This is a genomic window from Blautia sp. AM28-27 (assembly GCF_003480905.1).
GTDB lineage: Bacteria > Bacillota > Clostridia > Lachnospirales > Lachnospiraceae > Fusicatenibacter > Fusicatenibacter saccharivorans.
Genome location: NZ_QUJK01000005.1, coordinates 1 through 115,343 on the forward strand (window position 1 = coordinate 1; position 115,343 = coordinate 115,343).

Here is a 115,343-nt window from a genome sequence, read left to right on the forward strand (position 1 = left end):
GGGAGGAAGCGCAATATGCCGAGAATGAGCAAAAAGAGGAAGCATGAGCTTTCTTTTTACCTCAATGACCGGGGGCGTGTCACTTACAACGAATTATGCCGGAGATGCCAGCATGGGTGCAAGCAGAGCTTCCGGGCGGTTGTGATTGACTGCCCCCGTTATTTATCCAAACGAGCCAAGAAAAAGGAGGAACACACCGAATGAATTTTGAATTTATGACGATAGACACACCATTGCCGCCATGTATGCCATTTCCCATAGCGTTGACAGGATTTCCAGTCAGCAGCACCGCAAAGGTCATGTACTGCCGGATGCTGGACGCTATGCTATCCAAAGGGCAGGAGGACGAGAACGGAATCCTGTTTGTCTGCTTCCCTGTCACAGCCATTGCAGCAGTCCTGTCCCGCAGTCCCATGACGGTCAAACGTTCATTGAATGAACTGGAAACCGCCGGACTTATCATGCGGGTGCGTCAGGGCGTTGGAGAACCAAACCGGATTTATGTACTGATACCGGGAAAGGGGGACGCTGCCCTTGCCTGATACCTCAAAGCTGGAAAAGCTAAACCGGGAGCTGGAGAATAGCGAAAAGAAACTGCGGAAAGCAATCAATGATGAAAAGGCATTGCAGCACCAGTTAAAGCAGCTTACCCGAAAGGAACGGACGCACCGGCTCTGTACTCGTGGCGGTATGCTGGAAAGTTTTCTGCAAGAGCCGGAACGCCTGACAGATGATGATGTCATGCTGTTGTTGAAACTCATTTTTCACAGACAGGACACGCAGGAACTATTGAAAAAACTGCTGGAACGGGAGAAGCCGGAAACCCCTTAGTTTACTAAGGGCGCAATTATACACCACCCAGAGGTTGGTGCATTGCGTTCTCCGAAGGCTCCTCGCCGGAGGGCTGTGATTTTCCGCAGTCATGGTCTGCTCCAAATCAAACAGGGGACGCTACGCTTCCCCTGCGCTGGCTGCCGCCAGCTACCCTTTTGTGGACTTGCCATCTGGGGACACCTTGCAATGCAAGCTGTTCCCAGCCGACAAGTTTCATAAAATATGCTATCTTTTCGATAATCGATGAAGTATAATAAAGTCAGAAATAAATCAGGAATTTGAGGTCAAGGCTTAAACGGGAGGTTTATATGAAAAAATACCAATGTCCTTGCTGCGGATATTTTACCTATAATGTTCCGGCAAATGAAGATTGTGGGTATATCTGTCCCGTTTGTTTTTGGGAGAATGACCCGTTCATTGCTTCTGATAACGAACCAAGCGACTCTAATCATGGAATAACACTAAAAGAAGCGAAATTCAATTTCTCAAAATTTGGTGCTTGTGAAAAAGAAATGTTATGTTATGTCCGATCACCAAGAGATGATGAAAAAGAAATTTCATAGCGACAACTTCCAACTTGTAGAACTGAAAAATTGAAATTTGATGGGATGGTGATATTATGAAAAAGATAATGGCGGTTATGCTATCGTTGCTTGCTTGTACGGTTCTGCTTGCAGGGTGCAACACTTCCTCCGAAAGCAATGAAGAACAGTCCTTAAAGGTATATTCATTTAGCGGAGAAAATGAATATATTTCTGTGTCGAATGGTGTAATTATTTTAGATGGCAAAGATGAAATTTGCTATGGTGGTGATTTGAAAGTGATGTCAGACGATTTTGCTAATATTACCACATACTCAACGACCATTTATATCAATGGAAGCGAAAAAGAAACTCTGCTTTCTAATGGTGTTGATGATCAGACAGGTGAGACAATAGATGTTTCTGGAAATGTTGGACAAATTTCTGGTGACATTCTCAGAGATAGTGACGCTGATAAGTTGACTGATAATTTGTGGTTTGAATTGAAAACAACCAATTTGAACGGAGAAGAAAGCACTTATCGGGTACAGTTAGAGACAACTGAAATCACAAAGGAAGTCAAAAAGTAACCCCAAACTCTTACAACTAAATACCCGCCGCCCACATAGCGGCACACCAAGCAGGAAATCTGAAAAAGGTTGCCTGCTTTTTTTCTGCCCAAAATGAGGTGGCAAAACGCCACCCCATCCGCCAATCACAGAAAGGAGTGACACGAAATGCCCTGTCCGCACAACGAAATTTCTATTGTGCAGCGCAGCCAACAGCAGTCTGCGATTGCCGCCGCTGCTTACCAGAGCGGCGAAAAGCTGTTCTGTGAATACGACCAGCAAGTGAAGCACTACCCGGAAAAGCGTGGTATCGTCCACAATGAAATCCTGCTTCCGGCAAACGCCCCGCCGGAGTATGCAGACCGCAATACCTTATGGAACGCCGCCGAAGCGGTGGAGAAGCAATGGAACTCCCAGCTTGCAAGGCGGTGGGTGCTTACCATCCCAAGAGAGATACCACCCGACCAGTATGCTGTCCTTGTCCGGGAATTTTGTGAGCAGCAGTTTGTTTCCAAAGGCATGATTGCTGACTTTGCCATCCATGACCCCCATCCGCCGGGACACAATCCCCACGCCCATGTCCTGCTCACTATGAGGGCAATGGACGAACATGGGAAATGGCTTCCCAAGAGCCGCAAGGTTTATGACCTTGACGAGAATGGGGAACGGATCAAGCTTCCGTCCGGCAGATGGAAAAGCCACAAGGAGGATACGGTTGACTGGAACGACCAGAAGTATTGTGAAATCTGGCGGCATGAATGGGAGGTCATCCAGAACCGCTATCTGGAAGCCAATGACCGTCCGGAGCGTGTGGACTTGCGTTCCTATGCCAGACAGGGGCTTGATATTGTCCCCACTGTCCATGAGGGGGCTGCTGTCCGGCAGATGGAAAAGCGTGGTATCCAGACGAATATCGGAAACCTGAACCGGGAAATCAGAGCCGCCAACAGTCTGATGAAGTCCATCCGGCAGCTTATCCAAAACCTCAAAGGCTGGATTACCGAGCTGGGAGAAAAACGGAAGGAGCTGCTTGCACAAAAAGCGGCGGAGGAAGCAACATTTCTTCCCAATCTTTTGATGAAATATATGGAAATACGAAAGGAAGAACGGAAGGACTGGACAAGGGCTGGACAGAACCGGGGGACTTCGCAGGACTTAAAGGCAGTCAGCGAAGCCCTGTCCTATCTCCGGCAAAAGGGGCTTTCCACTGTGGAGGACTTAGAAGCATTTCTGGAATCTTCCGGGAAATCAGCCGCCGATTACCGCAATCAGATGAAGCCAAAGGAAGCCCGCAGCAAAGTGATTGACAGGATTCTTGCCAGCCGGACAGACTGCAAGGAATGTAAGCCTGTCTATGAAAAGTACCAGAAGATATTTTTCAAGAAAACAAAGGAAACATTCAAGCAGGAACACTCGGAGGTTGCCCGGTATGAGAAAGCCGCCGCCTACCTTGCCAAGCACCCGGACGATAAGGACAGCACCCAAAAGGAGCTGCAACAGGAGCAGGAAAAACTTCTCAGCGAAATCGCAGAGCTGAAAGTACCGCTGACAGAGGTGCAGGAGGATTTGAAGAAGCTGCGGGATATCCGCTACTGGGTACAGAAAGCCACCCCCGGCACAGAGGAAAGCAAAGAGCCGCCCAAGAAGCAGCCCATCAAGGAAGTCTTGCAGGATAAGGCAGACGAGAAAAAAGCACAAAGAACTGCCCAGGAACAGACGAAACACAGACAACAGGATATGGAACTTTAACAGGCACTTGCCATTTTCAATCAGAGAATGTCAGGTGCTTTTCTTTTTTCAAGGAGGGATAGATTTGAATGTATTTGAAGCTGTGAAGCAGGCCGTCACAACAAGACAGGCTGCGGAGCATTATGGAATCCATGTAGGTCGGAACGGGATGGCTTGCTGCCCGTTCCATAACGATAAAACCCCAAGCATGAAGCTGGATCGGCGTTACCACTGCTTCGGCTGCGGTGCGGATGGGGATGTGATTGATTTTGCCGCCGCCCTGTATGGGCTGAGAAAGAAAGAAGCCGCCGTACAGCTGGCACAGGACTTCGGGCTTTCCTATGAGGACTGGAAACCGCCGGGAAAGGAAAAAAAGCCAAAGCCCCGGCAGAAATCCCCGGAGGAACAGTTTCAGGAAGCAAAGAACCGCTGCTTCCGTATTCTTGCCGATTATCTCCATCTGCTTCGGGCATGGAGAACGGACTACGCCCCACACTCCCCGGAGGAAGCCTTTCATCCCCGGTTTATAGAAGCCTTACAGAAGCAAGACCAAGTGGAGTATCTGCTGGATGTGCTGCTGTTCGGGGAAACAGAGGAAAAAGCGGCTTTGATTACGGACTACGGAAAGGATGTGATACAGCTTGAACAGCGAATGGCAGAGCTTGCCGCCGCAGACGCAGCAAGAACTAAAAAACACCATGAACGCCATGCAGCCACCCCAGAGCATTGAGGAAATCAAGGAGGGGCTGGAAACTACCGAGAAAGGCGGTGTCCGTCAGAGCATACGGAACTGCCTGACTGTATTCCAGCGTGACCCGCTGCTTTCCGGGGCTATCGCATACAACATCCTGACTGACCGCAAGGACATCATAAAGCCCATCGGCTTCCACAGGGAAAGCACCGCCCTGAACGATACAGATATGAAGTATCTGCTTCTCTATCTGGAAGAAACCTACGGGCTTACCAATGAGAAAAAGATTGATAACGCCATCGGGATTGTGGCGAATGAAAACAAGTACCACCCCATCCGGGATTATTTAAGTTCCCTTGTGTGGGACGGGACAGAGCGAATCCGCTTCTGCCTGCGGCACTTTCTGGGGGCTGACGCAGACGATTACACCTATGAAGCATTGAAGCTGTTCCTGCTGGGTGCAATCTCACGAGCCTTTCAGCCGGGGTGCAAGTTTGAAATCATGCTCTGTCTGGTCGGCGGTCAGGGGGCTGGCAAGTCCACTTTCTTCCGTCTGCTGGCAGTCCGGGACGAGTGGTTCTCCGATGATTTGCGGAAGCTGGACGATGACAATGTGTACCGCAAGCTGCAAGGTCACTGGATTATCGAAATGTCGGAAATGATGGCAACCGCCAACGCCAAGAGCATTGAGGAAATCAAGTCATTTTTAAGCCGACAGAAAGAGGTTTACAAGATACCCTATGAAACCCACCCAGCAGACCGCCCCCGTCAGTGCGTGTTTGGCGGCACTTCCAATGCCCTTGACTTCCTGCCCCTTGACCGTTCCGGCAACCGCCGCTTTATCCCCGTCATGGTGTACCCGGAGCAAGCCGAGGTTCACATTTTGGAGGACGAAGCCGCTTCCAGAGCCTATATCGAGCAGATGTGGGCAGAAGCGATGGAAATTTACAGAAGCGGCAGGTTCAAGCTGGCTTTCAGCCCTGCCATGCAGCGGTATCTCAAAGAACACCAGCGGGATTTTATGCCGGAGGACACCAAAGCCGGGATGATACAGGCGTATCTTGATAAGTACACCGGGAGCATGGTCTGCTCCAAGCAGCTCTACAAGGAAGCCTTGAACCATGCCTTTGACGAGCCGAAACAATGGGAAATCCGGGAAATCAACGAGATTATGAACCAGTGCATTGACCGCTGGCGGTACTTCCCGAACCCAAGAATGTTTTCAGAATATGGCAGACAAAAGGGCTGGGAGCGTGAAAACCCGGCAACGGACTCCGGCAACCCGTCTGAAAAAACGATGGACGGTTTTGTGGAGGTCACAGAACAGATGGAGCTTCCATTCTGAGAATGACAGCCCGTTGCACCTCCTGTTGCTATCCCGTTGCCGAGCCGGTTGCCGGGGAAAATCCCTTATTTCCGGGCTTTTCTCCCTTATAACAACCAAAACAACAGAAAAATAAAAGAAAAGTATAAATAGTAAGTAGTGCCAGATTGAGATTGTTTGCAAGGTCTTTTGAAGCCCGTTGCCGGACTTCGTTGCCGACACCCTCTGTCTGGCTATTTTCATGTATGGAGGATAACTGCCTATGGCAAAAAACAAAACAGAGATTCATGTGACCACTGTATTTGACGGGGAGCTGGACGCCACCGATGTGTTCGTCAGCCTGATTTCCCAGAAATATGGAAAGATAAATTCAAAAGAATATCTTGCTAAAAAGAAAGATATGAAGTATAATGAAGATGAGGTTCAAAAGAGCCAGATACCGTCTGGATTGTGTGGGTAAATGGCTATGATGAACGAAATGGAATACAGAACAATCGGTTCGGCACTTGCCGGGGGCTATCGTGCGGCGGTCTATTGCAGGCTGTCAAAGGACGATGACCTGCAAGGCGAAAGTGCCAGTATCGCAAACCAGCGTGATATGCTGGAAAAATACTGCGAAAAGCAGGGATGGGAGGTTGTGGCAGTCTATCAGGACGATGGTTTCACAGGTCTTAATATGGAGCGTCCTGATTTACAGAGAATGTTGAGAGCCATTGAGCGCAGGCAAATCAACCTTGTCATCACGAAAGACCTCAGCCGACTGGGGCGGAACTATCTGCAAACCGGGCATTTGATTGAGGACTTTTTCCCAAGAAACGGTGTCCGCTATATCGCCATGAATGACGGTATCGACACCCTGCGGGATAACAACGATATTGCCCCGTTCAAGAATATCCTGAACGAGATGTACAGTAAGGATATTTCCAAGAAAGTCCATTCCTCTTATCTTCTGAAAGCACAGAAAGGACAGTTTACCGGGTGTCTTGCCCCGTTTGGGTATCGGAAAGACCCGGAGGACAAAAACCATCTGCTCATTGACGAGGAAACCGCCCCGATTGTGCGACTGATTTTCGGATATGCCCTGAACGGTCATGGTCCGAACTATATCCGCAGACGGCTGGAGGAAGAAAAAATCCCCTGCCCCACATGGTGGAACCGGGAACGGGGGCTTCGCAATACCCGCACCAAATGGGAAAAGAAAGACCCAGAAAAAGGACGGTATATGTGGGACTTCTCCGTTATCAAAGACCTTTTGATGAATCCCGTCTACACCGGGGCGATTGCTTCCCAGAAAAAAGACTACCGTTTCAAAATCGGCACGATTGGGGAAAAGAAGCCGGAGGACTGGATTGTGGTGGAGGGGCAGCATGAACCGCTGATTGACCGCATGAGCTTTGACATTGTGCAGAATAAGCTGAAATCCCGCCAGCGTCCGGGGCAGACCAATGAAATCAGCCTGTTTGCCGGACTGATAAAATGCGGCGAGTGTGGGAAGTCGCTGACGGTACGCTACACAAACGCAAAACATCCCCAGCAGATTTATTCCTGCAAGACCTACAATGCCTTTGGAAAGAACCACTGCACCCAGCACCGGATTGACTATGACACCCTTTGCAGCCATGTGCTGCGGAAAATCAGGGAATGTGCCAGAGCTGCCCTGATGGACGGGGAAGCGGTTGCCGACCGCCTGACCAATACCTGTGAAACCGAGCAGCGGGAACAGCGGGAAGCAATGGAACGCTCCCTCACAAGGGACGAGGAACGGATTGAGGTTCTGGACAAAATGGTCATGCGGCTTTATGAGGATATGATTGCAGGGCGTATCAGTGAGCAGAATTTCAACACCATGCTGGAAAAGACACAGACCGAGCAGACGGAGCTTAAAACAAAAGTGTCCGAGGGCAGGAAGCGGCTGTCCGATGAAGTCCAGCTTGCCAATGACGCAAAACAATGGGTGGAAGCCATTCAGGAATACGCCAACATCACAGAGCTGGACGCAGCCACCCTCAACCGCTTAATCAAAGAAATCGTCGTGCATGAGCGCATTGACGAAGATAAAACAAGACACATTTCTATCGAAATTCATTTTAATCTCAAACCCATTCCGGAGGTGGAACAGGTCACTGCCTGACCTGTCCTGCCGGGACGGTTCTCTTAAAAACACCATATAGATTTTTGTACGCCGCCGCCCGCCATCGAGCAGAGTTTTACACCTAATTGGGGATAAAACAGCTCATGGCGGGCGGCGTTGCGCTGATCGGCACGACCCTTGTACCGCTGCTTGCGAACCTGTTCTCCTAATCGGCAACAGGTAAACGCTTATGCAGAGCATACTTGACGCGATCACGGAATGGATAAAGGAAATCCTCATAGGAGCCATTAACGGGAACCTGTCAACTATGTTCGGGGACGTAAACGAGAAAGTCGGCACTATCGCCGCCGAGGTAGGGCAGACCCCGCAGGGGTGGAACGCGGGCATATTCAACATGATACGCACGTTATCGGAGAATGTGATCGTACCCATTGCGGGGCTTGTCATTACCTACGTCCTATGCGTGGAGCTTATCAGCATGGTAACGGAAAAGAACAACATGCACGACGTTGACACATTTATGTTTTTCAAGTGGTTTTTCAAGGCGTGGGTGGCGGTGTACCTTGTCACCCACACCTTTGATATTACTATGGCAGTCTTTGACGTTGCGCAGCACGTCGTTTCCGGCGCGGCAGGGGTGATAAGCGGCAGCACGAACATTGATGTTGCCGCCGCCCTTGCTTCCATGCAGTCCGGGCTTGACGCAATGGAAATCCCCGAATTACTCCTGCTTGTCATGGAAACAAGCCTTGTGAGCCTTTGCATGAAGATCATGTCGGTGCTTATCACGGTTATCCTGTACGGCAGAATGATTGAAATATACCTTTACTGTTCCGTGTCGCCTATCCCATTTGCAACAATGACTAACCGGGAATGGGGACAGATCGGGAACAACTACCTAAAATCCTTGTTCGCTATCGGTTTTCAAGGCTTCCTCATTATGATATGTGTCGGTATTTACGCGGTGCTGGTAAACAGCATGATTGTAGCGGATAACTTACACAGCGCGATATTTTCCCTTGCGGCATATACGGTTATCCTCTGCTTTTCCCTGTTCAAATCCGGCGCACTTGCAAAGTCAATTTTCGCGGCGCACTAAAGGCGTGTCAAGGGTAGGGTGGAGATTTTCAGAGCGGAGCGGCGAAAATACAACCCGACCTTGACGCGGGAGGAACCCCATACAATAGGGACGGGCAAAGGGCATAAACTGACCTTTGCCTTAACTGCCATAATGGGGGACTTGCAGGAAGCACACAGAAAGGAGGGACAAGAAACCATTGAAAAGAAATACGGCATAATCTACGCCGATCCCCCGTGGAAGTACGCACAGAAGCGGCTTTCCGGCGCGGCAGAACACCACTACCCGACCATGAGCATAGAGGAATTATGTGCGCTCCCCGTGGCTGACCTTGCGGCAGAGGACAGCGCACTTTTTTTGTGGGCGACATTCCCACAGCTTCCCGAAGCCCTGCGGCTAATTAAGGCTTGGGGCTTTACCTATAAGACCGCCGCCTTTGTATGGCTGAAACTCAATAAAAAATCCTACACATGGTTTTACGGCTTGGGATTTTGGACGCGGGGAAATGCGGAAATCTGTCTGCTTGCCACACGGGGACACCCAAAGCGCAAGTCGGCGGGTATTCATCAATTCATTATCTCCCCCATAGAGCAGCACAGCAAAAAGCCGGACATTACGCGGGACAAAATCGTTGCCCTCATGGGCGACATTCCCCGGATAGAGCTTTTCGCAAGGCAGGAAACGGCGGGCTGGGACACATGGGGGAATGAAACCAAAAACAGCATAGAACTCTGACAGAAAGGAGGTTTTCGGTATGGCGTATGTACCCGTACCAAAGGATTTATCAAAGATAAAAACGAAAGTCGCTTTCAACCTTACGAAGCGGCAGATCGTTTGTTTCGCGGTAGCCCTCATTGTGGGCTTGCCACTTTTTTTCTTGCTAAAGGACAGCGCGGGAACCAGCGCAGCGTCGTTCGTGATGATCGTCGTCATGCTCCCCTGCTTCCTCATGGCAATGTACGAGAAACACGGACAGCCCCTTGAAGTCGTGGTGAAGAACATCATTCAGACAAAGTTTGTCCGACCAAAGGAGCGACCCTATCAGACGCAGAATTTATACGCTGTCTTGGAGAAGCAGCGAAAACTGGAAAAGGAGGTATCAGCGATTGTCAAAGGAAACAACCAAAGGCGGCGCACCGGGAAAAGACCCCGGAAAGGCTAAACCGAAGCGGAAACTGACCCGCGAGGAAAAGAAGCAGATCGCCGCCATTATCAGACAGGCAAAGGGGGACGGAAAGGCGCACACCGCCCAGCAGACGATCCCCTACATCAACCTGTACCCGGACGGGATATGCCGGGTGACGGAAAGGAAATACAGCAAGAGCATTGTCTTTGAGGATATAAACTACCAGCTTGCACAAGCGGACGACAAGACCGCCATTTTTGAGAACTGGTGCGACTTCCTCAACTACTTTGACGCTTCCGTATCAGTGCAGCTCTCTTTCATCAATCAAGGGACGCAGCGGGAGGAAGCGGAAAAGGCAATCAACATTCCGGCGCAGGACGATGCTTTCAACTCTATCCGCACGGAATACGGGGATATGCTGAAAAGCCAGCTTTCCAAAGGGAACAACGGGCTTGTGAAGCACAAATATATCACGTTCAGTATCGAAGCGGATAACATGAGCGCGGCAAAATCCCGCCTTTCCCGTATCGAAACGGACATACTGAACAATTTTAAGGTTTTAGGCGTGACCGCCCGCCCCATGACAGGCTATGAACGCTTACAGACCATGCACGGGGTATTCCACCCGGAGGGGGAGCCGTTCAACTTTGATTTCTCATGGCTTGCCCCGTCCGGGCTTACCACAAAGGACTTTATCGCCCCGCCCTCATTCCGTTTTGGCGAGGGGCGGTACTTCCGCATGGGGAAAAAGATCGGCGCGGTATCGTTCTTACAGATACTTGCGCCGGAGCTGAACGACCGCATTTTAGCGGATATGTTAGACCTTGAAACGGGCGTGATCGTAAACCTGCATATCCACAGTATCGACCAGACGGAAGCCATTAAGACCGTCAAGAGAAAGATCACCGACCTTGACAAAATGAAGATTGAGGAACAGAAGAAAGCCGTCCGCGCCGGGTACGACATGGATATTATACCGTCTGACCTTGCCACTTTCGGCGGCGAAGCGAAAAATCTCTTGCAGGACTTACAGAGCCGCAATGAAAGAATGTTCCTCTTGACGTTCCTTGTGGTGAACATGGCAGACACGAAGCGGAAACTGGAAAATGACATTTTCGCGGCGGCGGGTATTGCACAGAAATATAACTGCGCCCTCACCCGGCTTGACTACCAGCAGGAAGCGGGGCTTATGTCAAGCGTCCCTATCGGTGAGAACCTTATCCCCATTCAAAGGGGACTGACAACCAGCAGCACGGCGATCTTTATCCCCTTTATCACGCAGGAGCTTTTTCAGAGGGGCGCAAGCCTTTATTATGGGCTGAACGCTCTTTCCAACAACATGATACTCTGCGATCGCAAGCAGCTTAAAAACCCCAACGGCTTGATCTTGGGAACGCCGGGAAGCGGAAAATCCTTTGCGGCAAAGCGGGAAATGACAAACGCTTTCCTCATTACGGACGACGATATAATTATCTGCGACCCGGAAGCCGAGTATTACCCCCTTGTGCAGCGGTTACAGGGACAGGTGATAAGGCTTTCCCCCACCAGCCCGCACTACGTCAACCCTATGGATATTAACCTCAACTATTCCGAGGACGACAACCCGCTTGCACTGAAATCTGACTTTATCCTCTCCCTTTGTGAGCTGATCGTCGGCGGCAAGGAGGGCTTACAGCCCGTGGATAAGACCGTGATTGACCGCGCTGTTAGGAATGTGTACCGCCCTTTCCTTGCAGCCCCCGACCCGGCAAAAATGCCGATCATGGGCGACCTTTACGACGAGCTTTTGAAGCAGCCGGAGCCGGAAGCGGCGCGTATCGCGGCGGCATTGGAGCTTTACGTTTCCGGGAGCCTTAACGTCTTTAACCACCGTACCAACGTGGAACTGAACAACCGCCTTGTCTGCTTTGACATTAAACAGCTTGGGAAGCAGCTTAAAAAGTTAGGTATGCTCATTGTGCAAGATCAAGTATGGAACCGCGTCACCGTGAACCGGGCGGCGAAGAAATCCACAAGGTATTTTATGGACGAATTTCACCTGTTACTGAAAGACGAACAGACCGCCGCTTACAGCGTGGAGATTTGGAAGCGTTTCAGAAAATGGGGCGGCATACCCACGGCGATCACGCAGAACGTGAAAGACCTCTTGGCAAGCCGGGAAGTTGAAAATATCTTTGAGAACAGCGATTTTGTCCTCATGCTCAATCAGGCGGCGGGCGACCGGGCTATCCTTGCAAAGCAGCTCAATATCTCCCCGCAGCAAATGAGCTATGTCACCCATTCCGAAGCGGGCGAGGGGCTTTTGTTCTATGGCAACGTCATTCTGCCCTTTGTAGACCGTTTCCCGAAAGATACCGAGCTGTACCGCGTTATGACGACAAAGCCGGAGGAAGTGGGCGGCGCGTAATTTGCAGATTATTTTATCAACCTTGCGCCCTCTGCTGGGCGCAGATCGGAGGTGACAGACCATGAAGCAGTACAAAGCCCGCGACAAGATCACGCAGAAAATGACCCGTGACGGGGCTATCGAAGTAAACGCGGCTACCGGGAAACAAAAGCGTATCAGCAAACGGGCGCGGGAAGCTGCCCTGCTGAAAACGCCGGAGCAACAGGCGGCGCAGGACGCACAGGCAGCACAGCCCCTACCGGGCAATCCCGCCCCGGATATTTCCCCTAACGCGCCGCCCCTGCCCCATGCGCCGGGGACGGAAGCCGCACAGAACACGGGAACCGCCGAGCGCGTCTTAGAGCATATCGACGGGGCGCACACCCGCGCAGCCAGCAAAAAGGCGGCAAGGAAAGCACAGGCAGAAGCGGAAAGCCGCGCCCGCACTTCCCGGCTGCAATTCACCGAGGAAGAACGGGCAACGCCGGAGCTGGAAAGATACATCAAGAAATCCGACAAAGCCGCTGACAGGCTGGACGAAGCAAGGGCGAAAATCCCAAAGGAAAAGAAACTTGTCAAGGAGCGAACTTTTGACGAAGCTGCCGGGAAAGGCAAGACCCGCCTGCGTTTTGAGGAACGGGAAAAGCCTATGAACGGCGGCAAGGCACATAAAAACCCGTTATCCCGCCCCGCGCAGGAAGCGGGTATTTTCGTCCATAACAAGGTACATTCCGTGGAAAAGGACAATTCCGGCGTGGAGGGTGCGCACAAATCCGAGGAATTAGCGGAGAAAGGCGCAAAGTACGGGGCGAGGAAGATTAAGGAGGGCTACCGCAGTCACAAGCTCAAACCCTACCGGGCGGCGGCAAAAGCTGAAAAGGCAGCGGAAAAAGCAAACGCCAATTACCTCTACCAAAAGGCACTCCACGACAACCCGCAGATCGCCGCGTCCAACCCGCTCTCCCGGTATATGCAGAAGCAGCGTATCAAAAAGCAGTATGCAAAGACCGTCAAGGCACAGGGCGCAAAGTCCGTCAAGAACGCAGCGGAGAACACCCGGAAAGCGGCGAAAAAGACCGCAGAGGAAACCAAAAAGGCAGTCGCTTTTGTAGGGCGGCACCCGGCGGGTGTCTGTATCGCCATAGGTGCGCTGCTGCTTTTCATTATGGTATCTTCCGCGCTGTCCTCTTGCGGGGCTATGTTTTCCGGCATGGTAAACGGCATTGTTGGGACTTCCTACACGTCGGAGGACGCGGATTTAGTCGCCGTGGAAAATAACTATACGGCATTGGAAACGGAGCTACAACGCGAGATTGACAATATTGAGCGCGACAACCCCGGCTATGACGAGTACCGCTATGACCTTGACAGTATCGGGCATAACCCCCATGAATTAGCGTCCTACCTTACCGCGCTTTTACAGACCTATACCCCGGCAACGGCACAGGCAGAAATAGATCGTATCTTTGCGCTGCAATATACCCTCACTCTCACGGAGGAAGTGGAGGTACGCCACCGCACGGAAACCCGGACAGGGACGCGGACAGTCACCGACCCGGTAACGGGGGAAACCTCTACGGAAACCTACGAATACGAGGTAGACGTAGCCTATAACTATTACATTCTCAACGTCAAGCTGGAGAACAAGCCCATATCCGAGCTTGCGCCGGGACTACTCACGCCGGAGCAGCTTGAAATGTTCCGGGTGTACTTGGAAACCAGCGGAAACAAGCCCCTCATTTTCGGCGGCGGTTCCCCGGACACAAACCCGTCCGAGGATTTAAGCGGGGTACAGCTTGTGAACGGCACACGCCCCGGAAATACCGCCATTGTAGACCGGGCGAAGTCACAGGTAGGAAATGTAGGGGGACAGCCCTATTGGAGCTGGTACGGCTTCAACAGCCGCGTGGAATGGTGCGCCTGTTTCGTTTCATGGTGCTACAATCAAGCCGGGAAAAGCGAGCCGCGCTTTGCCGCCTGCCAGTCACAGGGTATCCCGTGGTTCCAGTCACACGGGCAATGGGGCGACCGCAATTATCCAAACATAGCACCCGGCGACGCGATTTTCTTTGATTGGGACGGGGACGGGAGCGCAGACCATGTAGGGCTTGTGATCGGCACGGACGGGCAGCGCGTTTACACCGTCGAGGGCAATTCCGGGGACGCTTGCAAGATTAAGAGCTATTCCCTTGACTATGGCTGCATTAAAGGCTATGGACTGATGAATTGGAACTGAACAACATTTTTTGACTATGAAAGGAGTTTTACATTATGGCAGCAAACAAGATTGACCGTATCAACCGGGAGATTGAAAAGACCCGCGAGAAGATCACCGAGTATCAGAACAAACTGAAAGGGCTGGAAGCACAGAAAACCGAAGCGGAGAATTTGCAGATCGTCCAGCTTGTGCGCTCCATGCGGCTTTCCCCCGCAGAGCTTACTTCCATGCTGTCCGGGGGCGCAATCCCCGGCATGACCCCCGCGCCCGTTTTAAGCGGCGCAGACATCGACGATAAGGAGGAAAACGAAGATGAAGAATAAGAATAAGAATAAGAAGATTTTTAATGCCCTGCTGACCTTATGCGCCGCCCTTGTCCTTATGGGCGGCTTTTCCGTTACCGCTTACGCGCAGACCCCGGAGGGACAGGACGACGCGACCGACGACAGCGGCGTTGTCTACGAGGAACCCGAAAAGGAAGAACCCCTCACCCCGGACGGGAACGCTACCCTTGTGGACGATTTTGGCGGCAACAAGCAGCTTATCACCGTGACGACCAAAAACGGCAATTACTTTTATATCCTCATTGACCGGGACGACAAGGGCGAGAACACCGTGCATTTCCTCAATCAAGTGGACGAAGCCGACCTTATGGCACTCATGGAGGACGGGAACACCGCCACGGAGCCGCCCACAGTCTGCAACTGTACGGAGAAATGCGAAGCCGGGAAAGTAAATGTAAGCTGCCCCGTCTGCAAGGACAACATGACCGCTTGCAGCGGCAAGGAAGCGGAGCCGGAAACGGAGGAACCCGCAGAGCAGCCGGAAAAGAAAAACAACACGGGCGGGCTTTTGGTATTCCTCATTGTGGCACTTCTTGGCGGCGGGGGCGCAGCCTACTACTTTAAGGTTATGAAGCCGAAGCAGGACGTAAAAGGCGGCACAGACCTTGACGATTTCGATTTTGACGATTACGACGAGGACGAGCCGGAACCCGACGAAACCGGGGACGGCGGGGGAACGGAGGACGAGGAAGCATGACCCTGTTCACCGACAACCCCTTAGAAAGAATGATGATACAGAAACCGGGTGACGGGCGGCGTGGAAAATCGCCGCCCGCTTCCATTCCCCCGCGCTGCAAGGGCTGTCCCTACAACCGGGAGCCGCCCTGCGTGGGGTACTGTATCAAGAAGCTGACAGAGAAAAACATGGGAAAATGAAAGGAGGATTTTTAAGTGCAGTTAGTGATTGCAGAAAAGCCCAGCGTCGCGGCAAGTATCGCCGCCGCGCTTGGGGTAAAAGAGAAAAAAGACGGATATATCGAGGGCGGGGGCTACCTCATTTCTTGGTGTGTCGGTCATTTGGTGGAGCTTGCGGAAGCTGCCGCCTACGGGGAGCAGTATAAAAAGTGGAGCTATGAGAGCTTACCCATTCTGCCGGAGGAATGGCAGTACAACGTCGCCGCCGACAAGGGGAAGCAGTTTTCAATCTTAAAGGAGCTTATGCACCGCGCCGACGTTTCCGAGGTAGTCAATGCTTGCGACGCTGGGCGCGAGGGCGAGCTGATCTTCCGCTTTGTCTATGAAGTGACGGGCTGCAACAAGCCCATGCGCCGCTTGTGGATTTCCTCAATGGAGGATAAGGCGATCAAGGCGGGCTTTGCCGACCTCAAAGACGGGCGGGACTATGACGCGCTCTATGCTTCCGCATTATGCCGCGCAAAAGCCGACTGGATCATTGGTATCAATGCGACGCGCCTTTTCTCCTGCCTGTATGACAAGACCTTGAACGTGGGGCGGGTGCAGACCCCCACACTGAAAATGCTGGTTGACCGGGGCGAAGCGATCTCCCATTTCAAGAAAGAAAAATACTACCATGTGCGCCTTGACCTGTCCGGCGCGGAAGCCGCCAGCGAAAGGATTTCGGATAAATCGAGAGCCGACGCACTGAAAGCAGCTTGTGAAGCAGGAACGGCGGTTTGTGTTTCCCTCACAAAAGAGAAAAAGACCGCCGCCCCGCCGAAACTCTTTGACCTCACTTCCTTACAGCGGGAAGCCAATAAAATCTATGGCTACACGGCGAAGCAGACCCTTGACCTTGCGCAGACCTTGTATGAAAAGCGGCTGCTTACCTACCCCCGGACAGACAGCGCATTTCTGACCGACGACATGGGGGACACGGCGGCAAAGACCGTTGCCATGTTATCCGGCAAGCTCCCCTTTATGGAGGGCGCAGAGTTTACCCCGGAGGTTTCCCGGACACTTGACAGCAGCAAAGTATCAGATCACCACGCCATTATCCCTACTATGGAGCTTGCAAAGACCGACCTTGCCGCGCTGCCGGAAAGTGAAAGGAATATCCTCACCCTTGCCGGGGCGCGTCTTATTTTCGCTGCCGCCGAGCCGCATATTTTTGAAGCGGTCACGGCGGTTTTCTCATGCGCAGATACAGAATTTACGGCGCGGGGAAAGACGGTGCTTGCGGGCGGCTGGAAAGACCTTGAACGCCGCTACCGTGCAACGCTGAAAGGCAAGCCCGACCCGGAGGACGCAGACAGTGACGGGGAAAACACCCTGCCGGAGCTTTCCGAGGGACAGAGCTTTGAAAGTCCCACGGCAAAGGTGACGGAGCATTTCACAACGCCGCCAAAGCCCCACAACGAAGCAACCCTTTTGTCGGCAATGGAACGCGCCGGGAACGAGGACACCGACCCGGACGCAGAACGCCGGGGGCTTGGCACTCCCGCCACCCGCGCCGCCGTTATTGAAAAGCTGGTGAAGTCTGGCTTTGCAGAGCGCAAGGGAAAGCAGCTTATCCCCACACAGAACGGAGCCGCCCTTGTGTCGGTGCTGCCGGATATGCTCACTTCCCCGCAGCTTACCGCCGAATGGGAAAACAATCTGACGCAGATCGCAAAGGGAGCCGCCGACGCCGGGGACTTCATGCAGCGCATTGAAGCTATGGCGCGGGAGCTGGTAAAGGAGAACGCCACCGCCGACAAGGACAAGGTAGCTTTCACGGGCGGGGAAGAAAAGCCCTCTATCGGGAAATGCCCCCGGTGCGGTTCTCCCGTCCATGAGGGCAGGAAGAATTTCTACTGTTCTAACCGGGATTGTGCTTTTACCATGTGGAAAAATGACCGTTTCTTTGAAGAAAGGAAAGTCACCTTTACCCCGAAGATTGCCGCCGCCCTCTTAAAATCCGGCAAGATAAATGTCAAGGGCTTGTATTCCCCGAAAACAGGCAAAACCTACGACGGAACCGTTGTTTTAGCCGATACGGGCGGGAAGTACGTCAACTACAAGATAGAGATACCGAAGAAAAAATAAGTTTCGTAGCAAGCATAGGAAAAGAGTACCCTTTTCCGTAAATCCCCTTTCGACGCTGACGCGCCGGACGGGGATTTTGCTTGTTGGGAAGTGTCCCAAACCCTCTTGAAAAAATTAAAATCTTGGCAGAAAGCGCGGGTGCTGCAAGGCAGACCGGGCAACAATAAAAAAAGCAGCTTCCGCAATGCTGCCATAAAAGAAAGGAGCAAATGCAAATGAGCGAAACATTTTCAATCTTAATCGACAGCCGCAGCCGCTTTGAAACCGGGCAACCGGGCGGCGAATGGCTATCCATGCCGACCACCACGGAGCAGCTTCACGCCGCCATGAAAAGCGTCGGCATTACAGCGGAGAACCCGCAGGATTTTTTCATTAACGGATTTTCCAACACCGAGCAATACCCCTTTGACGTGCCGCTTTCCGTGATACAGGAAAGCACCATTGACGAGCTGAATTATCTTGGAAAGCTCTTAGAAATGCAGGGCGACGAGGACAGGAACAAATTCACGGCGGCGGTAACGCTGGGGGAACACGCCGGGAGCGTGAAAGACCTTATCAACCTTGCACAAAATCTTGACTGCTACTGGATTTATCCCACCGTCCGAACCGAAGCCGACTATGGCTATTACCTTATTGACGAGCTGGACGAATTGGAGCTGCCCGAAGAAGCAAAGAAATATTTCAAGTACGAGGAATACGGGCGGGACGCGGTACTGAAAGACCGGGGACAGTTTACCGATCAAGGCTATATCTACAACAACGGCAACACCTTTTCACAGTGGTACAATGGGCGGGAAAATGACATACCGAAAGAATACAAGGTAATGAGCTTCCCGGAGCCGGAACACCCCACCCCGGATAAACTGGAAAAGGACGAAGCCGCGCCGGAGCAGGAGGAACCCCAGCCGGGGACACAGCAGGAACCGCCGCCCCAGCCGCGCCCGGTCAACCCGATTATCCTCACCGCCGACAAGCCCGCTGAAAAGATCAAGGAGATCACAGACCGCTTAGAGCAGGGTATCACGGATTTATTTGACAGTGAACGCTACAAGGAATATCTGCAAGTCATGTCAAAGTTCCATAATTACAGCTTCAACAATACGCTGCTGATTGCCATGCAGAAGCCCGACGCTTCCCTTATCGCTGGATTTAACGCATGGAAAAATAACTTTGGACGGAACGTAATGCGCGGGGAAAAAGGTATCCGTATCCTTGCCCCGTCGCCGTACAAAATCCGGCAGGAGGTAGAGAAAAAAGACCCGCAGACGGGAAAGACGGTGACAGACAGCAACGGGAAGCCCGTCATGGAAACAAAAGAAATCCAAATCCCCGCCTATAAAGTCGTCGCCGTTTTTGACGTATCGCAGACCGAGGGGCGGGAGCTTCCCGCCATTGGCGCAAACGAGCTGACCGGGGACGTGGAACAGTACGAGGATTTTTTCGCCGCGCTGGAAAAGACCTCTCCCGTGCCTATGGGCTTTGAGAAGATCGAGGGGACAGCCCACGGCTACTACCACTTGGAGGAAAAGCGCATTGCCATTGACGAGGGCATGAGCGAGCTTCAGAACCTAAAGACCGCTATCCATGAGATCGCCCACGCGAAGTTGCACGACATTGACCTTAACGCCCCGCAGGAGGAACAGGGGGACAGACCCGACCGCCGCACCCGTGAAGTTCAGGCGGAAAGTATCGCCTATACCGTATGCCAGCACTACGGGCTTGACACTTCCGACTATTCCTTTGGGTACGTCGCCGGGTGGAGCAGCGGGCGGGAGCTTGCGGAGCTGAAAACGTCCCTTGAAACAATCCGTGCCACCGCCGCCGAGATCATCAACAGCATTGACGGGCATTTTGCAGAGCTGCAAAAAGAACGGGAAGCTGCGAAAGCACAGGAAGCAGAAAAAGAGCCGACACCCGACCTTGCGGCAGAGCCGACCGTTACAATCGAATGGAGCGAAAGCCCCCAGCTACGGGAGGGCGAAACAATCCCCCTATCCCGCGCCAATACCCTTATCGCAGGGCTGGACGAAGCGAATCTTGCAAGCCCCGGTTACGATAAAGTGGCGTTCCGCATTGATTATGTGATGAACGGTATAGCCGACCACTACGAGGGGCGGCAGGACTTGGGCGACGGGGACGGTTCCCTTGTGGAGCATATCGAGCAGCACCACACCTATTATCTGAACGATAAAGAATGGGAAAACTACCTTTTGCACAACGAGGGCAAGGAAGCACTGGAAGCCGACAAGGAACACCGGGCAATGCTGCTGAATGAATTTATCCCCTATCTCAAACTGCACTGTAATTTATCCGAAATGGAGCGTATCTCTACGGAAGCCCTGCAAGCCGGGGAGAGCCTTACCTCTACGGAAACCGCCTACCATACCGCCATGCAAGCCTATGTTGCCGAGTGCAGGGGGCTTGTCAATCAAGGCGAATACAACTTGCCGCCTGTTCCCCAGCTTAGAGATTTTGACGTGGAGCTTGCCGCCTACAAGGAACACGTCAAGGAGGAAATCGCACAGGAAGCAGCCGCCGCAGGAATGACCGTGGAGGAATACGCTGCCAACGGGTACGAACCTTACGCCGCCCCGGAGCCGGAAGCAGCACAGACCACAGAGCCGCAGGAGCCGAAAAGCCCTGTTTCTGAAAAAACAGACACGCCGGAACAGGCAGGACAGACCGCCGACAAACCCCTTACAGATTTACAGAAAAAAGCGGTTGAGATCGCCAAACAGTACGAAAATCTCCCCTTGCAGGATAAGATCGGGATTGTCGCACAGGCTTTCGGCAGTACGTCGGGCAAAATAGAAACTTCCCCCTGTACCGGGAAATGGCGCGGTACAAGCGACATATCTATCAAGTTTGACAATGGCGCGTCCCTGTTTATCGGCAACCACAGGACACCGCAAGCGAAAACCGTAAAAGTGCAGACTGAATGTGTCAATGCCGCGCTGGTACGGTACAACCCGGAGATCATAGCCGCAACAAAGGAAGCCGCCATTTCCGCACTTAGGAAGCGGGAAACAAAAGACAATGAGATTGCCGGACAGAAAGGCTTGAAGCCCTACACCCTGCTCAATGTGGAATTTAACGACGGTACGGACGAGAAAAGCGGCGGTCACATGGGCTGGTATTATGTGACGCTTGCCGTTGACGGTAAAATCTGTTCCCACATAGAAACGGGGCTGAATTATGCCATATCAGACGGAAAAGTGAGCGAGAACCCCACAAGGGAAGATTATTTTACAGCGGGGGCATTGAAAGAAACTGATGTTGATTATGTTTTTAACAACGTAGGCTTTTCCTCAACCTCTGACCTGTATTCGCTGTCAATTAGCAAAGAAGTCCGGGAGCGTGCGGAAAAGACGCTTGCACAGCGGAAAGAAGTGCAGACGGAGAAAGCCGCCGACCCGCAGAGCCATACAGCAGAACAGCCGGAGCAGACGGAAACAAAGGTTACATACTACCCGATCAATGAGAACGCAGCCCGCCGCGCAAAGGAAGCAATCAGTTTTTCCGATTACAAGCCCGGAAGCGCAACGGCAGAATACCGCCACTATGTAGACGAAGCCGCCGAGCTTGCTGCAAGGCAGAAAAAGCGCGTTGACCCCTCTTTCCATGAAAGGATTGACGGGCTGCTTGACGCTTACGCCCGGAAGCTGGCGGCGAACATGAATAAGGGCTATGAGATCACCGCCCGCGTCCCGTCCATTATGATTGCCGGGGGAAGCAACTTCCCTGTCCGCAAAAAGGAGAAGCAGAACGCCGCCGCAGATAAGAACATGGAGGAATACCGGGAGATACAGGGTTTGCTTGACAAAATCCGCAGTACCGGCATGGGCGGTATCAGTGCCGACGACCCGAACGCCGTTTCTAAGCTGGAAAGCAAACTTGCAAAGCTGGAAGCCTTGCAGGAAACCATGAAAGCGGTCAACGCTTACTACCGCAAGCATAAGACCCTTGACGGCTGCCCCCATTTATCCCCGGAGCAGATTGAAAAAATGAAAGCGTCCATGTCCGGGAGCTGGCGGGGGAACCCGAAACCCTTTGAAAGCTATGAATTATCCAACAACAACGCGGAAATCCACAGGCTGAAAGACCGCATTACCGCCCTTACCCGCAGGAAAGAGCTTGGATATGTGGGCTGGGAGTTTGACGGGGGACGTGTGGAAGCCAATACAGCGGATAACCGCTTGCAGATTTTCTTTGATGAAAAGCCGGACAAGGAAATCCGGGAGGAATTAAAAGGGAACGGCTTCCGTTATGCGCCCAGCGCGGAAGCATGGCAGCGGCAGCTAAACGACAATGCGATCTACGCCGCCGACCGTATCAAGTGCATACAGCCCCTTAACGGGGAAAGCCCCACCGAGTTACAGAAACGGGCAAGGCGGGAAGCCGCCGCACAGAAAGAAGCCGTCCCGGAGCAGCCGCAGGAGGAAACACAGGGCGCGGAGCCGGGGAACGCCGTCACGCCGGAAACCTTTTACAAGGTGCGGCAGAACCCGTACAGTGACAGCCCGGAAAACAGCTACATTTTGCAGGAGTATGTCGCGCAGGATAACGGCATGGCAAAGCTGGGGGATATTCTCTACACGGGAACCCCGGAAAAGTGCCGGGAGCTTTTGGGGAAGCTGGAAACCGGGGAACTGACACAGGGCGACGTAAAAGAGCTTTATGCAAAGGCACAGGAAGCACAGCCCGCCGCCGAGCCGGGACAGGGAACGCCGGAGCCGACCGCCACCGGGAAAGAGCCGGACAAAGACACCTTTTCCATTTACCAGTTAAAGGACGGGGACGGTATGCGGGACTATCATTTTGAGCCTTACGACCGTCTGCAGGCGGCTGGGCTTTCCGTGGAAGCGGCAAATTATAATCTGATCTACACCGCCGAGCTTACGCCGAGGACTTCCCTTGAAGATATTTATACCCGTTTCAATATCGACCACCCCAAAGATTTTAAGGGACACAGCCTTTCCGTATCGGATATAGTGGTGCTTCATCACAACGGGGAGGACACCGCGCATTACGTTGACAGTTTCGGCTATAAGGAAGTGCCGGAGTTTTTACAGGAGCAGACACCGCAGCTTACCCCCGACACCCGCATGACCGGGGAGCAGATCAGAACGCCACGGGGGAGCTTTTCTGTAACCGATATGACCGCCGAACAAATGAGGGAAGCCGGGTATGGACTTCACCATACGTCGGAGGACGGAAAATATCTCATTATGGGGAACGGGACACAGGCGTTTGCAGTTGCCGCCGAGCAGCCGGAAAAGGCAGACACCCTAAAGCACGTCGAGGACGCTATCGAGCAGAACGACAACCATTTTGACGGTATCATCAACAATACCCCTACCGCTGACGAGCTGGAAGCAAAGGCAAGAAACGGCGAACAGATCTCCCTTGCCGAGTATGCCGCCGCGCTGAAAGCGGAAAAGGAACAGGGAAAGGAAACGAAACCGGGGAAAAAGACCGAAAAGAAGCCCTCTATTCGGGCGCAGCTCAAAGCCGACAAGGAACGGGCAGCGCAGAGGAAACAGGCAAGAAGCAAGTCGCAGGACTTGGAAAGGAGCTGATTATGGGGAAATTGAATAAATTTGAGAATGTGGACGTGTTCGCTTCCCTTGAAGCCATTATGAAGCAGAACACGGGATTTTATCAGAGTGATTTTGACATTGACAAAAAGATCATTGCGGAAAAGGCGGCAAGCCAAAACCCCGCTGACAAAACGCTCTTGTGGCTTTCCCGCCCGTCCGGGACATACTGCTTTCGGGAGCGTGACGTTTTCATCAGCGACACCGCCCCGCATAATACATGGCGTTTCTACAAGGAGCAGACCCGCGACCCTATCCTTGCTTACGCCGTGGAGCTGACCGGGGTACAGGACGGGAAGATCACGGGCAATCTCTATGAGCTGGACTATGAAAAACACTATGAGCGCGTCAAAGACAATACTGTTGACGCTGGGACGGTGACGCTTGTTTATGAGCATGGGACGAGGGAGCAGCCAGCCGAGCAACATTTTAATGGCTATCCCGACCCCCAGCTTGGGAAGTTTGAATATTTTGAAGTACAGCCGAAAGACCCGGAAGCCCTGCAATCCCTGTTACGGGAAGAAAAGCACAGCCGGGATAAGCTGACACCGGGGGACTTAAAGGAACATATCGCCGCATTGCATGAGGGTATGATCGAGCATGAAGCGCGGCGCATTGTGGCAGACATGAAAAAGCTGTCTGCCCCCAACAGCCCGGATAAATCTCATTTCATGGTGGAGCTGTCCCCGTCCTTTGAACGGCTTGCGTCCACAAAGGACACGGAACGCCTTTTCTCCATGCTGCCCTATAAGACCCTTGCTTTCTCACAGATCAAGAACAGCTACGGTACATACGCACTGATCGGTAAGGACGAGAACCGGGACAAGGAGGTAAGGAAGCCCCGCCCCTCTGTCCGGGCGCAGCTTGCACAGGATAAAAAGAGAACCGTCCCGAAAAAGGCGGCGGCAAAAAAGAAAGATCACGGATTGGAGGTATGAGCATGAACAAATATAACAATTTCACGGTTGAGGAAACCAACCTTTTGAGTATCTACATGACAGGCAGCAAGGAGGGGCTTGTAGTGGCTATGAACGCCGCGCTGCCCTTTATGGAGGGGGAAATGCGGGACTTTGCCGCCCGTACCCTTGCCAAAGTGGGGCGCATGACCGAAGCGGAGTTTGCGGGGCTTGCCCTTTACCCCGCCGACGAGGTATGAGCGACATTAAGCGGCTTACGCCGCCCCAAAGCCGGAAAGTCAATACCCTTGTGCGCCGGACGTGCTGTAACTGCGATAATGGGAACTGTATCTTGCTTGACGACGGGGACGAGTGCGTATGCCCGCAGCTCATTTCCTATTCCCTGCTCTGTAAATGGTTCCGCATTGCGGTACTGCCCGCAGATAAGGAGCTGTACGCCGAGCTTTGCCATACGGAGGATATGAGGCGGTGTAGCGTGTGCGGTGCGCCCTTTGTTTCCAGCTCTAACCGGGCTGTCTACTGCCCGGACTGCCGGAAGCGTATCACCCGCAGACAGACCGCCGAGCGAATGAGGAAAATGCGGGCGAATGTGACGCGATAGGGGCGAAATAAGCCTTGATTTATGCGGCTTTCCGGGCGGGAAAATAAGGCAGCAAGGGATTTATACCTTTACCCCCGAAAATGGCGTTCTATTGCGTAACAATCCAATCTCTGCACCCATGAGAAAACCGGGGCGCGGTGGCTATCTGACAGCTACCGCGTCCCGGCTATTTTTTTGTGTCCTTATCCGCGCTCTGTCTGCCTTTCCCGCTCCGGCTGCTTCTCTGTCTGTAAAATACTGTCTATGTTCCGTTTGATAACATCATATTCCTGCACCTGTTTTTTCAGCTTGCCATAATCGGCATAAAGGCTTTCTTTCTGTCCTTGCAGCTTTTCATATTCCGCTTGGAGGACGGGGACGCTGGGGAGCTTGCCGCCGATCTGCGCCGCCTTTAGTGCCTTTGCCGCCGCTTCATGGAGGATAATACCCCGTTCATGCTCTGCCCGGTACTTCTCTTTGTTCCGGGCTTTGCGGTAGGCTTCATAGAGGGGCTTTGTCTTTTGGTAGGTAGTGACATTCTTAATGAGCAATGCCATATCTGATAGACGCTTTTCCACTTCCTTTAGGCTGTCCCCTGCCTGTTCGCTTGCCGTGGTGATTTCCTCTATCCGGGTGAGCAGATCGGCGTACTGCTCAATCTTATTTTCCGTAAGGAAATTCATAGTCTTTGCCGCCTGTTTCAGATTGTGGATTTTCGCCCACTGTTCATAGCCTCGGCTTTGTTGTGCTTTGATACTGTGCTCAATATCAATGAGAAGATTAACGCCCTTGCGCTCTGCCTTTGGAGCTTTGGCGGCACGGGTACGCTTGCCCGCTATCCGTTCTTTTATGGCTTCCTCCGTATAGTCCGTGCCGAGGGTTTTCAGACGGGTAAACCGTTCCTGCCCCGGTGCGCGGCATGAGATATATTTTCCGGGCTTGATCTCATATCCTGCCGCCTGTAACCGCTGCAATAGTTCCTCAAAGCTGGAAACTTGGGGAATGAGCGCGTCCACGGCGATCTTTAGCTTGCCTTTCCAGCTTGTCCCCGTTTTCTCCGCTTGATATTCTGCATAGCTCTTTCCCTTGCTGCCCTTGCCGGGGACGACCACGGAAAGCCCATTGTCCCGGCACAGCTTGTCGCTCATGTTCCGTATACCGTAATAGCTCCTTTTGTTGGAATTGTATTTGTGGTGGTCTACGAAGTTCACCGCGCAGAAAATAATGTGGTTATGGATATGCCCCTTGTCAATGTGCGTCGTCACAACATACTCATGTTGCCCCTTTGTTACCGCGTCGGCAAGCTGCTTTCCGATTTCATGGGCTTTCTGATAATCCACTTCCCCCGGCTCAAAGGACTGTATCAGATGAAAGGCTAAATTGTTCCCCTTTTGGAGTGCTTGGGACAATGTATATTCAAACTCAATATCTGCCGTTTCATAGGAGCAGCCGAAAGAGGACACAAGCATTTTTCCGTCCGTCTTGTCCGGGTTTTCGATATAGTCAAGGGCTTTGCTTAGAGTGCTTTTAATAGGCTTAATCTTTGTAACCGCCATATCTCCGCAAGCACCCCCTTTATTTCCTCTATGTCCTCTTGGTATGCGTTCCCCGTCGCGTTTACGCGGCGTGCTATCTGGTTGACGTTGACACCGATTTTTTGTATCTCTGCGGTCATAGCCTTTATGTCGGCGTGGTCTATCTGAATGATATATCCGTCAATGGCAATCTTCCGCAGATACGCCGCCATGTTCCGGGTGGGTACGAGCTTCATTTTTTCCAGTATTAAATCCCGTTCCGCTTCCGTCACTCTGAATTTGATTTGTACCGTCCTTTTGCGTCCGTCCATGTATTCGCTCCTTTCCTTTCCGTTCCGAGGGTTTGGGACACTTCCCAACAAGCAATTTTCAACCGACGCGCCGCAGCGCGGGAGGGGGAAAATACGGAAGTGGGTACCCGCTTCCTATGCTTGCTACGAATGTTTTTATCCTTTAGGCTCTTATCCCCTACTACGGAGAAAAAGCGATTTTGCCAAACTTCCGCAAAAGAAAAACGCTGCAATCTCAAAAAAGATTACAACGCTCTCTAAATCCTGTTCAGTTTTAAGCCGGACATTCCTATTCGCCCTCTTTTTCGACTTCGGAAATCTCTTTTGCCGTTGCGGTCACAATCCGTATGCCTGTATCGCTCATACCGTCAAGGAGCGCGTCAAGCTGCCGCCGCTTTGTGTCCTTTGCAGCGGGCGTGTCTAACAGGAATTGGTCTACGGATATATGGTAACGCTGTATCAGCTCAAAGAATATCTGTAAACTTGGGTGCTGCCCCTTGTTCTCAATGTTCGCAAGGTAGCGCGGCGAGATAAACATTTCGTCGCCTACTTTCTTGCGGCTTTCCTTGCGTCCTTCACGCGCTGCCTTTATCGCTGCCCCAAAAGCCTTGAAGTCGTATTTTGGTACTGGTCTTTTTGCCATAGTTATTCACCCTCTTACATTTTACTGTTCCCCTTTCTTCTTGGATATGTCTACATAGTTCTATCAGTTAGCCAAAATAATTCATATATATATGTTGACAACAAGCTGCTTTTGTATATAATATTATATAAAAGGGGGGAATGTTTATGTTACATAGCATGCGTATTCGATAAGCATTGAAATCAAAAAAGATTTTTCCCATTTTCAATATGGGCTTTTTTGTCATGCTTATTTTGCGTATGCTATACAACAAAACTAACGACGTATAGACATAGTATAAAAACTATGCCTTAATTTTGTTGTAGTATTATATGTATAAATGCAGGTCAATGCTCATGTTGAGAATTGACCTGCATTTTTTTGCGCAAAAGGAGAAATATTATGCTTGAAAAATATTGGATAAAATGTCCAATTTGTAACGGAAAGACGAGGGTTCAAGTATTTTATAATACGGTATTAAGAAATTTTCCTCTTTTCTGCCCTAAATGTAAATTAACGCATATCGTTGATGTTGAAAAACTAGAAATCATAATCAAAAACTCTGAAAAACAAACTTTTTAATTTTGAAAAGGAAGGATATTTAAATGAAACACTTACCTAAAAGTACACCTACGGAAATATTGAATGACCCATACGGATTTACTTACAAAGAAATGTCGGAAGTAATTGGAGAGGATAAAGCAAGAGCCTTATATACGGAATTGTATAAACAGCCATTTCACAAAGAAAATCTATCAATATCAACAAAAAAAGTCTATAAAAGTAGCGATACTGAAAAGTATGTTTATGAATTGAAAGATAACAGGTATATTGAAACGGTTTTTATTAAACGGCGAGATGGTGGGACTGTTTGCGTAAGTACGCAAGTTGGTTGTTCTGTTGGCTGTATTTTTTGTGAGTCCGGACGCAATGGTTTTGTTCGTAATCTAACACCGTCTGAAATTGTGCAGCAGGTTGTATTGATACGTCAAAAAGTAAATCGTATCGTTTTTATGGGAATGGGAGAACCTTTATTCAATTACGACAACTTGATTGCAGCAATCCATATTCTTCGAGATAGAAATGGACTTAACTTTCCAACCGACGGCATTACCGTATCAACAGTTGGTCCAGTTAATCAATTAAAAAAATTGCGCGAAGAACATCTAAAAATTCAGTTGACAATATCTTTACATGCAGCAACACAGGCTGCGAGAAACTGTATCATTCCTCATATGCACATGTACGCTATTGAAGATGTTGTTAAGCAAGCATTGTCCTATTCTCAAAGGCATAATCGAAAAGTGGTATTTGCGTATTTGCTTTTACCAGGTATAAATGACCGTTCCTCAGATATAAGGCAACTTGCAAAATGGTTTAAGGGCAAAAATGTTATGATTAACGTGCTGCAATACAACCCGACGAGTAATTCAAAAATTAGAGCACCACAAAAACAAGAAATGGTTGCGTTCAAACATCAATTAGAGCAAACAGGACTTGAAGTTACCATGAGAGTTTCTCATGGTAGAGAGATTAAAGCAGCTTGTGGACAGTTAGCTAATACATATAATAAAGCCAAAAAACAACAGAAATAATTTAATTAAAAGAGCCAGACGCACAGACGCAGAGCCGATAATATGCAGTTTGAAATACTGCTGTTATCGGCTCTTTTTTGATTTTAATTTGTGCCCCTAATAACCATATTGGAGCAAAATCAGAACTGTTGCTTGTCGTTCTTTGATTTCCGCAGCAGCTTTGAAAAATCAAAGCCGCCGTTTCTTTTTATCTTCTAATGAAATGACGCGGTATCACTGTTAAAAGCGGCGGCTAAAGGAGGTAGCCGCCATGAAGCACATACCCTATCGACAAAATCCGACGGTCATTGACATATCAAAAAAAGCCCGACCACCGCCGGGAACCTCTCTACCCTTGACTATGAACTGTCTAATCATCTAAATACTGCTTACAATACCTATACGCCTGTCCGGGCTTTTCGGACAGGCGTATTTTGCTGCTCAAAAAATTTTTTGAAAAAATTTCAAAAAATCTTCGGCGTTTTTCAAAAACGCCGTATTGCCCCGCGAAAAGGGGGAAGCACCACCAACTTTCCAACGAGAAAGGAGGTGAGAATGTGGAACCTAATAGCAGGGAGTTTTACAAACAATGTGCTTTTCAGAAGTTTTGTAATACGGTGCTGCACAATGAAGCGTGTGACGCTCACAGGGAGCTGCACAGGCATAAGGCAAGGGAAGTCACCTTTTCCGATTTGCCCTTAGACGAAGCGCGGCAGCTTCATACCTTTGATGAATATTTCAAACGGGAAACCGCCGAAACCGTCTTTGAGAAAGCCGGGAAGAAAATCACGCCGAAGCTGCTTCTTGAAGCAATCCGTACTTTGCCGGAAGAAAAGCGCAAAGCCGTACTCCTGTACTATTTCGAGGGAATGAACGACACCGAGATTGCGAAGTTGTTCAATACATCGAGAAGCACGATACAGTACAGGCGGACAAGCTCTTTTGAGAAATTAAGAAAATATCTGGAGGAAAATGCTGATGAATGGGACGAATGGTAACGAACCCGGCTACCCGGAAAATGCCCTTGTTCCCTATCCTGTCATTGTGGCAGCGACAAAGGGTGACCCGGACGCCATGAAGATTGTCTTGCAGCATTTTAGCGGCTACATAGCCCGCCTCTCCATGCGGAAGCTGTACGACGAGCGCGGGAACGTCTATTTCGGCGTAGACCACGACATTCGGGAACGGCTGCAAGCAAAACTGATGATGGCTGTCCTCACCTTTAGGACAGAGGAATAACCGCAACGGCGGCGGGACGCTTTCTCTCACCCCCTTTTCCGTTCCGCTGTTGACGCGGGTAGCACAGCCATTTTGAACCTTGAAAAAGAAAGCGGCGCAAGATAACGGCGGCGCAGCATAGGGCAAATCGGATACGTTCCTTTTGCGTCGAGCCATACGGCGGGTGCGCCATGACGCTATCCGGGCGAGGTTATCACCGCCCGGACAGCCGAGCGACCAACACCGCGCCGGAAAGCAAGTGTAGCGGTTTGCGGGCAACGACACGCAGAATATACAATGATACTTCCTTACAGCCACAGTCCGAGCGTTAAGAGCGTCGCAGGCAATGGGTAGGGCTGCATGAGAACCATGCCGGGGTGAAATTCCCATGAGGTTATGCTAATAACCGTCCGATCACAGCCCCTTTTCACTATTAACCTTTTACCCATTTTTGAAAGGGGGATTTATAGAATGAACAATGCTGATGTGCCTATTTGGGAAAAGTACACGCTTACGATTGAGGAAGCGTCAAAATATTTCCGCATTGGAGAGAACAAACTGCGGAAACTTGCGGAGGAAAACCCTACGGCGGGCTGGGTGATCTTGAACGGGAATCGTATTCAGATCAAGAGGAAACAGTTTGAAAAAATCATCGACACACTGGACGCAATTTAGCGAAAAAGATAGTGAAAAAGAGCCTTGAATGTGCTATAATAAATATAAGCATATCAAGGCTCTTTCCGACACGGAAAGGAGCAAAAACAATGTCGGAGAAAAGACGTGATAATAAAAACCGCATTTTGCGTTCGGGAGAGAGCCAGAGAAAAGACGGGAGATATGCTTATAAATATACCGATACTTTTGGTAAAGTGCAATTTGTCTATGCGTGGAAGTTAGTACCTACGGACAAGACCCCAGCCGGGAAGCGTGACGACATATCCCTTAGAGAAAAAGAAAAAGAGATACGGAAAGACCTTGACGACGGGATAGACACAATCGGAAAGAAAATGACCGTCTGCGAGCTTTACGCAAAGCAGAACCGCCACCGGGGGAACGTAAGGCATAACACCACAAAGGGGCGCGAACGGCTGATGAAGCTGCTGGAAGCGGATAAACTTGGTTCCTGCCCCATTGACAGTGTGAAACTGTCCGACGCGAAAGAATGGGCGTTGCGCATGAAAGAAAAGGGAATATCCTATAAGACCATAAGCAATGACAAGCGTTCTTTGAAAGCTGCTTTTTACACAGCGATACAGGACGACTGTATAAGGAAGAACCCCTTTGACTTCCAGCTAAACACCGTGATTGAGGACGACACAGAGCCGAAAGTACCTCTCACAGCGGAACAGGAAGAAAGCCTTTTATCCTTTATGCAAGGTGATAGCGTCTATCAGAAATACCGTGACGAGGTTATCATACTGCTGGGGACAGGGCTTAGGGTTTCCGAACTCTGCGGACTAACTGAAACCGACCTTGATTTTGAAAACAGGATAATCAATGTAGACCACCAGCTTTTACGGAGCGCGGAAACAGGCTACTACATAGAGAAGCCCAAAACAGAAAGCGGTATCAGACAAATTCCAATGAGTGAAAAAGTATATGAAGCGTTGGGGCGCGTGTTGGAGAACCGCAAGGGATCGAAGCCGATCACGATTGACGGTTACAGCAATTTCCTTTTCCTCAACCGGGACGGTTGCCCGAAAACGGCGACAAGCTATGATAATATGTTCCGGGGGCTTGCGAAGAAGTACAACAAGTGCCATGAGGAAGCCTTACCCAAAGTAATGACACCTCACACCCTGCGTCATACGTTCTGCACCAACTTAGCCAATGCGGGCATGAACCCGAAAGCGTTACAGTATATTATGGGACACTCCAATATCACCATGACACTGAATTATTACGCACACGCAACTTTCGCTTCCGCAAAGGCTGAAATGGAAAGGCTGATTGCAGCATAGCCGCAGAGCAATTTACTACTTTTTTACTACCATTGAGAGGGAAAACCTAAAAGGTTATGAGGGTATATAAGAACTTCTCCCCATATCTAAAATGCCGGGAAAGCCCGAAAATACGGGCTATACCGACATATAAGAACTTCTAAAGAGATAATCTAAATTCACCAATAATTTTATACGAAAAAACGCTGCTCTGTATCATCAAAACACAGAACAGCGTTTTTGCATCTTATTTGGAAATCGTGCGGGTGGCTTCTTTCAGCCACTCTTTTTCGTCCCCTTCCAGATAAGGAGAAATCTTCTCATACACTTCTTTGTGGTAATTATTCAGCAGCTCGACATCTTTCTCCGTCATATACTGCGTATCGATACCGTCGAGGTCGATCGGAACCATGGTAACGAACTCAAAGCGCATGAACTGGCCATACATGTTCTTTTCTGCTTTGCGGCAGAGCATCAGGTTCTCGGTACGGATACCGTGGCTTCCTTCAATATAGATACCTGGTTCGTCGGAGGTCAGCATACCTTCCTCGAGAACGGCATTTTCCATGCGCTCCGGAACCATTTTCCAGCGGAAACCGTTTGGACGCTCATGGACATTTAAGAGATAGCCGACGCCGTGGCCGGTTCCGTGATTGAAGTCAAGACCTCTCTCCCAGAATGCCTGTCTTGCAAGGTAATCAAGGTTGATACCGATGCAGCCGTGGAGGAATTTTGCATTTCCAAGACGAAGGGTTCCCATCGCAGTGATGGTGAAATGTTCTTTTTCTTCCTCGGTCAGCGGTCCAACTACGATTGTTCTGGTAATATCGGTCGTTCCCTCATAATACTGTCCGCCGGAGTCCACCAGGTACATGCCTTTTGGCTGCAGAACAGAGAAATCGTCTTTCGTTGCCTGATAATGGCACATAGCAGCATTCGGGCCGTAAGCGGAAATCGTTCCGAAGCTTGGCTCAATAAAGCCTTCCTGCTCCTTCCGGAAGGATTCCAGTTTTTCAGCAACGGAAACCTCATTCATTGGGATCTTACCGATATTCTTCTTTAACCAGTATACGAAACGGGTAACGGCAACGCCGTCTTTGATGTGGGCTTTTCGGATGTTTTCCATCTCAACCGGTGTTTTGACTGCTTTTAAAGAAGAAGCCGGGTTCATGACATTGACAATCGTATTGCTGCCCATGACACTCTGGCAGATCGTGTAGTTGACTTTGGCTTTCTCCAGAAGAATGGTTTTTCCTGTGATGCCGGAAACAAAATCATAAACAGCATCGTATGGATGAAGGGAAATGTCAAGATCAGCAAGATACTGTTTTACTTTCTCATTTAAGGTTTCTTCCTGAATGAACAGATGACTCTCGGTTTCTGTCAGTACGAGATAGGAGAGGACAACCGGGTTGCATGGAATATCGTTTCCACGGATATTCAGCATCCAGGCGATATCATCCAGTGCAGTCAGAATATGCACTTCGGCACCGTTCTCTTTCATCTTTTCGCGTACTTTTGCAAGACGCTCCGCAGCGGATTCACCGGTATATTTTGCATCAAGGATCCACACGGGTTCTGCGGAAAGTGCCGGGCGGTCCGACCAGATCTCACCGATCAGGTCGCTTCGATAGGAAAGAAAACGCTCCGGAAGTGTTTTCTCCAGTGCTTCGCCGAGCATTTCATTGACAACGCGGCCGTCAAAACCAATGGTCATGCCCTCTTTTGTATTTGCCGCCAGGTATTCCTCTACCGTCGGAACGCCTTCCTGGCCCATTTTCATTAAGGTAACGCCGGTTCCGGCAAGTTCTTTGGCTGCTTGTACGAAGTAGCGGCCGTCGGTCCAGAGGCACGCTTCATCCTGGGTAATAACGGCGGTTCCGGCAGAACCGGTAAAGCCTGTGATATACGTTCTTGCTTTAAAGTAAGTTCCTACATATTCAGATTCATGGTAATCGGCGGTCGGAACCAGATAAGCGTCCACGCCGTAGGCTCTCATTTTTTCGCGGAGAGCAGCTAATCTTTCTGGTATCATAATTTTTTCCTCATCTTTCTTTTCGAAAAATAATGTCGACATTTTTAAATGGGATGCCAACATTTTTATTCTATCACATTTTCCAAATCTGTCAAAGTGATGATTGAGAATTTGTCTCACTGTTTTCCTGTTTTTGCGAAAATTTTTGTGCATTTGGAGATTTTTCCTATTTTTCAAGAGCTTTTTTGTACCATTTTCTGCACAAAAGAAGTAAGATAGGAAGAAAGAAAAAGCGTGGTGAAACTACGCGAAGAAGCAGAAACTATGTAAGAAAGGGGGACATACTGTAATGCATACAATATGTCTGAAAGACAACTGGACCTTAACGGTCCTTGGAAAAAATGTTTACGATATTCCAGAGACTCCAATTGAGACAAAGGTTCCGTCTACCGTTTACGGCACACTTCTGGAAAAAGGTCTGATCCCGGATCCGTTTTATCGTGACAATGAACTCGACGCACTGAAACTGATGGAGAATGATTTCGCATACGAGACAGAAATCGTGATCGGAGAGGAAGACAGAAAAGCGGACCGCCTGTTTTTACATTTTGACGGAATTGATACGATCGCGGATGTTTATCTGAACGGAGAGAAAATCGGCTCCGCAGACAACATGAACCGTGTCTGGGAGTACGATATTACCGATCTTGTTGCAGGTGATGCAGCCGATACCGTATATCAGGTAAAAGTGATTCTGCATTCCCCGACCAAATTCATTGCGGAAGAAGATACAAAATGCCCGGTTGGCGGATCCTCCGATGCAATGCCGGGATTCCCGCATATCCGTAAAGCAGCGTGCATGTACGGCTGGGACTGGGGCCCGCGTCTTCCAGATGCAGGACTGTTCCGTGAAGCTTCCGTTCTCGCAGTAAAAACAGCCCGTCTGGCGCAGGTATTTGTAGGCCAGGAGCATCACGTAACCGGAAAAACGGTTCACGGAAACGTTGTTGATTCTGTTCGCCTGACGGCAGATGCTGAGATCGAGTGGATGCCGGGAGTTACCGACGGAAATGTAAAAATTGTCATGACGGTTACTTCTCCGGATGGAAAAACCGTTCTGACAGCAGAAAGCGGCAGCATCGATCCGCTGACCCATTCAGCACCATCAAAAAATCTGACCGGTCTTACATGTGAGCTTCGCAGCAACCGTGTACAGGCTTCTCTTACCGTAGAAAATCCGGAGCTGTGGTGGCCGAACGGTTACGGCGCACAGGCACTGTATCAGGTAAAGGTAGCGCTTGTTGCAGAGGATACCCTGGATACCTGGGAGAAGAAAATGGGTCTTCGCACCATCACGGTCAATACCGATCCGATGGAAGATGAAGTTTATGATGAGCACATGACCGGACAGGCACCAGATTACGACGACGGCGACAACATGGTTATGACAAACGGTGAAAAGAAAATCATCATCACCGATAAAGCAGCAAAGACAGTAAAAGGCCGCAACTTTGCATATGAAATCAACGGACTGCAGATTTTCGCGATGGGCGCGGATTACATTCCGGAGGATAATATTTTAACCCGCCAGACGAGAGAACGTACCGATCTGCTGTTAAAATCTGCACAGGAAGCAAACTTCAATTCCCTGCGTATATGGGGCGGCGGATACTTCCTCGATGACTTCTTCTATGATGTCTGCGATGAGAGAGGACTTCTGATCTGGCATGACTTCATGTTTGCCTGCGCTTCCTATGAGCTGTCAGATCATTTTGAGGAGAATATCTCCACAGAAATCCGTCAGAATGTACGCAGACTTCGTTCTCATGCAAGCATTGCTCTGTGGTGCGGAAACAATGAGATGGAGACACAGTATGAAATGCTGGCATGGCCGAAATCCAAGAAACAGTATTACGATTATATCCATCTGTATGAGTACATCATTCCGAAAATCGTCAAAGAAGAGGATCCGGAGAAATTCTACTGGCCGTCATCCCCGTCTTCAGGTGGAAATTACGAAAACAGCAATGCGGAAAATGTCGGCGATACCCATTACTGGGGCGTATGGCACGGAAGCGAGCCGTTTACCGCTTATCGTTCCCACCATTACCGTTTCCTGTCCGAGTTCGGATTCCAGTCCTTCCCGTCCCTGCAGACTGTAAAACGGTTTACGGAAGACGGCGACCGCAACATCTTCTCACGCGTCATGGAAATGCACCAGAGAAATACGGCTGCCAACGGAAAGATCCTGAACTATATCTCACAGACCTATCTGTATCCGAAGAATTTCGATGAGCTTCTTTACTGCTCACAGCTTCTTCAGGCAGATGCCATCCGTTACGGCGTAGAGCATTTCCGCCGCTTCCGTGGTACCTGCATGGGTGCTGTTGTATGGCAGCTGAACGATATCTGGCCGGTAGCATCCTGGGCAAGCGTCGATTACTACGGAAACTGGAAAGCCCTGCAGTACGCAGAGAAGAAGATGTTCGCACCGGTTCTGCTTTCCTGTGAGGAGCATGGAGAGATCGATCAGAAACCGTTTGTCAACACCCTGCCGCATCCAATCGATGTCAGTGCAGACCTTCACGTTGCGAATGAGACGGGTGAGCCGATTGTTGGAACCGTAAAATGGTCTCTGCGCCGTCCGGATTCTTCCGTAGTCAAAGAGGGAACCTTCGAGGTCAACGCACCGGCCTACGGCGGACAGTGGATGCCGCATCTTGATTTCAACGGTCAGGATCCGCTGGAAGTTCATCTGACGTATGAGCTGGTTGTCGATGGAAACGTCGTATCTTCCGGATCGACGCTGTTCTGTGCACCGAAGCATTACCATTTCGCAGATCCGAAACTTTCTGTATCGGTAGACGGCGATACCGTAACTGTAACGGCAGAGAACTTCGCAAAATCTGTCAGCGTAGAGACCGAAAACGGTGTGCTTCGCCTGGACGATAACTTCGTTGATATGGAAGCAGGAACAAAGACCTTCCGTATTCTGCCGACCGCAGACTTCACCGCCAAGGGAACCGGCGTATCGGGCGCATATCGCGTACGAAGCGTATACGAGACAGCAGCACGATAAGGCATGGAAAAGGGCACGCAAAATGAATGCGTGCCCTTTTCTGAAAAATAACGTTATTTATTTTTTTCTGCCTGGATTTTTCTGGCCTGTTTCGGTGTGATTCCTTTTATTTTTTTATAACACCGGATGAAATAGCTGCAGTCCGGATAGCCGACTTCTCTGGCAATAAAAGAAACATCGTGACTGGAAAAAAGCAGCATGTTTTCTGCCGCATTGATTCGGGTTGCCGTAATATATTCTTTGCAGGTCATATTGTAGCGGCGGTAAAAATTCATGGAAAATGTGGAGTGCGACATGTTGCACATGGCGGCAAGTTTCTCTACGGTCAGTTCTTCAAAATAATGGGAATCAATGTATTCGGAAATCAGGTCAAAACTGATTTCGTAGGAAGGATGCACGCCGGGAGACGGAAAAGAAGTCCCGCTTTTTTGCCAGTTCCGTACAAAACGGCTGATGATTTTCCGAAGATCCGCTGTAAGAATCATGGAATAGCCAAGCTCTTTATCCCGGTATTCCTTAAGAATATCCGAAAAAAGAGGAAAAAGGTCCATTTTCTGTACCTGCTCCGGAGAAAAAATACAGGGGCAGCGGAACGTGTGGAGGCCGTGCAGAATCGAACGCAGATCCAGCTCATCCGTCTTGCAGGTGGGCAGAAGATTGGGGTCAAATTTAATCACATCATACTGCACCGGAACAGACCCCTTTGCAAGCGCGATGGAATGAACGCATTTGGGCGGAAAAAGGATCACAGATCCTTCCGTTCCGATGGATGTCACATTATCAAGGGAAACCTCAATTTCTCCTTTCAGAACGTAGAGAAGTTCTACATAATAGTGCCAGTGAGCAGGAATCGGAAGGGAGTCCCGCGTGCTGTCAAAAAGAAAAGCCTCATAAGGAGAGGCGATGGGGTCGATATATTCATATAAGTTATTCATAGATGTCTCACTTTTCGTTCGTAGTGGATGTTCCATACTGACTGTGGATGGAAACAAACTTCTTTTAGTATATAGTGATTTTATATGATTTGCAAGAAGGAATGAAGAAAGGAAAGGTTACAAGATTATCATCATGCAAAAAACAACAAATAATATGACGCAGGGCAACAGCATGAAGCTGATTTTTCAGTTTTTCCTGCCAATATTGATTGGAAATCTTTTTCAGCAGCTTTACAGCTTTGTGGATTCCATGGTCGTCGGAAAGGGAATCGGCGATGTGGCTCTGGCGGCGGTTGGAAATACCAGTTCGGTGCATTTTCTGATTCTCGGCTTTGCCATGGGACTGACCGGAGGACTCGGGATCTGCATTTCCCACTCCTTTGGAGCGAATGATATCGAAAAACTGCGGAAAGAAATTGCGATGTCGGTTTATATCTGCCTTGCCATTGGAATTGTAATTACGGTGGGCAGTCTGTTTTGGATGCGCCGTCTGTTTGTTTTTCTCCAGACACCGGAGGATATGATGACAGACACTCTGGTTTATTTTGGAACCATTCTGGCGGGCAGTACCGTTACCATTTTTAATAACTTTGCCATGACGCTGCTCCGGTCCGTCGGAAACAGTAAAGTGCCGCTGGCTTCTATGATCGTTTCGTCGGTGGTCAATATTGTGCTGGATCTTCTATTTGTATTTCCGTTTGGCATGGGCGTGTTTGGAGCGGCGCTTGCAACGGTCCTGGCGCAGGTAGTTTCTGCCCTTTACTGTCTGGTATATATCCGGCGCGCCGCAGAACTGCTTCCGCGGAAAACAGACTGGAGGGCAGATGGTGTACTTCTTGGCGCACTCGTTGGAAAAGGCCTGCCGGTAGCTGTGATGAATTCTGTAACTGCGGTGGGCGGTATGGTCCTTCAGGTTTTTGTCAATCAGATGGGAACGGCTTATGTCGCAGCTTATGCTGCATGTATGAAGGTGTGCGGTCTGTTCGAGCAGCCGGGTATAACACTTGGACTTGCACTTCTGACTTTTACAGGACAAAATTATGGAGCCGGAAAATACGACCGGATCAAACAGGGAGTCAGGGCAGGTGTCGTGCTTTCTGTCCTTGTCAATCTTCCTTTTGCAGCACTGGAAATTTTCTGCCCGAAGCTTCTAGCATCCCTGATGCTGAATGATGCGACAGTCATTTCCTATACCTGTATCTTTCTGCCGGTTACCGGAGTTGCCCTGTTCGCCCTTGGCTGGCTGTTTGTCTTCCGAAACGCCTGCCAGGGAATGGGAAAAACAGTTCTGCCGATGGTGTCCGGGATTGTGGAGGTTGCCATGCGCGTCATGGTTGTGCTGCTTTTAGCACCGCGCCTTGCGTTCCGCGGAGTGGCATTCGCAGAAATTTCCGCATGGGTCGGAGCTGGAGTTATGCTTATGATTACCTACTTTTTTTATCAGAGGCGGCTCTCCGGGAAAACTCCAGATGTGAGAGGATAAAAGGAGAAGTTATATATAAAAACCCTGCCTGCACAGCTTTGTAACATAGTCTTTTCAAAGACTGAAAAACTGTGCGGGCAGGGTCTTTTGGTTAAACAAGCGTTCCCATATAGTAGAAGCCGCGGCATTCGTCCAGGGAAACGTTCCGCAGCGTTCCGATCATCGAAGCATCTCCCGGGAAATGAACCAGCGTATTGTTGCTCATACGGCCGGTGACAAGAGAAGCGTCCTGCTCATTGATACTTTCCACCAGAACTTCCTGTACGGTATGAAGATGTCTTGCGGTTACCTCGCGGGAAATTTCCTGGACCTCGGCAAGAAGACGGTCAAAACGGTCTTTTACAACATCCGCCGGGATCTGGTCTTCCATGGCAGCTGCCGGTGTTCCGGTTCTTCTGGAATACTGGAAGGTAAACGCGCTGTCGTAACGAACGCGGCGGACCACATCCAGTGTTTCCAGAAAATCTTCTTCGGTCTCACCAGGGAAACCAACGATAATATCTGTTGTCAGAGAAATATCCGGCACTTTTGCGCGGATTCGGTCTACCAGGTCAAGATACTGCTCTTTGGTATAACGGCGGTTCATCAGTTTTAAGATACGGCTGCTTCCGGACTGGAGCGGAAGATGAAGATGGAGGCAGACCTTCTCGCAGTCGCGCATTGCATCGATCAGTTCTTCCGAGAGATCCTTCGGATGTGAGGTCATGAAACGGATGCGTTTCAGCCCTTCAATCTGATTTGCCTTGCGCAGAAGCTGTGCAAACGTCATCGGCTCCTCGAGATTCTTTCCGTAGGAATTGACATTCTGACCAAGCAGCATAATTTCAACAACGCCGTCTGCAACGAGGCGTTTGATCTCTGCGATGATTTCCTCCGGCTTCCGGCTGCGTTCGCGGCCGCGCACATACGGTACGATACAGTAGCTGCAGAAGTTATTGCAACCGAACATAATATTAACACCCGACTTGAACGGATATTTGCGGTCAACCGGGAGATTTTCCACGATTTTATCGGTATCTTTCCAGATATCGATCACCATGCGGTCCTCTGTCATACAGCGGACAAGATACTCGGCAAAGCGGTAGATATTATGCGTTCCGAAAATCAGGTTGACGAAATGGTAGCTTTTTTTGAGTTTTTCGACAACAAGCGGCTCCTGCATCATGCATCCGCAGAGGGAAATAATCATGCCCGGATTTTTCTTTTTGTACTTGCCAAGCTGTCCAAGACGACCGTAGACACGCAGATTTGCGTTTTCACGGACGGTACAGGTGTTGTAAACAACAAAATCGGCATCTTCGGTCTCCACAATGTGGTAGCCGACGGTTTCCAGAATTCCTTCCAGTTTTTCGGAATCGCGGGCGTTCATCTGGCAGCCGAAGGTTGTGATGCAGGCAGTCAGATACTCTTTTCCGTTTTGTTTTGCACGCTCCGGTACGAGCTGCTGTTTTAAAAGTGCCATAAAGTAATACTGCCGCTGCGGTTCTGTCTCCGGCGCCGGAACAGTAATGTCAACATTTGCAAGATCAATGCCGGAAACCTCGGCATCTGGAACGTTTCTGAGATCTATCTTCATAAATGAAACCCTTTCTTTTTCAATATAAAATGCTAAGTACAGTAATCATGAGACGGTATAAAATGCCGTGAAAAAAGACCCGTATAGCCGGATCTTCTTTTTATTTTAGCGTATCTGATACAAAATAGCAAGAAAAACAAGATTGAAAACAGTAAAAATCAGGATATATTTTTTGCGGCAGGAAGCGTCTGCGGCCGTAATCTGGCGATAGGAGATCAGGCTTGCCATAGATGCAATTAAAGTCCCGAGGCCGCCGAGGTTGGTTCCTACAATCAGTTCCGGGATTTCTTTTGTATATCCGGAAAGCAGCATGGCGGCAGGAACATTGCTGATGATCTGGCTTGTGAGGACGGAAAGAAGCCGTTCGTGTCCGGTAATCATCTGTTCCAGATAAATACGAAGCGCTGCCATTTGTTTCATGTTTCCAATAAAAAGAAAGAAAAACACAAAAGTGAACAAAAGAGAGTAGTCTGCTCTGCGGTAAAGGCTGCGGTTCACCAGGCAGATCCCGGCAATCGTGATCAGAAGCAGAATACTATGCGGGAGAAGTTTGGCAACCGTAAGAATACAGCAGAAAAAAAGAGCTGCAAAAACTACGATTTGCCGCGGATGAGTAATCGCTTTTTTCTCCAGGGAAACGGAAATTTTCTTTCCGGAGAAAAACAGAAAAATGCAGATCAGAAAAAGAACTGCAGCACCCAGAGTATAGGGCAGCATCATAAGCAGAAACTGCAAAAGGGAAAGTCCGGAAAGCGAATACAGATAAAGATTCTGCGGATTGCCGATAGGAGTAAACATACTGCCAAGGTTTGCAGCCATGGTCATAAAGGTGACAAGAAGTATTTTTTTCTGCTCCATATGGCACATTCGCAGAAGCAGAATGCCAAACGGAACAAAGGTAATCAGAGCGACATCATTGGTAATCAGCATGCTGCAGAAAAAGCACAGGGAAATCAGAAGCAGAGCAACCATCCGTTCTGAGTTTACATGCCGGAGAAGACTGGTGCCAAGCCAGTCAAATACGCCACATTCCCGCAGGCCCGCGACAATCAGCATCAGACAGAACAGCAGGATCAGAGTATGAAAATCCAGATAGCCAAGATACTGTGGACCGGGAGGACAGAAAAAGAAGGAAAGCACTGCAAGAAAAAAAGAGACGGTAAGCACTGCATCTTTTTGAAAAAAGGAAATCAGTTTTTTTATCATAAAAATCATCCTTTCATGAATAAGCAGGACTGATGTTGGAAGATCGAGATGAAAAATCAGGCTGCATATTTCGGATACCGCAGATTATTATATAAAAGATATGGAAAAGATGCAAGAAAAAGGTCCGAAACCGAAAAAAATGCGGTTTTTCAAAAAATCGACAAATTTTTCCAACCAATTCTTGACAATCAACAAAAATCGCGTTAAAATTGCTTCTGTCGTGTAAAACCAAATTCTGAGAAAAGAAAAAGTAAATGCAGACAAATCGTTTTCAGAGAGCTGCCGGAAAGGTGCGAGACAGCAACGAATCTGGATTGAAAATCATCTTGGAGAAGGAAAGCCCAACGAATCGGCCGTGTATCGTACTATGTGCCGGAATTCCAGTAGGTTTTCACGGGAGTTTCCCGTTACAGAAACCGCGTATGCTTGTGCGTTGTATTCGTGCTTGTTTCAAAGAAGAGACAAGGGTGGTTGCGGGAAAAGAACAGTTCCGTCCCTCGTTGAGGGGCGGATTTTTTTGTTTGTCAGCTGCAAATTCACCCCGGTAATACAGCCTGGCAAAGAATAGATCCTGCTGGAACATTGTACCTGACAGCGGGAAAAGGGAGGAAACATATGAAAGTGTACAAAAAAATCATGAATGGACTGGCATTTGTTGAGAAACTGGTTCTCGTGCTGTCCACGATCCTGATTGTTGTGCTTACGGTGGGAAACGTTCTTTCCCGTAAGGTACTGCATCAGTCCTGGTCATTTACCGAAGAGCTTGTCGTTGCGGTATTTGTCCTGATTACACTTCTCGCAGCAGCGCTTGCTGCCCGTGACGGAGAACTGGTCAATCTTTCTTTGCTGCCGGACCGTCTTTCTGCGAAGGCGAGAAGAATCCTGCTGGTTGTCAACACAGCATTTAGTGTTGCCTTTACCGTAGTTCTGTTTAAATACGGCATGGACAAGGTACTGACCCAGCTTGCCAACGGAAAGAGAACGTTCGTTTTAAACTGGCCGGAATGGATTTTCTGGTCTTTCGTACCGATCGGCGCAGCCTGCATGACGCTGCACATGATCGAATATCTGATTGATACATTCGTAAAAGCAAAAGAGGAGGGACAGAAAAAATGATCAGTGCAATTCTTTTTCTTTCATTCTTTGTTTTTCTGATCCTTGGTATCCCGATTGGCATCTGCCTTGGTCTGTCTTCGATCTGCGCGATCCTGTACTCCGGTACATCCCTGACCATCGTAGCAACCAATATGTATTCCGGTATCAGTAAATTTTTGCTCCTTGCCATTCCGTTCTTTGTATTGTCCGGAAACATTATGGCAAAAGCGGGCATTTCCAAACGACTGATTCGTTTCGTCGACACCTGCGTCGGCCATAAAAAAGGCGGTATCGCCATCGTATGCGTTATCGTAGCCTGCTTCTTTGGTGCGATTTCCGGTTCCGGTCCGGCAACCGTAGCAGCACTTGGTATGGTTCTGATCCCTGCCATGATTGAGCGAGGCGGATTTTCTGCTCCGTTTTCCACGGCCCTGATGGCGACGTCAAGTTCGATTGCGATCGTCATACCGCCGAGTATTGCATTCGTTGTTTATGCATCCATCACAGGCGTATCCATTGCCGATATGTTCACAGCAGGTATTTTTCCTGGTATTCTGATGGGTGTGGCCCTTGTCATCGTTGTTCTTCTGGAGGCAAAGAAACACAACATTCAGCCGACCCAGAAAAAAGCAACAGTCAAAGAAAGATGGGATGCTTTTAAAGATGCTTTCTGGGGATTCTTAATGCCGGTCATCATCCTTGGCGGTATCTATGGAAGTGTTTTCACCCCGACCGAGGCAGCTGCCGTTTCCGTTGTATACGGTCTGTTTGTCGGAATCTTTATTTATAAAGAGATCAAACTGAAAGACCTGTGGGATCTGATGGTAGATTCTGCCAAAACAACCGGTGGAATTATGCTGATCGTCGCAAGTGCTTCTCTGTTCTCCTTTGTCTGCACAAAGTTTGGTATTGCGCAGGCAGCATCGGATCTTCTTGGAAGCGTTGCTCATAACCAGTTTGTATTCCTTCTGATTGTCAATATCATTTTCCTGCTTGCAGGATGCTTTATCGATGCAAACTCTGCCATGTATATTTTCATCCCGATTATGCTTCCGGTCTGTAAAGCCCTTGGCTATGACCTGGTAGCATTCGGTATCGTGGCAACCGTCAACCTGGCCATCGGACAGGTAACTCCACCGGTTGGTGTCAACCTGTTTGTTGCCATTTCCGTAAAACTGAAAAAAGGAATGGAAGTTACCATTCAGCAGATTTCCAAAGCCGTTATGCCAATGATCGCAGCATCGGTAGCAGTTCTGCTTCTGATTACGTATGTTCCGCAGATTTCCACGTTCCTTCCAAAAGCACTGGCAAAAGACGGAGCTTATACCGGAACGGTAGCTGCAGCAACGAATTCCGATACTTCCAGTGGCGATGGTGCGGATGGCAGCACAGCAGGAAATTCCTCCGGCAATGAGGATTACAATGATATCGCTGATTACAGTGACCTTGGATGGGAAGAGCAGACCTGGAACTTTACCTGCTCCACCACCGAGAACAGTACCTGGGCAGAAGGCGGACGCAAGTTCGGCGAGCTCATGGAAAAAGCAACCGGCGGCAAGATCAAAGTCAATGTATACGCCGCAGACCAGCTGACCAACGGAAACCAGTCCGAGGGAATCCAGGCACTGATGAACGGAGACCCGGTACAGATTTCGATGCACAGCAACCTGATTTACTCTGCGTTTGACCCGAGATTTAACGTCGTATCTCTTCCGTTCCTGTTTGATTCCGTAGAAGATGCGGATGCAAAACTGGACGGCGAGGCAGGCGAAAAATTAAAAGCAATCCTCGATGAGTACGGCCTGCACTGCATGGGAATCGCCGAGAACGGTTTCCGCCAGCTGACCAACAGCAAGCAGGAAGTAAAAACCGTCGATGATATGAAAAACCTGAAAATCCGTGTCGCAGGAAGTAACCTGCTGATGGAGTGTTACAAACGCTGGGGCGCCGATGCGACCAACATGAACTGGTCCGAGACCTACACCGCCCTGCAGCAGAAAACCGTGGAAGGCCAGGAGAATCCGCTGCCGGCTATCGACGCAGCCAGCGTACAGGAAGTACAGCCGTACTGCTCGATGTGGAATGCAATTTATGACTGCCTGTTCTTCTGTATTAACGGAGATATCTATAACAACCTGACCCCGGAGCAGCAGAAAGTTGTCGATGAGGCCGGACAGAAAGCCGTCGATTACGAACGTGCCATCAACCGTGCCGGTGACGATGAGATTATGGACCGCTGGCAGAACGAGAACGGTGTCAAGATCACAAAATACGAAGATATGGACATCGATTCCTTTAAACAGGCGGTAGACGGTGTGGATGCGTGGTATCAGAACGAGCTGGAAAGCCAGGGATATGATGATGCAAAAGACCTGATCGAAGTCTTTACAAAGAAAGATACTTCTTCTGCAGGCACATATGATGTAGAAGACAGAAGCGATCTCGACTGGCCGGAGCAGACCTGGAACTTCACCTGCTCCACGACAGAAACCAGTACTTGGGCAGAAGGCGGCCGGAAGTTTGGAGAACTGATCGAAAAAGCAACCGGCGGCAAGATCAAAGTCAACGTATACGCTGCAGACCAGCTGACCAATGGAAACCAGTCCGAGGGTATCCAGGCACTGATCGATGGAGATCCGGTACAGATTTCCATGCACAGCAACCTGATTTACTCTGCATTTGATCCGAGATTTAACGTCGTATCCCTTCCCTTCCTGTTTGATTCCGTAGAAGATGCGGATGCCAAACTGGACGGCGAGGCAGGCGAAAAATTAAAAGAGATCCTCGATGAGTACGGCCTGCACTGCATGGGAATCGCTGAGAACGGTTTCCGTCAGCTGACCAACAGCAAGCAGGAAGTAAAAACCGTCGATGATATGAAAAACCTGAAAATCCGTGTGGCAGGAAGCAACCTGCTGATGGAATGCTACAAACGCTGGGGCGCCGATGCCACCAACATGAACTGGTCCGAGACCTACACGGCCCTGCAGCAGAAAACCGTAGAAGGCCAGGAAAATCCGCTCCCGGCTATCGATGCAGCCAGCGTACAGGAAGTACAGCCGTACTGCTCGATGTGGAATGCAATTTATGACTGTCTGTTCTTCTGCATCAACGGAGATATTTACGACAGCATGACTCCGGAGCAGCAGGAAGTAATCGATGAGTGCGGACGTCTTGCAACACAGTACGAGCGTGAAATCAACCGCGCCGGTGATGATGAAATCATGAACCGCTGGCAGAATGAAAATGGTGTTACCATTACCAATTATGAGGATATGGACATTGATTCGTTCAAACAGGCAGTAGACGGCGTAGACGAGTGGTATCAGAAAGAACTGGAAGGCCAGGGATATGATGATGCCAAAGAGCTGATTGATACGTTTACAAAATAGGCAGCTTCGTGAACATCTTTATAAGATTTGCTGAGTTTGCCTGAAAAAATAATGTAACAAACTACATATTTGGTAGAAAATAAAAATCCATCCATGACTTGGAGGTCTCTGGTGAGACTGCTTCCGGGCGTGGGTGGATTTTTTTATTTGAGTTTTCCAGGAAAACAGGTATACTGGATGGTATCAGAAAACGGGAGAGTTGGAGCAATGAAACAGAAAAAAGAACGGGAAAAAGAAATCAGCCAATGGCCATGGATTTCCATGCTGCCGTTCGGAATCCTGGCGGGATACTGGGGAGATAAGGAAGTGCGGATCACGGCAATTTCGGAATATGGCTTTCAGACCCGCCTTGCGGCACCGGCCACAGTTGAGCAGAAAAACGCACCGTGGGAACTGGCATTTTATGATCAGAAAACGGCATCCTACCAGCGGATTCTTCTTCGTGATGCGACTTTTCTGCAGGAAAAAGAGGAAGATTTTGATGTTGTTTATACCTTCACTACGGAACAGGAAGATTATCGAAATGCGGTACAGCACCTTGCCCTGCAATACAGCCAGTATATCCGGTGGAAAATGGAGGACGATGATGCCGCCCTGGCAGAGCATATGACAGGATATCCTGCGGAGCAGGACGCGTTTCATCTGGAAAGCCTGGAAGAGCAGAAGAAGGTATGGTTCTCCGGAATCGGAAAGGAAACATTTGTGACATTGCAAAATGGCTTTGTGGGATCCGGGCAGCCCGGGCAGCCGGTCGAGCTGGCACTCGAACTGGACCGGCCGGAATGGTATACGGCGTATCTTTCGATGGAAAGTGCGGTGTTTTTTGATGCTTATTTTCGGAAAAACCAGATTCCAGATCCGCCGATTTTTCACCCAGACCGGCTCTATATAGGAAATGCTTTCTGCCCGCATCTGGCACCAAAAGAAGAGGAACTGTTCGCACTGATGGATAAAGCCTGCCGGGAGTCGTTTGCAGTTACACTGGTCTTTCCTTTCCTGCTGGAAGAAAATCTGTCGGAAACGCAAGCACGTCTGCAGCATCTTGCCAGATGGTGTGAACAAGAGAACAAAACCATCGAGATTGTCGTAAATGACTGGGGAACGGCCCATCTGGCAGCTCAGTTTCCGGTGTTTTCCCTCTGCCTCGGCGTGCTGCTCAACAAGCGGAAAAAAGATCCGAGGATGGCCTATAAGCTGGGAGAACGTATACTGTTTGAACAAAACAGCGTTCATGCGGCGTTTTACCAGGAATATTTAAAAGAAGAATTTCGGATGGAACGGTATGAATGGGAGAGCTGCGGCGATACCAGTACCGGGAAGTTCCCGGAAGGGAAAAACAGTCTTCATCTTCCCTTTTATCAGACCAATACCTCGCAGTATTGTCCAATGTATGCAACGTGTGTCGAAGGAAGCCGAGGAGCCCAAGTGCCGGTGCGGAAGTGTCCCAGATTCTGTGAAGAACAGGCGTTTTTGTATCCGGAGCATTTGCGGATTGTGGGGAGGTATAATTCGTTGTTTGGGGTGGATTTGGATGTGTGGAAAAGAATGGAGGAAATGTTGAAGCTGCGTGGAGTGGATCGGGTGGTGGTGAATTTGTTATAGAAGAAAATAAAAACAAACGAGACGACTTATTTATATGGATTTACATAGACATGCGCTCGGATAATATGATTTATCGGTTTTGAAATAATCTTCCTTGAGTGTCTGATGAAATCATGATAGTATGAAATCATAAATAAATGATTTCGCTGAGAAAGGAAATTTTTGATGATAAATAAGAATAATATGGTGGAGCAGGCTACACCACAACAGAAGAAAGTACCAATACAGTTTTACTTAACAGAGGATATGAAAAAACGTTTGAAAATGTATTGTGTTGCAAACGATACAAATATGAAAGATGTGTTGGTCGATATATTAGATAAATTTTTAAAGTCTGAGGGATTTTAGAGGAAAGTGGAAAAGGAGAAAACACAATGGCGAATAGTGATGAGTTAATTACAAGCGTTGGTAAAAATTCTAATGATACAGCAGCTCTTGTATGGTCTGTTGCAGATGACCTTGTAGGTGCATACAAACCACATGAATATGGTCTTGTTATCCTGCCTATGACAGTAATCAAGCGTTTTCATGATTGCTTACTGCCAACACATCAGGCGGTTCTTGATACATACAAAAAAGTAGAAAAGCTGGCTGTAAAAGATGGTTTTCTGCGTAAAGCATCAGGCTATCAGTTTTACAATACAAGTCCATTTACGTTCAAGACATTGATTGCTGACCCTGAAAACATTGTAGATAATTTCAAGGCGTATCTGAATGGATTTTCCGACAATGTACAGGATATTCTTGCACGTATGGATTTTGATTCTCAGATTAAGCACATGGAAGAAGCAGGTCTTCTGTATCAGGTAATCTCTGATTTTTGTACAGATAAGGGTGATTTTTCTCCTGAGAAAATTAGTGCGGTTGATATGGGATATGTGTTTGAAAATCTTGTTCGTAGATTTTCTGAATCTTATAACGAAGAAGCCGGAGCACATTTCACAAGCCGTGACATCATCTATCTTATGAGTGACCTTCTTGTAGCTGGCGATGAATCAGCATTTACAGGTGATGGCATTTCAAAGACAGTCTATGATATGACGATGGGAACATCTCAGATGCTTACCTGTATGGAAGAAAGATTGAAACAGATGGATGCGGATGCGGACGTTACTGTATTCGGTCAGGAGTTCAATCCGTTTACATTCGGTATTGCAAAGGCTGATATGCTTATTCGTGGTGGAGACCCTAACAATATGCAGTTCGGTGATACCTTATCTGATGACAAGTTCAGCGGATATAAGTTTGACTATATTATCAGCAATCCGCCGTTTGGTATTCCTTGGAAACGTGAGGAAAAGGAAGTAACGGCTGAATATAAGAAAGGTACAGCCGGAAGATTCGCACCGGGACTGCCAGCAAAAGGTGACGGACAGCTTTTATTTATGCTGAATGGTCTTGCAAAGTTAAAAGATGATGGTCAGATGGCAATAATCCAGAATGGTTCATCTTTGTTTAATGGTGATGCTGGTTCTGGTCCTTCTGAGATTCGTAGATATCTTATTGAAAATGATTGGTTGGATGCCATCGTGCAGTTGCCTAATAATGCATTTTATAATACAGGCATTGCGACATACATTTGGATTGTGATGAAGAATAAGCCAGCGATACATCAGGGTAAAGTACAGCTGATTGATGCATCAGGGTGTGCATCTAGCAGACGTAAAAATATCGGTTCAAAGAATGTCGATATCTCAAAAGCTTGTAGAGATTTGATTATTGAAGCGTATGGTGCGTATGTAGATGGTACATATAATGGTGTAGATGAAAATGACAATACAATCATTGTAAAGAGTAAGGTCATGGATGCTATAGACCTTGGCTATAACAAGATTGTAGTGGAAACACCGCAGTTCGATGATGATGGAAATATTATCATGAAGAAAAAGAAACCTGTAGCAGATACATCGAAACGTGATACAGAAAATGTACCATTAGCAGAGGATATTGATGCATACTTTGAGCGAGAAGTAATTCCGTATAATCCACATGCTTGGATTGATAAAGCCAAAACAAAGGTCGGATATGAGATTCCGTTTACCAGAACATTTTACGAATACAAGCAGATTGAACCATCAGACGTGATTGCAGCGCGTATTGAGAAACATGAAAAGAGCCTGATGGCAAAACTGCATGATTTGTTCGGGGGTGAATGATTATGGGAACTGTAATTAGACTTGAAAATGAAATGAAAGATAGTGGGATTGATTGGTATGGTTTAATGCCAGCAAATTGGGAAATTAAACCAATTTATGCAAGCTTAGATGAAATCAATCAAAAAAATAATCCGATTATTACTACAAATATTCTTTCGTTGACCAATACAGATGGTGTTATTCCTTATTCAGAAAGAGGAAATCAAGGTAATAAGTCGAAAGAAAATTATGAAGAATATAAAGTTGTATATCAAAATACAATTGTTGCTAACAGTATGAATATTTTGATTGGTTCAGTCGGTTTATCAATGTATGAAGGGTGTGTGAGTCCAGTATATTATGTATATTGTGCTAAATCTAATGTAGATATTCGTTATATGAATTATCTTTTTCAGATGGAGCAATTTCAAAAAAAATTGAGACAGTTTGCAAATGGTATTTTGGAGATTCGTTTGCGTGTGTCTTCTCATGATATTCTTCATCAGAAAGTAGCTATGCCACGTTTATCTGAACAGCAAACTATTGCTGATTATTTGGATGAAAAATGTTCTAAAATTGATAATATTATTGCAGAAGCGAACGCAAGTATTGAAGAATATAAGGAACTGAAACAGACTGTAATTTTTGAAGCTGTTACAAAAGGTCTTGATAAAAATGTTGAGATGAAGGATAGTGAAAACTTAATTATTGGAAAAATTCCAAAACATTGGAATATGGCGAAGGTTAAAAATGTTGCGACTAGAATAACGGTTGGTGTTGTAGTTACACCTGCTAGTTATTTTGATGATAAAGGAACTGTTGCTTTTTTACGAGGGATTAATGTTAAGGAGTATGTTATTAATTCTGAACCAATGGTGTATATTACCGAAGAAACAAATGAAGAACTTTCTAAGACAATTGTTCACACAAATGATTTAGTGATTGTCCGAGATGGTGCAATAGGCGTTACGGCTGTTGTACCTAAAGAATATGATGGTTCAAATGTGGTTTCAATGATTATCGTTTCCACAATAGATGAATATAATTCTGATTTTTTGTGTTATGTTTTAAACTCGTATGTAGGGAAGATACAGTTTGATTTAACAAGAATTGGGTCAGCATTATCACATACGAGTGTTTTTTCAGTTTCTAATATCGAAATTCCAAAACCTTGTATTGACGAGCAAAATGAAATTGTAAAACAATTAAAAAAGCAACATGAAAAATTAGATTCCCTCATTGCTGAAAAAGAATCTCTTATCAAAGACCTTGAATCATATAAAAAATCATTGATTTATGAAGTAGTTACAGGAAAAAGAAGGGTGGTATAACCTATGGCTGAAAACGAAAAACAGTTTGAATCCAATATCGAAGCCTTTTTAATCTCGCCTGATGGTGGATATGAAAAGGCAACAGATGCTGGATATACTGCATCTTCCGATATGGCGTTGGATATTCATACATTGGTTGGGTTTGTAAAAGCAACCCAGCCAATCATGTGGCAGCGTTTTGAGAAACAGTGTAATTCTGACCCATACAGGAAGTTTTATAAATGTTTTGAAGATGCCGTACAGATGGATGGTCTGCTGTCCGTCATGCGACATGGTTTTAAACATCGTGGAATGGATTTTAAGGTTTGTTATTTCAAGCCGGAATCCACTCTTAATGATGTTGCTGTAAAAAGATATGAGCAGAATGTGTGTCAGTGTATCAGACAATGGCACTATTCGCAGCAGAACAACAATTCAGTTGATATGATGCTTGCAATCAATGGTATTCCAGTGGTTGCGATTGAATTAAAAAATCAGCTGACAGGTCAGACTGTGGACAATGCAAAATTACAGTGGCAGTATGACAGAGACCAGAGGGAACCTGCTTTCTGGTTGAATCATCGTATTCTTGCTTATTTTGCAGTAGACCTTTACGAAGCATGGATGACCACGGAATTAAAAGGTACTGATACATATTTCTTGCCATTCAATCAGGGTTCTAACGGTGCAGGAAACGACGGTGGTGCAGGAAATCCGCAGGCAGAAGATGATAATTATGTGACATCTTATATCTGGGAAAATGTATTACAGAAAGACAGCTTGCTTGATATTATTCAGAAGTTCATCAGTTTCGAGGTGAAGACCGAAAAGAAAGATGGAAAGAATGTTACAAAGAAACGTCTGATTTTCCCTAGATTTCATCAGTTGGATGTAGTGCGTAAACTGATTGCGGATGTGCGTGAGAACGGTTCAGGGAACAATTATCTGATTCAGCACTCAGCAGGTTCGGGAAAGTCAAATTCTATTGCATGGACAGCGTATCGTCTTGCATCTTTGCATAATGATGATAATGAGCCTGTATTTACATCGGTTGTTATCGTCACCGATAGACGTAATCTGGATGCACAGTTACAGGAAACAATTACGGGATTTGACCATACGCTCGGCAGTGTATGCGCGATTGATGAAAAGAAATCTTCTAAGGATTTAAGGGATGCTTTGAATGCCGGAAAGAGAATCATTGTAACAACATTGCAGAAATTCCCGGTCATTTATGAAGAAGTGGATGATACAACAGATAAGCGATTTGCGATTATCGTGGATGAAGCACATTCTTCACAGACTGGTTCCTCTGCAATGAAATTGAAAGCTGCACTTGCAGATGTGTCGGATGCTCTGAAAGAGTATGCGGAACTGGAAGGTAAAGCCGAAGATGAATTGTTGGATGATAATGAACGTTTGGTGCGTGAAATGATTGCTCATGGAAGACATAAGAATCTTTCATTTTTTGCATTTACAGCAACACCAAAAGGTGCAACATTAGAGATGTTCGGTACAGAATGGAATGACGGTTCATATCATCCATTCCATGTATATTCGATGCGTCAGGCGATTGAAGAAGGATTTATTTTGGATGTTCTTCAGAACTATACAACGTACAGAACGTGCTATCAGATTGCGAAGAACACAAAGGATAATCCTGATGTTCCGCAGTCAAAGGCATTGAAGACAATCAAGAAATACGAAGAACTGCATCCGTATAACATTCAGCAGAAATCAGCAATCATTGTTGAAACATTCCGTAATGTGACGAAGCAGAAAATCAAAGGTAAAGGAAAGATGATGGTTGTAACATCGTCAAGACTTGCCGCTGTTCGATATTATCATGAGATTAAGAACTATTTGGAATCAAATGGTTATAACGATGTGGAAATTTTGGCTGCATTTTCTGGTTCTATCAAAGACCCGGATGATAAAAGAGATATTGAATGGACAGAAAGTAAGCTGAATGGTGTGAATGAGTCACAGACGAAACAGGTATTTCATGACGAAGGAAATATTCTGATTGTAGCTGAGAAATATCAGACTGGATTTGATGAACCATTGCTTCATACAATGATTGTTGATAAGAAACTGCGTGGTGTAAAAGCAGTTCAGACATTGAGCAGATTGAACCGTACACATCCAGATAAACAGGATACGTTCATCATTGATTTTGTAAATTCAAAAGAAGATATTTTGAAAGCATTTCAGCCGTTTTATCAGGAGACATCACTTGCTCAGGAAATCAACACTGACTTGATTTACAAAACACAGAAGATGTTGCGTGAATTTAAAATTTACGATGATTCTGATATTGAAAATGTAAACAAAATTTATTTTGATGAAGATAAGCGTAAAGCCAATAAAATTCAGGCAGCAATTACGAATGCTCTTTTACCGATACAGCGGAAATATAATGATTTGAATCAGGAACAGAGATACCAGTTCCGTAAACTTTGCAGAACATTTGTAAAATGGTATGAATATATTACGCAAATTATCCGTATGTTTGATAAGCAAATGCATGATGAATACATTTTCTGTTCTTATTTGGCAAAGGTTGTACCCGCTGATCCCCAAATTCCGTTTGACCTTGGTGATAGAGTAAAACTTAAGTATTATAATCTTGAGAAAACATACGAAGGTTCTATCGGGCTTGTAAAGGAAGAAAAGGGTGTTTATAAAACTGCTAAATTAAAGAAGCCTGTAAAAATGACAGAGACACTTAGTCCATTGGAGCAGGTCATTGAAAAGATTAATCAGCAGTATATGGGTAATTTTACAGATGGTGATAAGGTTGTAATAACTGCATTGCATCAGAAATTGAAAAACAATAAGAAGCTGATAAAAGCTGCAAAGACAGATGGTCGTCAGATTTTTGAAAAGAATATTTTCCCACAGTTGTTCGATGATGCAGCACAGGAAGCATATGTTGAGAGTACGGAAACATATACGAAGTTATTTGAGGATGCCGGAAAATATCATGCTATCATGGGTGCATTAGCTCAGGCAATGTTTGACGAAATGAAGAATGAATAATAATTTGAGAAGATGGCGGCAAATAGAATGATGCGTGAATCTTATATTGATTTGCAGGTGTTATTTTATTTGTCGTTCTTAATGATTTGAAAGAAGGTGTTGGATATGCTGGGTACAGAATTAATAGATAAATACCGCGACAAATTATCATCACCTGATTGTACAGATGATGATAAACATTCTGCCTTATTATTTGCTTTACAGATACCTAGCATCTGTAGCCGAATTGAATATCCGGCAGATAAATATACTGAGTTTTACCAGGAAAATGGTAGACCTATTGATAATAAGCTTTATAAATATTGGATTAGAAATCATAAAGGCAAATTTGAAACATTATGGCGTTTAATTATGAGTGTTGATGAACTTGCAGAAAGAATTTATGGTTTACGAAATCAGTTGACACATGAAGGGTATATCGTTGGAAAAACAACGAAATTCTATTTTACTGATGATTCGGATAAATCCATATTTGTTGATGAGATATTAATCATTTCCATTAAGTCATTTTGTGAAATATTTTTTGATATTGCATATGATGTTTTCAAACAGAATAGAATTGAAATTTCTCCGATGTCTAGTTTGACATTAGAATCTAAAGATGTTGACAACATTTTGAATGATATTTGTAAAACATATCGTGAATTTTGGAAGACACATACGACTTTAGATAATGAATTATTTATGCTTTATGATATGGTTTTTAAGTATGATTCAGATTTATGTGACAATGCAGATGATTTTTTTGCAAAAAATCCTGATAGTGTTTATGTAATTAAGAATTTTGATATGAAATATTCGCAGGTTAATGTTGATAATGAACTGTTTTGGGAAAGAGAAATAGATGTTCCATTTGGAGAAAACAATAAGCTGCACCGTATTGATTGCCATATTACAAAAAGTCAGTATGAGCGTATGAAACAGATACGCGATGATATGGCTGATTTTGAATCGCAACACAGATTTGATATTCGTAAATATCTCTGATAAATTATTCTGTATCAGGACTGTAAAAGAATACTTTTACGCATGACATTTATTAGGTCTGTGACCGCATTGGAGTCTGACCTCTTACGAACTGTAGCAGAATTAAGAAAATGATAAAAAGCGATTAGTTCATTTGAAAAATGGGGGAGAATATGAATATAAAGGATTGGTGAGACAACAGAATATGATAAAAAATTTCATTAGAAGTAAAGAAACCAAAAAGCTGGTGTAAAAGTGTCAGTGTATTTGCGAATACATTGGGTGGAGCGTTAATCTTTGGAATATCTGATGACGAACAAATTGTAGGGCTTGGAAATCCTCAGGGGGATGCTGAAAAAGATAAGGAAATCATTAAAACGAGGTTGACTCCCATTCCGGAGTTTCGGCTTAGATTTGAGCAGGTGAATGGCAAGATATTAATTATTCTGGATATTTTTAAAGGCGAGGAGACAGGTTGGCCATAAGAAGCGTGCAATGGCTGCCAGCGAATCTGGAGCTGACATAAGATTAAACGCGCAATAGCGAAAGGGTAGGTTTCGACTGCATACGTTTATACAGCTGGATTTTTTTGAAGAGGGATGTAATATGCCAGAAAAGGAAAGGAGAGCACGAAAATGGGAAAAGAATTATTCGACAATATTCCCAGCAAGGTATCTGATTTGCTGTCTGATGTAAAGAATGGACGGATCGGTCTGCCGGACCTTCAACGTCCTTTTGTCTGGAAAGATAATAAGGTTCGTGAACTGCTGGATTCTATGATGAAAGGCTATCCAATCGGATATATCATGCTGTGGTCATCTCCGGATGATTATGAAAATACGGGACATATTGGCAAGAATGAAAAAGTTTATAAACGCCCGGATGACCTTGTTATCGATGGACAGCAGCGTTTGACTGCATTACTTGCAGCAATGTATGGCGTGACCATCAAAGATCAGAATTATGAGGAAAGAAAAATCAAAATCTCCTTCAATCCTCTAACGTGCGAATTTGCCGTCTGGACACAGGCGTATGAACGCAATCCAGAATGGATCAGCGAGATTTGCAGCGTGTTTGCGGCGGACCAGGAGCACACTATTTCAAGATTCCGAAAGTCTTTTATCCGATCGGTAAATGAAAGCCGGGAGAAAAACGGGAAAGAGTTGCTTACGGAAGAGGAAGAAGATGTCATTGAAGAAAACATCAATAACCTTTTGAATCTTGGAATTTATTCTCTGCCAACCCTGAAAATCAGTTCAAAAGCGGATGAAGAAGATGTGGCCGAGATTTTTGTCCGTGTAAACTCCGGCGGTCAGAATCTTACGGAAAAAAATTTTATTGAAACTCTGATTGCTGTCTATGATAATGATGTCCATGCAAAGATTAACCAATTTTGTGCGGAATCAAGAGTACCGTCAAATGGAACCGCATTTAATCAGATTCTTCAGGTTGACCCTTCTCATCTGATTCGAATGTCTGTTGGCGTAGGATTTCGGAGAGCGCGTTTGCGATACGCGTATCTGCTGCTCCGCGGAAAGAATTTAAAAACCGGTGAAATTACGCAGGATGTGCGTGAAGAGAATCTGAGAATTTTCAAAGAATCTTTAGACATGGTAACCAATCTCAATAACTGGCATGCCTTCATGAATCTTTTTGCTTCTGCAGGCTATTTGAAAGGCAGCCTGGTGGCATCATCCAATGCGGTAGTTTTCAGCTATGTTTTATATCTGATCGGAAAATATGAGTATAAAGTATCGTCTGTTGAACTTCAGAAAATTATTCGCAAATGGATTTTTATGTCTACGATTACTGGATTTTATACGGGATCTACAGAATCAGAGGTTGAAAAACAGTTTGCTGATTTGCGAGATGTCCATCATGCAGATGAATTCGTATCATATCTGAATTCTGTTATCGGCAACCGATTTACGGATGACTACTTTGTTTATTCGCTGCCAGCCGAATTGAACAGTTCTTCGGCCAATTCACCGGCCTGGTACGGATATATTGCGGCAGTCAATGTACTGGGAACACCTATGCTGTTCAGCACAGCACCTCTGTCACAATACTTTGTATTAGGAGCAAATGGAGACAAAAATTCCGTGGACAAGCATCATATCTTTCCGAAACATTATCTTGAAAAGATCGGGTACGATAATGACCGTGACAGAAACCAGATTGCAAACTTTACATACTTGGACTATACAACAAACATTGATATTTCCGATGAAGCTCCGGCGGAGTATGTCAGCCGGTACCGAGAGAAATTAGGAGAAGAAGGATACCGGCTTGCCTGTGCTCAGAATGCATTACCTGAGAATTTTGAGCAGTTACCGTATCCTGAATTCCTGAAGCAGAGAAGATTATTGATGGCGCAGATCGTCAAAAAGGCATATAACGAACTTGACAAGTAAGTATCTATAAAATGTCTGAAGAAGTGTTTTCGGTTTAAAAAAGAGAAAACAGTTTTGCACAGCACATGCTTTACATTTTCTATCAAGGAGATCATCACAATATGGAAAACCAAACAATCGCTTATTACAACCAAAATGCAGCTTCTTTCATACAAGGCACTGTTTCTGTAGATTTCCAGACGACGCAGGATAAATTTTTAAACGCTTTGCCGGGAAAGAGAGTGCTGGATTTCGGGTGTGGTTCCGGAAGAGACACGAAGTATTTTCTGGGAAACGGTCTTGCTGTTACGGCGATGGACGGTTCAGAAGAACTGTGCAAATACGCCAGTGCCTATACCGGTATTCCGGTAAAAAACATGATATTTCAGGATTTGGAGGAGATGAATCAATATGACGGCATCTGGGCGTGTTCATCGATTCTGCATTTACCGAAAAAAGAATTAAAAATGGTATTCCATAAGATGGTAACAGCGTTGGACACTAATGGGATTATTTATACCTCCTTTAAATATGGAACGTTTGAAGGCGAAAGAAGCGGCCGTTTTTTTACGGATTTCACGCAGGATACTTTTTCTGATTTTATCAAGGATGTGGAGCAGATCCGAATAGAAGAAGAGTGGCTTACGGATGATGTAAGACCGGGAAGGGAGAGGGAAAAGTGGCTGAATCTGATATTGAAAAAGACAGATTTCTAGCAGAACACGCAGATTTTAGATTTCGGGAACAGGTGTGTTATCCAAATGGCGGAATTTCCCGGTTTTATGATAATGGGATAGATATGGTTGTTATTGATGATGGTATCTGCTCTCATGAGCCAAAAGAGCCGGTTTTTCCCTATATGCTGATTACGGAGAAGCAGAATGATTATATGCATCGCTTTCAAAGGGTGTTTCGTTTTCTGGGATATGCGCGGGAAAATCTGGATTCATATCTTGTCAAAGATGGAATTGTCCTGGAAGGCGGTTATATACGAAACACAGGAGATCGGAGCGAGCAGGCCGATGCTTCTCCGCTGGAAATTCATTTCGAAGAGAATTTTTCAAGTGTTTATGGAATGAATGCGCTGAGATATCTGACGCGGGAATATGGAATCTGTGATGAAAATGGAAGGAATTATTTTCTCGATTATTTTGTCAGAACAAAGGATCAGAAATATGCGATCGAAGAAAACGGCCTTGATTACCATCATCCGCAAATTATTGGAGAGGAAAAATATCGCAATCAGCTCAAGAAACAAAATACGTGCGCCCTGTGGGGGATCAAGTTATTTCGCTTTTCCAAAGAGGATTGCGAATTTGCCAGTCGGATTGAGGATGATATCAAACAGTATTTTGGAAAAGATTCTTCGAATTTTGTGGATGACGGAATCAAAGTTGAAAGAAAAGTTGAGCTGTATGAACATCAGACTGTCAGCCTGCAGGAGATACAAAAGCGCAGAGATGCGGGTATCAAGGCATTTTTGATTGTGCTGCCTACAGCAGCGGGAAAATCGAAAATTGTGGAAGAAGATTTACGGACATTCGCGGAAGGAAAACAAAAGTTTCGTGGACTGATTCTGGTTCCGGGAGTCAATCTTTTGCTGGACTGGGAAGAAAGAATAAAGGCTTCGCTGCCAGAGTTAAAAGATAAGATTGATATTCGAACGTATGCCTTCGCGGCCAGACATTATACGGACACTACACCAGACTATTACAATTATCTTGTCGTGGATGAAGCACATCATGCGGTTGCGCCAGTGCTGAAAAGAGTTGTGCAATACTATCGGACAGAATTTACGATAGGCCTGACGGCGACGGATCAGCGGCCGGATAAAAGAAAGCTGGAAACGGTGTTTGGATCGTATACGACTTCGTTATCCTTAAAAGAAGCGATGGAAAAGGGAGTGGTCGCGAAAGCGAATGTTTACCGGATTGAAACGAATCTTGATCTTTCCAGTGTAAGGTTTAATGGGCGGGATTATGTCAATGCGGATCTGGAGAAAAGAATCCGGGTCACTTCAAGAAATGAGCTGATTGTCCAGGTACTTTCAGAGTATTTTACGTCTGGCGAAGCGGGCACGAGACAGGGTGTTGTTTTTTGTGTCAATGTTGCGCATGCGAACGAAATGGCAAAGCTCCTTAATAAGGCAAATATTTCAGCGGCCAGCTACACAAGGCAGACAAAAAATCAAAGTTCTGTTATGAAAGCGTTCAAAGAAAAGGAAATTCGTTTCCTGTGTGCCTGCAATATGATTTCAGAAGGATGGGATTATCCGGAACTCGGCATTCTGGTGATGGCAAGGCCTACGCTTTCCAAGGTTCTTTATCTGCAGCAGGTCGGAAGGGGACTGCGGAAAACGGACACCAAGAAAAATGTGATTGTGATTGACGTAGTCGATGAGTACGGCGCCATGATCAAGCCCTGCAGTATGCATTCTGTTTTTGCCAATCCTTATTATGTTCCATTTGGCGATATCACAAAAATGGATTATAAACCGGGAGATCTGGTGGTGATTGATGGAATGGAAGAGCGGATTGAGCGGATTACAGAGGTGGATATCCATTCTTTTGAAGAAAAATACGGCGATTATCTGAGCCAGGAGCAGGTTGCCAGGGAATATTTTGTGAATACGGGAACCATCACAAGCTGGATCAGAGCCGGAAAATTAACGCCAGAAGTGCAGTACAAATTCGGCAGTAAAACGTTATACTTATTCAGTCCGGACGAAGTGGAAAAATATCGGAAGCAGCTTGGAATTAAGGAACACAACGATGCGACCATCAAAGAAGATTTTTTTGCGTTCCTGGAAGAAAGAGATTATTCCCTTTCTTATAAAATGCCGTTTTTACTGGCTTTTATCCGTCATGTGGATTCTATTGGAGATGCAAAAATAGAGGAGATTCTGGAGGACTATATTGCTTTTTACCAGGACAGAATAACCCGGGGACTTCCCGTAGACCGGAGTACATGCCCGTATAATGAAACGATGCTGCAGGATAAGAAAGCAATGCAGAGAAGTATGCTGACCAATCCGTTTGAGAAATTTGAGAGAAAACGGTTCTTGTATTATTCGAAGGATCTGAGTGTAATCTCGATGAATCATGCGCTGTACAGCCAGATGGAAGCAGGGGACTGGGAGCGGGTGAGAAGGCAGATGGAGGAAGATCTGGCGGAGTATTATGCGAAAGTGGAAGGAGCTGTGCTGGTGAAGAGATAGCAGAAAGAATTTCTTCCCCAGAGATTTGATTTGGAAAGGTGCGTGTAAATATAGCAGGATACAAGAGATTACCGGTGGAACTTGAAGACTTTCGGGAAGTTTAAAAATCCGGATTTTACTATGTAGATAAAACAAAGCTGATGGAACAGCTTTTTGAAAGTAAACGGTAAATTCCGAGTACCTTTTTATCCCACTACATTTATGCCATAATCATACTGACCAAATTAACATAGTCCAAAAAGTTCAGTACTCAACTTTTTAGACTGACTATAATTAAGGGAGGGATGGTATGGCTACGCAAACCAGTCTTATAGCGCAGCAGGTCAGGATCCGGCAGTGGGCAGAACAAATTCGTGCCTGTCAGAACCGTCCGGCGGTCATGGATGTTGACACCTGGTGCGTACAGAACAATCTCACAAAATCTAATTCTCTGAGATTTCAAGAGACGATGTGTTAGATGCGTATGAGGATATGGAAGAGGATGCCGGATTATTAATCCCACATCCACAGAACGAACCGGTCATAGGTGTGATAGATACACAGTTCAATGAAAAAGTGTATTTTCACGAGTGGGTTGAATATAAAAATCTATTGGACCCTAATATTCCTCTGTCCAGGAAAGATTATGAACACGGAACAGCTGTCAGCTATATTATCGTAGATGGTCCACAGGGAAACCCGGAGCTTGCGGATGGCTGTGGCAGATTTCGTGTAAGACATTTTGGCGTGGCAACAAATAACGGATTTAGTTCTTTTACTGTTCTGAAAATGATCCGAAATATTGTTGCGTCTAATCGAGATATTAAAATCTGGAATTTATCGCTGGGGTCAAAGCTTGAAATCAAACCAAATTTTATTTCGCCGGAGGCTGCAGAGCTGGATCGTATTCAGAGTGAATATGATGTTATTTTTGTGGTAGCAGGTACAAATATTCCGGCAGGAGTTACCAAAAAGAATATGAGAATTGGATCTCCGGCAGATTCCCTGAATTCTATGGTGGTTAATGCTGTGGATTTTGCAGGAAACTCTGCTTCTTATACCAGGATTGGACCTGTTCTGTCGTTTTTTCATAAACCGGATGTCAGTTATTATGGTGGTGATGGAACGGTCTATACAGATAAAATGGTGGTATGCAAAGACGATATGGGAGCAGCATACGTAGCGGGAACTTCATTTGCAGCGCCATGGATTTCACGTAAACTGGCATATTTGATTCATATTATGGGATTAAGCCGGGAAGTGGCGAAAGCATTGCTGATTGATGCAGCTGCCGGATGGAATCGAAGAGATGATATTTCACATAGAATCGGATATGGTGTTGTGCCAAAGCATATTAATGAAGTTTTAAAAACACCGGATGATGAAATACGTTTCATTATGACAGGGGCATCGGAGGAATATGAAACTTATACTTATAATCTGCCAGTGCCTGTTGTAGATCATGCGCACCCGTTTTATGCAAGAGCTACCCTGGCATATTTTCCACAGTGCGATCGCAAACAGGGTGTTGACTATACGAGTACAGAAATGGATATTCATTTTGGCAGAGTTGTTGCCAAAAGAGGGTCAACCATGATTAAAGCAATTGATGACAATCGACAGTCTGAAGAGAAACAGATTACTTTGTACGAAGAAGATGCAAGAAAAATGTATCGCAAATGGGATAATGTGAAACATATCAGTGAAAAAATAAAAGAAAAAAGGGTTCCCCGAAAGGCTTATGATTCTGGGTTATGGGGACTTAAGATTAATACGAAAGAACGCTTGCAGAAAAGAAAAGATTCTCTTCCGTTTGGTGTGGTTGTAACGTTAAAAGAGATGAATGGAGTAAATCGTATAGACGATTTTGTGAAGATGTGTCTTGCAAGAGGTTGGCTGGTTCAGAGACTTGATATTGAAAATCAGCTGGATTTGTATGCTAAGGCGGAGGAAGAGATTGAATTTGAATGAGTCGCAAGCGAAAGGATTTAACTTATGAAAATCACATCAGGCCTCGGCTCCATTGATGACTATCCCCGTTACGTCCGCGCCGGTGCAGACGAGCTGTTCTGCGGTTACGTTCCATTTTCCTGGTCAGAAAAATACGGAACGGTTCTGCCGCTGAATCGGAGAGAGGTCTTAAACTATAATGTACAAATCGGATCGTTCAGTGAACTGGAAATTCTGGCTAATATGGTGCAGAAATATCAGAAGCCGGTGCATTTGACGTTTAATTCACTGTATTACCGGCCGGAGCAGTATGAAGAAATTGCGCAGATCATCCAACAGTGCCGCAGCATAGGGTTTGACAGTTATATTCTTGCGGATCCCGCGCTGCTTGTGTACCTGCGAAAAGAAAAGATCGACTGTGAGGTGCATCTGAGCGGGGATTTGGGAACGGTGAATTCTGCGATGACAGAGGTTTTTGCGAAAGAATACCCGAAGAGGATCATTTTCCAGCGCAAAAATACGATCTCGGAAATGCGTGCAGTGATTCGGCATATAACTGCGCAGAAAGAAGCCGCTCGAAAAGAATGGACTTATCCAACGGAGTTCGAGGCATTTGCTTTGAATGAACTGTGCCAGTTCAGTGGTGCTTTCTGCAATTCCCTGCACTGCGATGAAATGGGATATCTTTGCCGGGTTCCTTACTGGAAGAAACCGATGTCGTTTTCAGAATCTAAATTAGAAAAACAAGAAAAAAATCGTCCGGGAGAAAATATTTCTATATCCGAATGGGATTCTGCATCAGAACTGACGAATCCTGTATCGGAAGATGGTTACCTCTGTGGCGCAACCGGCTGCGGCCTGTGTACATTAAAACGGCTTTCCGATGCCGGAATCACTCATCTGAAGCTGGTAGGCCGGGGAAATTATACTGATTTTATGGAGCGTGATATCCGAAATCTGCGCCGCACACTGGAGATTCTGGAGGATTCTTCTACGGAAGAAGAATATATCCGAGCGATGAAAGCAGAGCTTTTTCCAAATGGATGCAGTCACATGTGCTATGCCAGATAAAATATGTCAATTCTTTCTGAATCTAAAGAGATAGTGGAGAACGTAATGAGAAATGTTTTCCCAGCACGCTTTAATAATTGACATAATGATGAATCGTCTTCTGCGTGATTATTTATAATAATTACGAAATGCGACGAAAATCAACCAGACGCTGCTGAAACGGATCGTGGCCGTAGCTTCGATTGCGATCGCGTGCAGCAAACTCTTTTTCTGATTGAAAAACTAGAGTGTGTTTGAAAAACCATTTCCGCAGCCTGCACGCCCCGCTTTGCGGTATATTTTGCCCTCATTCAGTCGCCGTAGCCCGCTACGCCTCCTTCATTCAGACAAAATCTCCCACAAATTGGAACATGCAGACTACGAAAAGCCTTTTTCAAACACACTCTAGCGCTTTGCACACAAACTTTAGTTAGAAGCGTATCCCAATTGTTCTTATTGACTAAATATTTCCTCAGGGAATACAATATAGAAAAAGTAAAAAGGAGGGATACCATGCAGGCACTTTCAAAGAAAAAAACCGGTGATATCTGTACCATCAAATGGATGTTTGGAATCCCTGATGTTCTGGATTTCCTCCGAAGCCGTAAAATCAAAGAAGGCAGCACCGTACAGGTCATCCAGAGAATAAACGGTGGATTGATCCTTGGCATGGATGGAAAACGGATTGCAATGTGTGATGCAGCTGCAGACCGGATTCAGGTATGAAAGGAAGAAAAATCAAAATGAGCGGAACCTTGGAAGAGGAGCCGCTCATTTTGATTTTCCAAATACCCACAAAAGAATTTTCGTAGATAAGTGTGCAGACTACGGAAATGATTTTTAATAAAGATGTACCAGGAAGTTTTCAAGTTTTTCTTTACATAGAACCGTTGCGAAACAGCCGCCAGATAGAGTAAAATAGAGCAGATCTTAAGAAAAAGGAAGTTGGAATTTTATGACATTATTAGAACAGATACAAAAAGAACATGCCGCTGCTTTTACGCACGGCGGAAAATTTCATGCGGATGATGTGTTCTCTGCGGCACTGCTTCTGCATTTTAATCCGCAGCTTACCATCCAGCGCGGAAATCGTGTGCCGGAGGATTTTGACGGGATTGTTTTTGATATTGGAAGAGGAGAATACGACCATCACCAGAAAGACAGCCGGATCCGGGAAAACCAGGTTCCGTACGCGGCGTTTGGCCTTTTATGGGAGGCACTTGGCACAGAAATTTTAAGTCCGGAGATGGCCGCGCGGTTTGACGAGAAGTTTGTACAGCCGCTCGATCTCAATGATAATACAGGAGAAAAGAATGAACTCGCCAGTATGATCGGCATGTTCAATCCGGTATGGGATGATAACAGCGGAAGCGATGCAGCTTTCCTGGAAGCGGTGGCAGTGGCCGGACGGATTTTGGAACATAAATGGGAGCGTTTTCGTGCGGATGAGCGGGCGGAGCAGCAGTTTGCAGCTCTTCTTGCCGAACACAGGAAGCGGATCGCAGCGGAGAAAAAGGCAGGAACAATGGATGAAAAGATTCTGATTCTGTCGGAATTTTTTCCATGTCAGAAACAGCTTTCCGCGACTGAAATTGCATTTCTGATATTCCCATCGAACCGCGGCGGTTGCTGCGTGCAGCCGGTTCGAAAAGAAAATTCATTCAATTACAAGTATGATTTTCCGGAAACATGGCTTGGCCTGGAAAAAGAAGCACTGCAGGAAGCGACGGGGCTTTCCGATGTGTCTTTCTGCCACAAAGGAGGATTTCTTCTCACCGCAGAAACGCTTGACGATGCCGTCGCTGCCTGTCGCATCAGCCTTGCGGGAATGCCAAAAGCACCGGTTCTGATCCACATCGGTACCGATGCGATCGATGCGGATGACGCGCTTTTGCGGCAGATGCCGGGCATGGAGCATGCAGTTATTCTTCATAAACCGCTGCCGGAGGCCCCGGAACTGAACATCTGTGGCAGTTATGCCGTGTCATCACTTGAAAAAGCAGAATGGAAGATACGCCTGCGGGAATACCTGTCGGACTTGTTAAAAGAAAAGCCGGAGGCTGTCTGTGTCAGCGGTGATCTCTTTGCGGCCTATCCGGTCATGCACCAGCTCCGCAAGAAACATATTCCGGTTCTGACGGTATCAGAGCAGAATGGAAAACGGCTTCTGATCCGCATTCCGTCCGGTTCCTGAGAATTTACAGAGAATCTCTCTCATTTCACGCGTTAAACAGAAAAATTCCTCAATAGGTGATTTGTTTCTTTGCATCTGCTGTTGTCTGTGATACAATATAGAAAATACGTGAAATTTTTTGCACAATGAAAACGAATGATATCATTTTTGGTTTATCTTCAAAAAAAGAGGCCAGACTTTACAGGAACGATACGTTTTTGTGATTTCATCCGAACGGCCTCAAAAGCAGAAAATGGCAGGCAGAAATCGACAAACAGCAGAGAGGAGAGCAAAACATATATGATTTCAAAGAAAAAATTTGGCACAACGGTAACAGCGTTCGGCGTGGCAGCCGGAATGCTTCTCGGTTCGGCTGCACCGGCGCATGCAGAGGAGACAGCGAAAACGGTGCAGGAAACGCAGAAAGATCAGGCGGATGCACCGACCACGCAAAGTGAAACGGAAAACGGAAACACAGAAGAAGCCGTTGTTCCGGCTGTAGAAACACAGGAAACCGAGACACCAGCAGAAGAACCGTCCGTACCATCTCAGGATGAAAATGCCGCTTCCACAGAGGAGCCAGAAGTACCGGAAACGCCAGAACCGACAGAGGATCCGACTCCAACGGAGCCACCGGAAGACCCGAATCCAGGCGAGATGCCGGAGCCATCTCCAAGTGAAACCCCGGAACCAACTCCAGGCGAAACTCCAGAACCGTCGGTAACGCCATCCCCAAGTGAAACGCCGACTCCAGCCCCGTCCGAAACCCCAGAACCAACAGAAACACCGGTGCCAACCGAGACGCCTGCACCAGCCCCGACAGAAACACCGAAAAATGATGAGACACAGGCGTATGACTGGATTCAGACGATTGATTACGGAAAATATATCAGCTCCATGAAAAAAGATCTCCGCGCAGGTTTCGCACAGGTCGACAAAGCGTACGCCTACGCAAAGGTCGATACCAGATTAAACGTCCGCGAAAGCGGTTCCACCAGCGCACGGATCGTGGGAACACTTCCGGCAAAGGCACTCTGCTTTGTGATCGCCGATGCGGATCAGGAGTGGGTTTATATTGAATCGGGCGACGTCCGCGGCTTTGTCCGTACGGATTATCTGCAGCAGGGAAAAGAGGCGCTGGAATATGTAACCGGCACCGGAGAGGATCAGATGAAACTGGCGGATCAGGTGATCGATCCGTCTGAAAATGAAGCCTTTCCCTATAAAAAAGAAACGGTTTATGAAGTAAAAACCTCAACCGGAAACGGTATTATCACATTTGCAAAACAGTTCGTTGGCAGACCATACGTCTGGGGTGGAAACTCCCTGACGGACGGTATTGACTGCTCTCATTTTGTATGGCAGATTCTGACCCGTTGCGGTGCGTACGACGGTGAATATACGATCTCCGGCGGATGGCGCAGCCTTGGAACGGAGGTTGCAAGCCTGGATGAGGCACGCGCAGGCGATGTTATTTGCTATAATGGCCATGTGGCGCTGTATGACGGAGAAGGAAAAATTGTAGAAGCGCTGAACGAAAACGCCGGTATCACCTGCGACCGCCCGGTGGACTGTGACACGATTCTGACGATCCGTCGTTTTGCAGCCGACGATGAAATCGGTGGAACGAACGCAGAAAAGATCTGGAATTACTTCCTGATGCACGGATTTACAAAAGAAGGAGCCGCCGGTATTATGGGAAATATTGCAAACGAGGCATCCACAGACCTCAATCCGACACTGCTTGAGTATGGCTCTACCAGCCGCACAAGCCTGAGCGGAGAGCAGTACACGAACCTTGTTGATGCCGGAATCATTTCCCGTGACGAAGTGATCCGAAGTTCCCGTTTTGGCCTTTACAGTGGCGGAAGATATGGATATGGTCTCTGTGGTTTTACAGATCCAACGATCAAAGAGTATCTGTGCCGATATACCATTGATCTTGGAAAGAGCCTTGGAAGCCTGTCCGGCCAGCTCGACAGTCTGATGGCCTACCTTTCCGACTACAATCCGAATCTGTTGGACAGACTGAAAAATGCCGAAGATGTTGACACCGCAGCAACTGCCTTCATGCGTGAATACGAAAAATGCGCAAACCAGAGCACACAGCAGAAACTGCGTACAACAGCAGCAGAACAGATCTACAATGTTATGGAATTGTATGATTCGCCGGTAGATGTAGAATAAACGAACAGATGATGAAAACGTGTTAAAGAAAGTCCTCCACAGCAGAAAGATTCTGTGTGGAGGACTTTCTTACAGTAAAATAATTGAATTTATGTATGATTTTTTACTTCCAGCTTTTCAGTTTGTCCGCTTCTGGAGTCTGCAGCAGAATTTCTTTACAGGCCAAAAGAGAAGGACTCACATAATCACAAAATGGAAAAAGCTCTTTTGTATACGGTGTCAGATCCGGGATCATGCAGGAGATGGCACCAGCTGCACGCGCGGCCTTCAGACCATTGATGCTGTCTTCGGCTACTATGCATGCAGCAATCGGAACTTTCAGAAGAGACGCTGCTTTTAAGAAAATTTCCGGATCCGGCTTGCTGTTGATTACCTCATCCCCGCAGACTGAAGCATCGATATACTGGTCAATGCCAGACTGTTTCCAATAGTCTTCCGCAATGCGCCGCGTTGTAGAAGTAGCAACGGCAACTTTGATCGAATGCTCTTTGAGCCAGGAAAGAAACTCATGAAGCCCTGGTTTTTCCGGGACACCGTTGCGTCGAATATAATCGTTTAGATACGCCGTGCGGATTGCGCGTCCTTCATCGTATGTCACCTGTCCGTGAAACCACTCCTCAAACAGCTTTCTGCTCCGCGGAAGCGCACTGCCGCGCATCTGCGAAAGATGTTCCTCCGTGAGCGTAAAATTCAGCTCCCGGGCAGCTTTTTGCCAGCCCTCTTTCATTACAATCTCGGTGTCAAACAGGATACCATCCATATCGAATAATACTGCCTTTATCATAAACATGACCTCCAAAGCACTTCTGTATTTTCAGTTGCTTAAAAACTATGTTCAGTATACGAAAAATCCAGAAAAAAGACAAGCCCAAGAGACAAACAGAAGACCACAAATTATACTTGACTTCAACCTAGCTTGAAGTGATATGCTGTCAAAAAATGACAAATCAGGAGGAATGACAAAATGGAAAAGTCAACGGTTTATTTTACCGACTTTCGATGTCCGGTTGGAACGAGTCAGCTTGACAAGCTGAAAAAGCTCTGTATTGCTGCTGGCATCAAAGACATTGATATGGAAGGCAAATTCGTCGCAATCAAAATGCATTTTGGCGAACTGGGAAACATGGCGTTTCTTCGTCCGAATTATGCGAAAGTGGTTGCAGATCTCTGTAAAGAGCAGGGAGGCCTTCCGTTTCTGACAGACTGCAATACGTTATATCCGGGCAGCAGAAAAAATGCCCTGGAGCATCTTGACTGTGCGAATCTGAATGGATTCAATACCATTACCACAGGATGCCAGATTATCATCGGAGATGGAGTGCGAGGAACCGATGAAATCGAAGTTCCGGTTGTCAACGGAGAATATTGCAAAACAGCATTGATTGGCCATGCAATCATGGACGCAGATATTTTTATCAGTCTGAGCCATTTCAAAGGCCATGAAGCAACGGGCTTTGGCGGTGCACTGAAAAATATCGGTATGGGATGCGGAAGCCGCGCCGGAAAGATGCAGCAGCATGCCAGTGGAAAACCGGCGATCAATACGGATGTCTGTCGTGGCTGCCACCGCTGTGCAAAAGAATGCGGAAGCGATGCAATTTCCTATGTGGATAAAAAAGCAGTCATTGACTATGACAAATGCAAAGGATGCGGCCGCTGCATCGGTGCCTGCAGTTTTGATGCGGTTTACAATCCAAACAGCAGTGCAAACGAGCTTCTCGACCGGAAAATGGCGGAGTATGCACAGGCTGTCTGTCATGGACGTCCGTGCTTCCATATTTCTCTGGTACAGGATATCAGCCCGAACTGTGACTGCCATGGTGAGAACGATGCTCCGATCCTGCCGGATATCGGAATGTTTGCAAGCTTCGACCCGGTTGCTCTTGATCAGGCGTGTGCCGATGCCTGCCTGAAGGCAACTCCGATCGAAAACAGTCAGCTTGGCGAGCATCTTGCAGAGCCGGGATGGCATTGCCACCACGATCATTTCAAGGATTCCAATCCGAATATTGAATGGCAGGCAACCCTTGACCAGGCAGAGAAAATTGGTCTTGGTACGAGACAGTATGAACTGAAACGTATCAAATAATAATTCAAAAATGCTTTATGGCAGGTAAACAACGTGGAAAGCTCCAGCTTCTCGGATGAAAAATCAACGAGAAGCTGGAGCTTTTTGCGATCAGATTTTATTTTCTTCAGAGATAACAACGTTTTTTTCATCCATTATATGGATAATGGTTTCACGGAAAATCTTGTCACACGGGAGAACGTAAGCCGGGAAAAAGACCGGATTCGAATCGGTGACAGGGGAACCCTAAAAATAGATGGTGTTTCTCCGGAAAAGATTCAAATTATTCCATGGGACTGCATTGCGGTATGAAAACAGAGCAAAAGACTGTGCAAATGAATTTATGATTTGCACAGTCTTTTGCTTTATACGTTGCTGATCATCGAAAGAAATGTCTTATGAATCCTCATATCCGGGTCGAGCTCCGGGTGGAAGGAGAAGGCCATCTGGTTTTTATATTTTACACCGACAATCCGCTCTTCCACAACCGCGAGCACTTCCACGCCGTTCCCCACAGATGCGATATACGGCGCACGGATAAACGTCATCGGCACTGTTCCAATGCCCACAACCGGTGCTTCTGTGTGGAAGCTGCCTAACTGTCGGCCGTAGGCGTTCCGCTTGATGCACATGGGAATCGTGCCGAAATACTGCTCTGGCTGTCCCTTCATCTGTCCGTCGATCGTTTCTGCCAGAAGAATTGCACCGGCACAGGTTGCGAGGACCGGCATGCCGTTTTCAATCTGGCTTTTCATGATATCGAACATGCTAAGCTCTTTTAAAAGCTTTCCCTGAACGGTACTCTCGCCGCCCGGCAGTACAAGTGCATCGTAAGGCTCGGCAAGATCGCGGGCCTGCCGCAGTTCGATGCATTCGGCGCCAAGCTGTTCTAATACTTTTTCATGTTCTGCAAATGCGCCCTGCAATGCAAGCACTCCAATTTTCATTATTTTCCTCTTTCTGCCATCAGTAAGGCGATTTCCTGCTCGTTGATGCCGACCATAGCCTCGCCGAGATCAGCGGAGAGTTCTGCGATCCGTTTGGCATCGGTGTAGTTGGTAACAGCTTTTACGATGGAAGCGGCACGTTTTGCCGGGTTGCCGGATTTGAAGATACCGGATCCGACGAAGACGCCTTCTGCTCCGAGCTGCATCATCAGCGCTGCATCGGCAGGCGTTGCCACACCGCCGGCTGCAAAGTTGACAACCGGGAGACGGCCGTTATCATGAACATACTGAACAAGATCGTATGGAACCTGCAGGACCTTGGCTGCCTCAAACAGCTCATCCTCACGCATTGAGGTCAGTTTCTGAATTTCGCTGTTCATTTTTCTCATATGGCGGACCGCCTGTACGATATCGCCGGTTCCCGGCTCACCTTTGGTACGGATCATAGACGCTCCCTCGTTGATCCGGCGGAGTGCCTCGCCGAGATCCTTTGCACCGCAGACAAACGGTACTTTGAAATTTCGTTTGTTAATATGGTAGACATCATCCGCCGGGGAGAGAACCTCACTCTCGTCGATGTAGTCGATTTCGATGGCTTCAAGAACCTGTGCCTCTACAAAGTGGCCGATGCGGCATTTTGCCATAACCGGAATGGAAACGGCTTCCTGAATGCCGCTGATCATCTTCGGATCACTCATACGGGAAACGCCGCCGGCTGCACGGATGTCTGCAGGAATCCGCTCCAGTGCCATAACGGCACAGGCACCAGCTTCCTCGGCAATATGCGCCTGCTCCGGAGTGGTAACGTCCATGATCACGCCACCCTTTAACATCTGTGCCAGTTCTTTGTTCAGTTTGTATCTCTCATTTGCTGCTGTCATAATAAGTTCCTCCGTGTCTGAAAAATTTTAGTTCCTGTTTTAGCTTTACTTTTGCTCTGCCACACAGTATACTGGTAAAGTGACTATAAAAAAATTGCCAAAACAAATATATTCAGTAAGGTCAGATGAGAGGAGAACGGTCGGATGCTGACGTATAATTTTGCGAATATAGGGTCAGATTCCCTGTATGAATATTTATATAAATGTATCAAAAATGACATATTGCTGGGAAATATCCGCCCTGGAGAGAAGCTGCCGTCGAAACGGACGTTCGCGAAAAATCTGGGTATCAGCGTCATTACCGTCGAGAATGCCTATGCGCAGCTTGTTGCGGAAGGCTATCTGTATTCCATGCCAAAGCGCGGATTCTATGCGGCTGATCTGGAAATTGAGGATTCCATGCGGGATGCGGTGCCAAAAGAGATCCTGCAGGTAGCAAACGGGGAGACTTCCTATTTTGCGGATTTTTCCAGTAACCAGACGGACAGCGAGATTTTTCCGTTTACAATCTGGACGCGGACGGTGCGTGCTGTCCTGAATGACAACCGGATCCAGCTCATGATCAATTCCCCGTGCGCCGGGATTTTAAAGCTGCGCAGTGCGATTGCAAAATATCTGCGAGAGTTTCGTGGAATGCAGGTGCTGCCGGAGCAGATTATTGTCGGCGCAGGAACGGAGTATCTGCATAACCTTCTGATTCAGCTTCTCGGAAACGATCTTGTTTATGGAGTAGAGGATCCCGGGTATCACAAAATTGCGCGGATTTATGAGAGTATGAAGGTGCGGTACGAGCCAGTGCCGCTCGACCAGGACGGTGTTTCGGTGCAGGAGCTGGAAAAAAGATCGGTTGATATTATTCATACCTCCCCGTCCCATCACTTTCCAACCGGGACAGTCATGCCGGTCAGCCGCCGTTATGAACTGCTCGGCTGGGCAGCAAAATCAGATCATCACTATATCATTGAGGACGATTATGACAGTGAGCTGCGTCTCGGCGGAAAGCCGTTTCCGACACTGCAGAGTATCGACGTTTCGGACAAGGTCATCTATATGAATACGTTTACGAAAACACTTGCCTCCACGGTACGGATCAGCTATATGGTGCTTCCGCAGACATTAGCGGAGAAATTTTATCGCGAGCTGTCGTTTTATTCCTGCACCGTCTCCAACTTTGAGCAGTACACACTGGCAGAGTTTATTGAGAATGGCAGTTTCGAAAAACATATCAACCGGCTGCGAAACTATTATCAGAACAAACGAGATCTGATTTTACAGGAACTCGAAAAGAAGCCGCTCGGTGATTACGTGACCATCGAGGAGGAAGAAGCAGGCGTTCATTTTCTGATGCATCTTCGCACGGATTTGAAAGAAGAGTCGATTGTCACGCAGGCGAAATCCCGTGGTGTGAAATTAAAGCCGCTCTCCGGCTATTACGCGGATGCGGCGGAGGCAATAAAGCAGGAAAATACGTATGTCATGAACTATTCCTCTATCGATCCGGCTGCAATGGAGCGGGCGGCGGGAGTGCTGCTTCATATTCTGCGGGCGCATATGACGGAAAACACATTTGAGGCAGAGATGAAAAAGAGCCAGGAATAATCATAAATTGATCCACAGAAATAACTGCAGGGAATGAGCTTCTCTGATGCCCAGCAGTTTCTATTACAAACTCATAAAGGAGAAAAGCATATGATGAATCGTGAAATGATGGAGCTTGCCATGAGGCAGTCTGCGGAAGATATGGGGTGCCGCGTGGAAGATTTCAAGGCGGACAAAAATGTTGTTGTTCCCATAAAATTAGGAAAGAAGGCCCGCAAATATTTGAAAGAGCCTATTACCTGCAATCTGGTTTCCTATGGAAATAATATCATGGCGGCTTCCATACCGGAGACGATGGATCTGGTATCTGCGTATGTAGACAAATTCGAATTTTACCACTGTTTTGAGACACCAAACATGCATTGGCTGAATGAACGTTTAGCTGAAAAAGGTCACAAAATATGTTTCATGGCAGAATACTATCTGCCGGACATCAGCCGGATACCGACTCTTTCCTGCGCCTATGAGACACGAGTATTGACACAGGAAGATTTTGCGGATTTGTATCGACCGGAATGGAGCAATGCGCTTTGCGAAGATCGGAAGAATCTGGATGTACTTGGCGTCGGCGCATATGACGGAAGCACGCTGGTGGGACTTGCTGCCTGTTCTGCCGATTGCGACGATATGTGGCAGATCGGTGTGGATGTTTTGCCGGAATACAGACGAGAGGGGATTGCCTCTGCACTGACAAGCAGACTTACAAAAGAGATCATAAACAGGGGTAAAGTACCGTTTTACTGTACCGCCTGGTCTAATGTCAGATCTGTAAGAAACGCTGTTAAAAGCGGTTTTATTCCGGCATGGGTAGAAATGACTGCAAAACCGGCAAATATTGTTGATGAGATGAATTTATGAAGGAACCTTTCCTGTCGATTCCCGCTGAATCAGCTGTGCATGCAACAAATATGTACTGATCGGGATGCGATTGAGAAGACTTGACAATGCAAAAAATCCACTTTTTCCGAGCTCCAGCCGATCTTGTCTGATGGTTGTAAGGGGCGGTGACGTACAAGCAGCAATCGGCAGATCATCAAATCCGATAATGCTGATATCATCAGGAATCTGGAATCCCAGCTGCTGACATTGCGTGAGCGTTGCACTTGCAAGGGTATCCTGGTTGCAAATAATAGCAGTAATTCCGTTTTCCAGGAAACGGGGAAGATGCTTTTCCATACATTCTGACAGATAATAAGAACAGCCGATCGCAGCAGGAGAAGTCTTCAGTCCATGCTGGTGCATGGAACGGAGAAAGGCAGCATGGCGTGCCTGGAGAACCCGGGCACCGAGGGAGCTGCTCAGATAGGCGATCTTCCGGTGTCCAAGTCCGGCTAGATAAGAGACGGCAAGCTCCATTCCCTCCTCATTATCAATACCTACATAAGCGGTGGAAGGATTCCCTACTATATAGTTGTCGAAAAGAACAGCCGGTGTGCGGCTGATTTTAAAGTCCTGAATCCAGGGATCGCTCAGGGAAAAGCCGATCACAAAAGCTCCTATATAATCATGCTCCAGCATGAAAACATCATAATGCTGGCTTCTTTGGGTCTTAATATCAACAGGCACAATTTCAACATCAAATCCGGCCGGTTCTGCCATCTGACGAAAACCCACCAGGATATCATAGGCAAAATGATGCGGTTCCTGATACCGCATATTCTCCTTTTCTATTATAATACAGACTTTTTTCGTCGGTTTCTTATAACGCCGCAGCTTCGTATAACCCAGAGCCACGGCAGTTTCCAAAACCTGTTTCCGTAAAGCTTCGCTGATATCAGGCGCGTCATTGAGCGCTTTGGATACCGTGCTCTTGGAAACTCCCATTTTATCAGCAATATCCTGAATGGTAGTCATAATCGGCAATCCTTTCACAAAACAAAAAATGTAAACTCCCAGCTATCATAGGTGTCAAAAGACCTTTTGATCCCGGTATCATTATATAAAATCATAAGATAAAAAGCAATCAATACCTTGAAAAAGAAATGTTTCGTTAAGTTTCGAAAAAGAAAGCATCCTGCACAAAAATCATCCTGAAAATTATCTGAATTTTACGAAAGCGTAGGGAAAAATGGAAATTGATTGACGAAGAAATAAAAAAGGCTTATAGTAAAGTTACGAAACAATACGAAACAAAAAGTGATCGTGTTTCTTACAAGGATGCAAAAAACAGCTTTAGAGCTATACGGGAGGAAAATGAGATGGAATTTAGCGGTGTATACCATAAAACTTCAGAACAGATGAGTTATGCCCTGGATGAGGACAGACTGATTGTCAATATCAAGACAGGATATGATGTAAAACAGGTTTTTATCCATTACGGAGATCCTTATGAAGCCGGAATTTTGGGCGGAAAAGAAAAGTGGATCGGAAAAAGAGAGGAAATGATATATAAAAAACGTCTGCCTTATCAGATCTGGTGGACAACAACGCTTCTTCCGGAATACAAAAGATGCAAATATTATTTCGAGCTGCGGACGGAAAAGGAAGTCTGGTATTATTTTGAGGATGGTTTCCTGACAGAAGAACAGCTCCGGATGGATGGCCGTATGCAGCAGTGCTTTATTGTACCCTGGATGAACCCGGCAGATATCAATCGCACACCGGCATGGGTAAACGAAACGATCTGGTATCAGATTTTCCCGGATCGGTTCTGCAACGGGACACCGGAAAAAAACGGAGATGATATCACACCCTGGAGAAATCACGGAACCGTAACAAACGAAGAAAAATTCGGAGGAAACCTGGAAGGGATCCGTCAGAGATTATCGTATCTGCAGGAACTTGGGATTACCGGTATTTATCTGAATCCGATCATGAAAGCAGAATCCAACCACAAATATGATACGACCGATTATACAAAAATAGATCCGTCCTTTGGCGATGCAGAGACGATGAAAGCGCTTTGCAGAGAAGCACATGAAAAAGGAATCCGTATTATGGTAGATGCGGTGTTTAATCATAGTGGAAGAAAATTTGAGCCGTGGATAGATATCCTGGAGCATGGAAAAGAGTCTCGTTATGCGGACTGGTTTATGGTAGAAGGCTGGGAACAGGTTCAAAAAAGGGGAGACACCAGAGACCGACGGTTCTATTCCTTTGCATTTACAGACGGGATGCCAAAGCTGAATACAAACAACGAAGAGGTGATACAGTATTTCTGTAAAATCTGTGAGGACTGGGTACGGGAGTTTGATATCGACGGAATTCGTTTCGATGTAGGAAACGAAGTGTCGCACAGGTTCTTAAAGCGGATAAGGGAGCATTTAAAAACGATAAAGCCGGATATTTATCTTCTGGGGGAAATCTGGCATGATGCAAGCCAGTGGCTGCAGGGAGATGAATATGATTCTGTCATGAACTACCCGCTGCTGAGCGGAATCCATGATTTCTTTCTTGATAAAACAATGAAAAAAGAAGAATTTGAATATATGGTAAACCGTTGCTATACCATGTATATGCAGCAAAATAACGATGTACTTTTTAATCTCCTGGATTCCCACGATACCGAGAGGCTGATGAACCGTTTTCACGATCTGGACAAGTTCTACCAGCAGCTTGCAATCCTTTTTACGCTTCCGGGAAGCCCCTGTATTTATTATGGAACGGAGATCGCAATGGAAGGCGCTCATGATCCGGACTGCAGAAGATGTATGCCTTGGAGTGAAATTGAAAGCGAAGAGAATCAGAAAAAAATTGCAACGATGCGGAAACTGATCATGCTTCGAAGAAATGAAAAAGTGTGCAGAAGCCTGCATTTCCATTTTCCGAATGGTTATGAAAATGATCGGTGTGTAGAGTATATTAAACTAGACGAAGAGGGAAATAAAATCGAAGTTCTGCTCAACGCATCGGATGAGGAGATAAAAGTAAAAGGAGACGGGGAAGTACTTTTTGCCCGGGAATTTGATGGAGAGATACTTGGTGTAAATGGAACGTTAATTCGCAGGATGTAAGGGTTTCACCTGTTAGAAATATGTGCAGACAGGCACAAAAAAAGCATGTTTTCTGGAAAAGCCACCGGAAAACATGCTTTTTTGATCTCTTGACTCGCCAAAAACATAAGTAAGGAGCCATTTTTCGAAGGAAAATGAGCGGATTACGAATGTTTTTGAAGATTGCGTGAGTGCAAAGCACATAGCAATCTGGTATCGCAGTGATCAGACGTTTAAAATACCGAACGACTGCAGCAGCAGTGCGGCAAGGAGCACGGGTGCAATAAACTTCACCATGACGATATACAGCCTCTTTCGACCGAACTTATATCCTCCCAGCGTCACCTCATCGATGATGACCTGCGGCTTTACAACCCATCCGATCAGAATACAGGAAAGAAGTGCAACGAGCGGCATCAGAAGGTTATTGCTGATAAAATCCATGACATCCAGGATCTGAGCCGTTGCGCCATTTGGAAGCTTCAGTTCAAAATAAAGCGCATTGTAGCCGAGGCATACGATGATACCGACGAGGCACGCATAAACGGTTACAATCACAGTGCTCTTCTTTCTGCTGATGTGAAATTTGTCGATCATACAGGAAACAATGGACTCCATGACCGATACGGAAGATGTAATGGCTGCAAAGGAGACCATAAGAAAGAAAATGGTTCCGATTACACCGCCTGCTGCTCCCATGGACTGAAAGACCTTCGGCAGGGAGACAAACATCAGACCAGGGCCGGCGGACATACCCTCTGTTCCCATAAAGGTAAATACAGCAGGAACGATCATCAAACCGGCAAGCAGCGCAACGATGGTGTCAAAAATCTCAATCTGATTGATCGATTTCATCAGGTTTGTTTCTTTTTTTACGTAGGAACCGTAGGCAACCATGATACCCATCGCAACGCTGATCGAAAAGAAAAGCTGTCCGAGTGCATCGACAAAGACGGTGAAAAATTTCTGCAGCGTCATTCCTTTAAAATTCGGAACGAGATAAATTTTCATACCCTGCAGTCCCGTACGGACTACACCGTCTGCATCGGTATGGGTCAGTGTCAGCGAAAAAATGGAAATTCCGATGATTAAAATCAGAAGGATCGGCATCAGAATTTTGCTGTAGTTTTCAATTCCCTTATTGACACCACGATATACAACGAATGCGGTAAGAAAAAGATAGATTCCTAACCACACAATCGGCTGCCATGTACCGGTAATATAGCCGGTAAAGTAACCATCTTCGGCAGCGGCAGCGCCCTGTCCGGTGATAAACACAGACAGGTATTTTAATACCCAGCCGCCAATGGAGCAGTAGTAAGGCAGGATGACAACCGGCACGATACTGGCGAGAAGGCCAAGACCGTTCCAGCCCGGGTGAATTTTACCGTAAGCGACAAGCGGACTTTGTCCGGTTTTTCTTCCGATGGCAATATCAGTTGTCAGCAGGGTAAATCCAAAGGTCAGAGCCAGTACGATATAAACTAAAATAAAGGTTCCGCCTCCGTCTTTTGCGGCAAGATAAGGGAAACGCCAGATATTTCCCAGTCCAACCGCGCTTCCTGCGGCAGCAAGCACGAAGCCGATCGATCCGGTAAAGCTGCCGCGCGTATGTTTCTTTTCCATATAAGATACATCTCCTTATTGATAGACTGACTGTTTTTAACAGCCGAATACTTCTATTATAAAGTTCGGACGATACTTCGTCAACCATAAGATCTAGAGATTGACAATTTCAATTAGTTGTACTATCATCTAATTAGTTGTATATGCATCTATTTGAAACAGATCGAGAATGGACAGGAGGAACAGAAAAATGGATCCAACAGAACGGAAAATAACAAAAATAGCGCGGGAAGCCGGGAAATTTACGATGCAGGCAATGAAAGAAGAAGGCATCGGTACGGCAGAATTTGACTTTATCCATCTGGTGCGCCATCATCCGGGCATCACCCAGACGGAAGTGCGCGAACAGTTAAAGATTGATAAAGGAGCCGCTGCAAGGCGCGCTGCAAGCCTTGAGACAAAGGGATATCTGATCCGGAAACCGAATCCGTGGGACGGCAGAAGCCAGCTTCTGTATGCTACGGAAAAAGCAGAATCCTTGAAAAATTCCAAAGCGGAAATTGAAACATTCTTTTACGAATGGCTGCTTACAGAGCTTCCGGAAAAAGAGGCAGAGAGCTTCTGCGAAACACTGGACAAGCTGTACTGGAAATCGAAAAAAGAACGGCAGAATCATTTTGCGGAACTTTCAAAAATTTTAAGGGAAAAAGCAGATAAATCAATAAAAACAACAGCAGAAGGAGGCAGCGGCGATGAAGGATGAATCCTTTCGCCCGAACCGGGTACTCTCTTACTTTCAGGAAGAATGGAAAACTCTCTTCTTTGTTGCGGTTTCCGGTCTCATCTATAACCTGGGACTTCTTGCAGGCCCCTGGTTTGAGGGAAAAATGACAGGAAAGCTGGTTGATCTCCTCGGCGGCACAGGAACCTTCCACCAGATGCTGATGCTGGTCACGGCCTATGTCGTGAGTATTGGCATTGTGCAGGTTTCCCGCTATTTCAAACGGTTCTATGTCAGAAGATTTGCCAACAACGTCAACCGGCATATGAAGCAGATTCTTTACGGAACGCTGGTTCGCAAAAGCCGTTTGGAGCTGGAAGCGGAAGGTACCGGAAATGTACTGACGAAGGCCATTCTCGATGTAGACGATTGCGTAGAAGGAATGCGGAAATTTACAACGGAAATCTTTGATACTGGTGTTGCTCTTCTCGCCTATGCGTGCATGCTGCTTTGGTACGACTGGAAGCTGGCCCTTCTCTGTATGATTTTCCCGCCGGTTTCCTACGTGATTGCGGAAAAGATGAAGGTCATTGTACAGAAAACAGGCGCCGCCTATAAGGTGCAGTCGGGTGCTTTAAGTGCCGCAACCCTGGACCGTGCGGCAAACGCGATCACCTATCGTGTCTTTGGCTGCGAGGAGGACAGAAAGGCCGCTTATGAGGAGAATCTTTCGGCTTACGAATCTGCCGCTGTGCGCGCCAATATCTGGAACACAGCTATGCCGCCGATTTACCATATGATCTCGATGACGAGCATTCTGTTTATCCTGTATTTTGGAGGCAGAAACGTCCTGCATGAGGGTTGGACACCGTGGACCATTGCTGTATTTATCACATTTTTGTCCTGCTACACGAAGCTTGCCACCAAATCATCGAGCGCAGCAAAGCTTTTTAATGCGGTACATAAAGCGCAGGTTTCCTGGAAACGAATCAAACCTCTGTTGCAAAATTCGAAAGCCGAACCGGAGCTTCCGGCCGCAGCACCTGCAGAGCTTAACGTCGATCACCTGCATTTTGCCTATCCAAACGGAAAAGAGATCATCCATGACCTGTCGTTTCAGGCGGCTCCTGGCCAGATCATCGGTGTAACGGGACCTGTCGCATGCGGAAAGTCAACGCTTGGAAAGACTTTTCTCTGCGAGTCGCCGTATGAGGGAAGCATCACCTTCGGCGGAAAAGAACTTGGAAAAATGGAAAAAGCAGACCGGAACCGCATGGTCGGTTATCTTGGCCATGACCCGGAGCTGTTCCATGGAAGCGTGGAAGAGAATATCCGTCTCGGGGGAAAAGAGGGCGCAGAGGAGATGATCCGAGTCGTCTGCCTGGAAGATGAAGTGAAAGCAATGGAAAACGGAATCCATACTCTGGTCGGAACGGGCGGTATCCGCCTCTCCGGTGGTCAGGCGCAGCGCCTTGCCTTTGCGCGAACCCTGTACCACAAACGGCCGGTTCTGGTTCTCGACGATCCGTTTTCGGCACTCGACAAAGAGACGGAGGCACAAATTTTTGTAAATTTAAAGGAGCTGGCAAAAGACTCTATTATAATCCTCATTTCCCATCGCCTCTATCTGTTCGACCAGATGGATCAGGTCATCTGGATGGATGAGTGCCATACGAAAGTCGGCACACATGAGGAACTCCTTGCAACAGTTCCGTCTTACGCAAAGCTCTGCAGCAATCAGAGGAAGGGAGGCAGCTTTTGATGCAAAAGAAAGAATCTGTATTGCGGGTAATCAAAGAAACCGTTCGAAAACACGGCGTTTTATCAGCCGTACTTTTGGGAGTCGTCTGCGGTGCGGTTATTTTCGCACTGCTCCCGCCTCTTGTGCTGGCACAGCTGATTGACCTTTTGACAAATAAGCATACCCTCTGGATGGAAGGAATTCTGCTGTATTTCGGACTTCTTGCCCTGACGGGTCTTCTGGAGTCGGCACGAGAGAGTCTTCTGACGGTATTCGGCCAGAAAATTACACATGCACTCCGAAGCAGTCTGATGGAAAAGTTCGGACGCCTATCCGCCAACGAGCTGAACCGCCAGGAGCCGGGCGCTCTCGTATCAAGATTTGTCGGTGACGTCGACACAGTGGAAAACCTGTTTACCTCCGGGATCATCAGTATGTTTGCCGATGCGTGCAAAATCTTAAGCATTCTTGCCGTCATCTGGGTGACTAATCGTGGACTTACGATTGTTCTGATTATTTTACTCCCTGTTCTGTTCCTCTTTACCCGTTACATCCAGAAAAACATGCTGGCCTCCCAGATTGCCAACCGCCGTGCAGTCAGCCGTGCTTCGGGTCACGTTCCAGAGACGCTGCACAACATCCGTACCATCCACTGTCTGCAGAAAGAGACGTATATGGAGCAGCAGTATGCGCACTATATTGATGACAGCTACAGCGCAATGGAGAAGACCAATTTTTACGATGCCGTCTATTCTCCGGTCATCCTGATTTTAAATGCCATTGTTGTTGCTGGTGTCATGCTGCTTTCGGCCTCCGGCAATCCGATCGTTTTAAAGCTGTTCGGCATGTCCGCCGGAACCGCCGTTGCTGTTATAAACTATATTTCCCAGATCTTTGCTCCGGTCGAAAGCCTTGGTATGGAAATCCAGACAATTCAGTCTGCGTTTGCCGGTATGGAAAGAATCAATGAATTTTACAGCCTGAAAGAGAAGAAAGAGCCGGCTGCGCTGACTGCAAATACAGATTACGGCATGGCGGCTGAGTTAAAAAATGTGACGTTTGGATATGACGAAAGCCAGGTCATCTTAAACGATGTAAGTCTGCAGATCAAAAAAGGCGAGCGGGTAACACTTTCGGGACGAACAGGTGCCGGAAAGAGTACCATTTTCAAACTGCTGCTCGGTTTATATGAGCCACAGAAAGGAAAGATTCTGATTTGGGGCGTTCCATCTGTCGATCTGCCGGATGCAAAGAAACGAAAGGTTTTCGGCTATGTGGAGCAGTCGTTCCACATGGTGCCGGGATCGGTAAAAGACCAGATTACTTTGTATGATGCAAAGATTTCGGATACAGATGTAAAAAAAGCAGCAGAGCTGACCGGACTTGCAAAGACCATCGAGGCGCTTCCGGACCAATATGATACGATCTGTACACAGGATCTCTTCTCACAGGGTCAGTGGCAGCTCCTCTCGATTGCCCGTGCAGCCGCAGCGGAGCCTGAAATTCTGCTCCTCGATGAGATTACCGCAAACCTTGATGCAGAGACGGAAAAAATGGTATTAAATGCATTGCAAAGGGTTTCCAAAAACCGTACCGTAATTTCCATTTCCCACCGAACTATGGCAGAAACGGGACGCGTGATTCTAATTTCATAATTTCTTTTCGTTCATTAAATTTTTGAAACAAAGCGTGCCGGATGCATTCTGACAAAAAAAGATGCGCCGACACGCTTTCTTTGTCCCGCCAGGCAGAACAAAATAGAGCGGAGGAGCGAGTTTCAATTGACACAAAAAAGGGGAGCAAGTACAATAAAAGTAACGAAAAGAGAGGAGGCGGTATTCAGTTGAAAAAGAGAAAATGGAAATTCCGCATCGCAGGCGGCGCTGTCACGCTGCTGGGCATCTATCTGATGGCGGTCGGCTACGGAGAGACGATCACACTCACCATCGCCACGGTTGTCCTGATTTTCGGCATTGCCATCTGGTCCATGGCAACCCCGGAGAGCTACAATTCCATGACGGATATGATTGCCATGATCTCCATGGAGAAGCCGCGGAAAATCGAAGAATTTTATGAGGCTTACAAGAACGTCGATACACCGTTCGGTTCTGCATGGCTTGCAAAATTCTACACGATGCGGCAGAAAGCACACGTTTTCGGACCGGACGCCAAGGGAGAATATCTCTACTTCTGGCTGACCAAAGACGGTCATGTCGGTTATTTGGGATATTCCTTCATCGAAGGCTTTATCAAAAAGAAACTCACCACACCCGTGTATCCGATTCATGAAGATGTTGCAGAGAACCTCGCAGACCATCTAAGCTACCATTCCGATCTGATGATGTTCCAGAGCGAATTAAAAGCGAATCTGGAGCATTTCGTCAAAACCGGAACGGTACAGCCGTTTCAGAAGATTTCGGCGTCCCAGATTTACACCTTCACGGAGGATTACCGCCTGACGGGCCAGCATTTCGATCTGGAGGATACAGACGGAAACCTGGTTTACGAGATCGACAGCACCGTGCCGCTGAAAACATTTTATATCTACGATGCGATGCACACCGAAATCTTCCGTATGACGAAGGAACTGCTCCACGCGCTGCCGACGTACCGTTTTTATCTGTACGGCGAGCCGTATGGTGTGTTGAAAAAGCAGTTTGCACTCGTACGGGATCAGTTCTCGATGGAACTGCCGGAGGGAAAACTGGAACTCCGGGAATACGCCGGCTCCATCGGCCACAATTACTCGGTAAAACTGAACGGAACTATGATCGGCGCCATCGTCGACAATATGGATCTTACCGTCGGAAACATCATGTTCGACAATGCGTTTCTGATTGTCTACGATGCAAAATATCTGCCGCAGCTGACCGCACTCGCTGTGATGGCGGCAAGAGAACTGGCACGCGACAAGGACGGCGGTCTTTCCAATCGGTCCTGACAAAAGAAAGAGAGGGGAATCTATGAGAAAAACGACAAAATTGTTTTTAGGTTTTACAGCAGGACTTCTGCTTCTGTGCGGCTGCTCGGCGGCAGAAGAAAAGTTAGGGTATGAAAACGCGGATGTGGCAAAAGAAGCCCTTGCATCGGCTTCGTCCGTCCGCATGCGCTGTGATCTGGATAACGTTGACGCTTCGGGAAACATTTATGCGGATGAAAAGGCTGCCGCGTATATGAAAAACAGCGGTCTCTTTGATCAGACCTGGACGATCTCTATTTCCGGCGAAGAATGGTTCCATATGAAAATTGTGACGGACGAAGAAATCAATAAGATGACAAAATCCGCTACTACCTATGCATTCTATGATCCGGACAACAACCTGCTTGGCTATGCACAGGAGCGCGTGACGACACCGGATCAGATGCCGGAAGCGTATTACATTATTTTTCTCGATGCAGATCTGAACGAAAAACCATATTACGCATCAGAGGATGGACATACCATTTATACAGAGGGCGGAACGGTGATCGGTTCTGCGAAAAAAGAGATGGACTGGTCCGGTTCACAGTGCAATCTCTATGTGAACCTGGAGGATAACGGTACGCAGGTGATGGATTTCCAGGATAAATACGCCTTGCTCGATATGATGTACGATGAGGCAAATGAGTATTACAAGGATAACAAGTAAGGCGGAGGAAAAAGGCAGTTGAAAAAGAGAATATATACAGCCGCTGGTCTTTTTCTTGCCGCCGCTCTGGTGCTTGGCGGCTGCGGAAAAGAAAAAGTGCCGGAATCTGAGTTTGCAACTGCGGATGAGGCAAAAGAGGCGCTTACATCGGCAGAAACCATAGAAATCTACTTTGACCTGTATGGAAGTAAACGAAAGACGAAGATTGTGGCAGACGGAAAAGTGGCGGGCTATCTTCAGAAGAATACGGTCTATATCAACGATGAGGAGTGGTTTTCGATTGACTATGTGGAGGATGAGCCCATCAATGACAGAGAAGGCTCCGGCACGACGTACGGCTATTACGACGCATCCGGTACGTGTCTTGGCTATGCGCAGGAGCAGTATGTGGATACCTCCTATGGAAAAGATACAAGACTGATTTTCCTTGATGTAGATGAAACGCCGCTCGATTACCAGAGTTCGAGAAGCGGCAGGATTCTGTATGATGAAAATGACGAGGAGATCGGCAGCGGAAAGATCGGGCGATCAGGGGTCAGTCTTCTTGACCAGTGGTACACGAATCTTTACTGTGCCGTCTTTAAGACCGAGACGGACGGCGCGCGGCAGATTGATTTCATGGACCGGATGGCGATGCTGTGGCGTCTGGAGCGCGATTACCGCTCAATTGACGACAATCCTGTCAACACCGGCGTGCAGATTTATGAAACGGTTGCCGTTGTTTTTGTGCTGATCCTGTTGATTGGTTCGTCTTTCTCAAAATGGAGACAAAAAAAGAAAAATTAAAGGGAATGCTCGCTTCCTGGACGGCTGGTTTTGAGAAAAAACCACTGACAGGAAGGGGGCATTTTATACGCTTGTGAATCTTGCACAATTTCTGGTTTCATGCTAAAATTGTGCAGGTATGACGTTTGTTATACTTCTTATATTTATTTTTGAGAAAAGGTATGAAATACAAATGAACGATACAGAAACAAAAAACACAGCGGTAAAAGCGCCGGCACTGATGTCCACGCGGCCTGTGACAGCACAGGATGCGCTGGATCAGTGTGAGAAGCTTTCGCCTATGATGGTACATTATTGCCAGACGAAGACGGGCTTGACTGACCCGGCTAATACCATTTTGTTTTACCGCTTAGGTGATTTCTACGAAATGTTCTTCGAGGATGCCACCCTGGTATCCAAAGAACTTGAGCTTACGCTGACCGGAAAGGACTGCGGCATGGAGGAGCGCGCTCCGATGTGCGGTATCCCGTATCACGCTGCAGAAGGGTATATCAACCGTCTTGTAGAGAACGGCCATAAGGTTGCGATCTGCGAGCAGATGGAGGACCCGAAACAGGCAAAGGGCATGGTAAAGCGCGAAGTCATCCGCGTTGTCACACCGGGTACGACGCTGATCCCGCAGGGACTTGATGAGACGAAGAACAACTACATCATGTCGATCGTCTGCATGGAGGGATGCTTCGGTATCTCTACAGCAGATATCTCGACCGGCCAGTGCCTCGTCACGGAAATGGACAAGCCGCGCCGCCTGGTGGATGAGATCACGAAGTTTATGCCGGCGGAAATCATCTGCAATCAGTCGTTCCTGCTCTGCGGGATCGATGTGGAGGATCTCCGGACCCGCCTTCATATCTGCGTGAATGCATTGGAAGACTGGTATTTCGATGATGACATCTGCCGCCGTACACTGCAGGAACAGTTCCATGCTGCTACGATGGAAGGCCTTGGCATCGCCGATTACAACTGCGGAACAATTGCAGCCGGTGCGCTGTTCCAATATCTGCATGAGACACAGAAATCGGATCTGTCTCACATGAATTCGATTACACCGTATGTGACAGACAAATATATGCTGATCGACAGCTCCAGCCGCCGGAATCTTGAACTTGTGGAAACGCTGCGGGAGAAGCAGAAACGCGGCTCCCTGCTCTGGGTTCTCGATAAAACCCGCACGGCGATGGGCGCACGTCTTCTGCGAAGCTACGTAGAGCAGCCATTGATCGACGAGGAGGAAATCAACGCACGGCTCGATGCAGTGGAAGCCCTGACCAGCCAGGCAATGATCCGCGAGGAAATCCGCGAATATCTCCGCCCGGTCTATGACCTGGAGCGTCTCGTCGGAAGAATCAGTTACCAGTCTGCTAACCCGCGTGACCTGATCGCCTTTAAATCATCGCTGCAGATGCTGCCTTACATCAAACAGCTTTTAAATTCGTTTGAGGGCGGCGCACTGGCGCAGGTTCAGGAGGATCTGGACCCGCTCGAGGATCTCTATCAGCTTGTCGATGCAGCTATCGTCGATGATCCGCCGTATCTGATGCGCGACGGCGGTATGATCAAAGACGGCTACAACGAGATGGTCGATAATTACCGCCATGCAAAGACAGAAGGAAAGCAGTGGCTGAGTGAACTTGAGGCGAGTGAGCGGGAGAAAACCGGTATCAAAAACATGAAGGTCAAGTACAACAAGGTATTTGGCTATTATCTGGAAGTTACGAACTCGTTTAAAGACCTTGTACCGGATTACTATACCAGAAAACAGACGCTGACGAACGCCGAGCGCTACATCACACCGCGTCTGAAGGAGTTGGAAGATACGATTCTTGGCGCAGAGGACAAGCTGTACGCTCTGGAATATGATCTTTTCTGTACGGTGCGCGATACGGTTGCCGGTGAGGCGGAGCGGATTCAGCGCACGGCGCAGGCTCTGGCACGGCTCGATGTGTATGCATCACTTTCCTACGTTGCCGAGCACAATCACTATGTGCGTCCGAAGCTGAACAGCCGAGGAAAGATTGATATCAAGGATGGCCGTCACCCAGTGGTCGAGAAGATGATTCCAAACGATATGTTTATCGCAAACGATACCCTGCTTGACAACGGTGACCACCGCGTTTCCGTCATCACCGGACCGAACATGGCCGGTAAATCGACGTATATGCGCCAGACGGCCCTCATTGTGCTGATGGCACAGATCGGTTCGTTTGTTCCGGCTTCGAAGGCAAACATCGGTATTGTGGACCGGATCTTTACCCGTGTCGGCGCATCCGATGACCTGGCAAGCGGCCAGAGTACGTTTATGGTTGAGATGACGGAGGTGGCAAATATTCTTCGGAATGCAACCTCGAACAGTCTGCTGATTCTCGATGAGATCGGAAGAGGAACGAGTACGTTCGACGGTCTTTCGATCGCCTGGGCGGTGATTGAGCATGTGGCGAATCCGAAGCTGCTCGGCGCAAAGACACTGTTCGCTACGCATTACCATGAGCTGACTGAGCTTGAAGGAAAGCTTCCGGGCGTGCACAACTACTGTATTGCCGTCAAGGAAAAGGGCGACGATATCGTATTCCTGCGTAAAATTGTACAGGGCGGCGCAGATAAGAGCTACGGTATCCAGGTAGCGCGTCTTGCGGGAGTGCCGGAGTCAGTGCTCTCCCGGGCGCAGGAGCTGGTGGAGCAGCTGAGCGATGCCGATATCACTGCTGCGGTCAAGGATCTGACCATGCAGAAGAAACCGAAGGCAAAGCCGGTTCACTACGACGAGGTCGATATGGCACAGATGTCGCTGTTCGATACGGTGCAGGACGATGATATCATCAAAGAGCTCTCGGAGCTTGATATCTCGAATATGACACCGATGGATGCTTTAAATACCCTGTACCGTTTCCAGGGAAAGGTGAAAAACCGCTGGAAATAGGGGAATACTGGATCAGAACATAAGTTAGAATCAATCCGAAACAGAAAGGAACAACATGGCTACCATAGCAGTACTGGATCAGAATACGATCGATAAAATTGCGGCCGGTGAGGTCGTGGAACGGCCGGCTTCCGTGGTAAAGGAGCTGGTGGAAAATGCAATGGACGCCGGTGCGACGGCGATCACCGTGGAAATCCGCGACGGCGGTATTTCGCTGGTGCGGATCACGGACAATGGAAGCGGCATTCCGGCCGAACAGGTGCCGCTCGCTTTTCTGCGCCATGCGACGAGCAAGATCCGTTCCGTGGAAGAACTCGTGCAGATTGCATCTCTTGGCTTCCGCGGCGAGGCGCTCTCGAGTATCTCGGCGGTTGCGCAGATCGAGATGATTACGAAAACGCCGGATGCGCTGACGGGAACGCGGTATGTGATTGAGGGCGGCGCGGAGAAGGCCAATGAGGAGGTCGGTGCCCCGACCGGAACAACCTTTCTGGTCCGGAATCTTTTTTACAACACGCCGGCTCGTCAGAAATTCTTAAAAACGCCGGTTACGGAGGCGAATGCGGTGACTTCTGTGGTGGAGCAGCTCGCTCTGTCCCATCCGGGCATTTCGTTTAAATACATGGTCAATTCGCAGGTGAAGCTTCATACAAGCGGCAACCGGAATTTAAAAGAACTGGTCTATAATATTTACGGCCGCGACATCGCGCGGGAGCTGATCGAGATTCACTCGGAAAGCCCGCTGATGACGATTGATGGTTTTATTGGAAAACCGGTGATCTCGAGGGGAAACCGGAATTTTGAAAATTATTACGTGAATGGACGGTATGTGCGGAGCAAGCTGCTCGCCCGTGCGATTGAGGACGGATATCAGACATCGATGATGCAGCATAAATATCCGTTTACGCTGTTCTATGTCCAGATGGATGGAGAGGCGGTGGATGTCAATGTGCATCCGACGAAGATGGAGCTTCGTTTTTCCCATCAGGAGGAGATTTACCGCCAGATGCGTGATATGATCTCGGATGCGCTGAATCACAGGGAGCAGATTGTGAAGGTTTCGCTTTCTTCCGACAGGGAACGGAAAGCAGAGGAAAAAGCGGCACGGAAAGAACAGATTGTTGTTCCGGAACCGTTCGAGCAGAAACGGCAGGTAAAAGAAGGCTTTGCACGGCAGTCCCTTCCGGTGGAGCCGGTTTCCAGCCAGAGCAGAAGAATGCCAATTTTCCCGGAGGTGGAACGAAATGGATACCGCGCAGCGAAAACGTATGTGCCGGTTCAGCAGATGACGGGAATGACGCGGGAAGAGGAAGAACTGTTTGAGCCGGGTGCAGGAAACGTGCCAAAGACGGCAGACCTCTCAAACGCGGACGCAATACAGCATCAGCAGGAGCCAGATGCAGCTCCAACGGTATCTTCCATGCCGGAAGAATCCTCATCTGCATCTGCTTCGCCTGAGCCAGAAGGCCAGATGCAGCTCTTTGATGAGCAGTTTCTTACCCCGGAGGCAGAGAAATCGCACCGCATCATCGGCCAGGTTTTCGATACGTACTGGCTGATTCAGTACGGCGAGAATCTCTACATCATCGATCAGCATGCCGCGCACGAAAAGGTACTGTTCGAGCGGATGATGAAAAATTACCGGGAAAAGAACGTCACCTCCCAGATGGTGAGTCCTCCGCTGATCGTCTCCTTAACGCCGCAGGAAGCGGATCTTGTGACCCGTTACATGGACGTTTTCCAGTCCTTCGGCTACGAAATTTCCCCGTTCGGCGGAAAAGACTATGCGATCAACGCCGTGCCGCACAACCTGTACGGTATTGCGACGGAGGAGCTGTTTATCGAGATTCTCGACAATCTTGAGGAGGTCCGCGAAAAGCCGCTGGAGATTTTAAAAGACCGTCTGGCGACAATGTCGTGCAAGGCCGCCGTAAAGGGCAACAATCATCTTTCCTATGCAGAGGCTGAGCAGCTCATTGCCGAGCTTTTGGCGCTCGAAGATCCGTATCACTGCCCGCACGGCCGGCCGACGATCATTTCCCTCTCGAAACGGGAACTGGAAAAGAAATTTAAGAGAATTGTGTAGGTGATTTTTTTGAAAAAACCTTTGATTATCCTGACCGGTCCGACCGCTGTCGGTAAGACGAAGCTGTCGATTTCGCTTGCCAAAGCGGTAAATGGGGCCATTATCTCCGCGGATTCCATGCAGGTCTACCGCCATATGGATATCGGATCTGCCAAAATCCGCCCGGAGGAGATGTGCGGCGTTCCGCATTATCTGATCGATGTGCTCGATCCTTCCGAAGAGTTTCACGTCGTGAAGTTTGTGGAACTGGCGCATGAAGCGATGGAAAAAATATACGCCGCCGGACAGATTCCGATCGTGACGGGCGGCACCGGCTTTTATATCCAGGCGCTTTTAAAAGAAGTTGATTTTACGGAATCGCACGGTGAACTGCCGATCCGGAAACAGCTGGAAGAAAAAGCAGCAACGGAGGAAGGCGCGGCAGAACTGTACCGGGAACTTTCCGAGGTTGATCCTGCTTCCGCGGAGACGATTCACCCGAATAATGTAAAACGTGTAATCCGGGCGCTGGAATATTATCACGAGACAGGACAGAAGATTTCGGAGCACAACGAGGAGCAGAAGCAGAAGGAATCTCCGTACTGTTCTGCTTATTTTGTGCTGAACGACGAACGTTCGATTCTGTATGACTGCATTGACAGGCGTGTCGATCAGATGATCCGCGACGGACTGGTTGATGAAGTTTTCCGTTTGAAAGAAATGGGATACACAAGAGATCTTGTCTCCATGCAGGGACTGGGCTACAAAGAACTCTTCCCATATCTTGCGGGCGAATGCACGCTGGAGGAGGCCGTCTATATCATCAAGCGGGACACCCGTCATTTTGCCAAACGGCAGCTGACCTGGTTCCGACGGGAAAAGGATGTGATCTGGCTGAACAAGCCGGATTTTGACTACAACGAAGAAAAAATATTATCATATATGCTGGATCGCTGGAACGAAATCGTTTCGGCCGATGCAAAGGAAGAAGGAGAACAATCATGTTGACAGAAAAAGCTGCTATGTACAGCACACTTGGCATTTCCAAAGAGGTTTTCGCATTTGGAACGAAAATTGAGGAAGAATTAAAAGAGCGTTTTGCAAAAATTGATGAAATCGCAGAATACAACCAGTTAAAGGTCATCCACGCCATGCAGGCAAGCAAGGTCAGCGAGGCATGCTTATATGGAACCACAGGATACGGATACAATGACCTGGGACGTGATACGCTGGAGCAGGTCTATGCAACGTGCTTCGGCACTGAGGATGCACTGGTACGCCCGCAGATCGCCTGCGGAACCCATGCGCTTGCAACGGCGCTTTCCGGAAATCTCCGCCCGGGCGACGAACTGCTTTCTCCTGTTGGAAAACCGTACGACACCCTTGAGGAAGTGATCGGCATCCGCCCGTCCGTCGGATCTCTTGCGGAATATGGCGTAACTTACCGCCAGGTAGATTTAAAAGAGGACGGCTCTTTCGATTACGAAGGAATCAAAAATGCCATCAACAAAAAGACAAAGATGGTGACGATTCAGAGGTCGAAAGGATATCAGACCAGACCGACGCTTTCTGTTACCCGCATCGGTGAACTGATTGCATTTATTAAAAATATCAAACCAGATGTCATCTGTATGGTCGATAACTGCTACGGCGAGTTCGTGGAGACGATCGAACCGACCAATGTCGGTGCAGATCTGATGGTCGGATCCCTGATCAAAAACCCGGGCGGCGGACTGGCTCCGGCCGGCGGTTACATTGTTGGAAAGAAAAAGTACGTGGAAAATGCAGCATACCGTCTGCTCTCCCCGGGACTTGGAAAAGAGGTTGGCGCAACACTCGGTGTGAACGGTTCCTTCTACCAGGGATTCTTCCTGGCACCGACCGTTACCGCAGCGGCATTAAAAGGTGCTGTCTTTGCTGCAAATGTTTATGAGAAACTGGGATTTGCCGTTGTTCCAAACGGAACCGAGAGCCGTCACGACATCATTCAGGCGGTAACCTTTGGAAAACCGGAAGGCGTCATCGCATTCTGCCAGGGTATCCAGGCAGCTGCCCCGGTCGACAGCTTCGTTTCCCCGGAACCTTGGGATATGCCAGGTTACGACAGCCCAGTTATCATGGCAGCTGGCGCTTTCGTGCAGGGCTCTTCCATTGAACTTTCTGCCGATGGACCGATCAAACCGCCGTACGCTGTCTATTTTCAGGGTGGGCTTACGTGGCAGCACGCAAAATTCGGTATTCTGATGAGTCTTCAGAAACTCGTCGATGCCGGTATGGTGACATTATAATGGCAAAAAATGTGGTAATTATCGGCGGCGGCGCGAGCGGACTGATGGCGGCAATTTGGGCCTCACGTCTCGGTGCCGCGGTCACCGTTCTGGAAAAGAACGATAAACCGGGCAGAAAGCTTCTTGCGACCGGAAACGGACGGTGTAATTTTACCAATCGTTATCAGGATGCATCGTGCTACCGCACGGGAAATCAGGAGCGTGCATCACGGGTTCTCGAACAGTTTACCGAACAGGACACCGAACAGTTTTTTGAACAGCTCGGCATCCGCATCCGGAGCCGTGAAGGCTGGCTTTATCCGGCCAGCGAGCAGGCACAGTCCGTTCTTGATCTGCTGGTTTTGGAAGCCAGATTCCGAAAGGTAAAAATCAAGACACGGGAAACGGCTGTTGCAGTGGAAAAAGCCGAAAATGGTTATCTGGTGCGCACCGAAGGATGGCAGTACCCGGCTGACAGCGTCATCATCTGCTGCGGAAGCTGTGCTTCCCAGATCGCCGGTTCCGACGGAGATACACTTCGATTTGCCGATCAGCTTCAGCTCGCTTCGATTCCGTTTTCCCCGGCCCTCTGCCCGCTCCGCTGCAAAGGAAACCAGTTTTCCTCCTGGGCGGGTGTTCGGGTGCGCGCGAAGATTACGCTTCTGGTTGAAAATCAGGAGATTCTGACGGAACAGGGAGAACTGCAGCTTACCGACTACGGTGTCTCCGGCATCCCGGTATTCCAGATTTCCCGGTTCGCTGTGCGCGCCTGCATGCAGAAAAAACGCGCTGAACTTCTCGTAGACTTCTTTCCGGAACTGACGGAATCGGAGCTTACTGCAGAATTTGTCAGACGGCAGGAAATCTGCCCGTATAAAGCGCCAAAAGAGCTTCTGATCGGCCTTCTTCCGGAAAAACTCATTCCGGTTCTGATCGGAAAGAAAAAGATTCCGGAAGAAATGGCAGGCGCCATCAAATCATATCGTTTACAGATCACCGGCCAGACCGACTTTGGAAAAGCCCAGGTGTGTGCGGGCGGCATCACGCTCGACCAGCTTACGGATTCTCTGGAATCGGTACAGCACCCTGGTATTTTCTTTGCGGGAGAAGCCCTGGACGTCGACGGCGTCTGCGGCGGCTACAATCTCCAGTGGGCCTGGTCCAGCGGAAGTGCAGCCGGAAGAGCTGCAGCAGGAGAACATACATGATTCGGATACAGCAATTAAAGCTTCCAGTCACTCACACACAGGAGGAACTGGAACAGAAAATAAGAAAAACACTGAAAATCGGAAAACACGATCTGCAGGAAATTGAGCTCTTACGCCGCTCAATTGATGCCAGAAAGAAATCCGAATTAAAATACGTTTATCAGCTTGATGTAAAAGTAAAAGATGAGAACGCCGTACTGCGGAAGGCGAAAAATAACCAGATCGTAAAAGCGGAGAAAAAGCCATATGTGTTCCCAAAATCCGGAGAACAGACTCTTGTTCACCGGCCGGTTATTATCGGAAGCGGTCCGGCAGGGCTTTTTTGTGCCTATGTTCTCGCAAAGCATGGCTACCGTCCGCTCGTTCTGGAGCGCGGCGAATCTGCAGAACAGAGAAAGAAAAGTGTCGATGCGTTCTGGAAAACCGGCGTTCTGAACCCGGAATCGAACGTACAGTTCGGAGAGGGCGGCGCCGGTACGTTTTCGGATGGAAAATTAAACACTTCGGTGAAGGATCCATCCGGCAGAAACCGTGAGGTACTCCGGACCTTCACGGAATGCGGGGCACCGGAAGAAATTCTGTATGATCAGAAACCGCACCTTGGCACAGATCAGCTCATCGGAATTGTGACAACGATGCGGAAAAAGATCGAGGCATGGGGCGGAGAAGTCCGTTTCGGAGCAAAAGTGACGGACTTTGGGATTGAAAACGGCAGACTCACTTCTGTAACCGTCAATGAAACCGAGAAGATTGCCGCGGAGACGGCAGTCCTTGCGATCGGCCACTCTGCACGCGATACCTTCTTTAAACTCTGCGAAAATAAGATCTCCATGGAAGCAAAATCCTTCGCTGTCGGCGTCCGCATTGAGCATCCGCAGAAGATGATCACGGAGGATCAGTACGGACCGGAGGCACCGGATTTTCTTGGGGCAGCACCGTATAAGCTCACCAATCAGTGTGAAAACGGAAGAGGTGTGTACTCATTCTGCATGTGTCCCGGCGGCTATGTTGTCAACGCATCCTCGGAAGCGGAACGCACCTGCGTCAACGGTATGAGTTATTCTGACCGGGAAGGTAAAAATGCGAACAGCGCTATGATTGTCACCGTAACACCGGAAGACTACCGCCCTTACCATGTAGAGGGAACGCCGGACGTACTCGATGGTGTGGCATTCCAGAGAGCACTTGAACACGCTGCGTGGGAAGCCGGAAAAGGCAAAGTTCCGGTGCAGCTTTTTGGTGATTTCTGTGAAAACAGAGTTTCTACAGCACTTGGAGAGGTAACCCCTTCCATCTGCGGAGAATGGACTTTCGCCAATCTGCGGGAAGTTCTTCCGACGTTTATCGGAGACTCCCTTGTGGAAGGCATTCGTGCATCTGAGCGGAAAATCCACGGCTTTTCCCGTCCGGACGCCGTTCTTTCCGGCGTGGAAGCGCGTACCTCGTCACCGGTCCGCATTGTAAGAAATGAAACGCTCGAAAGTTCGTCGCTTACCGGTCTTTACCCGTGCGGAGAGGGCGCAGGCTATGCGGGAGGCATCACTTCCGCAGCCATGGACGGATTAAAAACGGCAGAGGAAATTGCAAAAAAATATATGAATTTTTCATAATTCCTATACATCTGCGGAAAGTTGTGCTAGAATGATGGGTGATTCAAACCAATGTATTCCATGAAAATTCCCGGAAGAGTGGTGGGAGGAATACATGAGAAAAAATGGATTACGAAACCTGCCGACGATGGAACAGCCATATGAAAAATGCCTGGAAAACGGCCCGGAAAGCCTTTCCGACGCGGAGCTTCTGGCTGTCATTTTACGATGTGGGGCAAGGGGAAAAACATCCCTGGAGCTCGCAAGAGAAATTCTTTCCCTTCCCGGAAAAGAGGAGGGCCTGTTAGGACTCTATCACTGTACAAGACAGGAACTTCTGCAGATCCGCGGAGTCGGGGAAGTAAAAGCGATCCAGCTCCAGTGCATCGGTGAGCTTTCCAAACGAATGGCCGCGGCCGGAGCAAGAAAAGGTCTCTGCTTTCATGATCCGGCTTCCATTGCGGATTATTACATGGAACGTCTCCGCCACGAGGATCAGGAGGTTCTTCTCTGCATGATGCTGGACACAAAAAATCAGCTTCTCGGAGAAAAGGAAATCACAAGAGGAACGGTCAATGCGACGATGATTTCGCCGCGGGAGCTTTTTCTTGCGGCACTGCAGTTCCGTGCGGTTCATATTCTGCTGGTTCACAACCATCCAAGCGGAATCCCGGAACCAAGCGGTGACGACATTACCGTGACACGGCAGATCCGGCGGGCGGGCGAAATGCTCGGCATTACCCTGCTGGATCACATTATTATCGGGGATCACTGTTATACCAGTATGCTGGAACAGGGAATCTGATCCCGAAAATCCGAGGCAGAAATGCCCAAAGGAAGGGAACAAGTTAAAGGAGCACGATGCAGATTCGAAATGTATACGGCATAGACCTTGGCACCAGTACCGTCAAAATCTATGACCTGAAGAAAGACACAATCACAAAAGAAAAAAATATGATTGCCATACGCAACCGCGAACAGGTGATTGCCGTTGGAAATTACGCATATGAAATGCACGAGAGAACGCCTTCCAATATCGAGGTAATTACCCCCATGAGCAACGGACGCATTGCGAATGTATTGATGGTAGAAGCCGTTTTGCACACGCTTCTCCACCGCTGTACGCGCCACATGGGATACCGCCCGGAGCTGTACTTTTCAGTTCCCTGCGATATGACAGAGATTGAACGGCGTTCTTATTATACGATTGCACATAAGGGAGCCTTAAAAAACTGCCGCATGTATCTTGTGGATAAACCAATCGCGGATGCGCTGGCACTTGGCATTCCGATCAACCGCACGAAGGGTTCCATGATTGTCAACATCGGAGCGCAGAGCACAGAGATTTCTGTTATCGCCAACGCGAGGGTTATTTTTTCCAGAATCATCCAGGTAGGCGGAAAACAGTTCAATGAATCGATATGCAATCTGAACCGCCGCAAAAACAATTTCCAGATTGGCTCCAAAACAGCCAAACGTGTCAAGATTGCGCTGGCTGATCTTGGAACAGACAAAAAAGAGGCGCGGAAGGTGCGCGGCGTAGATGGTGCATCCGGTCTTCCAATGGAAGGGATCATTACTTCTTCCCTCGTAAACGAAGCACTCCTTTCCGGTGTTAATGAGATCGGCGAGGAAATCAAGCATGCGCTGGAGCGTACACCGCCGCAGATCCACGATCATATCCAGAAAGAGGGTATTTACATCACCGGCGGAAGCACAAGGATTCCGAACATTGACCGCTATCTTTCAAGACAGCTCGGCTGTCCGGTGCAGCTTTCCCAGTATTATGACCTCTGTACCATCTGTGGGCTCAAGGAACTGATCACGCACGATGCGCTGCATCGCTGGGCTTACACGGTAAATAAAAAGAAGTAAATCTATCAAAAAGGACCCGCTATGAATAAGAAGAAAAAATTTCAGCTAAAAAGCAAACATTTACTTTTCATCATGACGTTCCTGTGTCTCTCCGGCATTTTAGGCAGTGCAGCAGACAAAATGCCGGTCACGCCGATCCGGGAAGCCGCAGGCTTTGTGATCATCCCGTTTCAGAACGGAATTAACCAGATCGGTGCGTATTTGACAGACTGTCTGACCGGTTTCCAGAACGTCAAAAAACTGTCTGCCGAGAAAGAGGAGCTTGAACAGAAGGTCACGGATCTGACTGAGGAAAACAATCAGCTTGTACAGGATCAGCAGGAGCTGCAGCGTCTTCAGGAGCTGTATCAGCTGGACCAGTCCTACTCGGAATATGAAAAAGTAGCAGCACAGGTCATCTCAAAGGATCCGGGCAACTGGTATGATACCTTTGTCATCAACAAAGGATCAAATGACGGGATTCAGAAAGATATGAACGTTATTGCAGACGGCGGCCTTGTTGGACTTGTTGAGGAGGTAAGTTCCAATTCCGCTACTGTCCGCTCTATCATTGATGACTCCAGTTCCGTGAGCGCCATGACAGCATCTACCTCGGATACGTGTATTGTATCGGGTGATCTGCGCCTGATCAGCGACGGAAAGCTTGCCTTTTCCCAGCTGAATACAACCGACACGGTAGCTGAGGGCGAAAAGATTGTGACATCGAACATCAGTGATAAATACCTCCGCGGTATTCTGATCGGCTATGTTAGTGAAATCACCGAGGACTCCAATCACCTGACGAAAAAGGGATACATCATTCCTGTTGTGGATTTTCAACATATTCAGGAAGTTCTCGTGATCAAAGAATTAAAACAGCAGGGAGGAGAGTAAATGCGCAGAAAAATCACGCTTGCCTTTCTGATTCTGGCAGCTTTCCTGTTACAGACAACTGTATTTCAGTATTTTCAGATCGCGTCCGTAACGCCGAACCTTCTTCTGATTTTGACGTCCGCCTTTGGGCTGATGCGCGGAAAAAAAGAGGGACTGATGGTCGGATTTTTCAGCGGTCTGATGATTGATCTGTTCTACGGCAGCCTGTTTGGATTTTACGCACTGCTCTACATGTATATCGGTTATCTGAACGGCTTTTTCTGCAAAGTCTTCTATGACGATGATATTAAGGTACACATTGTACTGGTCGCTGCCAGCGATCTTGTCTACAGTCTGCTGATGTATGTGCTGCAGTTCCTGCTGCGCGTGCGCCTGCACTTTTTCGATTATCTGGCGCATATTATTCTGCCGGAAATGGTATACACGGTAGTGCTCTCCATTCTGCTTTACCGGCTTTTATTTATCATCAACCGTAAACTGACCGAAAATGAAATGGAAGGACAACAGTCGCCATGGCTAAGAAGATAAGAAAACTTTTCCGCAGACTCGGTGAAAACCGCACCCTATTGCTTGGTGTGGTTTTCCTTGCTATGTTTGCCGTCCTGATCGGAAGACTTTTTATCCTGCAGGTAGTGCATGGAGAAGAGTATGCGGATAATTTTGAACTGCAAATCACAAAAACCAGAACCCTTGAGAGTACAAGAGGAAATATTTATGACAGGAACGGAAAACTGATCGCTGGAAATAAGGTTTCCTACTCTGTAACCATCGAGGATAACGGAACGTACAACACGACAAAAGAACGTATTCTCTCTCTGAACGCAGAACTCTATCGTCTCTGTAAGCTGATTCGTGCAAACGGAGACTCGATTGACACCAGCACCTTCCCGATTGAAGTGGATGAGAACGGTGCGTTTGTTTTTACAGGTGAAGAGGGAACGACCCGCGACCGTTTCCGTGCAGACATTTATGGACAGAAGAAAATCGACGATATGACGGCAGAACAGAAGAGTTCCAGTGCCGAAACGCTGATGACATTTCTTGCCGGACCGGACGGCTTTGGCCTGGATGCCTATTCTGACGATGAAAAATACGCATATGCTGCCAAAGATTTTGAAGAGTATGGTCTTCCATACCAGACAGACGAATCCGGAAATGCTGTCCTTTCTCTTTCCAATCAGGAGCGTCTGGAAATTCTGGTGATCCGCTATAAGATGAAACAGACGAATTATCAGAAGTATGTCCGCGTGACAGTTGCTTCCGGCGTCAGCAGCAATACAACTGCATCGATTGCAGAGAATGAAGATGTTCTGCAGGGTGTCAGCATTTCGGAAGATTCCGAGCGTGTATATTATGACGGAAAGTATTTTTCCTCTCTGATCGGTTATACGGGCCAGGCGTCCTCAGACGAGCTGACAGAACTGAATGAAGAGCTGAAGAGCCAGGGAAAAGAAGAAACGTATTCCACGGAATCCATCGTCGGAAAATCTGGTCTGGAACAGTATATGGAGACAATCCTTCAGGGAACCGACGGATCAGAAGAGATTATCGTTAATAACGTCGGAAAAGAGCTGGAAACGGTAGAGGGATCCCTGGTTGAGCCAAAACAGGGAAATAACGTCTATCTTTCGATTGATTATGACCTGCAGATTGCGGTATATAAAATTCTGGAACAGAGAATTGCCGGCATTCTGAAACAGTATCTGAGTGATGTAAAATCCGTTGATACCTCAACACTTGCCAATACGGATGCCGTTCCGATTCCAATTTACGATGTATACAATGCACTGATCGAAAACAGCACGATTGATATTTCCCATTTCTCGGCGGCGGATGCCACGGAGCGTGAGCAGCGGATCTATGCACTGTTCCAGCAGAAACTCCAGCAGGTGCTTGCCGAGATTACGCAGGAACTGACCGTTGAAACAGCAACCGTTTACAACGACCTCAGCGATGAAATGCAGGAATATGAGACCTTCATCGTGGATAAGCTGCTTTCCAGTACGATGGGTATTCTTTCTTCAACAGCAATTGATGAGAAAGACGCCACCTATCAGGCATGGAATGACGGAACGATTTCTCTTCGTGATTACCTGACGTATGCGGCAAGCCAGAACTGGATTGATGTCTCAGCACTGACGCAGGATGATGCCTACCTGGATTCTCAGGAGGTTTATCAGAAGCTGACGGAGGTTATTCTGGACCGTCTGGCAAACAATACAACATTTGCAAAAAAGATGTATCACTATATGCTGCTGCAGGATATGCTCGATGGCTATGATATCTGCAATCTGATGTATGATCAGAACCTTCTGACGAAAGAGGATGACGATTATGCCGCTTATGTTGCAGGAAATATGACACCGTTCCAGCTTCTGTCCGATAAAATCGCCAAACTGGAAATCACCCCGGCACAGCTTGCACTCGATCCGTGTTCCGGTTCTGCTGTCATTACGGACCCGAATACCGGTGCTATTTTAGCCTGTGTTTCCTATCCTGGCTATGACAACAACCGCCTGGCAAACCAGATGGATACCGCATACTGGGCAAAATTGAATACCGATGAATCCAGCCCGCTGTACAACAAAGCAACCCAGCAGAAGACGGCTCCTGGTTCCACCTTTAAACCACTGATAGCGGTTGCCGGATTAAGCGAAGGCATAATTACTCCGACCAGTATCATCAACTGCAACGGTCTGTTCGGGGAAGGACTTGTCAACGAATCTGACTATGTCCACTGCCATCAGTTGAGCGGCCACGGAGATCTGAACATTGTCGGTGCCATCCAGAACTCCTGCAACGTGTTCTTCTGTACGCTTGGATATCGTCTGGGACTCGATGAGAACGGCACCTTTACACAGAAGCGCTCTCTGGAAATGATCCAGAAATATGCCGATATGTTTAAGCTGGATGAAAAGACTGGAATCGAAATTTCGGAAACCGATCCGAATGTAACCGATTCCCTTCCGATCCCTTCCTCGATTGGTCAGGGTACCAACAACTATACGACGACACAGCTTGCACGCTATGTCACAACGATTGCAAATTCCGGTACGGTTTATAATCTTTCCCTTCTGCAGAAAGCAACGGATTCGGATGGCAATGACATCGATATGGGCGCAGATTTCGGCCCGACGGTAAATTCAGAAATGGATGTTGATTCCAGCATCTGGGATCTGGTACACGAAGGCATGCGAAAAGTAATCAGCGTATCCAATGCGACCATTTTCCCGGAATCCTGGCCGGTAGAGCTTTCCGGAAAAACCGGTACCGCGGAGGAAGACCATACACGTGCAAACCATGGACTGTTTATGGGCTTCTCTCACTATGAGAGCAGAGACGATATTGCTCTTGCCGTCCGCATTCCGTTTGGATATTCTTCTATGAACGCAGAGTTGGTAGCTAAGGATATCTTAGATTATTACTATGGCCTCTCAGACGATATTCTGTCCGGTCAGGCAAATTCCAACGGTGTTGCAAGCGTGAGAGCAGACTAAGGAATTTTTCCGGCGGAAACGAAGCCTGGGAAGAAAGCTGCAAAAGAGAAAGGATGTGTTTTTAAACAAAGGTTTGGACGCATCCTGCGGCATGAAAATGCAGAACAGTTTTCAACAAGGAGGTTCCAGATGAGTGAAGTCATTGTAATTACATCAGGAAAAGGCGGCGTCGGAAAGACGACAACCGCAGCAAATATCGGAATCGGGCTGGCACAGCTTGGAAAGAAAGTTGTGATGGTAGATACCGACATCGGTCTTCGAAACCTGGATGTCGTGCTCGGCCTTGAAAACCGGATTGTCTACAATCTTGTGGATGTTGTGGAGGGCAACTGCCGGATGAAGCAGGCGCTAATCCGCGACAAACGGTACGAGCAGCTCTACCTTCTCCCGTCTGCCCAGACGAGGGACAAGACAAGCGTAACGCCCGAGCAGATGAAAAAACTCTGCGATGAATTAAAACAGAGCTTTGATTTTGTTCTTCTTGACTGTCCGGCAGGCATTGAGCAGGGATTTGCAAATGCAGTTGCCGGTGCCAATAAGGCAATTGTTGTGACTACGCCGGAGGTTTCGGCCATCCGGGACGCGGACCGCATCATCGGCCTTCTGGAGGCGCAGGATCTGAGGGATATCTCTCTTGTCATCAATCGTATCCGGCCGGATATGGTAAAACGCGGTGAAATGATGTCGGTGGATGATGTACAGGAAATTCTTGCTGTTCCGCTGCTCGGCATTCTGCCCGATGATGAGCAGGTAGTAATCGCCACCAACCAGGGCGAAGCGATCGCTGGAAGCGGTTCCAAGGCAGGAGAAGCCTTTACGAATATCAGCCACAGGATCCTCGGGGAGAGTGTTCCCTACTTGGATCTTGACAGCAAAAAGGGATTTTTCCGCCGTGTATTCGGGCGATAGGAGGGAACTGGTATGGGTTTATTTTCAGGCAGAAAGCCGCACTCCGGCCTCGTTGCAAAAGAACGTCTGTCCAATCTTTTAATGGCAGAACGTCTGAACTGTTCTCCGGCATCGCTTCAGATGCTGAAAAATGATCTTTCTGCTGCTGCAGGAAAATACCTTACCGTTGAGGCGGATGAAATTTCCGTCACCATTACACAAACAACCCCTGTCATACTGACAGCGAAAATACCATTGAAAAGAAACGAGGAGTATCATGTTAAGACGATATAAGCTGAAAAATTATAATTTCCGGCTGGTCATTCTTCTGATTGCCATCAGCATCATTGGTGTGCTTCTGATCGGAAGTGCAGACAGTGCAGACCAGAAAAAACAGGCCATCGGAGTCGTATTGGGCGTAGTCATCATGATTATTGTCTCTTTGCTTGACTATAGCTGGCTTCTGAATTTTTACTGGGTTCTTTACATCGGAAATCTGATGATGCTTGGCGTTCTTTATCTCGGCGGTTCTACCGCAAAAAACACGTTTGGTGCGACCCGTTGGATTCAGATCGGAAGCTTTCAGTTTCAGCCGACCGAGCTGTCAAAAATCTTTCTGATCATGTTTTTTGCGATGTTTCTGATGAAGCATGAAGAAGATCTGAATACGGCGAAAACCATTTTTACCGCGATCGGGCTTCTGATTCCGCCGCTCGTTATGATTTACCGTCAGCCGGATTTGAAAAATACGATTACGGTCATGGTTCTGTTCTGCTTTATGATGTATGTGGCGGGCTTAAGCTACAAAGTTATCGCCGTTGTTCTGGTTTCCGGTTCAGCACTGGTACTTGCGCTTCTGCTTGTCATTACGCAGGTGAATTTCCAGCTTCCGGCGGCTCTTGACAAGACGATTGGTTATCAGCTTGGGCGAATTCAGGACTGGTTAAGCGATGATGCCGACAACGCCGACGGCCGTCTCCAGCAGCAGAATTCCATTACAGCCATCGGTTCCGGAAAGCTGACCGGAAAAGGACTCAACAACAATAAAGTTTCTTCCGCAAATAAGGGAAATTTCGTTTCCCAGAACCATAATGACTTTATTTTTGCAGTGGCAGGAGAGGAACTTGGTTTCTTTGGATGCTGCGGAATCATCCTGCTCCTGTTCCTGATTCTCGTCGAATGCATCCGGACTTCCCGGAAAGCAAAAGATCTGTCAGGAACGTTGATCTGCTGCGGTATGGCAGGACTCATTGCCTTTCAGAGCTTTCTGAATATCAGTGTTGCAACCGGAATCCTGCCGAACACCGGTACACCGCTTCCGTTCGTCAGCTATGGACTGACCTCCCTTGTAACACTTTACATCGGAATGGGGCTTGTCCTGAATGTCGGACTGCAGAACCGGGATTTTGTAACCAGAAACTATGAATTACTAAGGAGGAAAACCATCAATGAACATCGGATTGATCGCGCATGATGCAAAAAAAACGCTGCTTCAGAACTTGTGTATCGCCTACCGCTCGGTACTTGCCAAGCATACTCTTTACGCAACCGGAACTTCCGGCCGTCTGGTAGAAGAGGCAACCGGACTTAACGTCCGCAAATATCTGGCTGGACACGTTGGAGGCGTTCAGCAGATGGGTTCTCAGATTGAACAGAATGATCTGGATCTTGTGATTTTCCTGCGGGATCCGGAACAGCCGAAACAGCATGAGCCGGATGTCCATCGGATTATCCGTCTCTGCGACGTACACAGCATTCCGCTTGCCACCAATCTTGCAACGGCAGAAATGCTGATCAAATCATTAGACAGAGGAGAAATGGACTGGCGTGAAATCTACCGGAGAAACGACTAATACTACAGAAAAAGAACAGAAACTGCCTGTAACGGAGAAAAACGGGACTGCTCCGGAAAAAACCGAACATATTTTAAACCGCCTGATCATCGGCGCGGGTGTCTGTGTTGCTGTTATTGCGGTTCTGATCGGTGTGAAACTGTACCGTCAGGACCGCCAGATGGACATTACAGAGCCGTTTGCGCGAAGTATGGTGCTCGCCTCCGATCCGCTTTCGGCAGAAAAACGGTTTCAGGCTGAAACGCTCTCTGCCGATCTCTGTGTCGGTGAGACGAGCGTACCGCTGAATGATATCTCGTTTTCTTCACAGGTAAAGGCCGGACTGTTTGATCTGGATCACAAAAAAGTATTGTTCGCGCAGAATATGTATGATCAGGTCTACCCAGCCAGCATCACGAAGATCATGACGGCTCTCCTTGCCATGGAATACAACCAGCCGGATACGCAGGTAACGATCACAGAAGAGGATCTTGCGCTGGAAGATGGATCCCAGATGAGTGGACTGGCCGTGGGCGATACGGTAACGATGGATCAGCTTTTCCATGCATTGTTGATTTATTCTGCCAACGATGCTGCTATGGCGATTGCCCGCCAGGTAGGCGGAAGTGTAGAGAATTTCGTTCAGATGATGAACGATAAGGCAGCTTCCCTTGCCATGACCGGTACGCATTTTGCAAACCCGCACGGTCTTCACAATGAGAATCATTACACTACTGCATATGATGTTTATCTGATGCTGTATGCTGCCTATCAGCATACGGAATTCCAGAATACGATGTCAATGTCTTCCTACACGCTGAACATGACGCATGCGGACGGTATGGCGGGAACGATCTATTTAAGCTCCACGGACAAATATCTGACCGGAGAGAAAAACGCACCGGAAAACGTGACGGTGCTCGGCGGAAAAACCGGAACGACCGATGAGGCCGGTTCCTGCCTGGCACTGGTATCCCAGAATGCATACGGAGAACCGTTTATCTCAGTCATTCTTCATGCATCAACAAAAGTGGAACTGTACGAGGACATGAACACTCTTCTTTCCAATATCAACTCCTGACGTAATCTTTTTGCAATCCCCCGGACGGCGTTTTTTCTGCCTCTCCGGGAGATTGTCGTATCCGTTTAGAAAAACAGAGCTCCTTTCCCCGCAAATTAGAAGATTTTTCAGAATTTTTTCATTTTACCATTGAAAACGTTGGTGAATTGTACTATAATTAAACCATGAACTTAAAGGTTTTTGGTGAAAATATCTTATTCTAATCTAAGGAGGAAACTGCTATGGTTCAATTAATTGTAGGCAAGAAGGGAAAAGGCAAAACAAAACAGCTGTTAGACAAAGTAAATGCAGAGGTAAAAACCGCAAACGGAAATATCGTGTATATTGACAAGAGCACAAAGCACATGTTTGAATTAAACAACAAAGTACGTCTGATTTCCGCAACCGACTATCCTCTGAAAAACAGTGATGAATTTATCGGATTTATCTGCGGTATCGTTTCTCAGGACCACGATCTCGCAAGCGTTTATCTCGACAGCTTCCTGAAAGTAGCAAAACTGGAAGGCGAGGACATCACAGATTGTGTTGAACAGCTGGAAGGCATTGGCAAGCAGTATAACATTACCTTCGTATTAAGTGTCTCCATGGATAAAGAAGAGCTTCCGGAAGGCATGCAGGATAAGATTATCGTTGCACTGTAACCAAAACTGTATTATAATAATTGCATAGCGACAAAACCAAAGGACGGCGCTTACGGCACCGTCCTTTTAGCGCATGGATTAAACAATAAAAGGAGCATACATTTTGTCTAAGCAGAAAAAGAACAGCCGCCGGCATTCGAGAATCCGTTTCCCTTTTCCGGCGTTGAATATTGGAAATATCATCTTTGGAGCCCTTTTTTTCTATATGGCAGTTTCACTTTTCTTTTACCTGACCGCCGATCATATCAAATCTTTTCAGGTTGTGCAGGGAACTTTATCCCGGAATGATACCTATACCGCATTCGCCATGCGGACAGAGAGTGTGCAGCTTTCCTCCGGCAGCGGATATGTTCAGTTCTATACCCCAAATGCATCGAAAATCAGCCGCGGAAGCGCTGTTTATGGGATTTCCGCAACAGAAAATGCCGATACCTCTGGTATTTCGGCAGATGCGGCAACGAGAACGTCGCTTCGTTCCTCGCTCGCACGTTTTTCTTCTGATTATGATTCCAGTTCCTTTTCCGGCATTTATCAGCTGAAAACAGAACTTTCCGCAAAGCTGCTTGCCGCTGCCGCTGAAAACGGAGATTCCTCATCACAGACGATATTTTATGCAGATCAGGACGGTGTTGTCGTCTACGGCAGTGATGGATATGAAAGCTATACGGAGGACAGCCTTACGCCGGAGCTTTTCTCTACGAAAGCCTCTGTGGTTTCCTTTGATTCCGGCGCGCAGACGGAGACTGGAAATGCAGTATACCGTCTGGTGACAGATGAGCAGTGGGAAATTGCCGTTCCGGTGACGAATAAGCAGGTCGTTACACTTTCCAATTTCAGTACGATAAAAGTTAAATTTCTGAAAGACGGAAAAACACAGACGGGAACACTGAATCTAAAGTCCATTAACGATCAGAACTATGCTGTCATTTCGTTTACAAGCGGGATGATCCGTTATGCGGAAGACCGTTTTCTTTCAATAGAGCTGGTCACAAACACTGGAAGCGGACTGAAAATTCCAAATACTGCCATCACGGAAAAAGATTTCTATAAAATCCCGGCGCAGATGCTCGTACAGGGCGGAGACAGCAATTCTTCCGGTTTCCTGCGGGAAAAGACCGATAAAAAAGGAAATGTCATGCTGGATGATAACGGACAGCCGGTGACAGAATTTGTAAACGCCACGATCTATGAGCAGGTCAATGATGAAAATGATAATCCGGTCGAATATTACGTCGACATGGCCGCTTTTAATGATGGAGATATACTTCGTGCACAGGATTCCGCCACAACGTATCAGATTGGAGAAACGGTTCCGCTGCAGGGTGTTTACTGCATCAACAAAGGATATGCTGTATTCCGCAAAATTCAGATCATCGATCAGAATGCGGAGTATTCTATCATAAAAAAACAAACGCAATACGGCATTTCGCAGTATGATTATATTGTGGAAAATGCATCCACCGTCAGTGAAGAAGATATTGTGCATTAAATACTGGAGGTTAGAAAGATATGCTGAAAGAGAACTATGAAGAAGTCCAGAAGAAAATTACAGAAGCCTGCAAAAGAGCCGGACGGAACCGGGAGGAAGTTACCCTGATTGCGGTCAGCAAGACAAAACCGGTCGAAATGCTTTCCGAAATCTATGATCTTGGCGAACGCAATTTCGGTGAAAACAAAGTGCAGGAGCTGACAGAAAAAGAGGAAGTGCTGCCAAAGGATATCCACTGGCACATGATCGGTCATCTGCAGCGGAATAAAGTAAAATACATTGCAGGAAAAGTTGCCCTGATTCATTCTGTCGATTCTCTTCGTCTGGCAAAAACGATCAGTGAGGAAGCGGTAAAGCACAACTGCGAAATCCCGATCCTGATCGAGGTAAACGTTGCCGGCGAGGAAAGCAAGTTTGGTGTCTCCGTAGAGGAAACCCTTCCATTGATTGAAGAAATCGCAAAACTTCCGGCAATTCATGTGGAGGGACTTATGACCATTGCACCGTATGTGGAAGATCCAGAAGAAAATCGTCCGGTTTTTCGCAAATTAAAGGAATTAAGTGTTGACATTGCCGCCAAAAACATTAATAATGTACGTATGGCCATTTTGAGCATGGGCATGACCGGCGATTACGAAGTAGCAGTAGAAGAAGGCGCCACTTTAGTACGGGTTGGAACCGGAGTCTTTGGCGAACGGGATTACAGTAAAAGATAACAGGAAGTCTTTCCAAGAAGAGTGACCCCGCGCATTCTGCACGGCTGTCTGGCCAAATGCCACAGGACTAAAAATAGGAGAGTATAAGAATGAGTGTTTTAGACAAATTTCTGGATGCCATCCGGCTGAACGACGATTACGAGGAAGAGGATGCTGATTCGGATAGCTTCTTCGATGAAGAAGACGATGATATAGAAGAAAAACCAAAGAAACGTTTCTTCCGTAAACTGGAGAACGAGGATGAGGACGAAGAGGAAGAGCCGCAGGCGAAACCGGTTCACACTGCACCGCGTAAACAGCCGGCGCCAAAGACCACCGCTTCAAGCCAGGCTGCTGCTGCACGAGCTCCAAAGCCAGCTGCTCCGGTTTCCTCGAAAGTTACTCCAATGAGAAAGAAAGCAGGTGCATTAAATATGGAAGTATGCGTCATCAAACCGGCTTCCATGGAGGATACCCGTGAAATCGCGGATACGCTTCTGGCCGGATGTACCGTTGTCCTTAACTTAGAAGGCATTGATGTGGATATTGCCCAGAGAATCATTGATTTCTGCTGTGGTGCATGCTACTGCATGAGCGGAAGTCTGCAGAAAGTTTCCAGCTATATTTTCATCCTGACACCGTCCAGTGTAGAAATTTCCGGCGACATCCAGGATATCTTAAGCGGAGCTTTTGATCTTCCAAATATCCGTACCGATTATTAAAGAAAATTATCTTTGCAGTAAATTAAAATGGATCTACTGGATCAATTATTGATTTACTTAGTAACAAAGGAAAAGCATCAGATGCAGGATTCTGATGCTTTTTTCATGAAAGAACATACAGGAGGCATAATTTATGAAAACACTTACCGTTAAAAGAGAAGGCACATCTACTGAATTTTCTTATGAAATTGTCTGGGACGGCAGCTACGAACGCCTCGCCGGCTGTGTGGAGAACTTAAAACTCCCTGCAAAAAAGGCCTGCATTGTCACAGACAGCACGGTTTCAGAACTGTATCTGGAAGAGGTAAAAAATGTACTGTCCCCGCTGTTTGAGACCGTAACCGCATTTGTTTTCCCAGCTGGTGAAGCAAGCAAAAATCTGGATACCGTCAAAGATCTGTACACGCATCTGATTGAAAACCACTTTGAGAGAAAAGACATTTTATTCGCACTCGGCGGCGGTGTCGTTGGGGATCTGACCGGCTATGCGGCGGCAACGTATCTGCGCGGCATTGATTTCATCCAGCTTCCGACGACACTGCTTGCACAGGTAGATTCCAGCGTTGGAGGAAAAACGGGCGTCGATTTCGACCAGTACAAAAATATGGTCGGTGCATTCCATCATCCACGTCTTGTCTATATGAATATGGCAACCTTAAAATCCCTGAACGGCGAACAGTTTGCCTGCGGTATGGGAGAAGTCCTGAAAACAGGTCTGATCCGCGATGAAAAATTCTACATCTGGACCATCAATCACATGTCTGAGATCGAAGAGCGGATTGAGCCGGTATTAACGAAAATGATCCAGAAATGCTGCGATATCAAACGCCAGGTTGTAGAAAATGACCCAACAGAACAGGGAGAGCGTGCCGTTTTAAATCTTGGCCATACGATCGGTCATGCCATTGAAAAGCTCAAAAACTTCGAACTGCTCCATGGCCAGTGCGTTGCACTTGGAACCGTTGCTGCTGCCTATATTTCCTACAAGAGAAGTTATCTCTCCGATGAAGAGTTTTACGAGATTCGTGATATGAACGTCGGTTTCTATCTGCCAATCACCGTGGACGGCCTGAAATCGGAAGATATTCTGGCTGCAACAAAATCGGACAAGAAAATGGAACAGGGTACGATCAAATTCATCCTTCTGGAGTCTGTCGGCCATGCTGTGGTGGACCGCACGGTTACAGATGAAGAAATGCTGGAAGCTATCAATTCTATTAATGGAGATCTGATCGATGAAGAGTAAAAAACTTTCTCCGCTGGCCGTTTATCTGGTTTGCGCGGCAGCGATTGTCCTTCTGCTTGCAGCAGATCAGTATACAAAATCACTGGCAGTGCAGTATCTGAAGGACCAGCCGTCGATCGAGCTCATTCCAGGGGTTTTGGAGCTGTTTTATCTGGAAAACCGCGGTATGGCATTCGGACTTCTGCAGGATCAGTACTGGCTGTTTGCTATGATGACGGTATTGTTTCTGATCGTCATGGTGATTGTCTTTTACAAGCTTCCAAAGACACGCCGCTTTTTACCGCTTTTTGCCGTGCTGACTGTTCTGACGGCTGGTGCGGTCGGAAATTTTTACGATCGTTTTCTGAATCACTATGTCGTTGATTTCATCTACGTTTCGCTGATCAACTTTCCGGTTTTTAACGTAGCTGATATTTATGTCACCGTATCGGTCGCTGTCTTTTTACTGCTGTATCTGTTGTACTACAAGGACGAAGACTTCGCATTTCTGCATAAAAACGCCAAAAAGGAGGAGTCCGATGGCTGAAGAAGAACGGATTTTGGAAGTTACACCGGATTTTGACGGAAAACGGATTGATCAGTGCCTGGCCGCATCTTTTTCGGACTGTTCCCGTTCTTTTCTGCAGAAGCTTTTAAAAGACGGAAAGGTTTCGATCAACGGAAAAACGCAGAAAGCAAGCAGCAAGGTTGCCGCCGGTGATGCCGTTCTGGTGCTTCTGCCGGAACCGGAAGAACTGAACGTGGAGCCAGAAAACATTCCGCTTGATATTCTGTACGAGGATGATGATCTTCTGGTCGTCAATAAGCCAAAGGGGATGGTCGTACATCCGGCGGCAGGCCACAGCAGCGGAACACTGGTCAATGCGGTTCTGTATCACTGCCGCGGAAATCTCTCCGGCATCAACGGCGTTCTGCGCCCCGGAATCGTCCACAGAATCGATATGGACACAACGGGTGCCCTGGTTATCTGTAAGAGCGATTTCGCCCACCAGAGCCTCGCAGAACAGCTCTCTGTACATTCCATTACCCGAAAGTACCGGGCAATTGTCCATGGGAATCTGAAAGAGGACGAGGGAACCGTGCGCGGTGCAATCGGCCGCCATCCGACAGACCGGAAAAAGATGGCGATTAATGAACGGAACGGAAAACCGGCGGTCACACATTACCGTGTGCTGGAACGCTTTGGAAATTATACGTATATTGAATGCCAGCTGGAAACCGGCCGGACGCATCAGATTCGTGTCCATATGGCAAGTATCGGGCATCCGCTGCTTGGCGATGCGGTTTATGGCCCGAAGAAATGCCCGGTGAAAAACCTGCAGGGACAGACGCTGCATGCGATGGTACTTGGATTTATCCATCCACGGACCGGTGCCTATATGGAGTTTGAGGCGCCGCTTCCGGAATATTTTTCCAATCTGTTGCTGCAGTTTCGAAAAAATGTCTGAAACTGCTTAAAAAGAATGATATTTCAAAAAGTATATAGTTAATTTGTATAAGTTTTATCAAAATGTTCTGTACTTTCTGTGAATTCTGTAGTATACTGGATGTAACGAAAAAACGCGAGTTACTACATCTGTGAAAGCAGATTATTGTGACGGAATGGAAAGGAGCGGATTATATGAAAACTATCATAACGATTGGACGTCAGTACGGAAGCGCCGGACATTCCATTGGTAAGATTTTAGCGGATGACCTGGGAATCAAGTACTATGACAAAGAGCTGCTGGAGAGAGCAGCAAAGGACAGCGGATTATGCCAGGAATTGTTCGAAAACCACGATGAAAAACCAACCAACAGCTTTTTATACTCTCTGGTTATGGACAGTTACTCCTTCGGCTATGGATCTACCATGATGGATATGCCGCTGAACCAGAAGGTATTTCTGGCACAGTTTGATGCCATCAAGAAGATTTCGCAGGACGGTCCGTGTGTCATCGTAGGCCGCTGTGCAGATTATGCACTGGAGGAAAATCCGAACGTGCTGAGCATCTTTATTAAAGCAGATATGCAGGATCGCATCCGCCGTATCGCAAAGCTGTATGATCTTTCTGATGCAAAAGCAAAAGACAAGATCACAAAGATCGACAAACAGCGTGCAAGCTACTACAATTACTACACCAGCAAACGCTGGGGCGAGGTAGACAGCTACGACCTGTGCCTGAACAGCAGTGTATTCGGTATCGATGGAACCGTAGATATGATCAAACAGGCAATTGAAGTTAAAGAAGCGGGAATCCGCAAGATTTTCAGCATCTGATCAAAACAGAACATAGGAGAAACGACCCTCCTCTTAAAAATAAGAGGAGGGTCATTTTATGAAAGGATTTTAAAGATGAGAATTGTTATACAACGTGTAAAAAGAGCAAGTGTTTCGGTGGAAGAGAAGGTTGTTGGATCGATTCAGAAAGGTTTTCTGGTTCTGATCGGTGTCGGCCAGGGGGACGATGAAGCAACAGCAGACAAGTATATGAAAAAACTGCTGGGACTGCGTATTTTTGAAGATGAAAATGGAAAGACGAACAAGTCCCTGGCAGATGTGGATGGACAGCTTCTGATGGTTTCACAGTTTACCCTGTATGCCAACTGTAAAAAAGGAAACCGTCCAAGCTTCACGGAAGCAGGCGAGCCGCACAGAGCAGAAGAACTGTATGAATATATGGTCGCGAAAGCACGGGAACAGGTTCCTGTTGTCGAAACGGGAGTGTTCGGGGCTGAGATGGAAGTATCACTGGTGAATGATGGGCCGTTTACGGTGATCTTAGAGGATCTGTAAATAAAATTTTTTTGTTTGCCGAATCGGTAAAACAGAACGTGGTTTGCGAGATCTGTGAAACCTGTTTTTGTCTAGAGATAGTGTACCATCATCGTACTGAATTGTTTGTATTTATATAGTTTACATAAAATGATTATGTGAACTTGTGAAGAGGAGAAAATCTTTTATGCCGCAATTTGACTATCAGCAGCTGTGTCACTTTGTCCTTCCGGAACAGGGGGGACTGTCGGTGGAAACAATTCTAAAACGTTTTCTGCACCTGACACCACGTGAAATCCGCCATGCCAAATATATTCCGGATGGAATTCAGAAAAACGGTGTTTCCTGCCGCACAAATGCAGTTGTCCAGACTGGAGATACGATCACTTTTCGATATGCGCAGAAGTGTCCCCACCTTTCCGAAGATCAGGTTCTGCCGGTATCAGGTGATTCTGCCGGCGTACGGATTCTCTATGAGGACAGTGATCTCTGTGTCGCAGACAAGCCATCCGGTATGGTCTGCCACGCTTCCCACGGCCATTATTCCGATTCCCTGACACATGCTGCCGCATCCCTGTTAAAAACACCGACAGCGCCTTCTGAACTCCGCTGCATCGGCCGTCTTGACAAAGATACATCGGGTCTGGTACTATTTGCAAAGAATCAGCTGGCTGCTGCCAGACTGTCCCGGCAGCGGGAGAGCGGCGCGCTGAAAAAAGAATACCTGGCTCTGGTACACCATCCCTTTTCCGAAGAAACGCAAAAAGAAACCATTCGTCTTTCCATGGAGCAAATTCCAGGAGATGACCCTGATTCTTTCGATCCGTCTGGGAAACGTATCACTAAAATGCGTATCTGTAAAGAAGGGAACGGCCTGTGGGCTACTACACACTACGAGGCTGTCCTTCAGGATCCTTTC

Annotated in this window: 97 protein-coding genes, 4 pseudogenes and 1 other annotated feature (1 of these 102 running past the window's edge); of the genes and pseudogenes, 87 read left to right on the forward strand and 14 right to left on the reverse strand. The window is 47.5% G+C overall.

Features of this window, described 5'->3' with window-relative positions; all coding sequences use genetic code 11:
* Window positions 1–15: 15 nt before the first annotated feature.
* The 8 genes from DW743_RS09020 (at window position 16) to DW743_RS09055 (ending at window position 5,688) form a co-directional block, all read left to right on the forward strand.
* On the forward strand, window positions 16–204 hold the full coding sequence (locus tag DW743_RS09020; RefSeq protein ID WP_117762299.1) for a hypothetical protein: 189 nt from the start codon (window positions 16–18) through the stop codon (window positions 202–204).
* A complete protein-coding gene (locus tag DW743_RS09025) occupies window positions 201–542 on the forward strand; it encodes a DeoR family transcriptional regulator (RefSeq protein ID WP_117762298.1) in 342 nt (113 codons plus the stop codon). The genes DW743_RS09020 and DW743_RS09025 overlap by 4 nt, the downstream gene beginning before the upstream one ends.
* Window positions 535–831 carry a DUF3847 domain-containing protein gene (locus tag DW743_RS09030; RefSeq protein WP_117762297.1) on the forward strand — a complete coding sequence of 99 codons (297 nt, stop codon included), beginning with the start codon at window positions 535–537 and terminating at the stop codon, window positions 829–831. The genes DW743_RS09025 and DW743_RS09030 overlap by 8 nt, the downstream gene beginning before the upstream one ends.
* Before the next feature lie 311 nt (window positions 832–1,142).
* Window positions 1,143–1,397 (forward strand): CPCC family cysteine-rich protein, encoded by a 255-nt coding sequence (locus DW743_RS09035; protein ID WP_117762290.1) that lies wholly within the window; start codon window positions 1,143–1,145, stop codon window positions 1,395–1,397.
* A gap of 56 nt (window positions 1,398–1,453) precedes the next feature.
* Window positions 1,454–1,945: a hypothetical protein gene (locus DW743_RS09040; protein WP_002304359.1), complete on the forward strand. Its 492-nt coding sequence runs from the start codon at window positions 1,454–1,456 to the stop codon at window positions 1,943–1,945.
* 147 nt (window positions 1,946–2,092) lie between these two features.
* Window positions 2,093–3,673, forward strand: a complete 1,581-nt coding sequence (gene mobQ / locus DW743_RS09045; RefSeq protein WP_118760257.1) for a MobQ family relaxase — start codon at window positions 2,093–2,095, stop codon at window positions 3,671–3,673.
* A 64-nt stretch (window positions 3,674–3,737) separates the two neighbouring features.
* A complete protein-coding gene (locus DW743_RS09050; protein ID WP_117762288.1) occupies window positions 3,738–4,382 on the forward strand; it encodes a CHC2 zinc finger domain-containing protein in 645 nt (214 codons plus the stop codon).
* Complete coding sequence (locus tag DW743_RS09055; RefSeq protein WP_097786393.1) at window positions 4,351–5,688, forward strand: virulence-associated E family protein; 1,338 nt, start codon at window positions 4,351–4,353, stop codon at window positions 5,686–5,688. Before DW743_RS09050 ends, DW743_RS09055 begins: the two co-directional genes overlap by 32 nt.
* A 28-nt stretch (window positions 5,689–5,716) precedes the next feature.
* Here DW743_RS09055 and DW743_RS18790 read toward each other — a convergent pair whose 3' ends face one another.
* Window positions 5,717–5,956: a tweety protein gene (locus DW743_RS18790; RefSeq protein ID WP_081645077.1), complete on the reverse strand. Its 240-nt coding sequence runs from the start codon at window positions 5,954–5,956 to the stop codon at window positions 5,717–5,719.
* Here DW743_RS18790 and DW743_RS09065 point away from each other — a divergent pair.
* From DW743_RS09065 to DW743_RS09145, 16 genes and pseudogenes are all read left to right on the forward strand, one after another.
* Window positions 5,930–6,127 (forward strand): hypothetical protein, encoded by a 198-nt coding sequence (locus tag DW743_RS09065; protein WP_118753764.1) that lies wholly within the window; start codon window positions 5,930–5,932, stop codon window positions 6,125–6,127. The genes DW743_RS18790 and DW743_RS09065 overlap by 27 nt on opposite strands.
* Window positions 6,128–7,798, forward strand: coding sequence for a recombinase family protein (locus DW743_RS09070; protein ID WP_118760258.1), 1,671 nt, complete (start codon window positions 6,128–6,130; stop codon window positions 7,796–7,798). It begins immediately after the preceding gene.
* Between the two features lie 89 nt (window positions 7,799–7,887).
* Window positions 7,888–7,968: pseudogene (locus DW743_RS09075) on the forward strand (Maff2 family mobile element protein); the annotation flags it as partial.
* Window positions 7,969–7,988: 20 nt separating this feature from the next.
* The gene (locus DW743_RS09080) at window positions 7,989–8,858 is read left to right on the forward strand and encodes a VirB6/TrbL-like conjugal transfer protein, CD1112 family (protein WP_050636989.1); all 870 of its coding nucleotides are present in this window, start codon (window positions 7,989–7,991) and stop codon (window positions 8,856–8,858) included.
* Window positions 8,859–8,990: 132 nt separating this feature from the next.
* A complete protein-coding gene (locus DW743_RS09085; protein ID WP_082189985.1) occupies window positions 8,991–9,572 on the forward strand; it encodes an MT-A70 family methyltransferase in 582 nt (193 codons plus the stop codon).
* A 19-nt stretch (window positions 9,573–9,591) separates the two neighbouring features.
* A complete protein-coding gene (locus DW743_RS09090) occupies window positions 9,592–9,999 on the forward strand; it encodes a PrgI family protein (protein ID WP_082189953.1) in 408 nt (135 codons plus the stop codon).
* Complete coding sequence (locus DW743_RS09095; RefSeq protein WP_050636988.1) at window positions 9,944–12,370, forward strand: VirB4-like conjugal transfer ATPase, CD1110 family; 2,427 nt, start codon at window positions 9,944–9,946, stop codon at window positions 12,368–12,370. Before DW743_RS09090 ends, DW743_RS09095 begins: the two co-directional genes overlap by 56 nt.
* A gap of 100 nt (window positions 12,371–12,470) precedes the next feature.
* Window positions 12,471–14,585, forward strand: a complete 2,115-nt coding sequence (locus DW743_RS09100) for a C40 family peptidase (RefSeq protein WP_117761551.1) — start codon at window positions 12,471–12,473, stop codon at window positions 14,583–14,585.
* Window positions 14,586–14,620: 35 nt separating this feature from the next.
* Window positions 14,621–14,890 carry a DUF4315 family protein gene (locus tag DW743_RS09105; RefSeq protein WP_050636987.1) on the forward strand — a complete coding sequence of 90 codons (270 nt, stop codon included), beginning with the start codon at window positions 14,621–14,623 and terminating at the stop codon, window positions 14,888–14,890.
* The gene (locus tag DW743_RS09110) at window positions 14,880–15,608 is read left to right on the forward strand and encodes a DUF4366 domain-containing protein (RefSeq protein ID WP_050636986.1); all 729 of its coding nucleotides are present in this window, start codon (window positions 14,880–14,882) and stop codon (window positions 15,606–15,608) included. The genes DW743_RS09105 and DW743_RS09110 overlap by 11 nt, the downstream gene beginning before the upstream one ends.
* Window positions 15,605–15,787, forward strand: a complete 183-nt coding sequence (locus DW743_RS09115) for a hypothetical protein (RefSeq protein ID WP_082189952.1) — start codon at window positions 15,605–15,607, stop codon at window positions 15,785–15,787. The genes DW743_RS09110 and DW743_RS09115 overlap by 4 nt, the downstream gene beginning before the upstream one ends.
* A 15-nt stretch (window positions 15,788–15,802) precedes the next feature.
* On the forward strand, window positions 15,803–17,896 hold the full coding sequence (locus tag DW743_RS09120; RefSeq protein WP_050636985.1) for a DNA topoisomerase 3: 2,094 nt from the start codon (window positions 15,803–15,805) through the stop codon (window positions 17,894–17,896).
* 179 nt (window positions 17,897–18,075) lie between these two features.
* Window positions 18,076–23,475 (forward strand): annotated as a pseudogene (locus DW743_RS18930) (YodL domain-containing protein); the annotation flags it as partial.
* Between the two features lie 2 nt (window positions 23,476–23,477).
* Window positions 23,478–24,431, forward strand: a complete 954-nt coding sequence (locus DW743_RS09135; RefSeq protein ID WP_117761542.1) for a hypothetical protein — start codon at window positions 23,478–23,480, stop codon at window positions 24,429–24,431.
* 2 nt (window positions 24,432–24,433) lie between these two features.
* Window positions 24,434–24,649, forward strand: a complete 216-nt coding sequence (locus DW743_RS09140) for a transposon-transfer assisting family protein (protein WP_082189950.1) — start codon at window positions 24,434–24,436, stop codon at window positions 24,647–24,649.
* Window positions 24,646–25,011, forward strand: a complete 366-nt coding sequence (locus DW743_RS09145) for a cysteine-rich VLP domain-containing protein (RefSeq protein ID WP_082189949.1) — start codon at window positions 24,646–24,648, stop codon at window positions 25,009–25,011. The genes DW743_RS09140 and DW743_RS09145 overlap by 4 nt, the downstream gene beginning before the upstream one ends.
* Before the next feature lie 182 nt (window positions 25,012–25,193).
* Here the strand turns inward: DW743_RS09145 and DW743_RS09150 are convergent, their stop codons facing one another.
* The 3 genes from DW743_RS09150 to DW743_RS09160 all read right to left on the reverse strand — a co-directional run bounded on the left by DW743_RS09150 (window position 25,194) and on the right by DW743_RS09160 (window position 27,458).
* Window positions 25,194–26,546 (reverse strand): relaxase/mobilization nuclease domain-containing protein, encoded by a 1,353-nt coding sequence (locus DW743_RS09150; RefSeq protein ID WP_050636982.1) that lies wholly within the window; start codon window positions 26,544–26,546, stop codon window positions 25,194–25,196.
* Window positions 26,507–26,836 carry a plasmid mobilization protein gene (locus DW743_RS09155; RefSeq protein WP_002569185.1) on the reverse strand — a complete coding sequence of 110 codons (330 nt, stop codon included), beginning with the start codon at window positions 26,834–26,836 and terminating at the stop codon, window positions 26,507–26,509. Before DW743_RS09155 ends, DW743_RS09150 begins: the two co-directional genes overlap by 40 nt.
* Window positions 26,837–27,104: 268 nt before the next feature.
* A complete protein-coding gene (locus DW743_RS09160; protein ID WP_009447119.1) occupies window positions 27,105–27,458 on the reverse strand; it encodes a helix-turn-helix transcriptional regulator in 354 nt (117 codons plus the stop codon).
* Between the two features lie 381 nt (window positions 27,459–27,839).
* On the opposite strand from DW743_RS09160, the gene DW743_RS09165 reads away from it, so the two are divergent.
* The 6 genes from DW743_RS09165 to DW743_RS09205 all read left to right on the forward strand — a co-directional run bounded on the left by DW743_RS09165 (window position 27,840) and on the right by DW743_RS09205 (window position 32,190).
* Complete coding sequence (locus DW743_RS09165) at window positions 27,840–28,019, forward strand: cysteine-rich KTR domain-containing protein (RefSeq protein ID WP_002588768.1); 180 nt, start codon at window positions 27,840–27,842, stop codon at window positions 28,017–28,019.
* A 23-nt stretch (window positions 28,020–28,042) separates the two neighbouring features.
* Window positions 28,043–29,032 (forward strand): 23S rRNA (adenine(2503)-C(2))-methyltransferase RlmN, encoded by a 990-nt coding sequence (rlmN, locus tag DW743_RS09170; RefSeq protein ID WP_002569187.1) that lies wholly within the window; start codon window positions 28,043–28,045, stop codon window positions 29,030–29,032.
* Between the two features lie 536 nt (window positions 29,033–29,568).
* Window positions 29,569–30,009 carry a sigma-70 family RNA polymerase sigma factor gene (locus DW743_RS09180; protein WP_050636981.1) on the forward strand — a complete coding sequence of 147 codons (441 nt, stop codon included), beginning with the start codon at window positions 29,569–29,571 and terminating at the stop codon, window positions 30,007–30,009.
* Entirely contained in the window at window positions 29,990–30,250 is a 261-nt protein-coding gene (locus tag DW743_RS09185) for a helix-turn-helix domain-containing protein (protein WP_016289899.1), read from the forward strand. Before DW743_RS09180 ends, DW743_RS09185 begins: the two co-directional genes overlap by 20 nt.
* A 450-nt stretch (window positions 30,251–30,700) precedes the next feature.
* Window positions 30,701–30,904, forward strand: coding sequence for an excisionase (locus tag DW743_RS09200; RefSeq protein ID WP_016284327.1), 204 nt, complete (start codon window positions 30,701–30,703; stop codon window positions 30,902–30,904).
* Between the two features lie 89 nt (window positions 30,905–30,993).
* Complete coding sequence (locus tag DW743_RS09205) at window positions 30,994–32,190, forward strand: tyrosine-type recombinase/integrase (RefSeq protein ID WP_050636980.1); 1,197 nt, start codon at window positions 30,994–30,996, stop codon at window positions 32,188–32,190.
* A gap of 226 nt (window positions 32,191–32,416) precedes the next feature.
* On the opposite strand, the gene DW743_RS09210 is transcribed toward DW743_RS09205, so the two are convergent.
* Window positions 32,417–34,204: an aminopeptidase P family protein gene (locus DW743_RS09210; protein WP_117761550.1), complete on the reverse strand. Its 1,788-nt coding sequence runs from the start codon at window positions 34,202–34,204 to the stop codon at window positions 32,417–32,419.
* Between the two features lie 289 nt (window positions 34,205–34,493).
* On the opposite strand from DW743_RS09210, the gene DW743_RS09215 reads away from it, so the two are divergent.
* Entirely contained in the window at window positions 34,494–37,223 is a 2,730-nt protein-coding gene (locus tag DW743_RS09215) for a beta-mannosidase (RefSeq protein WP_117761541.1), read from the forward strand.
* 53 nt (window positions 37,224–37,276) lie between these two features.
* On the opposite strand, the gene DW743_RS09220 is transcribed toward DW743_RS09215, so the two are convergent.
* On the reverse strand, window positions 37,277–38,158 hold the full coding sequence (locus DW743_RS09220) for an AraC family transcriptional regulator (RefSeq protein ID WP_158568562.1): 882 nt from the start codon (window positions 38,156–38,158) through the stop codon (window positions 37,277–37,279).
* Between the two features lie 133 nt (window positions 38,159–38,291).
* Between DW743_RS09220 and DW743_RS09225 the strand changes: the two genes are divergently transcribed.
* Window positions 38,292–39,641: an MATE family efflux transporter gene (locus tag DW743_RS09225; RefSeq protein WP_117761539.1), complete on the forward strand. Its 1,350-nt coding sequence runs from the start codon at window positions 38,292–38,294 to the stop codon at window positions 39,639–39,641.
* 91 nt (window positions 39,642–39,732) lie between these two features.
* Here the strand turns inward: DW743_RS09225 and miaB are convergent, their stop codons facing one another.
* Window positions 39,733–41,217 carry a tRNA (N6-isopentenyl adenosine(37)-C2)-methylthiotransferase MiaB gene (gene miaB / locus DW743_RS09230; RefSeq protein ID WP_117761538.1) on the reverse strand — a complete coding sequence of 495 codons (1,485 nt, stop codon included), beginning with the start codon at window positions 41,215–41,217 and terminating at the stop codon, window positions 39,733–39,735.
* 105 nt (window positions 41,218–41,322) lie between these two features.
* A complete protein-coding gene (locus DW743_RS09235) occupies window positions 41,323–42,423 on the reverse strand; it encodes an SLC13 family permease (protein ID WP_117761537.1) in 1,101 nt (366 codons plus the stop codon).
* A gap of 228 nt (window positions 42,424–42,651) precedes the next feature.
* Window positions 42,652–42,924 (forward strand) — a binding site (T-box leader).
* Window positions 42,925–43,038: 114 nt separating this feature from the next.
* On the opposite strand from DW743_RS09235, the gene DW743_RS09240 reads away from it, so the two are divergent.
* The 15 genes from DW743_RS09240 (at window position 43,039) to DW743_RS09310 (ending at window position 64,575) form a co-directional block, all read left to right on the forward strand.
* Window positions 43,039–43,539 (forward strand): TRAP transporter small permease, encoded by a 501-nt coding sequence (locus DW743_RS09240; RefSeq protein ID WP_055228267.1) that lies wholly within the window; start codon window positions 43,039–43,041, stop codon window positions 43,537–43,539.
* Complete coding sequence (locus DW743_RS09245; RefSeq protein WP_117761536.1) at window positions 43,536–46,910, forward strand: TRAP transporter large permease subunit; 3,375 nt, start codon at window positions 43,536–43,538, stop codon at window positions 46,908–46,910. Before DW743_RS09240 ends, DW743_RS09245 begins: the two co-directional genes overlap by 4 nt.
* A gap of 207 nt (window positions 46,911–47,117) precedes the next feature.
* The gene (locus DW743_RS09250) at window positions 47,118–48,512 is read left to right on the forward strand and encodes a hypothetical protein (RefSeq protein ID WP_147345100.1); all 1,395 of its coding nucleotides are present in this window, start codon (window positions 47,118–47,120) and stop codon (window positions 48,510–48,512) included.
* A 165-nt stretch (window positions 48,513–48,677) separates the two neighbouring features.
* Window positions 48,678–48,860, forward strand: coding sequence for a plasmid partition protein ParG (locus DW743_RS09255; protein WP_055266023.1), 183 nt, complete (start codon window positions 48,678–48,680; stop codon window positions 48,858–48,860).
* A 26-nt stretch (window positions 48,861–48,886) separates the two neighbouring features.
* A complete protein-coding gene (locus tag DW743_RS09260) occupies window positions 48,887–50,668 on the forward strand; it encodes a type I restriction-modification system subunit M (protein WP_117761534.1) in 1,782 nt (593 codons plus the stop codon).
* A 2-nt stretch (window positions 50,669–50,670) separates the two neighbouring features.
* Window positions 50,671–51,978 (forward strand): restriction endonuclease subunit S, encoded by a 1,308-nt coding sequence (locus DW743_RS09265; protein ID WP_158568561.1) that lies wholly within the window; start codon window positions 50,671–50,673, stop codon window positions 51,976–51,978.
* 3 nt (window positions 51,979–51,981) lie between these two features.
* Window positions 51,982–54,999 (forward strand): type I restriction endonuclease subunit R, encoded by a 3,018-nt coding sequence (locus DW743_RS09270; protein ID WP_117761532.1) that lies wholly within the window; start codon window positions 51,982–51,984, stop codon window positions 54,997–54,999.
* Window positions 55,000–55,104: 105 nt separating this feature from the next.
* Window positions 55,105–55,986 (forward strand): hypothetical protein, encoded by an 882-nt coding sequence (locus DW743_RS09275; RefSeq protein ID WP_117761531.1) that lies wholly within the window; start codon window positions 55,105–55,107, stop codon window positions 55,984–55,986.
* Window positions 55,987–56,243: 257 nt separating this feature from the next.
* Entirely contained in the window at window positions 56,244–56,450 is a 207-nt protein-coding gene (locus DW743_RS09280) for an AlbA family DNA-binding domain-containing protein (RefSeq protein WP_243004575.1), read from the forward strand.
* Window positions 56,451–56,600: 150 nt separating this feature from the next.
* Entirely contained in the window at window positions 56,601–58,379 is a 1,779-nt protein-coding gene (locus tag DW743_RS09285) for a GmrSD restriction endonuclease domain-containing protein (protein ID WP_117761530.1), read from the forward strand.
* A gap of 101 nt (window positions 58,380–58,480) precedes the next feature.
* Window positions 58,481–59,074 carry a class I SAM-dependent methyltransferase gene (locus DW743_RS09290; protein ID WP_117761529.1) on the forward strand — a complete coding sequence of 198 codons (594 nt, stop codon included), beginning with the start codon at window positions 58,481–58,483 and terminating at the stop codon, window positions 59,072–59,074.
* Window positions 59,038–61,575, forward strand: coding sequence for a DEAD/DEAH box helicase (locus tag DW743_RS09295; RefSeq protein WP_117761528.1), 2,538 nt, complete (start codon window positions 59,038–59,040; stop codon window positions 61,573–61,575). Before DW743_RS09290 ends, DW743_RS09295 begins: the two co-directional genes overlap by 37 nt.
* A gap of 289 nt (window positions 61,576–61,864) precedes the next feature.
* Window positions 61,865–62,032, forward strand: coding sequence for a hypothetical protein (locus DW743_RS09300; RefSeq protein WP_227094077.1), 168 nt, complete (start codon window positions 61,865–61,867; stop codon window positions 62,030–62,032).
* Window positions 62,026–63,525, forward strand: a complete 1,500-nt coding sequence (locus DW743_RS09305) for a S8 family peptidase (protein WP_243004574.1) — start codon at window positions 62,026–62,028, stop codon at window positions 63,523–63,525. The genes DW743_RS09300 and DW743_RS09305 overlap by 7 nt, the downstream gene beginning before the upstream one ends.
* Before the next feature lie 24 nt (window positions 63,526–63,549).
* On the forward strand, window positions 63,550–64,575 hold the full coding sequence (locus tag DW743_RS09310; protein WP_117761527.1) for a U32 family peptidase: 1,026 nt from the start codon (window positions 63,550–63,552) through the stop codon (window positions 64,573–64,575).
* 140 nt (window positions 64,576–64,715) lie between these two features.
* Here DW743_RS09310 and DW743_RS18935 read toward each other — a convergent pair.
* Window positions 64,716–64,919: pseudogene (locus DW743_RS18935) on the reverse strand (DUF6783 domain-containing protein).
* On the opposite strand from DW743_RS18935, the pseudogene DW743_RS18940 reads away from it, so the two are divergent.
* The 4 genes and pseudogenes from DW743_RS18940 to DW743_RS09330 form a co-directional block, all read left to right on the forward strand.
* Window positions 64,869–64,988: pseudogene (locus DW743_RS18940) on the forward strand (DUF6783 domain-containing protein); the annotation flags it as partial. The pseudogenes DW743_RS18935 and DW743_RS18940 overlap by 51 nt on opposite strands.
* 79 nt (window positions 64,989–65,067) lie before the next feature.
* Window positions 65,068–65,280 (forward strand): ferrous iron transport protein A, encoded by a 213-nt coding sequence (locus DW743_RS09320; protein ID WP_022461118.1) that lies wholly within the window; start codon window positions 65,068–65,070, stop codon window positions 65,278–65,280.
* Window positions 65,281–65,509: 229 nt separating this feature from the next.
* Window positions 65,510–66,748 (forward strand): MYG1 family protein, encoded by a 1,239-nt coding sequence (locus DW743_RS09325; RefSeq protein ID WP_117761526.1) that lies wholly within the window; start codon window positions 65,510–65,512, stop codon window positions 66,746–66,748.
* 279 nt (window positions 66,749–67,027) lie between these two features.
* Window positions 67,028–68,914 (forward strand): phage tail tip lysozyme, encoded by a 1,887-nt coding sequence (locus DW743_RS09330; protein WP_117761525.1) that lies wholly within the window; start codon window positions 67,028–67,030, stop codon window positions 68,912–68,914.
* Window positions 68,915–69,017: 103 nt separating this feature from the next.
* Here the strand turns inward: DW743_RS09330 and DW743_RS09335 are convergent, their stop codons facing one another.
* Window positions 69,018–69,698, reverse strand: coding sequence for an HAD family hydrolase (locus DW743_RS09335; protein ID WP_117761524.1), 681 nt, complete (start codon window positions 69,696–69,698; stop codon window positions 69,018–69,020).
* 180 nt (window positions 69,699–69,878) lie between these two features.
* Between DW743_RS09335 and DW743_RS09340 the strand changes: the two genes are divergently transcribed.
* A complete protein-coding gene (locus DW743_RS09340; protein ID WP_117761523.1) occupies window positions 69,879–71,003 on the forward strand; it encodes a DUF362 domain-containing protein in 1,125 nt (374 codons plus the stop codon).
* A 344-nt stretch (window positions 71,004–71,347) separates the two neighbouring features.
* Here the strand turns inward: DW743_RS09340 and pdxT are convergent, their stop codons facing one another.
* Window positions 71,348–71,929 (reverse strand): pyridoxal 5'-phosphate synthase glutaminase subunit PdxT, encoded by a 582-nt coding sequence (gene pdxT, locus DW743_RS09350; protein ID WP_117761521.1) that lies wholly within the window; start codon window positions 71,927–71,929, stop codon window positions 71,348–71,350.
* Window positions 71,929–72,810, reverse strand: a complete 882-nt coding sequence (gene pdxS, locus DW743_RS09355; RefSeq protein WP_117761520.1) for a pyridoxal 5'-phosphate synthase lyase subunit PdxS — start codon at window positions 72,808–72,810, stop codon at window positions 71,929–71,931. Before pdxS ends, pdxT begins: the two co-directional genes overlap by 1 nt.
* Window positions 72,811–72,954: 144 nt before the next feature.
* Here pdxS and pdxR point away from each other — a divergent pair, with 144 nt between their 5' ends.
* Both pdxR and DW743_RS09365 read left to right on the forward strand, forming a co-directional pair.
* Window positions 72,955–74,409 carry a MocR-like pyridoxine biosynthesis transcription factor PdxR gene (gene pdxR, locus DW743_RS09360; RefSeq protein ID WP_117761519.1) on the forward strand — a complete coding sequence of 485 codons (1,455 nt, stop codon included), beginning with the start codon at window positions 72,955–72,957 and terminating at the stop codon, window positions 74,407–74,409.
* Between the two features lie 90 nt (window positions 74,410–74,499).
* Window positions 74,500–75,267 carry a GNAT family N-acetyltransferase gene (locus tag DW743_RS09365; protein WP_117761518.1) on the forward strand — a complete coding sequence of 256 codons (768 nt, stop codon included), beginning with the start codon at window positions 74,500–74,502 and terminating at the stop codon, window positions 75,265–75,267.
* On the opposite strand, the gene DW743_RS09370 is transcribed toward DW743_RS09365, so the two are convergent.
* Window positions 75,262–76,263, reverse strand: a complete 1,002-nt coding sequence (locus DW743_RS09370; protein WP_117761517.1) for a LacI family DNA-binding transcriptional regulator — start codon at window positions 76,261–76,263, stop codon at window positions 75,262–75,264. The genes DW743_RS09365 and DW743_RS09370 overlap by 6 nt on opposite strands.
* A 344-nt stretch (window positions 76,264–76,607) precedes the next feature.
* On the opposite strand from DW743_RS09370, the gene DW743_RS09375 reads away from it, so the two are divergent.
* The gene (locus tag DW743_RS09375; protein ID WP_117761516.1) at window positions 76,608–78,362 is read left to right on the forward strand and encodes a glycoside hydrolase family 13 protein; all 1,755 of its coding nucleotides are present in this window, start codon (window positions 76,608–76,610) and stop codon (window positions 78,360–78,362) included.
* 204 nt (window positions 78,363–78,566) lie between these two features.
* Here the strand turns inward: DW743_RS09375 and DW743_RS09380 are convergent, their stop codons facing one another.
* Window positions 78,567–79,967, reverse strand: coding sequence for a sodium-dependent transporter (locus tag DW743_RS09380; RefSeq protein WP_117761515.1), 1,401 nt, complete (start codon window positions 79,965–79,967; stop codon window positions 78,567–78,569).
* A gap of 190 nt (window positions 79,968–80,157) precedes the next feature.
* Between DW743_RS09380 and DW743_RS09385 the strand changes: the two genes are divergently transcribed.
* The 32 genes from DW743_RS09385 to DW743_RS09540 form a co-directional block, all read left to right on the forward strand.
* Window positions 80,158–80,670 carry a MarR family winged helix-turn-helix transcriptional regulator gene (locus DW743_RS09385; protein ID WP_117761514.1) on the forward strand — a complete coding sequence of 171 codons (513 nt, stop codon included), beginning with the start codon at window positions 80,158–80,160 and terminating at the stop codon, window positions 80,668–80,670.
* Window positions 80,660–82,390, forward strand: a complete 1,731-nt coding sequence (locus DW743_RS09390) for an ABC transporter ATP-binding protein (RefSeq protein ID WP_117761513.1) — start codon at window positions 80,660–80,662, stop codon at window positions 82,388–82,390. Before DW743_RS09385 ends, DW743_RS09390 begins: the two co-directional genes overlap by 11 nt.
* Window positions 82,390–84,024, forward strand: a complete 1,635-nt coding sequence (locus DW743_RS09395) for an ABC transporter ATP-binding protein (RefSeq protein ID WP_117761512.1) — start codon at window positions 82,390–82,392, stop codon at window positions 84,022–84,024. The genes DW743_RS09390 and DW743_RS09395 overlap by 1 nt, the downstream gene beginning before the upstream one ends.
* A 188-nt stretch (window positions 84,025–84,212) precedes the next feature.
* Window positions 84,213–85,310: a hypothetical protein gene (locus DW743_RS09400; RefSeq protein ID WP_117761511.1), complete on the forward strand. Its 1,098-nt coding sequence runs from the start codon at window positions 84,213–84,215 to the stop codon at window positions 85,308–85,310.
* 22 nt (window positions 85,311–85,332) lie between these two features.
* Window positions 85,333–85,998, forward strand: a complete 666-nt coding sequence (locus tag DW743_RS09405) for a hypothetical protein (RefSeq protein WP_055228134.1) — start codon at window positions 85,333–85,335, stop codon at window positions 85,996–85,998.
* Window positions 85,999–86,016: 18 nt separating this feature from the next.
* Entirely contained in the window at window positions 86,017–86,784 is a 768-nt protein-coding gene (locus tag DW743_RS09410; protein WP_117761510.1) for a hypothetical protein, read from the forward strand.
* Between the two features lie 280 nt (window positions 86,785–87,064).
* Window positions 87,065–89,701: a DNA mismatch repair protein MutS gene (gene mutS, locus DW743_RS09415; RefSeq protein WP_117761548.1), complete on the forward strand. Its 2,637-nt coding sequence runs from the start codon at window positions 87,065–87,067 to the stop codon at window positions 89,699–89,701.
* Window positions 89,702–89,756: 55 nt separating this feature from the next.
* Window positions 89,757–91,787: a DNA mismatch repair endonuclease MutL gene (mutL, locus tag DW743_RS09420; RefSeq protein ID WP_117761509.1), complete on the forward strand. Its 2,031-nt coding sequence runs from the start codon at window positions 89,757–89,759 to the stop codon at window positions 91,785–91,787.
* Between the two features lie 9 nt (window positions 91,788–91,796).
* Window positions 91,797–92,774 (forward strand): tRNA (adenosine(37)-N6)-dimethylallyltransferase MiaA, encoded by a 978-nt coding sequence (gene miaA / locus DW743_RS09425; protein WP_117761547.1) that lies wholly within the window; start codon window positions 91,797–91,799, stop codon window positions 92,772–92,774.
* Window positions 92,768–94,054 carry a methionine gamma-lyase family protein gene (locus DW743_RS09430; protein ID WP_055228136.1) on the forward strand — a complete coding sequence of 429 codons (1,287 nt, stop codon included), beginning with the start codon at window positions 92,768–92,770 and terminating at the stop codon, window positions 94,052–94,054. Before miaA ends, DW743_RS09430 begins: the two co-directional genes overlap by 7 nt.
* Window positions 94,054–95,241, forward strand: a complete 1,188-nt coding sequence (locus DW743_RS09435) for an NAD(P)/FAD-dependent oxidoreductase (protein ID WP_191892615.1) — start codon at window positions 94,054–94,056, stop codon at window positions 95,239–95,241. The genes DW743_RS09430 and DW743_RS09435 overlap by 1 nt, the downstream gene beginning before the upstream one ends.
* The gene (locus DW743_RS09440) at window positions 95,238–96,851 is read left to right on the forward strand and encodes an NAD(P)/FAD-dependent oxidoreductase (RefSeq protein ID WP_117761508.1); all 1,614 of its coding nucleotides are present in this window, start codon (window positions 95,238–95,240) and stop codon (window positions 96,849–96,851) included. The genes DW743_RS09435 and DW743_RS09440 overlap by 4 nt, the downstream gene beginning before the upstream one ends.
* 94 nt (window positions 96,852–96,945) lie before the next feature.
* On the forward strand, window positions 96,946–97,635 hold the full coding sequence (gene radC / locus DW743_RS09445) for a RadC family protein (RefSeq protein ID WP_022462847.1): 690 nt from the start codon (window positions 96,946–96,948) through the stop codon (window positions 97,633–97,635).
* A 56-nt stretch (window positions 97,636–97,691) separates the two neighbouring features.
* Window positions 97,692–98,705, forward strand: a complete 1,014-nt coding sequence (locus DW743_RS09450) for a rod shape-determining protein (protein WP_117761507.1) — start codon at window positions 97,692–97,694, stop codon at window positions 98,703–98,705.
* Between the two features lie 21 nt (window positions 98,706–98,726).
* Window positions 98,727–99,578 carry a rod shape-determining protein MreC gene (gene mreC / locus DW743_RS09455; protein ID WP_022462849.1) on the forward strand — a complete coding sequence of 284 codons (852 nt, stop codon included), beginning with the start codon at window positions 98,727–98,729 and terminating at the stop codon, window positions 99,576–99,578.
* Entirely contained in the window at window positions 99,579–100,106 is a 528-nt protein-coding gene (gene mreD / locus DW743_RS09460) for a rod shape-determining protein MreD (protein WP_022462850.1), read from the forward strand. It abuts the gene before it with no gap.
* Window positions 100,091–103,075 (forward strand): penicillin-binding transpeptidase domain-containing protein, encoded by a 2,985-nt coding sequence (locus DW743_RS09465; protein WP_117761506.1) that lies wholly within the window; start codon window positions 100,091–100,093, stop codon window positions 103,073–103,075. Before mreD ends, DW743_RS09465 begins: the two co-directional genes overlap by 16 nt.
* A gap of 129 nt (window positions 103,076–103,204) precedes the next feature.
* The gene (gene minD / locus DW743_RS09470; protein ID WP_022462852.1) at window positions 103,205–103,984 is read left to right on the forward strand and encodes a septum site-determining protein MinD; all 780 of its coding nucleotides are present in this window, start codon (window positions 103,205–103,207) and stop codon (window positions 103,982–103,984) included.
* A 12-nt stretch (window positions 103,985–103,996) separates the two neighbouring features.
* Window positions 103,997–104,257: a cell division topological specificity factor MinE gene (locus DW743_RS09475; protein ID WP_022462853.1), complete on the forward strand. Its 261-nt coding sequence runs from the start codon at window positions 103,997–103,999 to the stop codon at window positions 104,255–104,257.
* Window positions 104,241–105,437, forward strand: coding sequence for an FtsW/RodA/SpoVE family cell cycle protein (locus tag DW743_RS09480; protein WP_022462854.1), 1,197 nt, complete (start codon window positions 104,241–104,243; stop codon window positions 105,435–105,437). Before DW743_RS09475 ends, DW743_RS09480 begins: the two co-directional genes overlap by 17 nt.
* Complete coding sequence (mgsA, locus tag DW743_RS09485) at window positions 105,412–105,816, forward strand: methylglyoxal synthase (RefSeq protein ID WP_022462855.1); 405 nt, start codon at window positions 105,412–105,414, stop codon at window positions 105,814–105,816. The genes DW743_RS09480 and mgsA overlap by 26 nt, the downstream gene beginning before the upstream one ends.
* Window positions 105,791–106,876, forward strand: coding sequence for a D-alanyl-D-alanine carboxypeptidase family protein (locus tag DW743_RS09490; protein WP_243004573.1), 1,086 nt, complete (start codon window positions 105,791–105,793; stop codon window positions 106,874–106,876). Before mgsA ends, DW743_RS09490 begins: the two co-directional genes overlap by 26 nt.
* A 221-nt stretch (window positions 106,877–107,097) precedes the next feature.
* Window positions 107,098–107,517, forward strand: coding sequence for a hypothetical protein (locus tag DW743_RS09495; protein WP_022462857.1), 420 nt, complete (start codon window positions 107,098–107,100; stop codon window positions 107,515–107,517).
* A 205-nt stretch (window positions 107,518–107,722) separates the two neighbouring features.
* Complete coding sequence (locus DW743_RS09500) at window positions 107,723–109,006, forward strand: HlyD family efflux transporter periplasmic adaptor subunit (protein WP_147345099.1); 1,284 nt, start codon at window positions 107,723–107,725, stop codon at window positions 109,004–109,006.
* 20 nt (window positions 109,007–109,026) lie between these two features.
* Entirely contained in the window at window positions 109,027–109,722 is a 696-nt protein-coding gene (locus DW743_RS09505) for a YggS family pyridoxal phosphate-dependent enzyme (RefSeq protein WP_022462859.1), read from the forward strand.
* An 89-nt stretch (window positions 109,723–109,811) separates the two neighbouring features.
* Complete coding sequence (locus DW743_RS09510; RefSeq protein ID WP_055217838.1) at window positions 109,812–110,423, forward strand: cell division protein SepF; 612 nt, start codon at window positions 109,812–109,814, stop codon at window positions 110,421–110,423.
* A 133-nt stretch (window positions 110,424–110,556) separates the two neighbouring features.
* A complete protein-coding gene (gene aroB, locus DW743_RS09515) occupies window positions 110,557–111,669 on the forward strand; it encodes a 3-dehydroquinate synthase (protein ID WP_055217839.1) in 1,113 nt (370 codons plus the stop codon).
* A complete protein-coding gene (gene lspA, locus DW743_RS09520; RefSeq protein WP_022462862.1) occupies window positions 111,659–112,195 on the forward strand; it encodes a signal peptidase II in 537 nt (178 codons plus the stop codon). Before aroB ends, lspA begins: the two co-directional genes overlap by 11 nt.
* Window positions 112,188–113,117 carry an RluA family pseudouridine synthase gene (locus tag DW743_RS09525; protein ID WP_055228144.1) on the forward strand — a complete coding sequence of 310 codons (930 nt, stop codon included), beginning with the start codon at window positions 112,188–112,190 and terminating at the stop codon, window positions 113,115–113,117. Before lspA ends, DW743_RS09525 begins: the two co-directional genes overlap by 8 nt.
* Before the next feature lie 173 nt (window positions 113,118–113,290).
* Entirely contained in the window at window positions 113,291–113,929 is a 639-nt protein-coding gene (locus tag DW743_RS09530; RefSeq protein WP_022462864.1) for a cytidylate kinase-like family protein, read from the forward strand.
* A 75-nt stretch (window positions 113,930–114,004) separates the two neighbouring features.
* A complete protein-coding gene (dtd, locus tag DW743_RS09535) occupies window positions 114,005–114,445 on the forward strand; it encodes a D-aminoacyl-tRNA deacylase (RefSeq protein ID WP_022462865.1) in 441 nt (146 codons plus the stop codon).
* A 166-nt stretch (window positions 114,446–114,611) separates the two neighbouring features.
* A protein-coding gene (locus tag DW743_RS09540; RefSeq protein ID WP_117761504.1) for an RluA family pseudouridine synthase crosses the window boundary here: on the forward strand, window positions 114,612–115,343 show its 5' portion. 216 nt of this gene lie beyond the right edge of the window; 732 of the gene's 948 nt are visible here — the first part of the coding sequence; it begins with the start codon at window positions 114,612–114,614; its stop codon lies beyond the right edge, outside the window.

Coding starts and splice junctions, on each gene's coding strand:
- DW743_RS09020 (WP_117762299.1), top strand. CDS start 16: ATGCCGAGAATGAGCAAAAAGAGGAAGCATGAGCTTTCTTTTTACCTC.
- DW743_RS09025 (WP_117762298.1), top strand. CDS start 201: ATGAATTTTGAATTTATGACGATAGACACACCATTGCCGCCATGTATG.
- DW743_RS09035 (WP_117762290.1), top strand. CDS start 1,143: ATGAAAAAATACCAATGTCCTTGCTGCGGATATTTTACCTATAATGTT.
- DW743_RS09040 (WP_002304359.1), top strand. CDS start 1,454: ATGAAAAAGATAATGGCGGTTATGCTATCGTTGCTTGCTTGTACGGTT.
- mobQ (WP_118760257.1), top strand. CDS start 2,093: ATGCCCTGTCCGCACAACGAAATTTCTATTGTGCAGCGCAGCCAACAG.
- DW743_RS09055 (WP_097786393.1), top strand. CDS start 4,351: ATGAACGCCATGCAGCCACCCCAGAGCATTGAGGAAATCAAGGAGGGG.
- DW743_RS09065 (WP_118753764.1), top strand. CDS start 5,930: ATGGCAAAAAACAAAACAGAGATTCATGTGACCACTGTATTTGACGGG.
- DW743_RS18790 (WP_081645077.1), bottom strand. CDS start 5,956: ATGAATCTCTGTTTTGTTTTTTGCCATAGGCAGTTATCCTCCATACAT.
- DW743_RS09070 (WP_118760258.1), top strand. CDS start 6,128: ATGGCTATGATGAACGAAATGGAATACAGAACAATCGGTTCGGCACTT.
- DW743_RS09080 (WP_050636989.1), top strand. CDS start 7,989: ATGCAGAGCATACTTGACGCGATCACGGAATGGATAAAGGAAATCCTC.
- DW743_RS09085 (WP_082189985.1), top strand. CDS start 8,991: ATGGGGGACTTGCAGGAAGCACACAGAAAGGAGGGACAAGAAACCATT.
- DW743_RS09090 (WP_082189953.1), top strand. CDS start 9,592: ATGGCGTATGTACCCGTACCAAAGGATTTATCAAAGATAAAAACGAAA.
- DW743_RS09100 (WP_117761551.1), top strand. CDS start 12,471: ATGACCCGTGACGGGGCTATCGAAGTAAACGCGGCTACCGGGAAACAA.
- DW743_RS09105 (WP_050636987.1), top strand. CDS start 14,621: ATGGCAGCAAACAAGATTGACCGTATCAACCGGGAGATTGAAAAGACC.
- DW743_RS09110 (WP_050636986.1), top strand. CDS start 14,880: ATGAAGAATAAGAATAAGAATAAGAAGATTTTTAATGCCCTGCTGACC.
- DW743_RS09115 (WP_082189952.1), top strand. CDS start 15,605: ATGACCCTGTTCACCGACAACCCCTTAGAAAGAATGATGATACAGAAA.
- DW743_RS09135 (WP_117761542.1), top strand. CDS start 23,478: ATGGGGAAATTGAATAAATTTGAGAATGTGGACGTGTTCGCTTCCCTT.
- DW743_RS09140 (WP_082189950.1), top strand. CDS start 24,434: ATGAACAAATATAACAATTTCACGGTTGAGGAAACCAACCTTTTGAGT.
- DW743_RS09145 (WP_082189949.1), top strand. CDS start 24,646: ATGAGCGACATTAAGCGGCTTACGCCGCCCCAAAGCCGGAAAGTCAAT.
- DW743_RS09150 (WP_050636982.1), bottom strand. CDS start 26,546: ATGGCGGTTACAAAGATTAAGCCTATTAAAAGCACTCTAAGCAAAGCC.
- DW743_RS09155 (WP_002569185.1), bottom strand. CDS start 26,836: ATGGACGGACGCAAAAGGACGGTACAAATCAAATTCAGAGTGACGGAA.
- DW743_RS09160 (WP_009447119.1), bottom strand. CDS start 27,458: ATGGCAAAAAGACCAGTACCAAAATACGACTTCAAGGCTTTTGGGGCA.
- DW743_RS09165 (WP_002588768.1), top strand. CDS start 27,840: ATGCTTGAAAAATATTGGATAAAATGTCCAATTTGTAACGGAAAGACG.
- rlmN (WP_002569187.1), top strand. CDS start 28,043: ATGAAACACTTACCTAAAAGTACACCTACGGAAATATTGAATGACCCA.
- DW743_RS09185 (WP_016289899.1), top strand. CDS start 29,990: ATGAATGGGACGAATGGTAACGAACCCGGCTACCCGGAAAATGCCCTT.
- DW743_RS09200 (WP_016284327.1), top strand. CDS start 30,701: ATGAACAATGCTGATGTGCCTATTTGGGAAAAGTACACGCTTACGATT.
- DW743_RS09205 (WP_050636980.1), top strand. CDS start 30,994: ATGTCGGAGAAAAGACGTGATAATAAAAACCGCATTTTGCGTTCGGGA.
- DW743_RS09210 (WP_117761550.1), bottom strand. CDS start 34,204: ATGATACCAGAAAGATTAGCTGCTCTCCGCGAAAAAATGAGAGCCTAC.
- DW743_RS09215 (WP_117761541.1), top strand. CDS start 34,494: ATGCATACAATATGTCTGAAAGACAACTGGACCTTAACGGTCCTTGGA.
- DW743_RS09220 (WP_158568562.1), bottom strand. CDS start 38,158: ATGAATAACTTATATGAATATATCGACCCCATCGCCTCTCCTTATGAG.
- DW743_RS09225 (WP_117761539.1), top strand. CDS start 38,292: ATGCAAAAAACAACAAATAATATGACGCAGGGCAACAGCATGAAGCTG.
- miaB (WP_117761538.1), bottom strand. CDS start 41,217: ATGAAGATAGATCTCAGAAACGTTCCAGATGCCGAGGTTTCCGGCATT.
- DW743_RS09235 (WP_117761537.1), bottom strand. CDS start 42,423: ATGATAAAAAAACTGATTTCCTTTTTTCAAAAAGATGCAGTGCTTACC.
- DW743_RS09240 (WP_055228267.1), top strand. CDS start 43,039: ATGAAAGTGTACAAAAAAATCATGAATGGACTGGCATTTGTTGAGAAA.
- DW743_RS09245 (WP_117761536.1), top strand. CDS start 43,536: ATGATCAGTGCAATTCTTTTTCTTTCATTCTTTGTTTTTCTGATCCTT.
- DW743_RS09250 (WP_147345100.1), top strand. CDS start 47,118: ATGAAACAGAAAAAAGAACGGGAAAAAGAAATCAGCCAATGGCCATGG.
- DW743_RS09255 (WP_055266023.1), top strand. CDS start 48,678: ATGATAAATAAGAATAATATGGTGGAGCAGGCTACACCACAACAGAAG.
- DW743_RS09260 (WP_117761534.1), top strand. CDS start 48,887: ATGGCGAATAGTGATGAGTTAATTACAAGCGTTGGTAAAAATTCTAAT.
- DW743_RS09265 (WP_158568561.1), top strand. CDS start 50,671: ATGGGAACTGTAATTAGACTTGAAAATGAAATGAAAGATAGTGGGATT.
- DW743_RS09270 (WP_117761532.1), top strand. CDS start 51,982: ATGGCTGAAAACGAAAAACAGTTTGAATCCAATATCGAAGCCTTTTTA.
- DW743_RS09275 (WP_117761531.1), top strand. CDS start 55,105: ATGCTGGGTACAGAATTAATAGATAAATACCGCGACAAATTATCATCA.
- DW743_RS09285 (WP_117761530.1), top strand. CDS start 56,601: ATGGGAAAAGAATTATTCGACAATATTCCCAGCAAGGTATCTGATTTG.
- DW743_RS09290 (WP_117761529.1), top strand. CDS start 58,481: ATGGAAAACCAAACAATCGCTTATTACAACCAAAATGCAGCTTCTTTC.
- DW743_RS09300 (WP_227094077.1), top strand. CDS start 61,865: ATGGCTACGCAAACCAGTCTTATAGCGCAGCAGGTCAGGATCCGGCAG.
- DW743_RS09310 (WP_117761527.1), top strand. CDS start 63,550: ATGAAAATCACATCAGGCCTCGGCTCCATTGATGACTATCCCCGTTAC.
- DW743_RS09320 (WP_022461118.1), top strand. CDS start 65,068: ATGCAGGCACTTTCAAAGAAAAAAACCGGTGATATCTGTACCATCAAA.
- DW743_RS09325 (WP_117761526.1), top strand. CDS start 65,510: ATGACATTATTAGAACAGATACAAAAAGAACATGCCGCTGCTTTTACG.
- DW743_RS09330 (WP_117761525.1), top strand. CDS start 67,028: ATGATTTCAAAGAAAAAATTTGGCACAACGGTAACAGCGTTCGGCGTG.
- DW743_RS09335 (WP_117761524.1), bottom strand. CDS start 69,698: ATGATAAAGGCAGTATTATTCGATATGGATGGTATCCTGTTTGACACC.
- DW743_RS09340 (WP_117761523.1), top strand. CDS start 69,879: ATGGAAAAGTCAACGGTTTATTTTACCGACTTTCGATGTCCGGTTGGA.
- pdxT (WP_117761521.1), bottom strand. CDS start 71,929: ATGAAAATTGGAGTGCTTGCATTGCAGGGCGCATTTGCAGAACATGAA.
- pdxS (WP_117761520.1), bottom strand. CDS start 72,810: ATGACAGCAGCAAATGAGAGATACAAACTGAACAAAGAACTGGCACAG.
- pdxR (WP_117761519.1), top strand. CDS start 72,955: ATGCTGACGTATAATTTTGCGAATATAGGGTCAGATTCCCTGTATGAA.
- DW743_RS09365 (WP_117761518.1), top strand. CDS start 74,500: ATGATGAATCGTGAAATGATGGAGCTTGCCATGAGGCAGTCTGCGGAA.
- DW743_RS09370 (WP_117761517.1), bottom strand. CDS start 76,263: ATGACTACCATTCAGGATATTGCTGATAAAATGGGAGTTTCCAAGAGC.
- DW743_RS09375 (WP_117761516.1), top strand. CDS start 76,608: ATGGAATTTAGCGGTGTATACCATAAAACTTCAGAACAGATGAGTTAT.
- DW743_RS09380 (WP_117761515.1), bottom strand. CDS start 79,967: ATGGAAAAGAAACATACGCGCGGCAGCTTTACCGGATCGATCGGCTTC.
- DW743_RS09385 (WP_117761514.1), top strand. CDS start 80,158: ATGGATCCAACAGAACGGAAAATAACAAAAATAGCGCGGGAAGCCGGG.
- DW743_RS09390 (WP_117761513.1), top strand. CDS start 80,660: ATGAAGGATGAATCCTTTCGCCCGAACCGGGTACTCTCTTACTTTCAG.
- DW743_RS09395 (WP_117761512.1), top strand. CDS start 82,390: ATGCAAAAGAAAGAATCTGTATTGCGGGTAATCAAAGAAACCGTTCGA.
- DW743_RS09405 (WP_055228134.1), top strand. CDS start 85,333: ATGAGAAAAACGACAAAATTGTTTTTAGGTTTTACAGCAGGACTTCTG.
- mutS (WP_117761548.1), top strand. CDS start 87,065: ATGATGGTACATTATTGCCAGACGAAGACGGGCTTGACTGACCCGGCT.
- mutL (WP_117761509.1), top strand. CDS start 89,757: ATGGCTACCATAGCAGTACTGGATCAGAATACGATCGATAAAATTGCG.
- DW743_RS09430 (WP_055228136.1), top strand. CDS start 92,768: ATGTTGACAGAAAAAGCTGCTATGTACAGCACACTTGGCATTTCCAAA.
- DW743_RS09435 (WP_191892615.1), top strand. CDS start 94,054: ATGGCAAAAAATGTGGTAATTATCGGCGGCGGCGCGAGCGGACTGATG.
- DW743_RS09440 (WP_117761508.1), top strand. CDS start 95,238: ATGATTCGGATACAGCAATTAAAGCTTCCAGTCACTCACACACAGGAG.
- radC (WP_022462847.1), top strand. CDS start 96,946: ATGAGAAAAAATGGATTACGAAACCTGCCGACGATGGAACAGCCATAT.
- DW743_RS09450 (WP_117761507.1), top strand. CDS start 97,692: ATGCAGATTCGAAATGTATACGGCATAGACCTTGGCACCAGTACCGTC.
- mreC (WP_022462849.1), top strand. CDS start 98,727: ATGAATAAGAAGAAAAAATTTCAGCTAAAAAGCAAACATTTACTTTTC.
- mreD (WP_022462850.1), top strand. CDS start 99,579: ATGCGCAGAAAAATCACGCTTGCCTTTCTGATTCTGGCAGCTTTCCTG.
- DW743_RS09465 (WP_117761506.1), top strand. CDS start 100,091: ATGGCTAAGAAGATAAGAAAACTTTTCCGCAGACTCGGTGAAAACCGC.
- minD (WP_022462852.1), top strand. CDS start 103,205: ATGAGTGAAGTCATTGTAATTACATCAGGAAAAGGCGGCGTCGGAAAG.
- DW743_RS09475 (WP_022462853.1), top strand. CDS start 103,997: ATGGGTTTATTTTCAGGCAGAAAGCCGCACTCCGGCCTCGTTGCAAAA.
- DW743_RS09480 (WP_022462854.1), top strand. CDS start 104,241: ATGTTAAGACGATATAAGCTGAAAAATTATAATTTCCGGCTGGTCATT.
- mgsA (WP_022462855.1), top strand. CDS start 105,412: ATGAACATCGGATTGATCGCGCATGATGCAAAAAAAACGCTGCTTCAG.
- DW743_RS09495 (WP_022462857.1), top strand. CDS start 107,098: ATGGTTCAATTAATTGTAGGCAAGAAGGGAAAAGGCAAAACAAAACAG.
- DW743_RS09500 (WP_147345099.1), top strand. CDS start 107,723: ATGGCAGTTTCACTTTTCTTTTACCTGACCGCCGATCATATCAAATCT.
- DW743_RS09505 (WP_022462859.1), top strand. CDS start 109,027: ATGCTGAAAGAGAACTATGAAGAAGTCCAGAAGAAAATTACAGAAGCC.
- DW743_RS09510 (WP_055217838.1), top strand. CDS start 109,812: ATGAGTGTTTTAGACAAATTTCTGGATGCCATCCGGCTGAACGACGAT.
- aroB (WP_055217839.1), top strand. CDS start 110,557: ATGAAAACACTTACCGTTAAAAGAGAAGGCACATCTACTGAATTTTCT.
- lspA (WP_022462862.1), top strand. CDS start 111,659: ATGAAGAGTAAAAAACTTTCTCCGCTGGCCGTTTATCTGGTTTGCGCG.
- DW743_RS09525 (WP_055228144.1), top strand. CDS start 112,188: ATGGCTGAAGAAGAACGGATTTTGGAAGTTACACCGGATTTTGACGGA.
- DW743_RS09530 (WP_022462864.1), top strand. CDS start 113,291: ATGAAAACTATCATAACGATTGGACGTCAGTACGGAAGCGCCGGACAT.
- dtd (WP_022462865.1), top strand. CDS start 114,005: ATGAGAATTGTTATACAACGTGTAAAAAGAGCAAGTGTTTCGGTGGAA.